This window comes from Nocardia jejuensis NBRC 103114 (genome assembly GCF_001613145.1).
GTDB lineage: Bacteria > Actinomycetota > Actinomycetes > Mycobacteriales > Mycobacteriaceae > Nocardia > Nocardia jejuensis.
The window spans coordinates 57,672-156,042 of record NZ_BDBU01000022.1 but is presented as its reverse complement, the minus strand read 5'-3'; the positions used below and the strand labels follow the sequence as shown (position 1 = coordinate 156,042).

Genomic DNA, 98,371 nt, shown 5'->3' with positions numbered 1-98,371 from the left:
ACGGGGCCGAGGGCGCACGGCGCGGCGGCGGGCTGTCGGGCCGTTCCGTCGGGTCACCGTCGGGCCGTCCTGCCGGTTGGCCGTCGTAGCGCCCCGCCGGTTGATCGTCGGGACGGCCGGATGAGCGCGGTGGACCGCCGTACTCGCTCACCGTGCCTCCTGTGTATTTCGTTGCGACTCATGTTCATCCGCGCGCCGACGCGGGCTGAACCTGCCCGGCTCCGCTGCCTCGGTGTCCTCCCCTGCCGGTTCGGACTCCTGCCCGTGTCCCGGGTCGTAGTCCTCGTCGGCCGGATCTGGTTGCCCTCGGAAGCGATGCCACAGCCGGCGACCGGCCAGCAGGATCAGCAGCGCGAAGCCGCACGCCGTCATTATCGCCAACGCTTGGCCGTAGGCGTTGGACCGCACCGATACCGATACCGGATTGCCGAGGGATACCCCGTCCGGCGTGGTAAGGGCGATGGGAATCACCAGGTTTCGGCTGTCCGAGACCTCGGTCGGGATCTGGAAGGAGCGGTTGCCCTTGGCGGGAAGCTGCTGTTCGCCGATATCGGTGATGTTCGTCTCTGCCGGTGCGTCGATCCGGAACTTGAACCGGATGGCCACGGGCAGGTCGTTGCGGGCGACCAGCAGCAGGGGACTCTGTTCCGAGGCCAGGGTGTAGACGCCGCCGGGCGGCAGCACGGTCACCGATTCGAACAGATCGTCCATGGTGCGGGTGGTCTGATCGAGACGGCGCTGCGCCGAGGTGTCGGCTGCCGCGGTCCCGGCGCGCCGATCCGAGAGGGTCAGGGTCCGGACCAGATCGTCGCGCAGCGGATTGAGGAAGGCCCGGGGGCTCAGCTCCTGCTGCGGCGTGTCCACCAGCGCGGCCATCAGTTCGGTGATGCGCTGGGCTTGCTGGCGGACCGGTTCGGCGAAGTGCGCGGGCACCGATTCGGCCGCGGCATTGGCGGAATAGTCGAGGTCGAAGGACTGCGCGTCCACCGGCTGCGCCAGCAGTTCGGTGAGCGAGCGCGGGGTGGCGAGGTTGTTGCGGAACAACAGGTCGAGCTGTCCGAGCAGCGCGGTCGCCTCGTCCCGGTTCGCGCCCCACTGCTGCGGCGGCACCAGCAGCGCCGAACGGGGTTGTCCCGGCTGCGGATTGAGCGCGCTCCAGGAGATGGCCCCGAGCGAGTCCTGCAACCGGGCTGCCCGCGAGTCGTTGGTGAGGTCGTAGCGGACCTTGTCCGGGGTGAACGGCGGCGTGGGCGGATGGGATCCGACGGCCGCGAGCGCGGTGCCCGACCAGATGTCGAAAGTGGCGGCCCGCAGTTCGGGACCGTTCGCGGTCGGCGTGCCCTCGGCCGCGGGCGCGGGCAGTGTGACGCCCGAGAGTCGCACCAGGTCCGGGTTCGAGGCTTCGCTCGCCCCGGTGACGGCGTTCGCGGCCAGCACGGTGGTGGAGAAGCCGTGGTGGGCGAACAGCGAGGCGGCCTCGGTGTCGATGCTGCCCGCGTCCGGCAGGGCCACGCCGCGTACGGATTTCACCGACAGCAGCGAGTCGATCAGGTCCGCGGGGGCGTTGAGCGCGCGGTCCGCCAGGGTCACGTCGCCGACCGCGGCCAGCGCGCTCGGGTCGACCTGTGCGAACGGCAGGGCCACCACGCACATACCGGGGGCCAGTGCCTTCAATCGGTCCAGCCAGGTCTTGGCGGCGTGCGAACCGGTGCCCGCTCCGATGGCGCCGTCCGGGTCCGAGGGACTGGCCAGCACCTCGTACCCGTCCTCCATCGCCGAGACGGTGAGCAGCAGATCCGGGTCGATGGCCAGGCACAGTGCGCCGCTGAGGTTCTTCCCGCGTCCGGCGTCGGGTGCGAGCGCGGTCTCCAGGGCCGAGAGCAGCTGATCGAGTCGCCCGCCCGAGGTCAGGGAGGCGGCCAGGTCGTCGTCGGTGAGCAGCACCCGGCCGTCGGGCGCGCCGGGTCGCCCGGCGACCACACGCGGGCGGTCGGCCAGCGGCCACAGCATGGTGGTGGCGACCGGCGGTGCCTCGGGCGCGGCCGGAACCGCCGGTGCGGCGGGCGCTTTGGCGTCTTTCGAGGGCGGCACCCCGAGCACCGGCAGCAGGAATCGGGCATCGTCGAGCCTGGCCTGGCCGCCGTACGCGGGTTCGCCGTTGACGTTCAGCAGCAGCGGATAGATCCCCGGCTGCGTGATGTCGACGGCCGAGATCCCGCTCGGCAGTTCGGCGCCCGCGCGCAGCGCGACCGTGAGGCTGAACTGTTTGCGCTGACCGGGCGTCAATTTCTCGGCGACGTCCTGGAATTCACCGGCGACGTCGAAGTTGTTCTGGTCCAGGCGCAGTGCGGTGCGCAGCCCGCTGGGTTCGGTGATGGGGGCGGCGCGCTGGATGCGCACGCTGATGTCGTCGACCGGCCGGTCACCGATATTGGTGACGGTTCCGGACACCACGAAGTAGGGGTCGCTGCCGGCGGTGATGGCGGTCGGGGTGACCGAATCCAGCGACATCTTCAGGAATTTGGGCCCGGTGGGCTGGCCGGAACCATTCCCGGTGGGTTCGGCGGTGGCGTACGGGCAGGCCGCGACGAAGGACAGCAGCACTGCGACGAGCGACAGAATCCAGCGGTGTGGCCCCGCGGTGCGGGCACGCGTCATTTTCTGCCGTTCTCCATCCGGTCGATCAGCCGGTTCGCGACTTCGGCGAGTCTGCGTTCGTCGGCGTAGGCGAGGCGGGATTCGAGTTCGCTCAACGGAACCCAGGCCACCTTGGTGACCTCGATATCCGCGTCGGACAGTTCTCCGTCGAGAAATCTCATCAGATAGTGGTGCACGGTCTTGTGTACCCGGCGGCCCTCGGTCACGAACCAATAGTCGATGCTGCCGAGTTCGGCCACGACACTGCCGTTGATGCCGGTCTCCTCGGCGACCTCTCGAATAGCGGTCTGCTCGGAGGTTTCGCCCTCTTCGATGTGGCCCTTGGGCAGCGACCACAGCAACCGGCCGCGCCGGTCGGTCCGGCCGATCAGGGCGGCGCAGCGCTTGTCGCGTGGACCGTCGAGACCGTCCACCACGAGACCGCCCGCGGAAGTCTCCCGCACCGTGCGCATACGAGGTTTCGCCGCATTGCCCGCCGAACCACTCCGGCGCCGGGGCTGGCGGCGTCGACTGTTCGCGCGATCGGCCGGGGACACTGCGTCAGTCTAGCGGTGTGAGCCGGTGCTTCCGCCTCACCGCGGGTGCCGCTGCGCCGAAGCTCGGCCTCGCTCGGCGTCGCGCACCGGTCGTGACGTGGCCCGTTGTCCGGCGGCCCGGCGCGCACACGGCTCTCGGGCGGGCACCGCGGGTTCGTGTTGCCGTCCCGGCGGACAGTGCGGGGGTGGGCGGCAACCCGGCACTGTCCGCCGGTTCGTGCTCTCCACTAAGCTCCGTCTTCGTGGTTTCGCCGAAGTCCGAGGAAGCAAGCGTGGATCGCCGTACCCGATTGCTGGCCGCGGCGGCGATCACAGTGGGCCGGCTGTCCGAGGATGTCCTGACCCCGCTCGGCGAGCTTTTCGCCGCGCACGGTCACACCCTTTACCTGGTGGGCGGCAGCGTCCGGGACGCCGTGCTCGGCAGGCTCGGCACCGATCTGGACTTCACCACGGACGCCCGCCCCGAGGTGGTGCAGGAACTGATGCGCGGCTGGGCCGATCATCTGTGGGATACCGGCGGTCTGGCGTTCGGCACGGTCAGCGGCTCCAAGGCCGGGCAGCAGCTGGAGATCACCACCTTCCGCAGCGACAACTACGACCGGGTCTCGCGCAATCCGGAAGTCACCTTCGGCGACAGCCTCGAGGGTGATCTGGTGCGACGCGATTTCACGGTGAACGCCATGGCGGTGCGGATCGGCGGGCTCGGCGAACTGGAGTTCGTGGATCCGCTCGGCGGTATCGAGGACCTGCTCGCGGGAGTGCTGGATACGCCCGCGCTACCGCAGGATTCGTTCCAGGACGATCCGCTGCGGATGCTGCGCGGTGCGCGTTTCGTCTCGCAGCTCGGGTTCGAACTCGCCCCTCGGGTGCGGGAGGCGATCGTGGCGATGGCGCCGCAGATCGAGCGCATCACCGCCGAGCGGGTGCACACCGAGCTGGACAAGCTGATCGGCGGCGATCATCCCACCGACGGCATCGACGTCATGGTCGATACCGGCCTGGCCGAGTTCGTGTTGCCCGAGGTCCCGGCCATGAAGCTGGAGATCGACGAGCACCACCAGCACAAGGACGTCTACGAGCATTCGCTGACCGTGCTGCGCCAGGCCATCGACCAGGAGCAGGGCGATCCGGATCTGGTGCTGCGCTGGGCGGCGCTGCTGCACGACATCGGCAAACCGCCCACCAAGCGCAACGAGCCCGGCGGCGGCGTCAGCTTCCACCATCATGAGGTGGTGGGCGCGAAGATGGTGCGAAAGCGCATGCGCGCCTTGAAGTATCCGAAGCAGTTCACCGAGGATGTCGCTCGCCTGGTCTACCTGCACCTGCGGTTCCACGGGTACGGCAAGGGGCAGTGGACCGATTCCGCGGTCCGCCGCTACGTCACCGACGCCGACGAGCTGCTCCCCCGCCTGCACAAGCTGGTCCGCGCCGATTGCACCACCCGCAACAAACGCCGCGCCGCCACCCTGCGCGCCACCTACGACGATCTCGAAGTGCGGATCGACCGCATCCGGGAGCAGGAGGACCTCGCCCGGGTCCGTCCCGACCTGGACGGCAACGCGATCATGGAGTTGCTCGGCATCCAGGCGGGCCCGGATGTCGGCAAGGCCTGGCGCTACCTCAAGGAACTGCGACTGGATCGCGGCCCGATGTCCCGCGACGAAGCCGAAGCCGCCCTGTTGGAATGGTGGCCGACCGTCCAGTAGGGGTCGGGTTCCTAGAACACGATGAGGGTCGTTCCCGCGACGATCGCCGACCGGATCTGCGCCAGGTCGAACGACCCGCTCATTCCGGGCAGGTCGGCGGCGAAGTGAATGTCCTGCCCGACGCGTTCGGCGCGCAGGATGCGGGCCTGATTCGGCAACTCCGCCAACACGATCGGATCGAGCCTGGTCAGGCTGCGCGGTGCGCGCACCTTCCGCCAGTGCGCGCGATGCACGGTGATGGTGAGGACGTTGTCGGTGATCGACGCGTCGACCAGCGCGCGAATCCCGCGTCGCCGATGCTTGGCCAGGACGAGCCCGTCCGGTCCCGGCTCCACCATCCAGTCCGACTGCCAGCTGTTGATCCAATCCAGCAGTGCCGCAACGGAGATGATCCCCGTCGCGTCCAGTTGCGAGGATCTGATCCGAGTCGGCACGCCGGGGATGAGCCGCACCCCGTGCGCGATGACGGTGATCTCCTGAACCAGATGCTCGTTCCAATACATCCCGGTGAGAACGGTTTTGGTCTGGAAGTTCGCCCCGCGGCGGCGCACCTTGAGGGTGTGCAGCGTGGCGCGCACGTCGTGTCCGAGCAGGGTCGCACTGACCTCCTGCCCGCCGAACCGGCTCAGAATGCCTTCGGAGAGCAGGGTCATGAGCACGTCGGGCATGAGCGCGGTGACGGTGCCGACCCCGAAATCGGTCACCGGATCGATCCAGGCCGTGGTGAAGGTGGTCCACTGCTCGACCCATGACTGGTCGAACAGGCGTTTTCCCAGGTCCATGCCCAGGTCCACCGCCCGCAAGGGTGACCAGGCCTTCGGATCGAAATAGGTGGCCATGATTGCCTCTGAGCGTACTGGCCACGTGTGTCAGCGCCAGGGGTCTGCGAGTGACGCGGGCCACTCTCCTACTGACCGGTAGGTTCAGCTGTGGTCGGCTACCCCACGGCCATGACCGAGTGCCGGGCGCCGTCGCGACAAAGGGTGCGAAGCCGCCGTGATTGTTGTCCCCGGGCGTACTCGGGACCACAATCGGAACCTGCGCCCCGAAGAGACGAAGTGGGAGGCACGGATGACCCTGGACCTGAACAGCGACCTCGGCGAGGGCTTCGGCGCGTACCGCATGGGTGACGACGCCGCCATGCTGGACCTGGTCACGAGCGCCAACATCGCCTGCGGTTTCCACGCGGGTGACCCGGGGATCATGCGCCGCACCTGTGCACTCGCGGTGGAACGCGGGGTGCGCATCGGTGCGCACGTCGGCCATCGGGATCTGGCGGGCTTCGGCCGCCGCGCCATCGCGGTGACTCCCGGTGAGGTGCGCGACGAGACGCTGTACCAGCTCGGCAGTCTGGACGCCTTCGCACGCGCCGCGGGTGACCGTGTTCGCTACGTCAAACCCCATGGCGCGCTGTATCACCAGGCCGCCGCCGACGCCGAGCTGGCCGCCGCCCTGGTCGCGGCCCTGCGCGAATTCGATTCCGCGCTGGCGCTGCTCGGCCCCGCCGGCACCGAGATGGAGCGTGCCGCCTCGGCCGCCCGCACGCCCTTCCTCGGCGAGGGTTTCGCCGATCGCGCGTACACCCCGGAGGGCGCCCTGGCTCCGCGCGGTGTGCCCGGCGCGGTGCTGCACGCGGACGACGCCGTGGCCCAGGCACTTTCGATCGCCCGGGACGGCAAAGCCGGTACCGTCGACGGGGGCACGGTTGCGGTCACGGCGGCCAGCCTCTGCGTCCACGGTGATTCGCCCGCGGCCGTGGAGATGGCGCGCCGAATCCGTGCCGCACTGACCGAATCCGGTGTGCCCGTCCGGGCTTTCACGTGAGCCCCCGAGTGAGAATCACGCGATGAATGCTTCCGAGCCGATTCCGGCATCCGGTACGAGCCCGCCACCGGCGCCCGATCCCTCAGCCGAGAACGCATCTCCGGCAGGCGAGATCCGTCCGGCAGGCGACCGTGCCTTGCTCGTCATCCCGCGCTCGCACGCGATGATCTCCGAGTTCGTCCAGATGTTGCGCCCACGTCCCGCCGGGGTACTCGACGTCCTGCCCGCCGCCGAAACCGTCCTGGTCACACTGTCTTCCGGCACGGTCGCCGACACCGTGCGCAAACGCCTGCACGCCCTGCTCGACCACCTCGCCACAGCGGCCGACGCCGCGACCGTCCCCCCGCCGCTCCCGGTCCGCTCCCCGTTGCGTGCGGAAGTCTCGCCGGAAGTCGTGCGAAGCAACGGTTTTCCACAGGCTCGCGATTCCTCGCCGGCCGCGCGCCGTCCGGACCGACTCGAATACGGTGCCACACAGCCCGGTTCACCGCCGCGTCCGGGGACGAGCCCGATCATCCCGGACGAGCCGGTGCTGATCCCGGTTCGCTACGACGGCGAGGATCTGGCCGAGGTCGCGGAGCTGCTGGGGATCCCGCCCGCCGAGGTGATCGCCCAGCACACCGGCACCGTATGGCGGTGCGCCTTCGTCGGTTTCGCGCCGGGCTTCGGCTACCTCGAATCCGCCGACGGCCGCCTCACGGTGCCCCGCCGAACCCGGTCCCGCACCTCGATTCCCGCGGGCGCGGTAGCTCTCGCCGGTGGCTACTCCGCCATCTATCCCCGTCGCAGCCCCGGCGGCTGGCAGCTCATCGGCACGACCGACCTGACCCTCTGGGATGTCGATCGCGACCCTCCCGCACTGGTCCGAGCCGCCACTCGCGTGCGTTTCGTGAACGCCGCGGAGTATCGATGAGCCCGCGCGTTCGCTCGGTGAACGCCGGGGAGCATCGGTGAACTCGCGCGGTGATCCCGGCCCGTCGCTCGCCGCGGGTTCGTCGACCCGCCGCGAGGGATATCCGATTCCTCCTGCCGCGCAAGGTGTTCCCCTGATCCCGCCAGGGGTGGCCGAATCTCGCCTACCATCGCTGAAAGCTTGCGCGGAATCGCCGAGGGTGCACGGTTGTCCGCGGAATGGAGCGGAGGTCTTCGCATGATTCGAGTCGAGCGGGTGGGGCCGCTGGCGACAATTCAGGATCTCGGGCGACCGGGCTGGTTCGATTCGGGGGTCGGGCGGGCCGGGGCCGCCGACCGAGCCTCGCTGCGGCTCGCGAATCGACTGGTCGGCAATTCGGAGGGCCTGGCCGCGATAGAGGTCCTGCTCGGCGGCCTGCAATTGCTGGCGGAGCGGCATCTGACGGTCGCGGTGACCGGCGCGGCCGCACCGGCCACCATCGACGGCAGGCCGGTGGGTGCGGCCAGCGTGCTGGAAATCGATGAGGGACAGCGACTTCGGCTCGGCTTCGCCACCACCGGACTGCGCTGCTACGTGGCGGTCCGGGGCGGTATCGACGTGGCCCCGGTACTCGGCTCGCGAAGCCGGGACACGTTGTCCGGCATCGGGCCGGAACCACTGCGCTCGGGCGACGTACTGCCGGTGGGCAAGCCGCCGCGCGAGCATCCCATCGTCGATGTGGCGCCGGTGGCCGCGCCGGCCGCGGGACTGCTCACGGTCCGCGCGGTGCGCGGCCCTCGCGCCGACTGGTTCGCCGATGCCGGTGCGCTCTTCGACGGTGACTGGGCGGTCTCCTCCGATACCGATCGCGTCGGCGCGCGCCTGGATCGCCGCACCGGCCCCGCGCTCGATCGCGCCACTTCGGGCGAACTACCCACGGAGGGCATGGCTTTGGGTTCCATCCAGGTCCCGCCGAGCGGTCAGCCCGTGGTCTTCCTGGCAGATCATCCGATCACCGGGGGCTATCCGGTCGTGGCCGTGGTGGTCGATGCCGACGTCGACCTGGTCGCGCAGGCGCGCCCGGGGCAGCCGATGCGCTTCCGCCCCTGCTGATCCCGGCTCGGCTGATGCCGCCCGTGGTGACCCCGTCGCCTGCCCGCGCCCTCAGCGCGGTTCGAGAGCCGCGTGCATCAGATACACGTTGTAGCTGTCCCACGCCGACATCGTGAAGTACAGGTCCTTGTCGGTCGACCAGGGATGGATGAACCCGCCGTACGCCTTCGGATAGTCGTCGGTGTCCACCAGCGGCACCGGATCGCTCCACGCCCCCTGCGGTTCCGCGGCAGTCCGCAGCACGATCTGATGCCGAGCCGAGTCGAGGTACACCATCTGCCACTGTCCACCCGCGCTGTCGTAGCGGATCGAGAGTTCACTGGCCGTCCCGGAAAGCAAAGGTGTGGCGAGCAATTCGTTCGCCCCGTCGGCGGCGATCCAGGTCCCGTTCTGCCAGTACTGGTAGGCGGATTTGTTGAGCACCTGCTCCGAGGGCACCCGCGCCAATCCGATGACTCCCATGCGCCCGTTGGGAGTTCCGAACATGTACACGTAGTCCCCGTGCGGCACCATCGTCGCGACCTGGAAACGCCCGGCCCCGAACAGGTTGTCCCAGCGCGCCCATTGCGATTTGGTCCAGGTGCTGCCGTTGTCGTCGGACCAGGCGATGCCGCCCAGATTGGTCCACCACATACCCGGGATGCGGCTCCACCGGTTCACCGACATGTAGGTGAGGTACTGCCGATCGCCGATGGCGAAGCCGGAGGTGGGGATGGTGGTGGTCTCGAAGTTCTTGACCTTGCGGCTGTCCAGGATCTCCGCGGCGTGGCAGCGGCTGTCCTGCACGAAGCCGTTCAGGGTGAGGCCGTCGTTCAGGTCGCGGTCGGTGCTGTAGGCGAGGGCGTTGCTGCGCCAGTCCAGATCGCCGGTGCCCGCGTTGTTGGGTTGCCAGCCCTTGCCGAAGCTGTCGCCGAAGACGACCGCCACCTCGCCGGGCTTGTTCTCCCACATCAGCCCGAGGTCGGTGCCGTCCACCGACCAGCGCATATCGGTGCGGTTGGTGGATCCGCGCCCGGTGATCTGATCGACCAGCCGCACCGATTCGACCGCGGGCGGTGAGACGGGTGCGGCGACCGGCGCGGCTTCGGGCGGCTGCACGGCCAGGGGCGGCGCGGGTTGCGGCTCGGGTGGTTCGCCGCCGGGGATCGGGATCGGAATGGGTTCGGTCTCGGTCTGCAATTCGATCTGCGGAAGCGTCCACGGCTGCGCGGAGGGGCCGCCGGGGGTACTCGTCGGGGGTGCGCTCGTGGTGGTGGGCGCGGTGGTGTCCTCGCTCGCCGCGTCGGCCGGATCTCGCTGCGGCGCGACGGTTTCCGGCTTCGGCTTGGGATTGTCGCGAATGTCCGGACACGGATTGGTGCACGGATCCTCGGGCAGTACCACGGGCGCGACGCGGGTGTTGTCCGGCTTCGGTCCCGGCACCTCGATCGGTACGAATTCCGGTACGGGTACCGGGATTCGGATGGTCGGGTCGGGTGGCGGCGGCGGCGGATTCTCGGTCTGCGGCTTGCGGGCCAGCGGATCGAATCCCGTTTCTCCGCAGCTGTTCACGGGTGGCGGCGCCCACGGGGCCAGGGGTGAGGCCTGCGCCGGGGCCGCGGGCAGCAGCAGAGTCCCGGCCGTGAGAACGCTCGAGAGCAGCAGGGCGGCAGGGATTTCGGTGCGGTGGGTCGAGGCAGGCGAACGGAATCCCATGCGGTGTGCGTCTCCTCATCCGGCTGTGACCATGAACCGGCCACCCGTGGTGACCTGGCCGCGTAGTGCGGCGGCCGCGTCCTGCGAGAAAAGATCTCTCCCACCGTAACCGGCGGAATCGAGGCGCCGGGCCGCTGGGTCCGCTTACCGGCGGCTTGTGACCGACCCGATATCAAGTCCCCGCGTTCGGGCCGGTCGCCACCGGCGTCCGGCCACGTCGCGAGTTGAGTCCGATGGCGAGAATGCCCAGGCAGTACACCCCGGCCGCGGCGATCACCACGGCCGGGGAGCGCCCGTCGGCGGGTATCCACAGCGCCGTCCCGGCCAGGGCCAGCACGTAGGTGATGTTGAAAACCGTGTCCTGAAGTGCGAAGACCTGTCCGCGGTGCGCGTCGTCGATGTCCATCTGCATGGCCGCGTCGCCCGTGAGCTTGATGGTCTGCCCCGCCAGCCCGAGCAGGAACGCCGCGGCCAGCAGCATCAGCTCGGCCTGTCGTTCCGCGGTCCCGGTGGCGATCGTGATCGGGGTGACCAGGGTCAGCTGCACCGCGATCGCGGTGAGCAGGCCCGCGATCACCGTGCGCGGCCGTCCGAGTCGGGGGATCAGAAACGGTGCGACGACCGCCGCGACCAGCATGCCGATTCCGGTCGCCGTGATCGCCGCGCCGAACTTCGCGATGTGATGCCCGGTTCCCGCGCCACGCCGCAGTACCAGCACCATCAGCAGCGTGTCGGCCCCGAACACGATGCGGTGCGCGCCGATTCCGATCAGGGCCGTGGTGACTTCCCTCGACCGCCACACCGCTCCCGCGCCGGACCGCAGGCCCGACGCGATCGCACGCACGGTACTTCGGGTGTCGATGGGGTCCGGGGCGGTACCCGAACCGGTCGGCACGGCGTCGTTCGCGGGCGCCGAGGTCGCGGTCGTGGCGGGTGATTCGGGTCCGAGGGCGCGCGGCAGGAATCCCACGGCCGCGATCGCGCCCAGGATCGACCCGGAGGCACTGGCCGCCACGCCCATGGCCGAGGCGAAATCACCGGCCCCGATCACCCCGATGAGCCCGAACCCGATGCCCGCGCCCAGGATCGCGCAGCCCGAGGCCACCGTCGCCAGCACCGAGTTCATCGGCACCAGCCAGCGCCGCGACAGCACCCGGGGCAGCGACGCCGACACGCCGGCTCCGATGAACCGCGAGGTCCCGACCACCGACAGCGCGAGCAACAGCAGCGGGGTGTCGCGTATCCCCGCGAGCAGCCCGGCCGCGGTGACCCCGATCAGGATCGCGCGCAGCACATTCGCCACCAGCAGCACCTTGCGCCGGTCCCATCGGTCCAGCAGCGCCCCGGCGAAGGGCCCGATGATCGAGTACGGCAGCAGCAGCGCCGCGAATCCACCGGCGATGGCCAGCGGATCGGTCTCGCGTTCGGGGTTGAACAGGATGGCGCCGGACAGCGCGGCCTGGAACATGCCGTCGCCGAACTGCCCGGCCAGGCGGACCGCGGTCAGCCGCAGCGCGCCGGGATTCTCGCGCACCGCCGTGCGCGCGCTCTGCCATCCGGTGCGGACTCGGTTCCATCCGGTGCGCGCGCTGTGCCATCCGGTGCGGGCTCGCTCCCGCGACCGGTCGATCACCGGGCGGGGTGTGTGGTCACCAACGCGAAGACGGCGGCACGCATATCGTCCGCCATGGGCAGGCTGTCCAGTCCGTCGGCGTCGATCCACTGGAATTGATCGTGTTCTCCCGGCGCGAGCAAGACCTCGCCCGGTTCGGTATCGACGACGAAGCTGTATTTGCGCACCCGGGATTTGGTGCGGGTCGCGTAATCGAATCCGCCGAGAACGTCCGTGATGCGTTGAACGCGCAGCCCGGTTTCCTCGAAGAGTTCGCGTTCGACGCATTCGGCGAAGGATTCCCCGGATTCCACGCCACCGCCCGGCAGTTCGTACATACCCCCGTGGTAATCATCGGCGACACGCCTGACGAGCAGGAGTTTGCCGTTTCGGAACACGGCCACGCCCACGACGAAGTGAGCGATTCCCTCGCTGTCGGCCTGCTGCCGGAGTTCGCGTTCGATGCCCGCCAGTACTTCGGGTCGCATTCCCCCTGCTCTCCCTCCGGATTTCACTTGCGGCACATCATGATACGGTCGCCGCCCTCGTCCCGCTGACGGGGCGTACGCGATGCCCGGGGTTCGCCGGATATTCGCCCGTATCGATTGCCGGGCACGATAGTGCCTGTTCGGCGGGTGTGCGGGCTGATGCGAGCGGCACGTTAGAATTAACCGGGAATTCAGGTCGGTGCATCGGATGTGCCCCTACCCTGGATTCTGATCGGTGCTCGCCGGTGAGAGGAGTAGGGCGGTGTCCACGCTCACGACACCACACATCGATATCCATCGTGCCGGTGACCGGTTGAAAACCCGTGTGGCATGGCTGGATTCGAAACATTCGTTCTCCTTCGGAGAACATTACGATCCCGACAACACACATCACGGCCTACTGCTGGTGAACAACGAGGACATCGTTCTTCCCGGTGAGGGCTTCGAAACGCATCCCCATCGCGATATGGAGATCGTCACCTGGGTGTTGCGCGGCAGCCTGGTCCACCAGGACTCGCTGGGACACAGCGGGGTGATCTATCCCGGTCTGGCGCAGCGGATGAGCGCGGGCAGCGGCATCCTGCATTCGGAGAAGAACGACTCCTGGCGGATCAGCGCCGCGCCCGAACACGAGGAGCCGGTGCATTTCGTCCAGATGTGGGTGGTGCCCGACGAACCGGGACTCTCTCCCGGCTACCAGCAGCTGGAGATCGACGACGAGCTCGCGGGCGGCGGTCTGGTGACGGTGGCCTCCGGGCTCCCGCGCTATCGCGATCGCACGGCCATCGCCATCAACAGCAGTCATTCCGCCATGCACGTGGCGAGGCTGCGGGGTGTGGACGAGCCGCCGGAGGTGTACCTGCCCGAGGCTCCCTACCTGCATCTTTTCGTCGCGCGGGGTGAGATCGAGATGGAGGGGCTCGGCACGCTGTACGAGGGTGACGCGGTGCGGATGACCCGCAGCGGCGGGCAGCGGATCACCGCCGACCTGCCGTCGGAAATCCTGGTGTGGGAGATGCACGCGCGCCTCGGCGGGCAATAGCATCGATAGCTGTTCGCACGGTGATCTGAAATGATCAACGCAGCAATTGGGACGAATCGGGCGCGTTAACGGCTCGTCCGCACGTTGGCGATACCGGGAGCAGCACCGTCGGAAGGACACCCCCATGTCTCAGTACCCGCCCCCCGGACAGTACGACCCGCCCCCCGGTGGTCAGTACGGCCAGCAGTACCCCCCGCCGCCGCCCGGGAACTACCAGCCGCCGCCGGGTGGTCAGCAGTACTGGCAGGAGTCGCCCAAGGGCAAGGGCCTGGCCATCACCGCCCTGGTCCTGGGCATCATCGCGGTTCTGAGCTGCTGGACCGTCGTCGGCGGCATCCTGTTCGGCCTGCTCGCCGCGATCTTCGGCCTGATCGCCATGGTGAAGGCGCGCGGCGGCAGCGGCGGCGGGCTCGGCCTGGCGGTGACCGGCCTGGTTCTGGGCCTGCTCGGCCTGATCGCCTCGATCGTGTTCGTGATCGTCGGTTACAGCTGGTTCGTCGACAACGGCGGCAAGAACTACCTCGATTGCATCACCGACGCCAACGGCGATCAGTCCAAGGTCGACCAGTGCGAGCGCGACTTCAAGTCCACGATCGAGGACAAATACAGCATCACGCTGACTCCCGCTCCGACCAACTGAGGATTCTCACCCGGGCGGCGCGGGGGCGAATCCCCCGCGGCACTCCCGGGTAGCCAGGACGACTTCCGCGAGCTCCGGCCGGAAGTCGTTCTCCGGCGGGCAGATCCAGGTCCGGTAGCGGGTGTGCTCGTCGGCCGGCGAGGGCAGCACGATCTGGCTACCGGGCAGCGCCACGGCCGCGCAGTCGCGGAAAAGGTCCGAGAACAACGCCTCGTCGAGATACGAGTTGTCGGTCGGACCGGTCAGAAACGTCCATCGCCCGGAGCGGGGATGCGCGATCACGGGTCCGCAGCGGGTACCGTCACGGAGCCGGTCTCGCACCCGGGTGCCGAGGTCGACGGGCATGGTGACGGCCCCGACGGCGCCGATCTCGAGCATGATTCGCCCCAGGGCCGAGTCGACGACCCCGTACAGGCCGTGCTCCTTCCGGTAGCGGCGGCAGCGAGCCAGCGCTTCCTGGGTGGCGGTGTACGAAGACGGGTCGAGCGGGGTCATGGCGAACCTCCTGCTACCGACCCTATTCCGCGGCAATCGCTATGACAATAGTCACACACCGGCGAGTCGCGGCGTAGCATCGTCGGGCATGGCACCCGTCTCGCCCACCGTTGCGCGGTGGGAGCTGGTCATCCGCCTCCGGGAGCTGCGTGAGCTGCGCGGCTTCGATTCCGCGACCTTCGCCAAGCGGGTCGGCTTCACCCCGGCCAACTGGTCCCATGTGGAGAAGGCTCGCAGGGTGCTGACCGTCAACACCATCGGACCGGTGCTGGAACTGCTCGAAGTGGACGGCGAAGAACGCGCGGAACTGCTCGAACTCCTGGATGCCAGCAAGGAGCGCGGGTGGTGGGCGAAGTCCTCGGCCCTGATCGGCGCGGAGCTGCAGCGCTACTACGGCATGGAATTCGGCGCCGAGGCCATCCGCAGTTACGACAGTCTGGTGGTGCCGGGCCTACTGCAGACCGAGGAGTACGCCAGGGCCCTGATCAGCGCTGACGTCATGATCAGACCGGTTCAGGTGGAGCAGTTGGTCGCCGTGCGCATGCGGCGGCAGCAGCGGTTGCTCGGTGCGGATCGACCGGAGGTCACGGCCGTGCTCGGCGAGGCCACCCTCTGGCAGCAGATCGGGGGCCCGAAAGTGTTGCGCGGGCAGCTGGAACATTTGGCGACCCTGCTGGAGGAAGAGGATTCCATCGCGGTCCGGGTGATTCCGTTCGCGGCCACTCGGGGCGCCGTACTGGGCGGGTCGAGTTTTCATCTCCTGGATTTCGCATCGGAGAACCTGCCCACCTTCGGCTGGGTGGAAAGTGCCGTTTTCGGTGGTTCCGTGGATGATCCGGATCAGGTGCGCGATCTGAGTTTTGCATTTGTGCGTGCACTCGAGCAATCGCTCGACCGTGCGGAATCCTTGGATTTGATCAAGAGCTGTTCGCAAGGGTAGGAGACACATGTGCGACGGTAAAATGCTGCCCATGCTCACCACCGCGAAATATCATCCGGATTCCACGGGATGGTTCACGTCGACCCGCACGAATAATGGAAACCAATGTGTCGAGGTTCGATTCGACGGTGCCGCGGTGCTCATCCGCGACAGCAAGTACCGGCGAAATCCGCAACATCGCCCGCAGGACGAGCCCGTCATCATCGTCACGGCACCGGAGTGGATGTCGTTCCTGGATATGCTGCTGGACAGCGGCGATGCCACCGCCGCGGTGGCCCCGGAGCCGGATTCGACGGTGCTGCGGGCGTTCACCGATCCGGACGGGTGGACAACGCTGCGGTACGGGGAGACCGGTCTTGTCTACACCCCCGGCGAATGGCAGGCGTTCCTCGCCGGTGCCGCCGATCGCGAATTCGATCGAGTCCCGGTCGTGTCCTGAATCGCATCCCGTCCACCTCGCGAAACTCACCGCCCCTCGAATCGCCCCGCCTGGACCGGATACCGAACCCGCTGCCGAGCCTGAATCCGGCTGCGACCGGTCCGAATCACACTGTCGCCGAGCCTGAATCGCACTACCTAGGCCGAATCGCACTGTCGTCCGGCACGACTCGCCAACCTGTGCCGTGCGGCCGGTGCGATTGCGGGAGGGGCTCCCATTTTTCTTGTGAACCGGATATTTTCACTGTGCTCGGATCGGTTGACTGCGAAATATCGGGGGCCTGAACCATGCTCGAATCCTTCCTACCCGGCGTCGGACACGGGCGGCGCGTGCTGACCCACTGCTGTGCCGGAATGCTCGCCGCGGGTTCGATCGCGCTGCTGCCGGTCGCACCGGCAGCGACCGCCGCACCCACCGTCGTCGCCGAGGGCTCATGTCCCGCCGTCCGCGTCGGCACCGAGGTGCCTTTCGCCGTGCCGCTGCTGGATTGGTCGGAGAACGTCGGCTTCGACGGTGCGGGAAATCTGTGGGTGGCCCGGTCCTATCGCAACGAGGTGCAGCGCTACGACAGCGCCGGCCGCCTGACCGCGTCGGTCGCGGTGGCTTTTCCGGGCGCGGTACGGCTGGGCCCGGACGGACTCATGTACGTCAATTCCGGCGATACGCCGACGAGCGTGCTGACCGGTTCCAGCATCGTGCGCTTCGATCCGGCCGCCGCCGATCCGCGTGCGGAGACCTTCGCGCCGGGGCGGGGCATGGTGAACGGCAGCGCCTTCGACGCGGACGGGTTCCTCTACGTCACCGACAGCCTCTCGGGCGTGATCCGGATCCGCCCGGACGGTTCGACGGACGACGCCTGGTCCGAGCGGTCGCGGATCTTCCAGGCCAACGGCATCGTCGTGGTCGGCCGGGACCTGTATGTCGGCGTCATGACCAGCCCCGGCGGTCAGATCCTGCGGGTGCCGATCGACGATCCGTCCGCGCGCACGGTGGCCGCGCAGCTCAATCCCGATGTGGTTCCGGCCTTCCCCGACGATCTGGCGGTGGGGCCCGACGGCCGGTTCTACGTGGCGACCGCGCTCGGGCGTTTGGCTCGGGTGGATCCGAATACCGGTGTGAGCTGCACGGTGTACTCGGGTCAGCCGATGACCTCGGTGGCAGTCGCCCCCGATGGGGACCTGCTGGTCGGGACCGAGAGCGGCGACCTGCTGCGCGTTCACCTGTCGTGAAACTCGGGGGTGCGAGGTTGCCGGAGGCGAGCTCGCACCCGCGGCAATGGGCATACTGGGAATCGTGACTTCGCAGCTGACGCCTCCCTCCGGTATCGACCTGTCCTTCCGTGACGCGGACGTTCGGGTGCAGGACGACCTGTTCGCGCACGTCAACGGCAAGTGGCTGGACAGCTACGAGATACCGTCGGACCGCGCGGTCGACGGCGCCTTCCGCACCCTGTACGACCAGGCCGAGCGGGACGTACAGCAGATCATCCAGGACGCCGCCGCCGCGAACGCCGCGCGCGGCACCGAGGAGCGCAAGATCGGCGACCTCTACAACAGCTTCATGAACGAGGCGCACGTCGAGCACGCGGGCCTGTCCCCCATCGTGGGCGAGCTGGCCGCCATCCGTGAGGTCACCGATCGCGGCGCGCTCGCGGCGGTGATCGGCGGCCTGCAGCGCACCGGTGTCGGTGGCGCGCTGGCCTTCTACGTCGACACCGACGACAAGGACTCCACCCGCTACCTGGTGCACGTCACCCAGTCCGGCATCGGCCTGCCCGACGAGTCCTACTACCACAAGGACGAGTACGCGGAGATCCGCGCGAAGTACATCGCCCACATCGGCCGCATGTTCGCGCACGCCGACCTGGACTACGACGCGCAGCGCGTCTTCGATCTCGAGGCCAAGCTGGCCGCCGGCCACTGGGACGTGGTGCGCCGCCGCGACGCCGAATTGAGCTACAACCTCACCACTCTCGACGCGCTCACGGCGGAGAATCCTGAATTCGACTGGGCCGCCTGGACTTCCGCGCTGGCCGAGACCACCGAGCGCCGCGCACCGGAGCTGTTCGCCGAACTGGTGGTGCGCCAGCCGGATTACGTGCGCACCTTCGCCCAGGTCTGGGCATCGGAGTCGCTCGAGGACTGGAAGGCGTGGACGGCGTGGCGCGTGGTGCGCTCGCGCTCCGCGTATCTGACCGAGAACCTGGTGCAGGAGAGCTTCGACTTCTACGGCCGCACGCTGACCGGCGCGCAGGAGAATCGCGATCGCTGGAAGCGCGGCGTGTCCCTGGTGCAGGATCTGCTGGGCGAGGCGGTCGGCAAACTGTATGTGGCGCGGCACTTCCCGCCCGAGGCCAAGGCCCGCATGGTGGATCTGGTCGCCAACCTGCAGGAGGCGTACCGCCGCAATATCTCCGACCTGGAGTGGATGAGCCCCGACACCCGCCAGGCCGCCCTGGCCAAGCTGGAGAAGTTCACTCCCAAGATCGGCTACCCCGACGAGTGGCGCGACTACGCCGACGTGGAGGTCGACTCGGTCGATCTGGTCGGCAACTACCGCAACGGCTATGCCGCGGAGCACGATCGGGACCTGAACAAGCTCGGCGGCGCGGTCGATCGCGGCGAGTGGTTCATGACCCCGCAGACGGTCAACGCCTACTACAACCCCGGCATGAACGAGATCGTCTTCCCCGCGGCGATTCTGCAGCCCCCGTTCTTCGACATGAACGCCGACGACGCCGCCAACTACGGCGGTATCGGCGCGGTCATCGGCCACGAGATCGGCCACGGCTTCGACGATCAGGGCTCCAAGTACGACGGCGACGGCAATATGGTCGACTGGTGGACCGAGTCGGACCGCACCGAGTTCGGCAAGCGCACCGAAGCCCTGATCGCCCAGTACAACCAGTTCTCCCCCAAAGACCTCTCCGACGACCACACCGTCAACGGCGAGTTCACCATCGGCGAGAACATCGGCGACCTCGGCGGCCTCACCATCGCGCTCGAGGCCTACCGGATCTCCCTCGAGAATTCCGACGCCCCCGTCCTGGACGACCTCACGGGCCTGCAGCGCGTCTTCTTCGGCTGGGCCCAGGTCTGGCGCACCAAGGCTCGTCAGGAGGAGGCCATCCGCCGCCTCGCCGTGGACCCCCACTCCCCGCCCGAATTCCGCTGCAACGGAGTGATCCGCAACCTCGACACCTTCCACGAAGCCTTCGACGTGAAACCCGGCGACGCCCTCTACCTGGACCCCGCCGACCGCGTGAAGATCTGGTAGCCCGCAGCAGAACCGCGCCCCGACATCTATCGAGGCGCGGTCACTCCGCGTAGGGGCGGCGAGTCCTACACCTGGTCTCTTACGATCCACACACCTCGGGTATAGTGATACCTATACTTCTCGGCGTGGCCGACCGTGAGTGGGAAATCTACGTGGTGGACGAGGTTCGTCAATGGATCATGCAGCTCGACGAGGCGAACTATCGGCGAGTGTCGCAGGCGATCGATCTGCTAGCCGAACTGGGACCCGGACTGGGGCGCCCATTGGTCGACACGATCACAGGGTCCGCGATCTCCAACCTCAAAGAGCTGAGGCCGGGAACGGTTCGTATCCTCTTCGTATTCGACCCCTGGCGTTCGAGCATCCTGCTGGCCGCAGGCGACAAGTCGAATCAGTGGCGCACGTGGTATCGGGCCGCGATTCCGCTGGCTGAGCAGCGGTACGAGATCTACTTGAAGGAACGGCGAGAGGAACAGGAGCGGCGATGAGCGGGTATTCGCGGTGGGAGGACATCCGAACCGAGTTCGTCGAGCGTGCCGGTGGCGAAGAGGCACTGGCGATCGGCAAGAAGGAAATTCTGGCGGAGATCATCGGCCATCGGCTGGCCGAGATCCGCAAGAGTCGGGGATTGACGCAGTCGCAACTCGCCGAACGCATGGGCGTCACCAAGGGCCGGGTGTCGCAGATCGAACGTGGCCAGATTTCGGGCCACGAGGTGCTCGCCCGGTATGCGATCGCGCTCGGCGGCCGTCTGCATCAGGCGATCTACTTCGATGACGGTGATATCGCGGCGATCGCCTGATGTGCCTCAGTTGAGGCGGAGTTCGGTGTCGGCGTCGAAGAAGAAGACTTCATCGGGTTTGGGCCGCAGGTGCAGGCGGTCCCCGAGCGCGACCTGGAAGCGGCGGTCAACGCGGGCGACGATTCGGCCGGAGCGGCTTGACCATTCGCCGGTGACGCCGTGCGAGTAGAGGAAGGATTCGCTGCCGAGTTCCTCGAGCAGTTCCACCTCGACCGCCAGTGAGTCGGTGGGGTCGGTGGTGACCTCCCAGGATTCGGGGCGGATGCCGATGACGACCCGGTCGCCGGAGACGCTGTGCGGCAGCGGGATTCGCAGGTCGTTCAGGGTGGCGGCGTTGTCACTGACCGGAGCGGTCAGCAGGTTCATGCCGGGGGAACCGATGAAGCCCGCGACGAAGGTGTTGACCGGGTTGTCGTAGAGCTCGCGCGGGGCAGCGACCTGTTGCAGCCGGCCGTTCTCGAGAACCGCGACCCGGTGCCCCATCGTCATGGCCTCGACCTGGTCGTGGGTGACGTAGACCGTGGTGGTGCCCAATCGCTTCTGCAGCGCGGCGATCTGGGACCGGGTGCTCACGCGGAGCTTGGCGTCCAGGTTGGACAGCGGTTCGTCCATGCAGAACACCTGGGGGCGGCGCACGATGGCGCGGCCCATGGCGACGCGCTGCCGCTGGCCGCCGGAGAGTTTGGCGGGCTTGCGGTCGAGCAGGTCCTCCAGCTCGAGCATGGCCGCCGCCTCTTTGACCCGAATCAGCGTGTCCGCCTTGCTCATTCCGGCATTGCGCAGCGCGAACCCCATGTTCTCCGCGACGGTCATGTTCGGATAGAGCGCGTAGCTCTGGAACACCATGGCCACGTCGCGCGAGCGCGGCGGCAGCCCGGTGACATCGAGCCCGCCGATGCGCACGCGCCCGGCGGTGACCGCCTCGAGCCCCGCCAGCATGCGCAGACTGGTGGACTTGCCACATCCGGAAGGCCCGACCAGCACCAGGAATTCACCGTCGGCGATATCCAGGCTCAGGTCGTCGACCGCCGGTGCGGGCGCACCCGGGTAGGTGAGGGAAATTCCCTCGAACTGCACAGTCGCCATGCTCTTTCCGCCTCCTCGTGACTTCGGCGCGCGGCTCGCCGCCGTCGGCCGCCGCGCACGAAATCAGTAGTCACGGTGGTAGATGACGCCCGGGGCCGATTCGCCCCGGGCGCGGTGGTGTCCCTACTTGGGCAGCTTGGGGGTGATCTGCCGGTCGATGATGGTCTGCAGCTGGTTGGTGATATCGGCGTAAGCCGCTGCCACATCCCGGTTCTGAAGGCCGATCTGCTCCAGGCCGGTGCCGATGATCTGGTCGCCGCCCGGCAGGAATACGCGTGCGTAGTCCTGCGGCTTGGTGATCGCGAGCTGATCGATCGCGGTCTTGGCGTTCGGGTTCTTGGCCAGGAAGTCGATCTCGGTCGGATCCTGCAGCGCCGACTTGCGCACCGGCATGTAACCGGTGCCCTGCGAGAAGTACGCGGTATTGGCCGCATTGGTGATGAACTCGATGAACTGGAGCGCGTTCTCCTTGCGCTTGTCCGAGATCCGCGATGGAATGGCAAGGCCCGCACCGCCGGTGGTCGCGCCCGCCCCGTTCGGGTGCGGCAGGAACGCGGTGCCGAATTCCAGCTTGCCCGCGGCGTTCTGCTTGATGCCCTTGAGATCACCGGTGGAGGCGATGGTGGAGGCGATGATGCCGGTGCCGAAGTCGGTCGCGATCTGCGGCCGGATGCTCGCGTACTTCTTGTTGTTGATGCTGTCGCGCAGGTAGTTGCCGGCGGCGAGGGTGTTGGGGTCGTTGAACTTCAGCGTCCACTGGTCGGAGTAGTGGCCGCCGAAGGTCCAGCTCGGACCCTGGAAGGTCCAGGCCAGGTAGTTCTTGGCGTCACCCCAGCCGTGCGCCCACTTGTCGCCGCCGACGACGCTCTGCAGCTTGGGACCCCACTCGTCGAATTCCTGCCAGGTGTTCGGGCCGCGGTCCGGCAGTCCGGCCTTGGACCAGACGTCCTTGTTGTAGTAGAAGACCTGGGTGGAGCGGGCGTACGGCAGCGCGTAGTGCTTGCCGTTGAACAGGTAGTCCGCCGCGAGGGAGTCCACGTAGTCGTCGAGTTTCACTCCGGCGGAACCGAAGTGGGAGTCCAGCGGTTCGATGGTGCCGTTGAGCGCGTAGTTGAACCACCACACGTCCGAGAGCACGACGACGTCCGGCAGGTCACCGCCGGACAGCGCCGCGTTGAACTTCTGCGACACCTCTTCGTAGTTCTTGCCCGCGTCGATGAGGTTGACCTTCAGGTCCGGGTGCTTGGCCTGGAACCGGTTGATCAGCTCGTTCTCCAGGTCCTTGGAGGTGCCCGGGTGGTTGGACCAGAAGGTGATGGTCTTGTCGTCCCCACCCTGCTTGTTGCCGCCGCCGGATCCGGCGCAGGCGGTCAGCGCCGCGCCGGCCGCGGCCGCGCCGGCCAGCCCGAGGAACCCGCGCCGCGAAAGAGCAGGAAAACGTTGTTCGGACACAGGAATCTCCTTCTGGGACTTACCCCTTGACCGCACCGGAGGTGAGGCCCTTGATCATCTGGCGCTGCAACGCCAGGAAGACGACGAGTATCGGCAGCATGGTCAGCAGCGTTCCGGCCATGACCGGCCCCCAGTTGGTGACGCTGGGGTTCTCGGTGTTCTGCAGCAGCGTGAGGCCGACGGGCAGCGTGGCCACATCGGGTCCGTCCGCCATCAGGAACGGCCACAGGTATTCGTTCCACTCGTTGACCAGCGTGACCACCGCGAACGCCACCATGGTCGGTCCGGACATGGGCAGCACCACCCGGGTCAGCAGCCGCCACCAGCCCGCGCCGTCCATCCGCGCCGCCTCGATGACCTCGCTCGGGAGCGACAGGAAGTGATTGCGCATGAGGAAGGTGCCGAAGGCGACGCCGCAGAGCGGAACGATGATGCCCTGGAAGGTGTTTCGCCAGCCCATCTGCGCGATCAACGCGTAGTTGGAGATGATGGTGATCTGATTGGGCACCATGAGCGCCGCGATGATCACCAGGAAGACGAACGTCTTGCCCGGGAACCGCAGGAACACCAGCCCGTATGCGCTCAGCACGCCGAGCACGAACTTCACCGACGACACGATCAGCGTGACGATCAGCGAGTTCCGCAGGAACGTCCAGAACGGCAGCGTGGTGGTGGCTCCCCGGTAGTTCTCCGGATGCCAGGTGTGCGGCAGGTACACCGCGGGCTGCACGTAGATGTCGCCACGCGTCTTGAGCGAGGTGATCAGCAGCCAGAACAGCGGAACACCGACGATGATCAGCACGCACACCATGGCGGCGTATCCGAAAATCGTTGCCCACCGGGCATTGTCGAGGCGCGTGAGCCGGGGCAGTTTCATCGTTCGGCCCGATCCATGACGCGGACCTGCAGCAGCGTGATCACCAGCAGCACCACGAACATGATGCTGGCGACCGTGGCCCCGTACCCGGCCCGGAAGTTGACGAAGGACTCGCGGTACACCTGCACGACCATGGTCGTGGTGCCGGTGCCGAGCGGCCCGCCGCGCGTCATCGAGTAGATGATGTCGAAGACCTGCAGTGAGTTGAGCAGCACGGTGATGGACAGGAAGAACGTGGTGGGCCGCAACTGCGGCAGCAGCACCCGGGTGAAGGTGGTCCACCGGCTCGCGCCGTCGATTTCGGCGGCCTCCATCAGATCGGCGCGGGTGCCCTGCAGCGCGGCCAGATAGATGACGAAGGTGTAGCCGATGTTCTTCCACAGGTAGGTCACGGTCACCATGAACAGCGCCCAGTGCGGGTCCTGATAGAAATCCGGGACCTTCTCCACGCCGAGCTTGTGCAGTACGTCCTGGACCAGGCCGAAGCCCGGGTCGAAGATGAACTGGAAGGCGACGCCGATGGCCGCGCCGGAGATGACGAACGGCGCGAAGACCGCGGAGCGGACCACATTGCGCCCGAACAGTTTCCGGTCCAGCAGCAGCGCGAGCGCCAGGCCAAGCACCATGCTGCCCACGACGGCGGCGACGGTGAAAACGATTGTATTGCCGACGATTTGCCACGAATCGTCGCGGCTCCACCACTCGGTGTAATTGTCGAATCCGACGAATGTCGAGGTGGTGTCCGAGATGTTCCAGTCGAAGAACGACAGCCGAATATTGTCGATCAGCGGCCGATACACGAAGACCGACAACAGGATCAGGTTCGGCGCGACGAGCACCAGAAACAGCGCGTAGTCCCGCCAGGGTCTGCCTCGCCAGCCACGCCCCGGGGGCTGCGGTAGTACTCGTTCGGGACGTGATCGCACCCGCGCAGCCTGACGGTCGCGAGCAAACAATCTGTTAATCGCGGATGCAGTCCGGCTGAACTGTCCGGTGGACGATGCCACCGATTGTTCACCCGACGAACCCGCAGGTGGCGCGGACATGCGCCGAATCGTACGGCCGCCCAGTCTCTTTGGTGTCCGGATTCACCCATACTTCGATGTCACGACACCCCCGAGACAGACGAGGACCCCGCCCGACAGGGGCGGGGTCCTCGGTCGATGATGAAACGGGACGGCTGATTTCGTAAGGTCGGGGTAACTCACCCGGGGACGTTCGACATCGGTGTCGCGCCCGACCGCACCACGCGTGCACAACTCCGACGGCTCTCAGCCGGGCGCTGAATACGCGGAGAGGCGGTACAGCCAGCTAGTTCCAGTCGCCCCAGCCGTCGCTGGTGCTCAGGGTGCCGCCCTTGGTGTTCTGCACGACCACCGGGTCGCCCTTCTTCACGTTCTCCTGGAACCACTTCGCGTCCTCGGTGCTGACGTTCAGGCAGCCGTGCGAGGAGTTGGAGACGCCCTGCTGCGCCACCGACCACGGCGCGGCGTGGACGAAGATGCCGCTGTTGGACATGCGGGTCGCGTACTCGACCTCGAGCTTGTAGCCCTCCGCGGCGGTGGTGGGCACGCCGTAGGTGGAGGAATCCATGATCATCTTGCGATTGCGCTCGCTGACGATGTAGGTGCCGTTCGGGGTCTCGTGCCCGGTCTTGCCCATGGAGGTGGGCATGGTGCGCACGACCTCACCGTTGCGGGTGACCACGATCTCGTGCGTGGTGTCGTCGGCGGTGGCGATGAACTCGTCGCCGATCTCGTAGGAGACGTGGGTGCCGCCGCCCTCGACGGTGACCTTGGAGCCGGCCGGCCAGAAGGACTCGGGCCGCCAGCGCACCTGCTTGTCACCGAACCAGTAGAAGTGGCCGTCGACCTTGTTGGTGGAGGTGATCCGGATCGACTTCTCGGCGGCGTCGTGATCGCTCACCGGATCCTTGAAGTTGATGATGATCGGCTGGGCCACGCCCACCACGTCCCCGTCGCCGGGGGTGATGTTGGGCGCCGCGAAGTTGGCCGGCGGGATCGGCGCCTTGGCGTTCGGGTCCGTGGGCGTCGCTCCCGGTGCGGGCTGCGGCATGACGGCCGACGGCACGCCGGGAACCTCCGGGCCGCCCGGCCATAGCGGGGCCGCCGAGGCGGGCGCGACCACCAAGACTCCGGTCGCCGCGATGGCGGCAAGGGAAATCAGTCCCGTCTTCCGGTACCTGGCAATGCGCACAGCTTGGTCCTCTCGAGATCTTCGTTCACACGTAGATATACGGACGCACTTCGCCCGTGGTAGGTCCCAACCCCGCAGTCATTACTACCGTGCGATCACGAGCATGCCAATCGCCTTCTCGCAGTTATGCATACAGTGTTGCTAATGTGTCGCGGGTCACATTGATAGGCAAGGCGACTCGATTGGCGCGAATGCGCCGATGGCATCGGCGATTTCCCGTGAGTGACACCGGTGTGATCCGGGCCGGAGTGGGCACTTCCTCAAACCTTGTTGTGATCGAAATCACTGGGGTCGCATCACGGTTCGGACACGTCGAAGGTGATGGCGGCGTGTGGTCCGGTGGCGATGTTGTGCGGCACGGTGAGTGGAACGCGCCCGCGCGCGAAGCGCGGAGAGAGCCGCAGCCGCACGGAGCTCACGAGCGCGGCGAGCACGATCCGCAACTCGTAGTCCGCCAGCGCCGCGCCCACACAGCGCCGGTGCCCGCCACCGTACGGCGCGAATTCGAAAGGGCTGTAGCGCCGTTCGAGAAACCGTTCGGGACGGAATTCGTGCGGCGCGGGCCACACTCCGGGATGGGAGTGCAGCAGCTGTATCGAGACCCCCATGGTGTCCCCCGCCACCAGTGGCGCTCCGCGCAGGGCGAAATCACCGGTGAGCCTGCGCAGTACGATCGGCACCGGCGGATGCAGCCGCAGCGTCTCCTGGCAGACCGCGTCCAGGTAGGGAAGCGCCGCCAGCTCGGCGGGATCCAGGTCTGCTCCGGCCTCGTCCAGTTCCGCGCGCAGTCGCGCGAGGACCGCGGGCTCGCGATGGAGCCGGTACAGCGCCCACACCAGGCTGGTCGCGGTGGTCTCGTGCCCGGCGACCAGCAGCGTCCGCAGTTGTTCGCGCAGATCGGCATCCTCGAGAGCGCCGCCGTCCTCGTATCGGGCACCGAGCAGCAGGGCCAGGATGTCCGAGGCGTCACCGGACCGCGCGTCGCCGCGTCGCCGGACGATCTCGGAATCGATGAGCTCGTCGAGCCGATCACGGGCCGCGGTGAATCGTTCCCATCCGGTCAGCCCGAACATGGTGCGCCGCAACGCCGGAACCAGGAACAGCGGCCCGCCGAACGAGTGCAGGAATTCCGTTGTGGCGACCGTGTATTCGCGCAGCCTGCGGGGCTCGTCGATGCCGAACACCGCGGCCAGGATGACGCGCAGCGTGATCGCACGGGCCGCCGCCCGCGCGTCCACCCGGGTGCCGGGCAGCCATGCGGTCCCGGTGCGCCCGCCTTCGAGTTCGGCGCGGGCGGCATCGCGAATCACGCTGCCGTACGCGCTGATTCGCTTGCGATGGAAGGCCGGCGCCAGCAGCGCCCGATCCTGTCGATGCCGGGTGCCGCGCGAGAGGATCAGCGAGGCCGGACCCACCATCGGTTCGATCGGATTGGGCAGCGGCGGGACCAACAGCTCGACCGGCGCGCGGAACAGCTCGCGCGCGCCCTCCGGGGTGCCGGTGAACACCGCCGAGCCGAAGGCGGGGAAGCCCACCAGGAAGGGATCCCCGGCACGCCGCTGCCGCCAGTCGAAGTAGCGTCCGAGATCGGCGGCGGCCCCCAGCGCGTGCAACAGTGGCAGCCTCGGCGCGCGGAGCGTGACGAGCGCGGCGGGACCCGATGGTGCTGCGGCGGAGCTCATGCTCACGGATACGAATTTACCGCTTCGTCCGGTTCGGGCCGTGCTGAACTGGTCAGCGGTTTAGTGGGTCGACGCCTGTCGGGCGGGTGGTGTATGCATGTGACCGCCTGGTCTTACTCGAATTTAGGATTACGTGTGTTGCGACAGCAGATGTCCGCCCGGATCGCGCTTCCCGCGATCTCTGCCGCCGCCCTGCTTCTCGCAGGCTGTGGCGCCACCATCGACGGTAAGCCGCAGGCCGCTCCCGGCGCACAGGTGAGCACCACCTCGAAGCCGCCGTCGAACACCACCTCGGCCAAACCGTCCGGCAAGCCCGGCGCCACCACGACGCGCCCGGACAAGGGCGGCGACACCGACTTCCAGGCCAGCATCGGCGACTGCGTGAAGCTCGGCGGCACCTCCGACGACGCCACCATCGCCAAGGCCACCTGCGGCAGTCAGAGCTCCAACTACAAGGTGATCGGCAAGGCCAAGACCAACGCCCAGTGCCCCACCGACGCCGATCAGGCGTACTACGAGACCCTGGCCGGCGTCGAGACCGGCGCCATCTGCCTGGACATCGACTGGGTGGTCAACGACTGCCTGGATCTGGGCGGTGACGACCCCAAGCGCATTCCCTGCACCTCGACCACCGCGACCGAGGGCGTGAAGGTGCTCTCGATCATCAAGGGCACCACCGATGTCGAGGACTGCTCCAGCGGCGACAAGGGCTATATCTATGACGAGCGTCAGTTCGTCGTCTGCGTCAAGGTGCTCTGAGCCGGGTTCCGGCCGGTCCGGCCCGCGCGTCGGGCACGCGAAAGGGGCGGCGATCCTCGGATCGCCGCCCCTTTCGCGCTCAGTTGCCGACTCGGACTCGCCGTACTGCCGAATCAGATCGGCAGGTAGCCCGAACCCACGCCACCGCGGCCGTTGATGTCCGCCATGATCGTCGACATGTTCGTCCCGACCTCGGGCCCGAAGCAGGCGACCGCCAGGTAGGCGTTCACCATGCCGACCAGCGTGCTGCCGACGACGACCGGCGCACCGGAATCGCCCTCGACGACACACATCTGGCTCCAGGTCTCCATGTTGGTGGCGAATACGTCACCCCATGAGATGCCACAGGTGTTACCCGTGGTGCGGCCTTCCTTGCACACGATCATCGGGAAGCCGGGAGGCCCGCCGACGCCGGTGATGGAGACGTTGCCGACGCGGTTGACCGGAATCGTCCGGGCCGGATCGAATTGGATGACCGCGTAGTCGAGGTCGTGGTTGGAGTACACGAACTTGCCGATAAGTCCTGCGCCACGATCCTTTTCGGCATAGACCTGCGCACCCGGGTCACCGCAGTGGCCCGCGGTGAGTCCGACGAGCCGTCCGGCGCCGTCGTGACCGATGGTGGTCACGGTGCACTCGAACATGTCGTCGATGATGATGCCTGAGCCGCCGCCGATGACTGCCGCGGAATCGGCGTTCGCGGCCCCGGCGCCGAGCAGCGCCGTACTCAGGGCAACCGCGAAGACACCGGTCACCCCGGCGAGTTTCCTGATCATGTCCCTCCAGACGTCGGAAGCCGCTCGAATCTTGCTGGGCCTCATCCTGTCAGTATTCGAGCCCGGTTGCTGCTTGTACTGCCTCATGTTGCCGAGCCGTGTCTTGCCGCTCTTCGGGCGTTCCATCCCGTTGGATGTCAGTTATAGAAGTTATGCATGTTATGCATTGAATTACGATAAAATTGCTCCCATTAATTCTTACTAGCACTGTCTTCACAACTGCTTAACGAACTTCTGCGAAGTGGAAAACTAGAACAAGTTCTAGATATCTGCCTGGTTCTTTAGGTTGTAAACCAACTCTGATGTGGCTGTTCACAGCGGTACGGCGAAAGTGATCCGGCTCTATGACCGGAACCACAATCGGTGATGTGTTTTTCCTAACTCCGTAGTAGGGTGCGTCAAGCAAACAGTCGCCGAGAGCGGGTAACTCGGCGTCGAGAGGGGTAGTCAGTGCAGTTGACCAAAAGCCTTGGTGGGACGGGGAGCCCATCGGAGTCACGGGTGAATACCGCCGTCGACTGGGCCAAGGGGTACTGGCAGGACCATCCCAAGCGGTCGTTGGAGACCGGCGGCCGAATGATGGCCATGGGTGTGTCTGCCGTCGCCGAGCTTTTCATCGCTATCTTCCGGCGGCGCTTCCCCTACGCGGAGTTCGTCCGTCAGTGCGCCTTCATGGCCAGCGTCGCGGCCGCGCCCACGCTGCTGGTCGCGATTCCGATCGGCGTCATCGTCTCGATCCAGGTCGGCTCCGTCGCCGGGCAGGTGGGCGCCACCTCGTTCATCGGCGCGGCGAACGGCCTCGGCATCATTCAGCAGGGCGCGCCGCTGGTGACCTCGCTCATGATCGCGGGCGCGGTCGGTTCGGCCATCTGCGCCGATCTCGGCTCGCGCACCATCCGTGAGGAGATCGACGCCATGAAGGTCATGGGCGTCGACCCGATGCGCCGCCTGGTGGCCCCGCGCCTGGGCGCGGCCATGCTGGTGTCCGTATTGCTGTGTGGCTTCGTGGTTTTCGTCGGCTTCCTGACCGGCTACATCTTCAATATCTTCGCGCAGGGTGGTACGCCCGGTTCCTACATCGGCACCTTCGCCTCGTTCGCGGTGACGGTGGATCTGTTCGTGGCGCTGCTCAAGTCGCTGATCTTCGGTCTGCTCGCCGCGATCATCGCCTGCGACGCCGGCCTCACCGCCAAGGGCGGCCCCGGCGGCGTAGCGAACTCGGTGAACACCGCGGTGGTGATGTCGGCCGTCATGCTCTTCGGCACGAACCTCATCATCACGCAGATCTACAACTCCCTGTTCCCACCACAGATGGTCTGAGTCGTGTCAGCAACGTATGTTCCGCCGCTGCTGCGGCCTCTCCAAAGGATCAAGGGTGTCGCGCGGTCGCCTCGTGACTTCGTGGCGCGCATCGGACATCAGGTCTTCTTCTTCCTGAGGTCCATCGGCTCGATGCCGATGGCGTTCAAGCAGTACCCCAAGGAAGTCTGGCGGCTGCTGTCCGACGTCACCTGGGGCAACGGCAATCTCATCGTCGGTGGCGGCACGATCGGCGTCGTGCTGATCCTGTCCGCGTTCGGCGGTATGACCGTCGCCATCCAGGGCTACACGTCGCTGAACCTGCTGGGCCTGAGCCCGCTGACCGGCGCCATCTCCGCCTTCGCGACCACCCGTGAGCTCGGCCCGATGCTCGCCACGCTCGCCTTCGCGGCGCAGGCGGGCTGCCGGTTCACCGCACAGCTGGGCGCGATGCGCATCTCCGAGGAGATCGACGCGCTGGAATCGGTTGCCATCCGGCCGCTTCCGTATCTGGTGAGCACCCGGATGATGGCGGCCATGGTCGCCATCGTGCCGCTGTACTGCCTCGCGCTGCCGTTCGCCTACATCTCCTGCGCCCTGACGGTGCAGCTGATCGGCGGCACCGCGAGCGGTACCTTCCAGCACTACTTCTATCAGTTCCTGGTGCCGCACGATGTGCTGTACTCACTGCTGAAGGCGATCATCTTCGTCGCGATCACCACGTTCATCCAGTGCTACTACGGGTTTTTCGCCTCGGGCGGCCCGGAGGGCGTGGGTGTTGCGGCCGGACGCGCGATCAAGTACTGCATCATCGCGGTCGTCTTCGCGGACCTGTTCATGACCTTGGCGATCTGGGGCGTCAACCCCGGCATCCGGATTTCGGGATAGGGGGCGCAGAGCATGATCATCGATCCGAGCGGGCGTGGCCCGACCATGCGCCAGCTGCTCATCGCGGGCGTCTCCGGTCTCACCGTCTTCGCCATCGTCCTGGGCTTCCTGTATGCCCGGTACCAGGGCTACTTCATCGAAAAGGTCAACGTCACAGCCAATCTCACCACCACCGGTGACGGCCTGCCCGAGAACGCGGACGTGAAGTTCCGCGGCGTGCTGGTCGGTGCGGTCAAGGACGTGTCGGTAGCCGCCAAGGGCGAGCTGCAGAAGGTCCACATCGAGATGAAGCCGGAGTACACCAGCGGGATCCCCGCGAGTGTCACCGCGCGTGTCGTGCCGTCCAACCTGTTCGCCGTCACCTCGGTCGAACTCGTCTACAACGGCAACGACGGCGGGCACATCAAAGAGGGCTCACAGATCTCCGAGGACACCTCCAAGGGCACCATCGCCCTGCAGGACACGCTGACCACGGTCCGCAACATCCTCGGCAAGATCGATCCGGTGCAGTTCGGCCGGGTGCTCAGCACCCTGTCCTACGCCCTGGACGGCAGCGGCCGGATGCCCGGCTCCAGCGTCGAGCGCGTGGACCGCTGGCTGCAGTCGGTCGACGACTCGATTCCGGACCTCGGCGTCATGCTCACCGACTTCTCCAATTCCTTCCACGCGCTGAACGAGTCCGCACCGGAACTGATGAGCGTGCTGTCGGAGTCGGTGAAGACGGCACAGACCATCTCCGATCGCCGCGCGGAACTGATGTCCCTGATCTCGGGCACCGCCGGCACGGTCGACAAGGTGAACGGCCTGTTCGCCCGAAACCCCAACGTGGGCAAGGAAGTCACCTCCGGCACCAGCGAGATGTTCGGCGCCCTGACGGACGACCCGACCGCCATCCCGCAGACCATCGCGAACCTGAACACCTCGATCCGCCGTCTGGCGACCACCTTCAACTGGGGCACACAGCGGCAGATGGCCTGGAACCTGGGCATCACGCTGACGCCGTACAAGCCGTACACCCGGGACGACTGCCCGCGCTACGGCGAGCTGGCCGCCCCGAGTTGCTACACCGCGCCGCTGGAGTCGGATCCGGGCACGCTGCCGGAATCGATGCGCCCCAAGGCACTCGACTCCGCCGCCGGGTTGCCCAAGACCGATCCGCCGGCCGGGTTCCCGCTCATTCCGGGTCTCAACACCGGTGGCACGATCACGCAGCCGGGCGCGCAGCCCCAGGGTGTGAACGATCCGTTCGCCGGTACGCCGCTGCAGGGCCTGATCCCGAACCTGGCTCCGGGCGCCGCTCCGGCCGCGCCCGCCGCTCCGGCCGCACAGCCGGGCACGGTCGCTCCGGTCGCTCCGGCAGCCGGTCCGATTTCCGGTCCGGTCGCCTACACCGGCGCCGACGCGATCACCGCTCTGCTGGGCCGCCGTCCGACCGCGGGTGAATATCTGCTGCTGGGCTCGATTCTCAAGGGTGGAACATTGCAAGTGACCGAAAGCGGGGCGGCCAAGTGAGCATTCGCAAGCCGCTGATCGGCTTCACGATCTTCGCCATCGTGTCGATCCTGGTGACCGCGGTCATCTGGAACACGCTGGCGCGCACCGTGGACGGTTCCACCAACAAGTACTCGGCCACCTTCACCGATGTGCTCGGCCTGCGTGAGGGCGACGACGTCCGCATGGCGGGCGTGCGCGTCGGCAAGGTCGAGAAGATCGAGCTCGACGGTAAGAACCAGGCGCACGTGAGCTTCATCGTGCAGAGTGATCAGACGCTCTTCGGTGACACCAAAGCCCTGGTCCGCTACCAGAACCTGATCGGCCAGCGCTACGTCGCGCTGGCTCCGGACAAGAAGCCCGGCGGTAGTCACACGCCGCTGCGCAACAACGCCTCGATCCCGGTCGAGCGCACCGAGCCGTCCTTCGACATCTCGGCGCTGCTCAACGGTTTCCAGCCGCTGTTCCAGGTGCTGCAGCCCGATCAGGTGAACAACCTGTCCAACACCTTCGTCCAGGCCCTGCAGGGCGACGGAGTCTCGTTGAGCGCGTTCATCACCCAGGCCGCCACCCTGGCCACGGATTTCCAGCGCCGCGACGCGATCCTCTCCGATGTCATCACCAACCTGTCCGGGGTCATGTCCGGCCTGGCCAAGCGTGGCGACGAACTCGAGACGCTGGTGACCCAGACCCGTTCCCTGATCGGCGGCCTGTACGCCCAGGGGCAGTCACTGCAGACCTCCACGGTCCAGATCGCCGACGCCACAGCGTCTCTGGTGTCCATGCTCGGGCTGATCCAGCCCAAGCTCGCGCTGGCGCAGAACGCCACCCGTGATGCCCTGACCCTGCTGCTCGCCAATGGCGCGAAGCTGGATCAGGCGGCCGTGGACTTCCCCGCCGTCCTCACCGATATCGGCAAGTTCACCCAGAACGGCACCTACGCCAACGCGTATCTGTGCAGCCTGGATGTCTCGCTCTACGGTGTCCTCTTCCCACGCGGTCTGTTCAACCAGATCGGTGGCAACTCCCACTCGGCGGTGTGCCGTCCATGATCTCGAAACTGAAGTCCCGCTTCTCCTCCAACCGTAATTTCTGGCTCGGCGTGTTCGGCGCGGGTCTGATCGTCGTGCTGCTGCTGGCCTCGAGCCTGGTCAAGCTGGTCGGTGTCGGCCAGCAGACGATCAAGGCCGAGTTCGTGCAGAGCGCGGGCATCAAGGTCGGCGACAAGGTCGCCGTGTCGGGCGTGTCGGTCGGCAGTGTGGCCGGCACCGAACTCGAGGGCGATCACGTACTGGTCAGCCTGGCGGTCAAGGACGACCTGAAGTTCGGTCCCGACGCCAAGGCCTCGATCAAGATGGCCACCCTGCTGGGCGCGCGGTTCGTCGACCTCATTCCCGGCGACGGCTCGGGTCTCAAGGGCGATCGAATCCCCAAGTCCAACACCTCGGTTCCATACAACCTGGCCGACGTGGTGCAGGAGGGAACCCCGAAGTTCGAGGAACTCGACACCAAGCAGCTGGCGAATTCGCTGAACCTGATCAACCAGCAGTTCGGTGACACGCCGCAGCTCACCTCGCAGGCCCTGGACTCCATCGGTGCGCTGGCCAAGACCATGAACGATCGCAAGGACGCGGTCGATCAGCTGCTCAAGGACCTGGATCGGGTCACCAAGATCCTCGGTGACAACCGCAACAGCGTGCTGCTGGTGATCACCCAGGGCGAGGCCATCGCCAACCGGGTGATGGAGCGCCAGTCGCTGCTGCGCTCGCTGCTGGACAACATCGCCAAGCTCAGCGGTCAGCTGCAGGCGATCGGCAACGACAACGACAACCAGTTCGGTCCGACCCTGACGCAGCTCAACACCATGGCCGAGGGCCTGCAGAAGAACAAGGACAACCTCGATCGACTGCTGTCGGTCATGCCGGTGTCGGTGCGGACGTTCAACAACGCGTTCGGTAACGGCAACTACGGCGAGGTGGGCCTGCCCTGGCTGTTCCCGGACAACTGGCTGTGCTTCGCCCAGGTGAACGAGGGGTGCCATTCATGAAATCGCCTGTTTTCGACATCACGCGCGTGAACATGAAGCGAATCGCCAAGGCGGCGATGATCACCGCCGCGGCGCTGAGCATCGGCAGTTGCTCGCTGGTACCGCTCGGAGTGAAGGACGCGGTCGGTCAGACCCAGCACTTCACCGCCGACTTCCTCAATATCGCGGGCATGTTCGAGGGCAACCCGATCACGGTGCTCGGGCTCGAGGTCGGCAAGGTCGACAAGATCGTGCCGAAGGGTCAGTACGTCGAGGTCCACATGACGGTGGACGCGGGCGTCGACATCCCGAAGAACGTTCAGGCGGCGCTCATCTCGCCGTCCATCGTGACCGACCGGCACATCGAGCTGACCCCGCGCTTCACCGGCGGGGAGAAGCTGAAGGACAACTCGCATCTGACCACCCAGCAGACCAAGACCCCGGTCGAGCTGGACACCATGATCAAGACCATCGACGCCTTCTCCGCGGCCCTCAAGCCGCAGGAGGGCAGCGAGGGCCTGGGCCCGCTGTCGGGTCGCGTGCTGTACCCGATGGTCAACGGCAACGGCGAGAAGATGCGCGACACCTTGAACGCGCTGTCCGGCGCGCTCAAGCTCGGCGTGGACAACAAGGACGCCGTCTCGAGCATCATCATCAAGCTGAACGAGCTCACCACCATGCTGGCCGACAACGACCAGTCGGTGCGCGACTTCAGCAACCGGATCACCCAGATGACCGGGCTGCTCGCCGACCAGGCTCCCGGCCTGCAGGCCACCCTGGATCAGCTGAACGGCTTCCTGGCCAACACCTCCGGGGCGTTCTCGCAGTACTCCGATCAGCTCAACGGCACGCTGACCGGTCTCACCAACGTCACCAACCAGCTGCGCGCCAACGCGGCCGGCATGGTCGAGGTCGTCGACGTCGCCCCCCTGCTCATGCAGAACCTGGATCGCTCGGTGAACCGGCAGGGCCAGTTCATCCGCCTGCACGGTGTCATCGGCACCTCGCTCTCCGGCGAACTCGTGAGCCTGTTCTGCGAACGCATCCAGATGAAGTCGGACGGATGCCGCACCGGAAAGATGGAAGACTTCGGACCCGATTTCGGTCTGACCGCAGCCATGTTGGGACTGACGCGATGAGGAACCTGACTCGCAGCGGCTTCGGCCTCGGCGCCCTGCGGCTGCAGCGGCGGTCCCGGCGCGCGGTGCTCGCGCTGGCGGTCACCGCCACCGTGGCGGCCTCGGGCTGTGGCCTGACCGTCGAGAGCCTGCCGCTGCCCAAGCCGGGTGTCGGCGGCGATACGTACACGATCCACGCGGTCTTCGACAACGCGCTGAACCTGCCCGACCAGGCCAAGGTGAAGATCGGTGGCTCCGATGTCGGAGTCGTCACCAAGATCGAGACCAAGGATTTCAAGGCCAAGGTCGATCTGGCCATCCGGACCGATATCGAACTGCCGGACGGCAGTTCGGCCGAACTCCGCCAGGCCACGCCGCTCGGCGACGTTTTCGTCGCGGTCTCCAAGCCCAAGACCGATCCGGGCGCCACGCTGCTGAAAAATGGTGACACGCTGACGAATACGTCGGCGGGCGCGACCGTGGAGGAGCTGCTGCTGTCGGTGTCGCTGCTGTTCAACGGCGGTGGCGTCGCGGCGCTGTCCAAACTGACCGCGGAGATGGACTCCATCGTCGGCGGCCGCGGCGACCAGCTGGCGCATCTGATCACCGAAATGACCGGTGTCATCGGCAGTTTGAACAACAACAGCCAGCGCATCGACGGCGTGCTCGCCAACTTCAGCGCGCTCGCGAACACCATCGAGACCAATCACAACGAACTGGGTCAGGTCGCCGACAGCCTGCCCGGCATGATCGGCGCGATCTCCGAGAACAACCAGGCGATCGGCGATCTGCTCACCAAGATCTCGACAACCAGTGCGGCACTGGGCGATTACGCCGATACCACCTCCGATCAGCTGGCCAGCCTGCTCGACAACGTCAAGCAGCTGATGTCCGCGCTGTCGCAGACCGAGCAGAACTTCGGGCCCATGCTCGACGCCCTGAAGGATCTGCGCCCGGCGGTGGACGCCTCGTTCAAGGGCAATGTGCTCGCGACCTCCGCGACGCTCACCATGCTCGACGTCGGCCTGCTGACCGACCCGGGCAACAGCAAGTTCCCGGACCTGCGCGACCTGAACGACTTCGGGGGCAGCCTGATCCAGGTTCTTCAGATCGTGTACGGCCGGATCAACGGGGGCCACAGATGACCTGGTACAAGAACCACAAGACCCTGGTGTCCAACAGCGCGCTGGTGCTGATCCTGCTGCTCGGCGCGACCTATCTCGCGGTGAACATCATGCGGGTGAACCCGCTGAAGGAGACCTACCGGGTCACGATCAATCTCGATCGGTCCGGCGGTCTGCAGGCCGGCAACGACGTGACGCTGCGCGGCTACCGGATCGGCAAGGTCGACGACATCACCCTCGTGGACAACGGCGCGGCCATCGCGGCCACGGTCGAGATCGACAAGAAGTACCGGATCCCCACCGACACCGTGGTGAACGTGGGCGCGCTGTCCGGCGCGGGCGAGCAGTACATCGACTTCCGCCCGAACACCGAGGCCGCGCCGTTCCTGGGCAACGGCTCGGTGGTCCAGTTCGACAAGGAGAAGGTCAAGACGCCGACTCCGGTGTGGTCGGTGCTGGACAACTCCAGCGAGCTCATCGCGCAGATCGATCCGGACAAGTTCGGCGTCATTCTGAGCGAGCTCGACACCGCCCTCTCCGGTGGCCCGGACCAGCTGCGTTCGCTGATCAACGGGGTCAGCCTGGCCACCTCGGGCCTGGACGGACTGCTGCCGCAGACCACCAACCTGATCAAGAACCTGCAGACGATCAATGCCACGACTTCGCTCGCGCAGCCGGATCTGGGTACGCTGACTCGTAACTCGGGTGAACTGTTCCGTCAGTTCAACGATGCCAATGCCGAGCTGCAGAAGATCCTGGAGCAGGCCCCCGGTCAAATGCAGACCCTCGGAGCGGTGCTCGACAAGACCGCCGATCCGATGTCCAGCCTGGCCAACAATTTCGTGGCCATCACCAAGGCCGCGCAGCTGCGGGTTCCCGCCCTGCGGGCACTGTTTCCGTCGCTGGTGATCGGCACCTCCGCCATGGGCGTGCCCGCGCACGACAACGAGTTCTACACGATCCTGGATATCTGGCCGCGACAGTGGTGCGACTACAGCACCAAGAACGTCCGGACCGAGATCGCGACCGAGAACTCGCTGCCCAAGTGGGCCGGCTACTGCACGAATCCGCCGGGTGATCAGCAGATCCGTGGTTCCGGCAACGCACCGCGCCCGGACATCCCGAACAACGGCGCACTTCCGCCGGCCGGGGCCGATCCGAACGAGCGGACCCTCCCGCCGATCAAGTGAACACAGACACTCCCCGCGCCTAGCGGTGAGACAAATCCGATTCGGCGGCCGCGCCGCCGAATCGGCATACTCGCTGACTGAACCGAATCGGCGCGCCCGCAGCGCGCCGGGAAAGTGTGGGGATCGATCCAATGTCGGATGACGCCGCCCAGGACAAGACCAACGACGACGAGGCCGTGAAGGCTGCCGCGCAGACGGGCGGCGACGCCGGCAAGGCCGACGCCCAGCCCGCCGACGCCGCATCCGAGACCGCGGCGACGGAAAAGCTCGACATGGCCAAGGCCGAGTCCGCGGAGCCGTCCGCCGCGCCGGAGCCGGCCGCGCCGCCGCCCGCCGCCGAGAAGCCTGCTCCCGCCGAGAAGCCGGCTCCCGCCAAGGCCGCCGCGACCGCCGCCACCCCGGCTGCCGCGCCGTCGAAGTCTTCCGGCCTGTTCGGCGGATCGTCCCTGGTTCCGGTGCTGTCCGCGTTCGCGGCGGGTGTGGTGCTCGTGGCCGCGGTCGCGACCGGTGTGGTGCTCTGGAAGAAGGGCTCGGACACGCAGAAGGAGCTCGACGCGCGCGACAGCGCGACCGCCGCCGCCTGCGATTTCGGCAAGGCCGTCACCAATTACGACGCGACCAGCCTCGATTCCTACTTCCAGAACGTCAAGGATCGCTCCACCGGTCAGTGGGGTCAGTTCTTCGAGACCGCTTCGCCGTCGCTGAAGGACGCGATGACCAACGTCAAGGCCAAGTCCTCGCTGGATGAGATCCACTGCGCGTGGGAATCGGGCGACGAGAACAAGGCCACGGTCATCGTGATCATCACCCAGGTGCAGTCCAATGCGATGGTGCCGCAGCCGGATATGTTCACCGTCCCCGGCGTCGCCGATCTGGAGAAGGTCGACGGCACGTGGAAGATCTCCAAGTTCGACTCCCCGTCGATGAAGAGCATGACCGGCGCCGCGGGCGGTGCGCAGGGCGGTGCCGGCGGCGCGCAGGGCGGAAGCGCTGCCCCGACCACGCAGGCTCCGGCCCCGGGCGCCGAGACCCCGAAGCCCGGCAACTGACGTAGACACGCGGATCGAGAGAGCCGCCCCGGTGAGCTGTTCACCGGGGCGGTTCTCGTCGTTCGTGTCCGCATCGGGCGGCTACCGCCCTGCGGGGTTCAGAAGAGTGTGAGTGCGTCGGGCGCAGGCGTTTTCGCCGCCGCGCGGCGACGCGGGGTCTTCGGGGCCGAATGCGTGGTGGCCGCCGGTGTCTTCTCGGCGGTCGTCTTCTCGGCCGCCTCCGCGACCCGCACCGTGTGCGCGCCGACCACGGCCGACTCGACCGGTGCGGTGACCGGCAGCGGTTCGGTGATCGGATCCACCCGGATCGGCTCGGTGATGGGGTCGTAGACCGGATCCGGCTCGTCGGAACTCGCGCGCGCGGCACTCGTCTTCGGCTTCCGGCTCGAGGCGGTGCCCGACTTCGCACCCTTGGAGCCACCCGACTTCGCGCCCTTGGCGGTGCCCGTCCTCGCGCCCGCGACGGCAGTCGTCTTCGCACCCTTCGGGGTGCCCGGCTCGTCGCCCGTGCCGCCGACCTGCCGTGCGGCCTGGCCTGCGAGCTTGTCGGCCTGCTCGTTGAAATAGTTGCCGACGTGGCCGCGCACCCAGCGGAACCGCACCGGTCCCGGCCGTCCGGCGATGGCGCGGTCGATCTGCTGGATCAGCTCCAGGTTCTTGACGTCACCGCCGCTCGAGGTGCGCCAGCCGTTGTTGCGCCAGCCGTGAATCCACTCGGAGGCGCATTTGATGGCATAGAGGGAGTCGCTCTCGATGAGCAGCGGCTCTGATCCGTTGTGGGCGAGGATCGCTTCCAGGACCGCACGTAGTTCCGCGATCTGATTCGTGCCCGAGGGCCCGCCGCCGCTGCCGGAGCCGCCGCCGTGATTGACCCAAGCCCAGCCGATGGCTCCGCCGGGGTTACGCAGGCACGATCCGTCGGTGCTCACGATGATCATGCTGCTCACCCTACGCAATCCGGCCGACAAGATCCGTTCCGTGGAATTCCTCTATCTCCCTTCGCAATTGCGATTCGGTGCGTCGCACGGCCGATTGTACGACGGCGGCGAGCATCCGGGAGAGCAGCTTGCCGGTGAATCCGCTGGGCGCCCAGTACTCGGTTTCCGAGGTCAGCACCGCGCGGCCGTAGCCGAGCGGGTCGAATCGCAGGGTGATGACGCACAGCGGGGAGGTGCACACCGACCCGCCGCCCGGCATCGCTTCGGCACTCCGCGCAGGCGCCGGCTTCCCCGCCCTGCGCCTGCGCAGTGTGTACTCGATGACCGCGTTGCGACGATAATCGGTGATCTCGCACTCGATCGTGGGATGCCACAGGCCCACCCTGAGCATCGCGGCGAAGACGGCTCCGGACCCGTGGTCGATGTCGCCGACCGGTTCGAAAGCGCCGACGCCGAAAGCCCAGTCCGGCACGAACTGATGGTTGTCCGTGTACGTGAACGCGACCTCCACCGGCGCACCGACGTCACTCGCGTATTTGATGTGGCCCATAGGCTGCTCCCTGTCCCACGGCTGCTCACAAAAGTACTACAGCAATCCTATTTATTGAATGGATACCCCCGATTTCGGGCGAGGTACTCAACGGGACGCAGTGAAATTGTGGCAATCAGCCAATAGGTCAATTGTCCAATTGCGCGACGATGTGTTCCGCGATCGGCAGTGCCGACGTCGCGGCTGGCGAGGGCGCATTGAGCACGTGCACCGAGCGCGGCGTCCGCTCGATCAGGAAATCGTGCAGCAGCGTTCCGTCCGGCAGCACAGCTTGCGCCCGGATACCCGCCTCGCGCGGTTGTAGATCCGCGAGAGTGAGTTCCGGGCAGTAGCGCCGGCACTCCGCCAGATAACCCCGCTTGAACAGTGAATTACGCATCTCCCGCAGCCCGGTCCGGACATTGGCGGCGGCCACCCGGTGAAAGCCGCTGAATCCCAGGATCTCCCGGGCGTCCCGCCACTTCACGCTGCCCTTGCGGTAACCCTCCCGTGCGAGTCCGAGCACCGCGTTCGGGCCGACGGTCAGCCCGCCGTCGATGGTCGGGCTCAGGTGCACGCCGAGGAAGGGTAGTTCCGGATCGGGGATGGGATAGATGAGGGTGCTCACCAGATCCGCGCGCTCCGGTGGCAATTGGTAGTACTCGCCGCGGAACGGCACGATCCGCAGGCCGAGGTCGAGGCCGCCCAGTCGCGCCATCCGATCGGCCTGCAATCCGGCGCACACCACCAGGCGGCCCGCCTTCCAGCTGCCCGACGGGCCGGAAATCGTTACCGCCGACTCTGTTTCGTCGATCGCGGTGATCTCGGCGCCGAGCACGATCTCACCCCCGGCATCTCGCACCTGCCGCGCCAGCGCGTCGACGACGCGGGTGTAGTCGATGATCCCGGTGCCCGGAACGAAAAGCGCGCCGACCCCGCGCACGCGGGGTTCGCGGCGGACCAGTTCGGCGGCGTCGAGCAACTCCACCTCGACCCCGTTGGCGACCGACCGCTCGTACAGCGCCAGCATCCGGGCGTGCTCCACGGAATCCGTGGCCACCAGCAGCTTTCCGCAAATTCGGAACGGAATGTCGTGTGCGGCGGCGAATTCCCTGGTCCACTGCGCGCCGCGCACGCACAGACGCGCCTTCAGGCTGCCGGGCTCGTAGTAGATGCCCGAGTGGATGACCCCGCTGTTGTGCCCGGTCTGATGGACGCCGAGCGCGTCCGCCTTCTCGACCAGCAGCAGGCTCGCGCCCGGGTGTCGATCGAGAATGCGGTAGGCGGTCGCGACCCCGACGATGCCGCCGCCGATCACGCAGTAGTCGTACACATCAGGAAGTTTCACACAGCGGTGGCGCCCGCGGACTCGCCACGCGCTCCGGCGAACGGCTCCGCGTCCCCGGAGTGTTGCCCCACGGCGAGGGCCGCCTCGGGGCTCGCGGCGAGCCCCGCCTCCGGATTCACGTCGAGGCCCGCATCGGCATTCGCCTCGGATCCCACCGCGAGGCCCGCCTCGGTATCCCCCGTGGCCGTTTCGGTGTCCGCGGTGGACTCCGATGCTCGCGGGGTGGTGTCCGGATCCGCCGCGCCGGGCGCGGAGTGCCGGACGAACTGCACGCCGTAGCGCCCGATCCCCGGATCCGACAGGGTCAGGGTGATCTCGCCGCGCGGATCCACATCGGTGCGTAGCTGGGTGTTGGCGAGCGGATCGGAAGCGATGCCGAGGCTTTCGCCCACGGGGGTGTGCAGCATGAAGTCCGCGATGGTCGCGAAGATATTCGTGTCCACCATGAAGGACACCGAATTCCGCTGTGCCGGAACCACTTGCGCGCCCAGGTAGGTGGAGCCCAGTCGCAGCTGACCGGCGATGGGGCTGGGTCGCTGTGGCGTGCCCACCCGGTCGGCCGGCTTCGCGGCCGGGCTCGCGGCGGGAGCCGGCCACACGGCGAAAAGCGGTGTGCGTCCGCTGGTTTCGATACCGGACGTGATGTCCCCGGCATGCGGCGCGACGGCGGAACCCCCGGCGATATCGATCGGTGGATGGACGGCCGGAGCCGCGGTGTTCAATTTGCCGGGCTGTTGCGCCATTTCATTGGCGATATACGATCCGGCGGCGACGGTGAGGCCGATGCTGGCCATGCTGGCGGTGACGACGGCGCTGTAGCGGAGCACCTGAGTGGCGCGCCAGGATGACCGGGCAGCCGTCGTCGCGATGTGCTGCGACATGATCGGTGCGTTCCTTTCCCTCTCCCCTGGTCCCCCTGCGTCTTTCGACGCCCACGACCCGCACCATTGAAAGTCGTACGCGTGTCCAGGTTACGGGGGCGCGCAAGAGCGCACGATGGGACATGCCGCTCTCGAGAGCAAGATCACAGCTGAGAAGTAGCGCACATCCGCAGGTTTCCACTGTCGAAAGGGTGGGTAAACACCTATCAGCGGCGAGCGCTGATTCGACTGCCATCGAAAACCTCCGGCCAACGGCGTCCGGTCGGGCACCAGAAACGGCGCACCCACGGATGGCGCTCGCTCGCTCTCAACTCTGGCCGGAGGTCGGGGGATGATCGGGCGGCGAGTCGGTTCAGTCGAACTGGCCCGCCGTTCGTCCTGTTCCGGGCGGACCGGCGAAAGCCTGTGCCAGACTCAGCCATTCGGCCGCATCCGCACCGCTGATTCGCAGCGCGAGATCATCCAGATGCCGGCGCTGGGTCACCAGCTGGCAGAAGTCCACCGCCGGACCGCTGATTCGCTGCTCGGCGTCCTCGGGTCCCCAGGTCCACAGGCTGCCGTCGGGCGCGGTCAGCTCGATTCGGAATTCCGCGGCGGGCGCGGCCTTTCCGCGGGTCATGTACGCGAAGTTCCGGGTTCGCACGCCCAGATGCGCGATATTGCGAAGCCGGTCGGTCGGCACCCGCGCGATCCCGAGGGTGTCCGCGACGTCCTGCCCGTGTGCCCAGGTCTCCATGAGGCGCGCGGTGATCATCGACGCGGTGCTCATCGGCGGACCGAACCACGGCAGCTTGGTCCCGGCGGGCACGGTGCGCAGGGCCTCGACCAGCGCGAGCCGATCGCGACGCCAATTCGCCAGCAGTTCCGGAGCGGGGGTCTTCGCACCCTCCTCGGCGGCCTCGTCCACGAAGGTGAGCGCCTTGGGCAGGGCGGCCTGCACCAGCTCGTCGAACGTCACCGGATCGGTCGCCGAGACGACCGCGACCCGATCGGTCCAGTTCAGGTGGGCGATCTGGTGCGCGATGGTCCAGCCCGCGGCGGGGGTGTCGCGCTGCCAGTCGGCGGGGTCCAGATCCGCGATCAGCCGATCGAGATCGGCGCATTCGGCGGTGAAATCGGCGAGCAGCGCCTCGAGGTCGGCCATCGCACATCCTTGTCGCGGCACTACTGCCAGAGAGTCACCGGCACTTCTGCCAGAGAACGGAACCGGCATCCACGCCGTTGTGAATGCCGTCGCGGGTCAGCATCTCAGCCCATCCCACAAAATGCAAGCACGCATGCTTGTATTTTCGGAGGGCCGTGTGGCGAGGCCCCGGAAAGCCGCCGCTACCAGCCGAAAAGCGCCAGATGCACGCCGCCGACGGCCAGACCCAGCACCGCGCCGTGCAGATACAGCAGCCACGCGTCCTGCTCGACCGAGGCGTAGAACATCTCCATGAACTCGCCGGGGGTGAGCAGCTTGAGCTTGCGGGCCGCGAACTCCTCGATCGTCTTGGCCTGGGTCCGGGCGAATTCCTCGTCCTGCACCAGGCTCGGTGCGAGCCCGACCGCCGCGGTGGTCGCGCCGATCGTCAGATTGTCGAACTGCCGCTTGCCGAACATGGTCCGCACCATCGAGTGCGTCGGCCCGAGCTGCTTGTGGATCTCCTGCGAGATCAGCCGCTCGAGCAACTGCCGGGTCTTGTCGCCGTTCGGGCCGTCCAGCAGTTCTCCGGCCAGGTTCGGCAGCGTGAGCACCTGGTAGGCCAGGATGTGCGCCAGATCGGCCGCGGCCTCGGGCTGCCGCTTGGCCAGCAGCGCCTGCTTCCAGATGTACTTGTAGCGGGGCTGTGGATCGCCGGGCTCGAACATCATCTTGATGGCGATCACGTTCACCGTCACGCCGATCAGCGCCGCCGCGGTCAGGATGACCAGCCAGTTCGGGATCCAGCCGATCACCGGGATGCTCTGGTGCACATGCATGTACAGCGCCAGGATCAGGCCGAACGGCGCGCCCAGCAGGCCGATCCGGACCATGAACTTCAGTTCCGGCGCGGCGATGGTGGTGGTCAGATCCTTCAGGATCTCCGGGTTGTCGCGCAGGTACCGGATGACGAAGCTCTTGATGTCGATGAGCTGGTCGACATTGTCGCCGAGCTGTTCGAACGAGCGCCGGGCCAGGGTCGGGAGCTGGCGTTCGACCCGCTGATACAGCACATTGCGCACCGCGCGCGGCACCGCGGCCCACAGCTCCGGGTTCTCCCGCGTCATGATCTCGTCGACCATGGTGGGCACCTGTTTGCGGCCCAGCTCGGCGATGTAGTCGGCGATGCCCTCGATATCCAGTTCGTGGATGAAGTCCTTGGGGCTGCCGATTCGCATGATGGCCACGTCCACGCAGATGCTGGCCATCTTCTCCGCGCGTGCGGGAATGAAGCCCTGGAAGCCGAGGCGGCGGCCGTCGCCGGAGAAGGTCGGCAGCACCTGCACCCGGCGCGGCAGGTAGGGGTAGAGGATATCGAGGCCGGGAACCCAGAATCCGCGAAAGTAGACCGGCCAGAACAACATCAGCACGCCGGTCCAGTTGGTGAGCCATCCGGCGATACCGCTGAATACCGGGAAACTGATCAGATCGACGACTAGTTTCGACTGACCGGTCAGCTGCTCCCAATCGATGAAAACACCCGAGGCCAGTGTCGTCATGCTTCGTCCCCCTGTGGCCGAGCGGATGAAGAGGCGTGCGGCCTCGAGGTTCTGTCCGAAACGGACACCCAACATTCCCACCGGGGCGAGGTGCTGTCAAAAGGTTCCGTGGCCTCGGTGAACGTGTCGCGTGGTCTGGTTAGTGTGAACCGTCATTCGCGCTGTCATGTGGTGTTCATCAGAACCGGTAATACTGGTCAGACGACCAGAATGGAATCAGGGAGATTCGATGAATGTGGACCGCCGCGGCTTCCTCGCCGGAGCCGCGACCGCTGCGGGACTGGCCACCGTGGCGACCGCCGCGGACCCCGCCTGGGCTGAACCCGCCCCCGTGCCGACGGTCGGCAAGACACCGCTTCCGGACTCGAACAACCTGCGTGTCCTGATCACCGGCGACGCCGGCACCGGGGCCCGCCCGCAGTGGATCGTCGCGGACGCCATGCGCGAAATGCATGCCCGCGAACCGTTCTCGCTCGCCCTCGGCCTCGGCGACAACGTCTACGAACAGGGCCCCTGGGCCGATGACGACGCCCAGTTCCAGGCCAAGTTCGAAGATCCCAATCACGGCCTGGACTTCCCGTGGCTGATGGTCCAGGGCAATCACGACAACAGCTCGCTGCTGCCCGGCGACGGCGGCTGGCTGCTGCGCGGGGACCATGAGGTGGCCTACCACGCGCGCTCGCCGCGCTGGTTCATGCCTTCTCGCTATTACTCGGTGCGCCTGCCGCAGGAGCAGCCCCTGGTCGAATTCTTCGTCCTGGACCTGAATCCCATCGCCGCGTACCTGCCGCCGCTTTTCGCGCCGTACTGGGCGGCCGATGGTCAGTTCATGAGCGAACAGGCCGCGTGGCTGGATCGCGCCATCGCCGAATCCCCCGCCAAGTGGAAGATCGCCTGCACCCACCACCCGTACCTGAACAACGGGCCGCACGGAAACGCCGGAGAATACGAGGGACTCGCGATCGAGCCCGTCAACGGCCGATTCGTGAAGGACTTCTTCGAGGCGCACGTGCTCGGGCGCTGCCAGTTCCTGCTCTCGGGCCACGACCACTCGCTGCAGGTGCTCGACCCGAACACGCCGTCGAAGGGCACCCGCCAGATCATCTCCGGCGCGGCGGCCAAATCCGTCCACGGCGAACCCTCGGCCTCGGGATCGCGAACCCCCAATTCCGCGCTCTACCAGAACTTCGACGATCTCGGCTTCATGGTGCTGGACCTGACCGCGGCCTCCGCCGATCTCGGCGTCTATACCGTCGATCTGTCGAACGGCGCGCCCACCAACACCTTCCAGCGCCGCCTGGCCTGATCCGGTCCCGGGCCCGGCCTGCCGAGTGACATCGGCGCGGGCCGGTCGAATATCCCGAGCCTCGTGAAGCGGCGCGGAACATCACTGTCGAACAGCATGTTTCGTCCCTCGGAGCCGAGTAGGTCCGAGGGACGAAAGGCGTGCGCCGGTCTCAGGGCTTGAGCACGATGCGAATCGGGTTGCCCTCCTTGGATTCCAGGGCGTGCACGGCCTTGGCGGCGTCCGAGAGCGGCACCACGGCGCTGACCGAGCGGGAGAAGTCGACCCGCTTCAAGCCCTGCAACTTGACCAGCTGGGTCACGTGCTCCGGCCCGGAACCGTAGTGCCCGCGCAGCTGCTGCTGGAAGAAACTGAAGGCGGTGCCGTAGGCGATGGTGATCGGCTTGTCGGTGAGGCCGACCAGTACCAGTCGCCCGAGCGGGGCCAGGCACACGATGGCCTGCTCGCGCACCGAGGCGACGCCGGCGAAGTCGAAGGCCGCCGCGAGCCCGGTTCCGGTGGCCGCGAACACCTTCGCCCGCAGATCCGGGTCGGCCGAGTCGAAGGCCAGGTCCGCGCCGAACTCCAGGGCGCGTTCGCGCGCGGCGGGCAGCGGATCGATCGCGATGATCGGCGCGGCTCCGGCCAGGCGCAGCAGCTGCACGCCGTGCGCGCCCAGCCCGCCGACTCCCCAGACACCCACCGGCTCAGCGGGTTTCACATCGGCGGTCGCGGTGATGGCCGCCCACGGCGTGGAGACCGCGTCGGGAATGAAGCAGGCCTGCTCGAACGGCAGATCGTCCGGAATCGGAACCAGCGTGTCCACCCGCGCCAGCGAGTACTCGGCCCAGCCGCCGTCGTAGTCGACGCCGCGGGTGAAGGTCGCGCCGTCGCGAATCTCACCGGCCTGCAACAGCACCCGATCCCCCACCTTCGCGGTGGTCACTCCCGGTCCGAGGGTGTGCACGGTGCCCGCGACCTCGTGCCCGAGTGTGACCACATCGCCCTTCAGGAACAGCGGCGAGAGCGTCCCGTCGATCAGGTGCACGTCCGACAGGCAGACGCCCGCCGCCTCCACCTTGATCAGCACGTGGTCCGGTCCCGGTTCGGGGATCGGCACCTCGTCCAGCTCCAATCGTCGCTGCGGTCCCAGATGTAGTCGCGCTGCCAGCATGATCATCGACTCCTTCGGCCTGTCCGGGACTTCAGTTCCGGATTTCGCGACTTGATAGTCCCATTCGCGTGGTGTGGTCAGGTTCGTTCCGCCTGTGGGAGTTTTCGCGATGCCGGGCCCTCGGCGATCTCGACCAGCCCGCGGTCGAGGAACCCGATCATCCAGTGGAAACTCTCCTCGGCATCGTCGCTGATCTGGAATCCGTCGGAGGCCTGCAGGGTGGCGAAACCATGGAAGGTGCAGCGCATGGTGCGCAGGGCGTGGATCATGTCCGATTCCGCGATGCCGTAGCCCTGCAGCACCGCCGCCATGGATTCCATCATCCGGGCGCTGGGCTGGGCGAGCGGGTCGTCCGGGCCCGCGAGCCTCGCGCCGATGGTGGCGGCGTAGCGGCCTGGGTGGTCGATCACGAAGGCGCGGAACGCTTCCGCGAAGGCGCCCAGCGCGGCGCTGCCGGATTTGCCGTGCATGGCGTCGCGCACGATCCGGTCGAGCTCGCTCATGGCCAGCGCGGCGATGCGATGCTGCAGGTCGGCCAGGCTTTCGATGTGCTTGTACAGGGAGGGTGTGCGCACCCCGAGTCGCTGGGCGAGGGTGCCCAGGGCGAGCTTGTCGTACCCGACCTCGTCGGCGAGCGTGGCGCCCGCCGCGACGACGTCGACCCTGGTGAGCCCGGCTCTAGGCATGGTGCTCCTTCAGGAACGGCAGGATCAGGTCCGCGGTGCGATCGGCGGCCTCGGCGTGCGGGTAATGCCCCGTGCCCTCGATCAGTCCGAGGCTGCCCAGTCCGGCGGGCAGCGCGTCCACGACGGCCTGGCCCTCGGCCCGCGGGTTCGGGAAGTCCGGATCCTCGGTGCCCATGATGATCAGCGCGGGCTGGGTCACGTTGGGCAGCTGCGCTTGCGCGTCGGCGGGGGTCGACTTGCCGGTCTTCATGAACTCGGCCATCCGGCCCGGCTCCCGCAGCTTGGCGGCGAGGGCGCTCATGTACTCGTCGTAATCGGCGGGCTTGCTCGGGTAGGCGACGTTCAGGTACTTCAGCCACTGCCCGACGCTCTTGAAGATCATGGCGCCCATCAGCGGAACCATGCCGCGCCGGAAGCGCGACACCGTGAAAAGCGCGCCCAGGTCGAACTTCTGGACCAGCGTGAACGGGTTGATCTCGACGATCCCGCGCACCAGTTCGGGCGACTGGGCCGCGGCGATGGTGGCCGCGCCGCCGGAGATGGAGTGCCCCACGACGATCGCGGGCCCGGCGTTCAACTCGCGAATCACGGCGAGCAGATCGTTGGCGATATCGGTCCGGCTGATGGCGGCCTTCCCGGTCACCGACGCCCACTCCATGCTCGAGTCGCCGTGGCCGCGCAGATCCGCGCTCACCACCCGGTATCCCGCGGCCGCGATCAGTGGAGCGAGCGTCCGGTAGGCCTGGCGGCGGTCGCCGATCCCGTGCGACAGCACCACCAGCGGACCCGTGCCGACCTCGTCGTAAGCGATCCGGCCGCCGTCGATGTCGATGTACTCGGTCATTGTCTGTCTCCCTGTCGCTTCGGCTAACTCCGATAGCCATAAAGCTAATCGCTTTAGCCAAGGGCGTCAACCCCAACTCGCCGCGTTCAGCGTTTCCCATCTGATCCGGTGATCGAACGTCCAGCTCAGCGGTGCGACTTCGGACCCGGGCGCCTTCTTCGGGAGGTGCGGGTGAGCGATTGTCGGCGTCCGGGAGGTTCGCGAAAAAGACCTCGAATCTTTTTTCCTGAACTGTGAAACGGATCGCAATCCGGTAGCGATCACCCTCTGGGTCTGCGTCAAAGCCCGCGAAAATTCGCTTTCACCACAACATTCCTCAGTGCTAGCTTTCCCGGCGACACTGACAACGAAAGGTAAAGCAATGATCCGGCAAATGCTCTCCGCACTCATGCGGTCCCGAGCTGCCCTGGAGCGACGCATCGTCCACTCTCTCGCCACCCCCACCCCGCCGCAGTCCCCTTCTGCGCGGCGCGAGTACGCGGCCGCCGGCGTCTGCTGAATCGCGCCCGCTGAGTCCCGGGCCGAGTCCGCCGCCCGAATCCCCGAACCACCCTCGGCTACCGGTGCCGTCGCGACGTGGCGTCGTGCGGTGGTGCGTGTTCCAGCGGCGGCGACGTGATCGGGCAGCCTGGGTGGTGCCGATACCCGCGATTGTCGAAACCCTCAGTGCGGCAAAGGCTCCGATCGCTCCATGGCGGTGAGATCCAGTCCGAGGATGTCCTGCAGGGCGAGCGCGCCGGGTGGGGTGAGCGTGATGCTTCGGCGCGACGCGTGCCGAGTCACCCACCCGGCGGACTCCATCTCCGACAGCACCGCCGCGCCGAGGCCGCCGCTGAGATGATGTCGCTGCTCGCTCCAGTCGACGCAGAAGCGCAGCAGTGGCCTGCGGCGTTCCCGCAGCGCGTCCAGGTCCACCCGCAATGCGGTGAACACCGCCTCGGCGTCGGGCCCGAGTCGATACGGATGCTCCCGCAGCGGCGCGGCCAGCGGATCCCCCTGCGCGCGTTCGGTTCCCGCGACATCGTCGATGCGAACCAGCGCGCGGTGCTCGAGCAGCTTCTCGGTGACCGCCACCCCGAGCCGGCCCGCGAGATGGTCGTAGCAACTGCGCGCCCGCCGCATGGCCGCCGCCCGCCCGGACTCGCGAAGCGAGTTCACCGGTCGGACGGGAGCCAGTACCGCCAGCGCCTCGATGGCCGCCGCCACCTCCGATCCCGCCAGCCGGTAGTACCGATGCCGCCCGGACCGTTCCACCACCAGTAAGCCACCCTCCACCAGCCGCCCCAGATGCTCACTCGCGGTCGATGCCGCCACCCCCGACTCGCCGGCCAGCACCGACGCGGGCAACGCCCGCCCGTCCACCAGCGCCGTCAACATCCGCGCCCGCGTCGGATCCGCCAGCAGTGCCCCCACCGCCGCGATATCCGCGAACCCATCAGCTCTCTCCGCCATGGCTCCAGTGTCCCGCCACAACACTTCGGCCCGCACCGAACAATCCCGGCGCAACACTCGAGCGATGACCACTCCGAGCCCTGACCCGCGATACCACCACGGCCCCGCCGCCTTCGTGACCGCATCGGGCGGTCCGACGGCCCACCCCGAGGACCGCCGACTCGCCACAGCGCTCGAAGACCCGGTCGCCGCCGATCACGCCGGCGCGGGCGCCGACCGGGATGTGCCGGTGGTGCGCGGGCGGGACCGGGACCTGCCTGCCGCGCCGTCGCGGGTGCTGGCCGTGATGTGTGCCGGGATGTTCCTGGTGCTGCTGGACGTGACCATCGTGAATGTCGCGCTGCCGAGCATCGGGCACGGCCTGCGCGCGAATACGTCGATGTTGCAGTGGGTGGTCGACGGATATGTGGTCGCGATCGCCGGATTGCTGCTGGCGGGCGGCACGATCGGCGATCGCGCCGGCCATCGGCGAGTGCTGCTCGCGGGGTTCGCGGTATTCGGCGCGGCCTCGCTGGTGTGCGCGGTGGCGCCGACGGCGGGAGTCCTGGTCGCCGCCCGGGTCGTGCAGGGCGTCGGTGGCGCGCTGCTGCTGCCCAGCACCATGGCGATGATCGTCGACGCTTTCCCCGATCGCCGGAAACAGGCTCGTGCCCTGGGTATGTGGGCGGCGGTCTCCTCGCTGGCCCTGCCGCTGGGCCCGCTGCTCGGCGGTGTGCTCGTCGGCGGCTTCGGCTGGCGGCCGGTCTTCTGGATCAATGTGCCGCTGATCATGGTCGCGGTCCTGGCCACACTGCTGGTGGTGCCCGCTCGCTCGACACGAGAGGCCACCCTGTCAGCGGCGGCCCTCGACACCGGCGGCCGGGAACGGCGCCGGCGTGGAACCGGCGGGTCCGTGGACCTGCCGAGCCTGCTGGCCTTCGTGATCGGGCTCGGCGGTCTGGTCTTCACGGTCATCTCCGTAGGCCATCACGCGAGCGCGCCGTTCCTGGCCGCGTCCGCGAGCGTCACGGCGGGAGCGCTGGCGCTCGCGCTGGTGTCGGCGAAGCATGCGAAATTCCCGATCCTGCCCCTGGATCTGCTCCGCCGCCCGCGCTTCCTCGCGCCGAACGTCATCGCCCTGAGCATGAATCTGGTGTTCAACGGTCTGCTCTTCGTCTCGATGCTCTATCTCCAGGACGTGCTGGGGTTTTCGCCGTTGCGCGCCGGAGTCACCGTCCTGCCCATGGCAATTCCGCTGATCGCCCTGGCTCCCGTGTCCGGCCGCCTCACCGCCCGCTTCGGTCCGCGCCCGGCCGTCGCCCTCGGCTGCGTGCTCGCCACCGCGGGTTCGCTGCTGCTGACGCAGGTGCGTCCCGCGGGCGCACTCGCCTGGCTGCTGTCCGGGTTCACCCTGCTCGGCTGCGGTGCCGGCCTGGTCACCGCCTCGGTGGTGGCCGCGGTCGTCCGCGCGACCCCCGCCGACCGGTCCGGCCTGGCGACCGGCGTATCCAATACCGCCCGGCAGATCGGCACCGCCTGTGGAGTGGCGATCTTCGGCGCGGTCGCGGGCACGCCGTCGTCCCCGGATTTCGTACCCGCGCTACACGCCCTGGCCGTCGTCGCGGCCGGGTTGTGGGCTGCGGCTTTCCTGGTGGCGATGCTCGGAATCGAGTCGTGACCTGCGGATCGTTCCGCGTTCGCTGGGGGCGAAACCGGGTGCGGAACATCCTGGAGGGGGGCGGGGTTGACTGGGTATCGCTCAACCTGAGTTGAGTATGAGTCGCTCAACCTTGGAAGGGGTCGAAGACGTGACCACACCTCAGAACCTGCCGGTGCTGTTCCTGACCGATCCGATCGTGCTCCCGGGCATGGTCGTCCCGATCGAGCTGGACGAGTCCTCGCAGGCCGCCATCGATGCCGCGCGGGCAGGCAAGGTCGACCAGGTGCTGGTCGCGCCCCGGCTCGACGAGGGCTACGCCACCTACGGCGTGGTCGCCACCATCGAACAGGTCGGCCGCATGCGCGGCGGCGCGCCCGCCGCCGTGCTGAAGGGCGAGCGCCGCGCCAAGATCGGGCACGGCGTGACCGGACCGGGCGCGGCCCTGTGGGTCGAGGCCGAACCGGTCGATCCGCCGGTGGCCGACGGCCGCACCCGCGAGCTCGCCGCCGAATACAAGAAGCTGGTCGTCGCCGTGCTGCAGCGCCGCGAGGCGTGGCAGGTGATCGACGCCGTGAATCAGCTGGACGACCCGTCCGCCATGGCCGATGCCGCCGGCTGGGCGACCTGGCTGACCCACGAGCAGAAGCGCGAACTGCTCGAAACCATCGACACCGCAACCCGTTTGACCACCCTGATCGGCTGGACCAAGCAGCACATCGCCGAGACCGAGGTCAACGAGAAGATCTCCGAGGAGGTGCGCGAGGGCGTCGAGAAGTCTCAGCGCGAGTTCCTGCTTCGCCAGCAGCTCAACGCGATTCGCAAGGAGCTGGGCGAGGGCGAGCCCGACGGCGCGGACGATTACCGCACCCGTGTGGAGACCGCCGACCTGCCGGACAACATCCGTGAGGCCGCGCTGCGCGAGGTCGATCGCCTGGAGCGCGCCAGCGATCAGAGCCCCGAATCGGGGTGGATCCGCACCTGGCTCGATACCGTCCTGGAACTGCCGTTCAGCGTGAAAACCGAGGACAGCACCGATGTTTCGGCTGCCCGCGCGGTGCTGGACGCCGATCACCACGGCCTGGACGAGGTGAAGGACCGCATGGTCGAGTACCTCGCCGTGCGTGCCCGCCGGGCCGCGCGCGGTCTGGAGGTCGTCGGCGGTCGTGGCTCGGGCGCGGTGCTCGTGCTGGTCGGTCCTCCCGGGGTGGGTAAGACCTCGCTGGGCGAATCCGTCGCACGGGCGCTGGGCCGCAAGTTCGTTCGCGTCGCCCTGGGCGGCGTGCGCGACGAGGCGGAGATCCGCGGTCACCGGCGCACCTACGTCGGCGCGCTGCCGGGTCGTATCGTCCGCGCCATGAAGGAGGCCGGTTCGATGAATCCGGTCGTCCTGCTGGACGAGATCGACAAGGTCGGTTCCGATTTCCGCGGCGATCCGGCCGCGGCGCTGCTGGAGGTCCTGGATCCCGCGCAGAACCACACCTTCCGCGATCACTACCTGGATCTGGATCTGGACCTGTCGGACGTGCTGTTCATCGCGACCGCGAATGTCATGGACACCATCCCCGGCCCGCTGCTGGACCGCATGGAGTTGATCACGGTCGACGGCTACACCGAGGACGACAAGGTCGCCATCGCCCGCGACTTCCTGATCCCCCGGCAGTTGGAGCGAAACGCCCTGACCGCCGGCGAGGTTCAGATCACGGACGAGGCGCTGCGCGAGATCGCCGCGAACTACACCAGGGAAGCCGGTGTGCGGCAGATGGAGCGCCTGATCGCGAAGGCGCTGCGCAAGGCCGCGACCAAGCTGTCGGAGTCCGCGGTCGTTGCCGCCGCCGAGACCGTCCTCGGCGCCGAGAGCATCGTCAGCTCGGGCGAATTCGTGCCCGACCCGGTCGAATCCCTGGGATACGACAAGGGTTTGGGATACGAGGCGCAGGTCGACGGCACGCTGGTGATCGGACTGGGTGACCTGAAGGACTACCTGGGCCGTCCGCGCTTCACTCCCGACGGAGTGGAACGCACCGCGGTTCCGGGTGTGGCGACCGGTCTGGCCGTCACCGGTGCGGGCGGCGACGTCCTCTACATCGAGGCCAATGCCGCCGAGGGCGATCGCTCACTGACCCTGACCGGTCAGCTGGGTGACGTCATGAAGGAGTCCGCGCAGATCGCGCTGACCTACGTGCGTTCGCACCTGGAGGAGATCGGCATCGAGCCGAAGGTGCTCGATCGCAATATCCACATCCACTTCCCGGCGGGCGCGGTCCCGAAGGACGGTCCTTCGGCGGGCGTCACCATGGTCACCGCGCTGGTGTCCCTGGCGCTGGGCCGCCAGGTCCGGGCGGATGTCGGAATGACCGGCGAGGTCACCCTGAACGGCCGAGTCCTGCCGATCGGCGGCGTGAAGCAGAAGTTGCTGGCCGCCCAGCGCGCCGGACTGAAGACGGTCTTCATCCCGGCCCGGAACGAACCGGATCTGGACGAGGTGCCCGCCGAGGTGCTGGCCGCCCTGGATGTTCGTCCCGTCGCCGACGTGGCCGAAATCCTGGCCTACGCCATCGAGCCGGTCGCCGAACCGGCCTACGACGGCCGGCCCCTGAGCGCTACCGCCTGACCCACCAGCGGCGATAGCCCAACCGAATGACAACGGACCGTGCGTGTTTCACATGAAACCGAAACCCGCACGGTCCGTTCGCATCTCGTAACCTGGATAGCCGTGATCACAGTGGCTACCTGGAACGTCCTGCACCGCGTCCACGCCGACAACTGGCCCGGCCCGGTCACCGAGCACTGGCCGGTCGAAGCCGAACGCATCGCGGCGGTCACCACGGCGGTGGCGAAGCGCAACGAGCAGGTGATCGCGCTTCAGGAAGTCAGCGGCGATCAGCTCGCGAGTCTGCGGCGCGCGCTGCCCGGCCGGGTGTTCCACGTCCTGATCTACCCGCGTGTTCCGAAGTCCCGGCGCATCGACACGGTGCTGGCCGACCGGTCCGAATCCCTGGTGGTCATCACCGACGGTCCCAGCCGGGAGATCAGCGCCGAAACCTTCGACAACGATCCCGGAAACGGTGCACTGGCAATCGAATTCGAGGGTCTCACGGTGGTCGCGACCCATGTCAGCGGTGACCGCCGTCGCGACGCCCAGTTCCAGCGACTGGCGGAGCTGGCCGCGGCCCCGGCGATCGTGCTCGGCGACTTCAACGTCGACCGCGCCGCCCTGGCCGCCGCCCTGGGTGGTGACGACTCGGTGCCGGCGGCCCTGAGCGGCGATTTCACCGTCGCGGAGCCGGCGCCCGATTCGCTCCCGACGCGCCCCCGCTCCTCGGGCGCGAAATCCCAGCTGATCGACCATGTCGTCGCGCGCGGCGTCACCGTGTCCGGGGTGCAGGTCGAGGATGTGGCCGGGGTGTCCGACCACAATCTCGTGCGCGCGACGGTCGAGTTCGTCGGCAGTCCGCTCAGAACTCTCCGGCCACACCGATAACCGTTCGGCCGGAATGGGTTCCGTCCAGGATCGAGTGCAGCACGGACTCGGCCTCGGTGATCGGCACGTAGTTCTCCAACAGGGAAAGATGCTGAGGCTTCAGATCTTTCGCGAGCCGGGCCCACAGTTCCCGGCGCGCGCCGATGGGCAGCTGCACCGAATCGATGCCGAGCAGCGAGACGCCGCGCAGGATGAACGGCAGGACCGTGGTCGGAACCTCGGGTCCGCCGGTCAGCCCGCTGACCGCCACGGCCCCACCGTATTTCACGGTGCTGAGGATGTGCGCGAGCGACTGTCCGCCGACGCTGTCCACGCCCGCGGCCCACTGTGCCTTGTTCAGCGGCCGGACCTTCTCCCCCTCGGCGGGCAGCCGTCCGATCACCGAGTGCGCGCCGAGCGCGGCGAGCAGTTCGCCCGCGCCGATCTTGCCGGTGGAGGCGACGACCTCGTAGCCGAGGCCGCTGAGAATATCGACCGCGACCGTGCCGACGCCGCCGGTCGCCCCGGTGACCAGCACCGGCCCGTCCGACGGGGTGAGGCCGCGATCCAGCAGGGCCTGCACGCTCAGCGCGGCGGTGAAACCGGCGGTGCCGAGGGCGGCGGCCTCACGCGGGGTGAGCCCGTCGAGCTTCACGACCCACCCGGCCGGCACCCGCGCGTATTCGGCGAATCCGCCGTGGTGCGCGGTGCCGATGTCGTAGCCGTGTGCGATGACCAGATCGCCGGGCGCGAATTCCGGATCCTCGGAGGACACCACCTCACCGGTGATATCGATGCCCGGCACCAGCGGATAGTTGCGCACCACCCCGCCGCGCGGCGTGATGGCCAGCCCGTCCTTGTAGTTGGCGCTGGAGAAATGCACCTTGATCGTCACCTCGCCCGGCATCAGGAAGTCCTCGCCGACCTCCTCGCGAACGAGCTCGATCCCGCCGTCAGTTTCACGTGCCACCATCGCCTGGAACTCCATGGGTTCGAGCATAGGACCCCGATGCTGGTCAGGGCGGGTGTCGTCCGAAACCGGGGCGGGCACCGCGGATCGCCCGGCATTACCTCGCGCGTAATCGCTTTGGCTCACCCGCGCTGCGATCGTTGTTCTCAGCAGTCGAGAGCACGCGAAAAGCCAAGGAGCGCAGCAGCTATGTCCTACTTCGACACCACAGACGGAACCCGCCTCGCCTACGAGGATTACGGCACCGGCGCACCGCTGGTTTTCGTCGCGGGCTGGTCGCTGCACGCCGATATGTGGGAGTACCAGCTCTCGTTCTTCCTCGATCAGGGCTACCGCTGTGTCCTGCTCGACCGTCGCGGCCACGGCCGTTCGGACCGTCCGTCCACCGGCTACGACGTGGACACCCGCGCCGATGACCTCGCGGCGCTGCTCGAGCATCTCGACCTGCGTGAGGTCACCTTGATCGCGCATTCGGCGGGCGGCGGTGAGGTGGTGCGCTACCTCTCGCGTCACACCTCGGAGCGGGTCGCGCGAATCGCGTTGCTGGCCCCCGCGATTCCGTTCATGCTGCGGACCGAGGACAACCCGGTGGGTATTCCGGCCGAACTGTTCGAGGCCTCGGTCGCGCAGTTGCGTGCGGACCGCCCGAAGTGGTTCGCCGACCGGGCGCAGGGCTATTTCGCCACCCACCTGGGCACGAACGTCTCCCAGGCGGTGATCGAGGAGGAGATGCGCCGCTGCCTCTCGGCCTCGCCGTACGCTTCGCTGGCCATTCAGGCCGAGCTTCTCACCAGCGATCATCGGGCCGACGTCGCCGCCGTCACGGTGCCGATGCTGCTGCTGCACGGAATTCCCGATCAGTCGATCCCGATCGACGTGACCAGCCGCCGCACCATCGAGATCGCGCCGCACGCGGTCTACAAGGAGTACGCCGATGCCGGTCACGGGCTGTACATCAGCCACGCCGCGCAGGTGAACGCCGACATTCTCGAATTCCTGAAGAGCTGAGCGGTATTTCGGCCACGCTCCCGCGACCGGCCGCGACGACGCGAACGGCCCCGACAGACCTCCGGCCCCGAAAGGCGCTGTGTCAGCGGCTTTTCGGGGCCGGATGGTTCAGGAGAACTTCGGGGCGCGCTTGCCGACGAACGCGGCGATGCCCTCGGCGCCGTCCGCGGATTCGGCGGCGTGGGTGATGAAGGTGGCCTCGGTGCCGAGCTGCTCCTCCAGCGTGTGCTGCGACGAAACCAGCAGCAGTTTCTTCACATTCGCGTTGGACTGCTTGGGGCCGTTCGCGAATTCCTGCGCCAGCTCCTCCACCGTGGCGGTGAGCTCGTCCGCCGGAACGACCCGGTGCAGCAGCCCCCAGTCGAGCGCCTCGGAGGCGGTCAGCGTGCGGTTGGTGAGCATGAGTTCCTGGGTGCGGCGCAGGCCGATCAGGCGCGGCAGGTAGTAGGACGCGCCGCCGTCCGGGCTGAGTCCGACCTTGGTGTACGCCATGGTGAACGACGCGGACTCCGATGCCACGACCAGATCACCGGACACCGCGAGGCTGAAGCCCGCACCCGCCGCCGTCCCGTTCACCCCGACGATGAGCAGCGCGTCCATCCGCGCGAACGCCGAGACCGCGTGGTGCAGGGTGCCGGCCAGCTTGTCGATGAAGGCGCCGGTGTCCTGGCTGTCGGCCATGGCCCGCACATCGCCGCCGGCGGAGAAGAATCGGCCCGCTCCGGTCAGCACGACCACCTTGATGGCCGGGTCGTCGGAGCAGTAGGCGGCGGCCTGGGCCAGTTCGTCGGCCAGGGCCTGATCGATGCCGTTGGCGGCGGTGGGCCGGTTCAGGGTGATGCGGGCGATCGGGCCCTCGTGCTCGAAAAGGATGTTCGCGTAGGTGCTCATCGGATGGGTGCCTTCCGTCTGGATGCCTGTCCACAGCATGACAAATGCCTCGGGCGGTCCGGCAGCCCGTCTCCCACCGGGCGATCAGTCCTTTCCGGCGGATTCGTCCGGAGCGTATTCGACGCGGACGCCGAGCAGCCGGATGGGCCGGTCCAGTTCGAAGGAGTGCAGGACCTCGAGCGCCGTCGCCACGATCTCGTCCACGTCGAGCGTGGCCCGCGGCAGTTTCCGCTGCTTGCCGCGGGTGAAGAAGGTGCTGGTCCGGACGGTGACGCTGACCCGCCGCACGGCGCGTCCGGCCGCGACGGTCTCCTCGGCGACGAGGGTGGCCAGGCGGGTCAGGGCCGCGTCCAGGTCGGCGCGTTCGGTGAGGTCGCGTGGAAAGGTTTCGGAACGACTGTGCCCCACCGGCTCTCGTGGTTCGGCGATATCGGTGTCGCCCGCGCCGTGGCCTAGCACCCACAGGTAGGGCCCGGTGTTGGGCCCGAATTCCGCGGTCAGCACGGTCCGATCGGCGGCGGCCAGGTCCGCGACGGTCTCGATGCCCAGGGCGCTCATGCGTTTCGCGATCCGGGAACCGATCCCCCACAGCGCGGTGGTGGGCCGGTGCGCCATCAACTCGGTCCAGTTGGCCGCGGTGAGATGGAATACGCCCGTGCCGCTTTCGGGATCGGGGGCGTTCTCGGTCGCATCGGATTTACCCACGGCCTTGGCGAATCCGGTGGCCAGTTTCGCCCGAAGCTTGTTGTCTCCGATGCCGATCGAGCAGCTCAGCCCCAATTCGGCGATGGCGCTGCGGATCTCGGCGGCGAGCCGATCCGGATCGTCGGTGTCGACGGCCAGGAACGCCTCGTCGAACCCCAGCACCTCCACCCGCCCCGGAAATCCGCGCAGCACGGTCATGATCTCCTCGGACGCCTCGGCGTAGGTGGCCAGATCCTGCGGCAGGAAGACGCCGTCGGGGCAGGCGCGCTGAGCCGCCCGCAGCGGCATGCCCGCGCGCACGCCGCGAGCCCGGGCCGGATACGAGGCGCAGGAGACCACCTTGCGGGGTTCGGCCGGATCCCCGTTCCCGCCGACGATGACGGGCAGTCCGCGCAGCTCGGGACGGCGTCGGTACTCGACCGCGGCCTGGAATTGGTCGAGGTCGACATGCAACAGCCATCGCGACACTTCTGCCACCTATCCGTCATACCGCATGGTCTGCGGAAATGCCGGAATCAGGGGGTGGTGTCGGGGTGCTCGACGGGTGAGCCCGGCGCGAGGGAGCTCAGCAGCCGGCACTCAGCGCGCGCGGCGCAACCAGCCGATCGGGGACCGGTAGTCGTATCGCGCCTTCAGCACGCCGGAGTCCACATGTCCCACCACCCGGATCAGCGGTGCGCCCGGAAAACGCGGTAGTTTCACGCGATTCGCGATGGCCCCGTCACCGCATTTCACCCCGTCGAGATCCACGCGCCACCCGCGCGGAACGACCAGCACGATGGTTCCGGAGCCCGCGTCCACCCGCACATCGATTTCGCGGCGCGAGCACAGCGCCTGCGTGAAATCGATCACCAGTTTCCCCGAGATGCATTCGGCCGAAACATATCTCGGCACGGTCCAGTCCGCGTCGGTGCGCCGGGATTCACCCCCGACCTGCAACTCCAGTGTCTCCTCGACGTGCTGACTTCGACGCTCACCGAACATCCGCTCGATATCGTCGATACGAACCGCGGACGTCCGCCGCTGCTCCTTGGTACGGGTCACCGAAACTCCTCCCCCCGGCAGGAAACGACCATCGAAAGGTGCCGTGGGAAGTCGAATTATGCCGTATAGCAGGGTATTTGGGGCCGCCCCTTTTTAACGGAACGGTCACAGCACGGTGTCGGCACGTCACGGTTCTCCGACGCGCACCCGCAATTGCACCCGCAGGTCCGCAAGGTAATTGATCGTGCGTCCGAGGAGTTCCCGGAACACCTCCACATTTGCCGCCCGCTCGGCCGATCGGCATCGCGCGCCGGGCACGATGCCGATAGTTTCCGACTATGACTTCCGGGAGCGTTGCGCGAGAACGAATTTGGTCAGCGACGACCGATATAGATCGTCGACGCGCCGAGGACGAACAGGTCATCGCGCGTGCCGACATAGGTATCGGCCGCCGGGTCGAGCAGGGCGTCGATGGCGGCGCGGTCCGAATCGGAGAGAACGTCCTCGACCCGGGTCCGCATGGCGTCGAGCCAGGAGGTGACGTGCTCGCGAACCTCGGGTGAGGTGGGGGCGGGATGATCGGTCAGCACACTGAACGAGGCGACCTCGGTGAGCCCGGCCCGCCGCAGGGTGGTGGTCCAGCCGTAGGGCATCCGCACCGCGCCGGTGATCTCCTCACGCATCGCCACGAACACGCCCTCCCAGGCGGTCAGCAGCCGATCCTGCAATCCCGGCTCGCCCACGCCCAGATCCCACGGCAGGCAACGGGTCGGCAGCCCACCCTCGGACAGGGCCAGCCAGCCGCCGGGGCGCAGCAGCCGAGCGAAGCTGTCGGTTCCCGCCTGCTGATCGGGCAGGTGATGCACCATTCGCGAGGCCCAGACCAGGTCCGCCTCCGGTACCAGCTCACCCAGACCGTCCGCCGCCGCGTCGGCTCGGACGATCTCGACCCGGACGCCGTGGTCGCCGTCGAGTGCGGCGATGGCGGTCTCCCGCGCCACCTCGAGCAGTTCGGGCACCGCGTCCACGATCACCAGCCGTCCGCCTCCGGCCCGGGCCAACTCCCGCGCGAACGCCGCGCTCTGTCCCCCCGCCCCCGCGCCGATATCCAGCACCGTCGGCTCGTCCTTGCGCAGCGCCCCGATCAGCCGCTCCGCGATCCGGGCGGCGGATGCCGCACCGAGTGCGTCGCCTCGCCGCAGATTGCCGATCTGTGTGGTCCAGTCGATCCCGTCATGAGTGTGGCTGTGTCCGTGGCCGTGCGAGTGGTTCCCCCCGTGCGAGTGTGCGTGATCCTTCGAGTGCTCATGCGTCTGTGCGGCCATGTCCTCGACGGTATCGGCCGCTGCCGGTGGCTCCCTATTTCTTTTGCCGGATCGGCAAGCCCCTGCACGACTTTCTCCCCCGGGCGGGCCGGGGGAGAAAGTCGTGCAGGGGTCAGGCGGCGGCCGGTTCGGACGCGTCGGCGAACTGGGTGCGGTAGAGCTCGGTGTACCGCCCGCCCGCGGCCAGCAGCGCCGTATGGGTTCCGCGTTCGACGATGCGGCCGTGCTCCAGGACCAGGATCTGATCCGCGTTGCGGATGGTGGAGAGCCGATGTGCGATCACCAGCGAGGTCCGGCCGTTCAGGGCCTCGGCCAGCGCCTCCTGCACGGCGGCCTCGGAGGTGGAGTCCAGGGAGGCGGTGGCCTCGTCCAGGATCACCACGCGGGGCTGCTTGAGCAGCAGGCGGGCGATGGTGAGCCGCTGCCGTTCGCCGCCGGAGAGTCGATAGCCGCGTTCGCCGACCACAGTGTCCAGACCGTCGGGGAGCGATTCGATGAGGTCGCGCAATCTGGCGCGGCTCAAGGCATCCCAGAGTTCGGCCTCGTCGGCTTCGGGTCGCGCCAGCAGCAGGTTGGCCCGAATCGTGTCGTGGAACAGATGCCCGTCCTGGGTGACGAGGCCGACGGTGGCCTGGATGGAACGCCCGGTCAATTGCCGCACATCGGCGCCGCCGAGCCGAACGGATCCCGAGTCCACGTCGTAGAGACGCGAAACCAGCTGCGCGATGGTGGATTTACCGGCGCCGGAAGATCCGACCAGTGCCACCATCTGCCCGGGTTCGGCGCGCAGCGACACCTGATGCAGCACTTCCTCACCGCCGCGGGTGTCCAGGGTCGCCACATCCTCGAGCGAGGCCAGGGACACCTTGTCCGCCGACGGGTATCCGAAGTCGACCGCGTCCAATTCGACCGCGATCGGCCCGTCGGGAACGTCCACCGCATCGGGTGCGTCCTGGATGAGCGGCTCCAGATCCAGCACCTCGAAGACCCGCTCGAAGCTCACCAGCGCCGACATGATGTCCACCCGGGCGCTGGCCAGCGCGGTCAGCGGCGAGTAGAGCCGGGTCAACAGGAGCGAAAGCGCGACCACCGCACCGGGTTCCAGCCGGCCCTGCAGCGCGAAGTACCCGCCGAGTCCGTACACCAGCGCCAGCGCCAGCGCCGACACCAGGGTGAGCGCGGTGACGAACACGGTCTGCAGCATGGCGGTGCGCACCCCGATGTCCCGCACGCGTCCGGCGCGCACCGAGAACTCCGAGGACTCCTGGTGCGGGCGTCCGAACAGCTTCACCAGCGTCGCGCCGGGCGCGGAGAACCGTTCGGTCATCTGGGTGCTCATGGAGGCGTTGAGTCCGGCCGCCTCGCGCTGGATGGTGGCCAGCCGCTCCCCCATGCGCCGGGCGGGCAGGACGAAAACCGGCAGCAGCACGAGCGCCAGCAGTGTGATCTGCCAGGACAATCGCATCATCACCGCGAGCGTGAGCGCCAGCGTCACCACATTGGTGACCACGCCGGACAGCGTCGAACTGAAGGCCCGCTGCGCCCCGATGACGTCATTGTTCAACCGGCTCACCAGTGCGCCGGTCCGGGTGCGGGTGAAGAACGCGACCGGCATCTTCTGCACGTGATCGAAGACGGCGGTCCGCAGATCGAAGATCAGTCCCTCGCCGATGCGGGAGGACAGCAGTCGGATGATCAGCCCCAGCGCCGCGTCCAGCACGGCCACCAGCGCGATGATCGCCGCCAGGGTGATGACGGTGCGGGTGGTGCCGCCGCCGACGATGGCGTCCACGACCCGCCCGGCCAGCACCGGCGTGGCCACGGCCAGCAGCGCGGACAGAACGCTGAACACCAGGAAGGCGCCCAGTCGCCGATGATGCGGGGTGGCGAACGCCAGGATCCGCCGCGCTGTCGCCAGCCGAAGCGGTCGCTGCTCGGTAGGCGCGTTCATCTGCCGATACAGCTGATTCCACGCCACGGATTCCATGCTCATCCCGTACTCCTCACCGTCGGAGTCCACTGAACTCCCGACCACCGACAGTAGGACCTCAACAAAGGTTGAGAGCAAGCCCTTCCGGCCCGGCGCGCCGTTCGCGCTGAGCGAACCGCACGGAGATCTCATCGGGCGTTTCCCGATCTTTCGGGTGTGCCCGGTGCGGCGTCCACACATTGACACTCACCGGTCGCACACGATCGGGACGTACCCGCAAGTCACGTCGCCGATGTTCGCCGCGGATCCGGGTGCGGGGCGAGAACCGGGGACGGATGCGGTTCGAGGCGCGGTGCCGGGTCATAGGCTGACGGGGTGAGCGATGCGGTGGAGCGGGCGTTGCGCGGACGGATCGCGGGCGAGGTCGATGCGTCCGAGCGCCGTCGTGCCGAATACTCCTCCGACGCCTCCAACTATCGGGTGCTCCCGGCCGCGGTCGTGTTCCCCCGCACCGACGACGATGTCGCCGAGGTGCTGCGATTCGCGCGCGCGGAGGGCATCGGGATCACCGCGCGCGGCGGCGGCACCTCGGTCGCGGGCAATGCCATCGGCGCCGGGATCGTGCTGGATTTCAGCCGCCACCTCGACGAGATCCTCGAGGTCGATCCGGACGCTCGGACGGCACGGGTGCGACCCGGCGCGGTACTCGCGGACCTGCAGCGCCGCGCCGCGCCGCACGGACTGCGGTTCGGACCCGATCCTTCGACACAGAACCGCTGCACGCTCGGCGGGATGATCGGCAACAACGCGTGCGGCCCGCGCGCGGTCGCCTGGGGGCGAACCTCCGATACGGTGCGGGAACTGCGGATCCTCGACGGCACGGGAACCGAACGCCGACTGGCCGACGATCCGGCCGTGCTCCCCGGGCTGGCGGAGTTCACCCGCGCGAACCTCGCGGTGATCCGCACCGAACTCGGGCGATTCGAGCGTCAGGCCTCCGGCTACAGCCTGGAACATCTACTGCCGGAACGGGGTTCGTCGATCGCCAAGGCGTTCGTGGGGACCGAGGGAACCTGCGGGCTCCTGCTGGAGGCGACGGTCGAACTGGTGCCGGTGCCCGCCGCCACCGTCCTGGTGGTGCTCGGCTATCCGGACATGCCCACCGCCGCGGACGATATCGCGACGGTGATGGCCGTGGGCCCGACCGCGGTCGAGGGCATGGACGCTCGGCTGGTGGATGTGGTTCGCGCCCATCGCGGCACGGTTCCCACACTCCCCGGAGGCGGCGGCTGGCTGCTCGTGGAGATCGCCGCCGACACCGCGGCGCAGGCGCGCGACCTCGCCGAATCCCTGTGCCGATCGGCCGCCGCGCTCGACTCGCGCACGGTCACGGACACGCGAGAAGCACAGTCGCTGTGGGGAATTCGCGCGGATGGCGCGGGGCTGGCCGGTCGCACCCCGGACGGGGATCCGGCCTGGCCCGGCTGGGAGGACGCCGCCGTGCCTCCCGAGCGATTGGGCGCGTACCTGCGCGAATTCGAGGAACTCACCCGCGCGCACCGGCTGGACGGCCTGCTCTACGGCCATTTCGGGGACGGCTGCATCCATGTGCGCCTCGATCTCCCGATAACCGATGCCCCGCAACGCTTCCGGGCCTTCCTCGAGGACGCCGCCCGCCAGGTCGTGCGCTTCGGCGGGTCCCTGTCCGGTGAGCACGGCGACGGCCGTGCCCGCTCGGACCTGTTGTCGCTCATGTACTCCCCCGATGCCCTGGCCGCCTTCGCCGGGTTCAAGGCGCTCTTCGATCCCGCCGACATCCTGAACCCCGGTGTCCTGGTGCGCCCCCGCCCCCTCGAGGCCGATCTGCGCCTGGCCGGTCTGCGCCCCGTTCCCTCCACGGGCGGGTTCGTGTTCCCCCGGGACGGTGATCTCGGTACCGCCGTGCACCGCTGCGTGGGAATCGGCAAGTGCCGCGCCGACTCTCGCGCCTCCGGTGGCTTCATGTGCCCCTCGTATCTGGCCACGGCGGACGAGAAGGACTCCACCCGTGCCCGGGCCCGGGTGCTGCAGGAGGTGGTGCGCGGTGATCTCGACTGGCGATCGGACGCGGTGGCCGAATCCCTCGATCTGTGCCTGTCCTGCAAGGCCTGCCACTCCGACTGCCCCGCCGGCGTGGACATGGCCACCTACAAATCCGAGACCCTCTATCGTCGCTACCAGGGCCGAATCCGCCCCCTCGACCACTACTCGCTGGGTCGGCTGCCCCGATGGCTGGCCGCCGCCACCCGCGCCCCGCGCCTGACCAATGCCTTCGCCGCCGCCGGTCCGCTCCGCCGAACAGCCTTGCGCGCGGCCGGAATCGACCCTCGCCGCCCCATCCCGCGCCTGGCTCCCGAGACCTTCCGCCGCTCCTGGGCTCGACGCCCCGAGTCGCTCGCGGACTCCCGGGTCGACGGTGCGCACGCCGCTTCCGGCTCACCCCCGGTGATGCTGTGGATAGACACCTTCACCGACGCGTTCGATCCGCATATCGCGTGGGCGGCGGTCGAAGTGATCGAATCCCTCGGCTACGAGGTGCGAATCCCCGACCGTCGCGTGTGCTGCGGCCTGACCTGGATCACCACCGGTCAGCTCGATACCGCGCGAAAGCGCCTGCGCGCCACGGTGAACGCGCTCGAGCGGCATGTCTCCCGGGGAGGCGCGGTGGTCGGTCTGGAACCGTCCTGTACCGCGGCCCTGCGCGAAGACCTGCCCCGGCTCCTGCCCGACGACCCGCGTGCGAGAGCGGTCGCGGTCGCTACCCGCACCCTCGCGGAGTTCCTGAATTCCGAGCCGAACTTCCGGCCCCCGGACCGATCCGGCCGTCACCTCGTAGTGCAACCGCACTGCCACGAACACGCCACCACCGGCTTCGCCGCGGATCGCGGCATCCTCGCACGCACCGGAGCGAGGATCACCGAGATCAGCGGCTGTTGCGGCTTGGCGGGAAACTTCGGGATGCAGGCCGGGCACCACGACGTCTCCACCGCCATAGCCGAGCAGTCGCTGCTGCCCGCGCTCCGCGCGGCCCCGGCCGATGCGACTCTCATCGCCGACGGCTTCTCCTGTCGCACCCAGGCCGCTCAGCTCGCCGCGTACCCGGCACAGCACCTGGCCGAATTCCTCGTTCGACCCAGCGACGTCGAACCCCGCGACGACCGATAGCCGCCCGTGGTCGTCGCGGGAGGCCTGTCGCCCTCAGCTGCCGAAGGGGAGGGATCCCGGGGGAATCTGATAGCCGCTGCTTCCCGCCGCGACGTTGCCCCAGGCGGCGAGAATCCAGTTGAGCACGGTGGTGAGCATGAGAACCTCCATCGAGTCGAACGTCGGCTGATCGCTGATCACGCGGTCTACCGGGGGAGTATCGCCCGTCGTGACCTGTGCGTTATCGAGGAGGCAGAATGAGCCGGTGACCTCCGCCCCGATCGCCGCCGCGTCCACGCGGATCGTGCGGTCCGAACGGGCCGTCGATCTCGCGGCGACCGTGACGCCGCTGCGGCGCGGGTTCGGGGATCCGTGTCATCGGGAGACCTCGGACGGTGCGCACTGGCACGCCTCGCGGATGCCGTCGGGACCGGTCACCTTCCGCTTGAGACAGGCCGACCGCTGTGCGGTGGACGCGCGGGCGTGGGGTCCGGGCGCGGAGGAATTCCTCGAACGGCTCCCGGCCATGCTGTGCCTGCGGGAAGACCTCACCGACTTCGTCCCCGAGCATCCCAAGGTGGCCGAGGCGCACCGGCTCAATCCCGGCCTGCGCATGCTGCGCACCGGGCTGGTGTGGGAGGCGCTGGTGCCCGCGGTGCTGGAGCAGAAGGTGCACACCGTCACCGCGCACGCGTCCTGGCGGAAGCTGGTGTGGCGCTACGGAACTCCCGCACCCGGTCCCGCCCCGGACGGGTTGCGGGTGATGCCGGATGCCGAGACCTGGCGGCATATCCCGTCCTGGGTCTATCACCGCGCCAATGTGGGCCCGCAGCGGTCGAAGACGATCGTGCTGGCCGCGCGCATCGCCCCGAAGCTGGAGGAGGCGGCGACCCTGAGCCATGCCGATGCCGCCCGCCGGTTGTGCACCGTTCCGGGTATCGGGGTGTGGACCGCCGCCGAGATCGCGCAACGCGCCTTCGGTGACCCGGACGCGTTGTCGGTCGGTGACTTCCACCTGGCCGCGACCGTCGGCTGGACCCTGCTGGGCAAGCCCATCGATGACGACGCCATGGTCGAACTGCTGGAACCCCTTCGCCCGCACCGGTATCGGGCCGTGCGGCTGCTGGGGCTGGCCGGATTCGCGCGTAAGCCCAAGTTCGGACCCCGAACCCCCTATACCGATCACAGCCGTATCTGATCCACATCCGCAGGTGCCGGTGCGCGCGTCGGCCGGGACCACGGCGCCGATCTTCCACCCGGTGCCGATGCCGCCTTCTCTCGCGAGTCACGGTGGGGGAGAAGGCAATCCACGATGTGCCCTCATCTCTGCGCGATCGCGGCATCAGCGGCGGCCCGAGCCCGCGCGAGCGCCGTATCCACGGGTATCCGTCCCAGGTACATCTCGTCGATGATCGGCGTGATCGCCTGTAGCGCGGCGGTGAACCCCGGCCCACCGCCGGCCGAGATCCGTTCGCCGCGAAGCACATCGAAGAACGGTGAGACATCGACACCGCGCCGGGTCCAGTAGTCCCGATAGACCTGCTGCTGCGAGAGCACCGCGGGGATGGTCGCCCCCTCGAGTCCGAGATAGCGATTCCCGCCGGGACTGCCGAGCCAGCCCAACACCCGTCGCACCGCGTCCGGGTGCGGGGACGCCGAGTTCCCCGCGACGGCGACGGAATTGTTCGCGCTCACTCGCCCCGCGGGCCCTGCGGGGATCAGCGCCACACCCCAGCGGAAGCGCGCGTTCTGCGCCACGGTGGCGAGAGTGAAGGTCCCGGACTGGAACAGCGGCATCCGCCCCTGCAGGAAGGCATTTTTGGCGAAGTCGCTGCTCGCGGCGGTATCGGCGGCGGAGGGGGAGAGGCCGTCCGCGATCAGCGCGGTCGTATATCCGAACGCGTCGCGCCCCTGCGGCGTATCGAACGCGAACTTCCCGTCGTGCTGGAGTTCGCCTCCCGCCGAGCCCAGATACGGCAGCGTGATGGACTGAAAGTCGTTCGCCGCGTTGTACGGCGGACTCGCCACGCCGCCGAACCGCCGCAACAGCGCCCGGAAGGTGTCCTGCGCCGGATCGGGACTCCAGCGCACCGCGTTCAGCGCGCCGGGCTCGATTCCGGCCGCGTCCAGCAGTTCCCGGTTGTAGTACACCGCCGTCCCGCCGTCGACGAATTGCGGTACCGCCCAGAGCTTTCCCGCCCGCGTGAACTGCTCGACGGCGAACGGATCCCATTCGCGCGCGGCATCCGCGCCCAGCGCCGCACCGACATCCACCAGATGTCCGCTGTCGGCGTAGTCCTCGTACAGGCCGGTCCAGAACAGGTCGTCGGCGATCCCGCCCGCCACGTCCAGTCGCAGCTTCTGCGGGTAGGAGGCCCACGGCACCAGCGTGATTCGCACGTCGATGTCGGGGTTCGCCCGCTCGAACTCGTCGAGCGAGGCGCGATACGCGGAGACGAAACTCTGATCCCAGATCCGCAGCCGCACCACCGTGCGCCCCGATCCGTCGGTGTCGCGCCCCAGCCACAGCGCCGCCGCGACGAGCAGTGCCGCCGCCAGCACGAGCCCGAGCACCACCCGGGTGGAGTCCTTGATCCTCATTTCAACCCCGTCCACGTGATGGACCGCAGTACCTGTCGCTGGCACACCACGAACAGCACGACCAGTGGCGCGATGGCCAGCGTCGTCGCCGCCATGATCAGCGGCCACTGCGCGTTGTACTGCGTCTGCAGGGTGGCCGTGGCCACCGTGAGCACCTGCCACTTCGCCCCGCTGGCGGCCACGAGCGGCCACATGAAGTTGTTCCACTGCGAGACGACGGTGATCACCGTGAGCGTGGCCAGGATCGGCCGGCTCATCGGCACCACCACGTGCACGAGAATGTCGAGCGTGCCTGCCCCGTCCATCCGCGCCGCGTCGATGAGCTCACCCGGAATCGCCCGGAAGTACTGCCGCAGCAGGAATATGGCGTACGGCGACCCGAAGACGAACGGCAGCACCAGCGCCCAGAAGCTGTTGAGCCACCCGAGTTTCGCGAACATGAGATACAGCGGGATGAGGGTGACGGCGCTCGGCACCATCATGGTGCCCAGATACACCCAGAACAGCGCGTCCCGTCCGGGAAAGCTGGTGCGCGCGAACGCGTATGCCGCCAGAATCGAGGTGAGCAGCTGCCCGCAGGTGATGCACACCGTCATCAGTGCGGTGACGGCCACCGCTCGTCCGAGCCCCTGATCGAGAACGGTCCGGAAATTGTCCAGCGTGACCGGATGCGGTGGCGCCAGCGCGGATTCACCGGCGAACTGTCGTGGTGTCTTCGCTGCCGTGAGGCCGCTGAGCACCAGTGGCGCGACGGTCAGCAGCGCCCCCGCCACCAGCAGCAGGTACGCCGCCGCCGAACGCGCTGCCGCGCCGCGGGTTCCGGATCGCGGAGCATCGCGGGTATCGAGTATCGAGGTCGGCTCAGGTCTCATCGCCGGTCCGATCCCGCAGGAACCGATGCTGCACCACGGTGATCGCGAACATGACCGCGAAGATCACCACCGCCATCACCGCCGCCCGGCCCGGATGCGCGGCCTCGAACGCCTCCGAATACAGCCGCATACCCACCACATCGGTGTGGTGATCCGGTCCGCCCCGGGTCAGCGCGTAGACCGCGTCGAAGGTCTGGAACACGCTCAGCACGCCTGTGACCAGCACGAAAAACATGGTCGGCCGCAGCAGCGGCAGCACCAGCCAGCGCACCCGCCGCCACCCGGTCGCCCCGTCCAGCGACCCCGCGTCCAGGATCTCCCGCGGAATGGCCCGGATCCCGGCGACGAAGAACAGCGCCACGTATCCGACGTTCATCCACACGATCACCGCCGCCACCGCGGGCAGCGCCAGTGACGGCGAACTGAGCCATTCGACGCGCCGCCCGAGCACCGCGTTCAGCGCACCGTCGCTGGGTGCGAAGATCCACTGCCACACCACCCCGACCGCCACCGGCGCGCACATCCACGGCAGCGCGTACGCCACCCGCAGCACCGTTGTGCCGCGTCCGCGCCGGGCCAGGGGTGCGGCGACGGCGAATCCGAGCACGGTCTGCGCGGGCACCACGATCGCCGTCAGTGCCAGCGTCACCAGCACCGAATGGCCGAACTGCCGATCCGACAGCACGGACCGCCAGTTCCCCAGCCCGGTGAATTCGATGGGGCTCAGCAGATTCCAGCTGTGCAGGCTCAGCCACAGCACCACCGCGATCGGCGTCAGCAGGAAAAGCCCCACTCCGATCATGCTGGGCAGCAGCAGCGCGTAACTCGTCGCCGTGCGCCCGGCCGCGCGCCGATTCGCCCGCACCGCGCCGATCACGCTGCCGCCCGTCACGCTGGTGCCTGTCATGCCCTGCAACCCGTCACGTTCTGTCCCCGATCACGCTGTGCCACCGATCATGCTGTCCGGTTCCCCATGTTCGCGACGCTACCGGCCCCACCTCGCCTGTCTTCCGACACACGCCATACCGCGAACCGCTTCACCCGAACCGCTTCACCCGTGCCGTTGCCCCCGGAACTGGCCCCGGCGTAGCCCGCGCACGCTCACCGCGCCGCGATACCGCGGGCGAACTCCATTCACTCCCTGCCTGATTCGCCGGATTCATCCCACGGTCCGCTTCGGTTCCACCCATCCCTTTCACCCTGTGGCCCGCGCCGGCGCATGATAGTTTTTGCCGCGCTTGTTTCTCAGCGATGATCAGCGAGGCACGCCACGACAGGGCAGGGGACGGCGTCGATGCGAATTCAGCCACGGCAGCAGATTCTCGGAGTGTGGCGGTCGCTGCTGACCGCGTGCTTTCACCGCGGTGAGTGGGTGTGGGGCGGCCGCGACGGCTCCAATTCCATCAGCGACGCCGAACAGCTGCTGTGCCTGCTGTATCCGGCCACCGAGATCGACGGCTTCGGCCTGGACCGGCCGGACGATATCGCCGACGACATCCGCGCGGTGCTGTCCCCGATGGGCACCGGCTGGCGGATCGGCGCGACGCTGGTGACGGTGCTCGAGGACTACATCGCCCGCTACACCGAGGTGATCGAGGTGGATACGCCGGAGGGCAAGGCCGCCAAGGACATTCCGGTCTTCGCCGCCGGCAGCTATCTGAGCTCGGCGGATCGGAACGACCCGGTGCCCGACCAGCGCGCGCTCGACGTCGTCGACTCCTATTCGATGTCCCTGACCCTGTGCCTGGCCGCACTGAAATTCCTGCGCGGCTTCCACGGTCCCGTCGCGGACCTGGCCACCCGGCGGATCCAGGACGCGGTCGGCCTGCAGCGCCGGATAGAAGTGCTGGACGTGCGAATCAATACCCGCCTGACCGCGGCCATGGTCGGGCTGGTGCGCAGCTTCGTGGTCAACACTGTCTATCCGGAGTCGCCCGAGGGCGAGGCCATGCTGTCCATGCTGAATCAGACCGGCGCACCGTCGGACGCGGTGGTGGAGGCGGTGGGTCATCGCCTCGATCGCGTGCGCATCCGGCTGCGCAACGACGTCACCCTGAGCCAGACCCCGGGCGTCGACCTCTACGGAGAGGGCCTGCTCTTCGAGTGCGGCTGGAGCTGGAGCATGGTGCGCGACGCCGCCGCGATCGACTTCGTGGACATGCCGATCGCCACTCAGGCCGGACTCGCGGTCGCGCGGCCCTATCTGCACTTCACGGTGGTGGCGCTGGACGGCATCAACGACCTCACCTCCGTGCGCACCAGGGAGCTGGACCTGCTGGACGATCAGCAGCGCCGACTGGCCGAGGCGCTGCAGCTGCGCTGGGATCTGGCACAGCGCTACTGGTCCGCGGTCGCGCGTTTCGGCGCGGGCCGCTGGCCGCTGGAGGATATTCCGTGGCGTACCTCGGACGGCGAGGAGTCGGACTACTTCAGTCTCTCGGTGTCGGCGGTGCTGATGCAGGATCTGCTCAACCGCGAGGCCAGCGACGACGATTTGAACCGTGCCGCACCGATTTTCGATCAGCTGGCCCGTCGCGGCCGGATCATCAGCCGCGTGACCGAATCCGATCCGGCCCGGGCCATGCACACCCCCGGTGTGGCATTGCTGCTGCACGGCAGTGAACAGGCCGGTGGTGGTCCACTACTGGTCTGGACCGTATCGGACTACGCCACAGTGCTTTTGAAGCGCACCCTGCAGGCGGCCCGGCTGTCCGGCACCATGGAGACCCGTGATCAGTTGCTCGCGCTGGCGCAGGACACCATGGATCATCTCGACCGGCGGTCCTTCCGGGACGGCCCGGTGGGGCTCTGGGACGATCCGGCCCGGGTGTTCGGTGGCGAGGAAACCCGGGAGCCCTCCTGGTATCTCACCGAGCGCGTGATCGAATGCCTGGTCGCCGCAGCCCGCATGTACCGCGAGCCCCCGCTGCGCTCCCCGGCCCTGGGCCTGCGCGCCATGGAACTGCTCACCGAGGCCGAGCACCTGCTCAATCGAGAACTGCTCGAGCTCAGCGAACGCGATATGTCCTCCAATCGCAGCGCACTGGCGCTGGCCGAGCAGCGGCTGCTGCGCGCCCGCCGCCTGATCGACGAAAGGCCGGGCACCGCGGTGAGTCTCGCGTCCCAGGCGTTGCAGGAGCTGGACGAGCTCGCCTACGCGCGGTTCGACGCGACCAGGAGCATGTGATGGTGCTGGTGTTCTCGGCCTCCGACAAGGGCGGCACCGGCAGGTCGGTGACCAGCTGCAATATGGCCTACTGGCTGAGCATGGACGGCCAGAAGGTCGCCTACCTCGACTTCGACTTCGGATCGCCCACGGCCGGAGGCACTTTCGAGATCAGCCGGATCGATCGCGGCGCTCCCGGCGGTGGCGGCCTGCACGAATACCTGCTCGGCGGCAACGGCAGCGCCGCCCGGGTGAGCGTGCGCTCGGAGACCGATCGGGTGGAACTGAGCCGATCGCGGCATCCGTCCGGCCGCCTGGTGCTGTTCCCCGGCGATCGCAGCGGTTCGGAGTTCACCGTCCTGGACGCGGGCATGGTGCGGCGTTGTGCCTCGCTGTTCGCCTCCTGCGAGCAGGAATTCGACGTCACCTTCGTGGATCTGAGCGCCGGCCGCTCGATCGCGCTGGCCCTGGCGCTGCAGGCCACGATGGAGCCGCAGCTCTCGGATGTGATCTCCCGCTGGCTGATCTTCCATCGCTGGACCCGGCAGCACATCGTGGCCGGGCACGGCCTCGTGCACGGCGATCACGGTCTGCTGCAGACCGGCGCGCAGAGCGGCCACGACCCGAACAAGCTGCGTAATTCGGTACGCTACGTGCGGACCGCGGTGCCGGAGTTGAACGAGGCGGCCGGGTTGCGGCCCGCGCAGGCGGCCTGGTTGCAGCGGCAGAACGACACGTTGAACCGGGCGGCCATCCGAAACGAGATGGGCTCCACCGTGGTACTCGGTCAGACTCCGGTAGAACCGGTACTGCAATGCCGTGAACAGGTGATCCTGGATATCGATGTGTCCGCCCGCATCGCCAACGAGGAAACCGTCGACGCTTTCCGTCATCTCGCCGTGCGGCTGATGAACCGTGCGGTCTGGGAAGAGCTGGAGTGAACCGTGAGTTCCGCGACCGATTACAGCGAAGCCGGTGAGCGCAACCGGACTTCGGGACAGGCGCTCTCGCATCTGTCCATAGAGGTCGGCCACTTCTACATGGACGACCTGGTCAACGGCGTGGACCGGATCCGCGCGCAGTTCCGCAAGGTCGCACCGCTGGTGGAGGCCTACACCCAGGTCGCCCGCGCGCAGTACGGCCCGAACGCCCGGGTGAGCACCTGTTTCCTGGTGGACGACTATTTCGAGCACTTCCGTCCGCGCGAACAGCGCACCGAGCCCGCGGTGATCCTGGACAAACTGCTGGGCGCGGCCGCCGATTGCGGTGTGCGCATCGACTATCTGGCGCGCGAGGCAGGCTGCGCCGAGGTGCCGAACCTGCTGGACGGGGAACCGGTGGGCGATCCGGTCCGGCTCGCGGAGATGATGTCGGCCCGCATCGTGGCCGAGCCCGACGAGGGCTCCACCGGCCGGCGCCCGCCCACCGCGGAATCGGGCTGGCTGTGCAACGGCAGTCGCTCCTCGCAATACGATCCGCGCCAGGCCATGCAGGTCACCCGCTATCGACCGCCGCAGGAGTTCGGGGCGCGCAATCATTCGATCTTCCTGGACGTGCAGCTGTGGAGCCGTGAGTTGCGGGAGGTGGCGGGGGAGCAGGTGGAGCGCACCATCTGGTCCTGCCCGTTCCTGGCGTCCATCTGGCAGTTGTTGCGCCTGGGCATGATTCGCCACGAGGGCGCGGTGGTCGCCAAGCCCCAGCTGTGGACGGGTCCGTGGCCCGAGGACTGGTGGCAGCTGCCCGCGGTGGTGCAATTGCCGCCCGCGGCCACGGGCGCGCCGAACGAGCGCCGCGATCCGCACCCGTTCGCCGCCTATCGCGCGGTGTCGGTGCTGCCGTACACCTATCTCGGGATCGAGCACGCGGTGCGCGTGATCCTGGACCATCTGCAGCCGGACGAGGAGGTCTACGCCAAACTCGCGGAACGTGCTGCCGCCGAGCGGATTCCGGTGTCGGTGCCACGCTCGGTGACCGAGCGAATCAATCACATCTTCCTCGGCGACGACTGAGGTGCCGCGATGAGCGAACCACTGGTGCTGCTGGGGGAGGTGCGCACCGCGCTGCTGCCGAACTCGGGCGCGTTGGCCACCAGGGAGGCGACCGCGCTGCTGTCGCTGCTTCCCGGCGAGCGGGTGCTGATGCGTGAACGTCCGCTGGCGCTCGCGGTTTCGCCGAGTTCGGCAGTCGGCGTCGACTGTCAGCTGGCCACCGTGTCGCGGTCCGAGAGCCGCGCGATAGGCACGGTGGGCTCGCACGCCGCGCTGGTGGGCGGCCGGGTGGTGCAGAGCTCCTCGGGCACGCGGGTGCAGCGGGCGGCCGATTCGAACCGCCGATCCTGGTCGCACTATCTGTCCAGAGTCGGTGTGGTGGAGCTGATTCCGCGGATCGGTGACGATACCGCCGCGGCGGTGGATCTGACCGAGGGCTATCTGGAGGGTTCCGGCGCGACCACCCTGGACCTGGCCTCCATCAGCGAGCGGCTGCTGACCCGGGTCCGGATGGATCCCCGGCTGGATCAGCGCCCGCCCGTACGCACCGCGCCCACCCGCCTGCGCTGGGCGGCCCGGGTGGCCCCGCTGGTGCAGGGTGAGGTGCGCGGACGCACCCTGTTCGCCTTCCGGTTGGAGGAGGAGACCATTCGATCGGTCCGCATCATGGTGCCGACGGTGCGGGATCTGGCTGGGGTGCAACGCTTCTGCGAGGATCTGGCGCTGCACGATTGGCTGCTCACCACGCTGGGCGCGGCGCTGGCGGACGCCGACCGGGCCGGACCGGACCGGGATCCGGTGGCGCAGCTGAGTCCCCTGCTGGAGCAACTCGTGCACCTGTGGATGCCGGGCGCGCACACGCCGCCGCGACTGCGGGAACTGTGGACCCGGCTGGAGAACGATCCGGGCTTCTCCCGGCAGTGGACCGCACAGGTGGGCCAGCTGCGCGATCGGCTGGCCGTCGCCACGCTGGAGGCGTTGCGCAGCGCGAAGATCAGTACCGCGGAGTGGTGAGCCCGCGGGAGCGGCGACCGGTCACAGGCGGAACCAGCGCCGCACCAGCAGCGCGAAGAACACCGACGTGGTCACCGACCCGAGATAGCACTCGATCACGTAGAAGGTGCGTCCGCCGGTGCGCAGATCCGTCGTGTCGCCCGGGCCGAGCGGGTTGAGGTAGTTCACCAGCACCTTGTAGATCGTGGTGGTCAGGTGTTCGTCCGACACCAGCGCGATGATGACCACGAAGACGACCAGCTGCAGCGCGATCCACCACAGCATCCGGAACGGTCGGTATCCGTAGCCGCACACCAGATCCGGGAACAGCCCGGCCACCCGCAGCAGCGCGCTCGGCTGGGCCAGCCGCCGCGCCTTGGCCAGGGCCAGACCGCAGCCGTCCTCGGCATCGGTGTCGTCCTCGGTCCGGTACAGACCCATGGCGCGCTGATAGGCCAGCACCGCGTGCGCGGGCAGCCCGGCCGCGACAAGTCGCCGGCCGAGACGCTCGTAGGTCTCCGCGAGTTGCCGACTCTGGGTGCGGCTCAAGCGAAGTGGTCCCCGGAACTCCACCTCGGCGGCGACCAGGGCCGCCAGCAGCGTCGCCACCGGCACGGAGGGCTCCGTGCCCGCCTCGCTTCGATTCAGGACCGCGGTGTACAGATGCCCGAACACCAGGCTGTCCCCGACGCGCCGCACGCCGGGCGGATCGTAGGTGGCGACCACGGATTCCACATGGCGCGTGAAGGTGTCGAGCAGGCCCCGTTCGGTCACGGTGCGCCGCAAGCGGTGCGGCTGGTCCAGGAACGTGCCGACTTCCTCGGCGTACGCATCGGCGTGCCGTTCGATGCGCGTGCTCATGGCCGCGACGAACGGTGAGGACGGTGCGCTCTTTTCGAGCATGATCAATGGTAAAGCTTGCGCACCAGGACATCTCGTGGCTCGTCGGGCCCGAAGTACGCGGATTCATGATCGGTCCAGACGAATCCGACTTCTTTGTAAAGGTGGTAGGCGGGCCGATTGCCGGGGCGCACGGTGACGAAAACCTGGTCCACCTGCGATGTTCGGCAGTGGTCGAGCGCGGCCTGGAGCAGGATCCGGCCGTAGCCGCGTCCCTGGCAGAAACCCGCGACGGCAAAGCCCATGAACCAGGCGCCGGCATCGGGGCCGATCGCGGTGAGGACGTAGCCGCACACCTGCCCACAGTCCTCGGCAACTGTCCAGTTTGCTCCGTGCAGCTCGAACAGTTGCCGAAGAACAAAATACGGATACGCCAGATTGCCGAACTCGGCGACCTCCAGCGAACGGATGGCATCCAGGTCCGCCATGCACGCGGAACGAAACTGTGGAACCTGCGAGAGCTCGAAGGCTGACAACGGTGTCCCCTTCACCGGCACGACTGCGATGGACTCCAGGGTAGGCGTCGATCGGCGCACAGGGTGCGGTTCCGAGGGGGTGCGGCCCGGACCCGTTCGCCGTCTGTGGAGCGAACGGGCCGGACCGCGCTGCCGCACTCGATGGGGGACCACGCCCCGGCTCCCGGAGGTAGGAGGTGCCGGAGCGCTCGAAGGGTCGGTGCGTGCAGCGTCTATCGCGGGCGGAAAGAACTAGCGCGGGCGGGAACCTTCCCCGGACACCACCGCCCGCGAGATGTTCTTCCGCCGGTGCCTGCTCGACGCCTTGCGGGCATCGAGCAGGCACCACAGCAGGCGGTGTACCGCCCGCTCATACCGACCGGCCGCAGGGTATCGGGCCTGATCGGAGCCTTGTGTGGAGATGTTCTGCCACGGGTCCGGGGTGTGGCCGCCGAGCCGGCCGACCCGAAACCCGCTGTCGGGACCGAGGGCTCGCGTGGTCACGGGAGCGCGCGTTCGTCCAGGACGCACCTGCCCTCGTCCACCAGTGTGGCCCGTGCCCGCCGGCGCACCTTGCAGGTGTCGACGGTGCAGTCGAGGTGCAATTGCATTGCGGCATGTGCCTGTTCGGTGCTCATCACACCGGGGTCCCGGCGACAGCGCAGCAATCCGGCGACATGCATGTTGAGCGCGGTGAGCTGCATCGTCAGCTCCTCGCTTCGGAGGTGCAAAGGGTGGAGAGGGTGACCGCCATAACTCCTCGTTCCTGCGTGGGATTCCTGAAGGTTTCGATGTGCCCGGAGGTTTCAGGAAAGGAAGGGGGTCTAGCCGCACCGCTTCCGGGCACACATCTAGCACACCATGAGCAGCCGTCGGGCGGGTGAATTTCGAAGATGAGAACGCAAAATTGCGCGAATTCCCAGCAGTGAATCCACCCGGGGGAGGAGGATTCTCCATAGTGGACGAAGCCCCCCGCCAGAGTTGCCTTTCCAAGCTGTGAGTCCGGGCGGGTGCCGGTGTCCCGCACCTTGATTCACATCATTTTCACAGTGCGAGGGCATGTCTCCGGCGACCCGTTCGCGCCCGCGACAGAACGGAGCGAGCCGTGTCAGAAAGCCCTGCGTCCTCGACCCTGCCCCGCCGCCAATTGGGCCGCTATCTGCGCGATTGGCGGACTCAGGCCGGACTCACCATTGCCGAGGCCGCCAAACTCATGGAGTGGGGCGCGAGCACACTGCAGCGGCTGGAGAAGGGTAACGCGGATCGCATCCGGACCATCGACATCCAGGAGCTGTGTCGCATATACGGAATCCCTGCCGAAATCGGCGAGGGGCTCAAGGGTTTGGCCCAGCAGGCGGCCGTCAAGAGCTGGTGGCACTCCTACGGCGATCTGATTCCGGAGAACTTCGACGTCTACGTGGGGCTGGAAGCATCCGCCCAGCAGTTGTCCTGCTATCAATCGGAATTGGTGCCGGGTCTGGTGCAGACCCCGGACTACGCCAGGGCCCTGAACCAGCTCGGATATCCGGATGACACTGCCGCGGAACTGGATCGGCGGGTCCAGCTGCGGCTGCAGCGCCAAGCCATGATCACCCGCCGGATGCATCCGGCGGCGGTCGCCATGGTGTTGCACGAATCGGCGTTGCGCCGGCTGGTGGGAGGTGCAAGGGTGATGGCTGCGCAGGTGCGGCACCTGGCGGAGCTGAGTAGCCGCACCAACGTGTCATTGCGCATCCTTCCCTTCGCCGCCGGTGTCCCCCTGGGACTTTCGACCGGTCCGTTCGTGATTCTCGAGTTCGGGGCCGACAGCAAAGGGCAGCCGGTGGAACCGCCCGTGGTCTATGTGGAGGGGTTCACCGGCGATCTGTACCTCGAAAGACAAGGCGACGTTCAGCGCTATCGCCGGGCCCAGGAAAGCCTGGAGCACTGTGCATTGGACGTGCGGGACAGCAGGGACCTGCTGCGGCAGGTCGCGAGCGAGTTCGCCGCCCGGGCCGTCAAGCCCGGGGCAGGCAGCGGAGCGTAACCACGTAGGCGCCGCACAGGCGATGAGAGGAAGCAGCGTGAGCATGGATCTGGTCGGGGCGGTCTGGTTCAAGAGCAGCCGCAGCGGCGCGGGCAAGGAGTGTGTCGAGGTGGCCTTCCTGCCCGCCGGTCGGGTGGGCGTGCGGGACAGCAAGAATCCCGGCGGACCCGCGCTGACGTTCGCCGCGTCGGAATGGACGTCGTTCACCGCCGGCATCGGCAATGGTCTATTCGAGTTGTGAACGATCACGAATCGGTGGCCGTTTCGCAACGAAAACAGGTTTGTCGCGGTAAAGCATGGGTATCCAACTATCCGTGGACCGTGGACTGAGAAATGCCCGTCCTCGGTACCGCAAGCTGGGTCCCGACGACTGGGTGGAACGGCTGATCGTAGGGATGCTTTTCGCGGTGTCAGCGATGGGTGTATACGTACTGACCGGAGCTTTGGTGTCGGCATTGGCCATTGGAGTGCTCGTCGGCGCGGTCGCGCTCGGCGTGGTAGCCATCTTGTGAGCAGTGTCCAACTTTGCGCAGTGTCCTACTTGTGACAAGCCTCTTTCGAAACTAGAAGGGTGCGCGGGGATTTCTCCCCGCGCACCCTTGGTTTTCGGCTCTGCCGGTTTCGCCCGGCCGGTTCGGCCCGGCCGGTTTCGCTCTCCGGTTTCCTGACTGCCCGGGTCAGCGCCGGAACAGCTTGTTGCCCAGCCAGACCAGCGGGTCGTAGCGATTGTCGACGACGCGCTCCTTCAGGGGGATCAGCGCGTTGTCGGTAATCTTGATGTGCTCGGGGCAGACCTCGGTGCAGCACTTGGTGATATTGCAGTAGCCGAGTCCCGCCTCCTCCTGCGCGAGTTCCCGGCGGTCCGCCACATCCAGCGGATGCATTTCCAGTTCTGCGATCCGCATCAGATAGCGCGGTCCGGAGAAAGACTGCTTGTTCTCGTCGTGATCACGCACGACGTGACAGGTGTTCTGGCACAGGAAGCATTCGATGCACTTGCGGAATTCCTGCGACCGCTCCACGTCCTGCTGCTGCATGCGGTACTCGCCCGGCTTCAGATCCACCGGCGGGGTGAAGGACGGGATCTCCCGCGCCTTCTTGTAGTTGAACGACACATCGCAGACCAGGTCGCGGATGACGGGGAAGGTGCGCATCGGCGTCACCGTCACCACCTCGTCCTCGGTGAAGGTCGACATGCGCGTCATGCACAGCAGGCGGGGCTTGCCGTTGATCTCGGCCGAGCACGAACCGCACTTGCCCGCCTTGCAGTTCCAGCGCACCGCCAGATCCGAGGCCTGGGTGGCCTGCAGGCGGTGGATGATGTCGAGCACCACCTCGCCCTCGTTCACCTCCACGGTGAAATCCTGCAGATCGCCGCCGTCGGTGTCGCCACGCCAGACCCTGAACTTCGCGTCGTAGCTCATGGCTATGCGCCCTTCTCTTCGGTGGCTCCGCTGGCGGCCGCACCGGTGGGACTGGTACCGAGCGACGTGAGTTCGGCCGGGTTGTAGTACTTTTCGAGCTCGGTCACCTCGAACAGCGCGAGCAGTTCGGTGCGCATGGGTTCCTGATCCTCGGGCGTCACCGTCACCGAGGGCACCGTGAAGCCGACCTCGTCCGGATCGGTCCGGCAGACCAGCAACTTGTTGCGCCACACCGGATCCATGCCCGGATGATCGTCGCGGGTGTGGCCGCCGCGGCTCTCGGTGCGCAGCAGCGCCGCCTGCGCCACGCATTCGCTGATCAGCAGCATGTTCCGAAGATCCAGTGCCAGATGCCAACCCGGGTTGAACTGGCGGTGGCCCTCGACGGTGACCGCGTCGTAGCGGTCGCGCAGTGACGAGAGCTTCTCGATCGCCTCGACGAGTTCGTGCTCCTTGCGGATGATGCCGACCAGGTCGTTCATGGTCTGCTGCAGATCCATGTGCAGTGTGTACGGATTCTCGCCCGAGCCCTCTGCGGGCGGATCGAACGGTGCCACCGCGGCTTTGGACGCCGCGGAGATGTCGACATCGGCGATCTTGGGCCGAGCCGCGAGGCCCTCCACATAGGTGGCCGCGCCCAGACCCGCGCGGCGGCCGAACACCAGCAGATCCGACAGCGAGTTGCCGCCGAGCCGGTTGGATCCGTGCATACCGCCGGAACACTCACCGGCGGCGAACAATCCGGGGACGGTGGCCGCGCCGGTATCGGGGTCCACCTCGATCCCGCCCATGACGTAGTGGCAGGTAGGGCCGACCTCCATGGGCTCGGAGGTGATGTCGACGTCCGCCAGCTCGAGGAACTGGTGATGCATGGAGGGCAGCCGCTTGCGGATCTCCGCGGCCGGCATGCGCGAGGCGATATCCAGGTACACGCCACCGTTCTTGGTGCCGCGCCCGGCCTTCACCTCCTCGTTGATCGCGCGCGCGACCTCGTCGCGGGGGAGCAGATCCGGGGTGCGGCGGGCGGAGTCGTTGTCCTTCAACCACTGGTCCGCCTCCTCCTCGGTCTCGGCGTACTGGCCCTTGAACACCGCGGGGATGTAGTCGAACATGAAGCGCTTGCCCTCGGTGTTCTTCAGAACACCGCCGTCGCCGCGCACGCCCTCGGTGACCAGGATGCCCTTGACGCTGGGCGGCCAGACCATGCCGGTGGGATGGAACTGCAGGAACTCCATGTTGATGAGCGTCGCCCCGGCGCGCAGGGCCAGCGCGTGCCCGTCACCGGTGTACTCCCAGGAGTTCGACGTCGTCTTGTATGACTTGCCGATGCCGCCGGTGGCCAGCACCACGGCCGGAGTCTCGAACAGGATGAACCGGCCCGATTCGCGCCAGTAGCCGAAGGCCCCGGAGATGCGGTCGCCGTCCTTGAGCAGCTCGGTGACGGTGCATTCGGCGAAGACCTTGATGCGCGCCTCGTAATCGCCGGTCTGCGCGAAATCCTCCTGCTGCAGCGCGACGATCCGCTGCTGCATGGTGCGGATGAGTTCGAGTCCGGTGCGGTCGCCGACGTGCGCCAGGCGCGGGTAGGTGTGACCGCCGAAGTTGCGCTGGCTGATCCGGCCGTCCTTGGTCCGATCGAACAGCGCCCCATAGGTTTCCAGTTCCCACACCCGGTCCGGAGCCTCCTGCGCGTGCAGTTCGGCCATCCGCCAGTTGTTCAGGAACTTGCCACCGCGCATGGTGTCCTTGAAATGGGTCTGCCAGTTGTCCTTCTCGTTGGCATTGCCCATGGCGGCCGCGCAGCCGCCCTCGGCCATGACGGTGTGCGCCTTGCCGAACAGCGACTTGCACACCACCGCCACGGACAGCCCGTGCTCGCGTGCTTCGATGACCGCGCGCAGTCCGGCGCCGCCGGCGCCGATCACGACGACGTCGTACTTGTGCCGTTCGACTTCAGGCATGGGACCGAGTACTCCTGACAGACAAAGGAATTGGGGCTAAGTGCGCGATCGACCGAGGTGCGGTGATCAGCCGATGAGCCGGGGGTCGGAAATGGTCCCGCTCGCGACCAGCATCACGTAGAAGTCGGTCAGCACGAGGGTGCCGAGCGTCGTCCAGGCCAACTGCATGTGACGGGTGTTCAGCGCGGAGACCTTGGTCCAGAACCAGTACCGCACGGGATGCTTCGAGAAGTGCTTGAGCCGGCCGCCGGAGATGTGCCGGCAGGAGTGGCAGGACAGCGTGTAGGCCCACAGCAGCAGCGCGTTCACCGTGATGACGAGCGTGCCCAGGCCGATGCCGAACCCGCCGTCCTTCGCGTGGAACGAGATCACCGCGTCGTAGGTGTTGATCACCGAGATGATCAGGGCCGCATAGAAGAAATAGCGGTGCGCGTTCTGGATGATCAGCGGCAACCTGGTCTCGCCGGTGTACTTCTTGTGCGGTTCGGCGACCGCGCAGGCCGGCGGCGAGAACCACACCGCGCGGTAGTAGGCCTTGCGGTAGTAGTAGCAGGTGAGCCGGAACAGCAACAGGAAGGGCAACACCAGGAAGCCCAGCGGAATCCACATCGGCAGTTCGCCGATCGGGGTCCCGAGGTGACTGGAGCCCTCGACGCAGGAGGCGCTGAGGCACGGTGAGTAGAACGGCGTCAGGTAGTGATAGTCCTGGACCCAATACGCCGCGCGCGCAAAGGATCTGATTGTCGCGTAGATGACGAACGCGCCGAGGCCGAGCACCGTCACCAGTGGCGGCAGCCACCAGCGGTCGGTGCGCAGGGTGCGCGCGGCGATGGCCGCGCGACCTTTGCCGAATACCCCGGTTGCGCTGGTGCTCGAATCTGGAGTCTTGATCGGTGCGGCGCTCACTGCTGGATGCCTCGCTGCTCTACCCCGTGGAACGTCATCGTTACCTCCGGCATCGAATGTGATGGTCAGCACCCTACGACAGGGCAGCTATCACTCGGGTTGGGTACAGCGAATTCGTGACCCCGTGATTTGCGCCACATTTTCGCGCTCGTCCAGCGGTTCGTTTGCTTAGTGAACAAACGGCTATCTCGCGAACGTGGCTCGATCCCAGCGAGATTCGGATTCCTGACTACAAAAGGGACGAAATGCCGCGCGGCGGCCATATTCGAGCGATGCCGCATTCCTTTCGCTCACCGTCACATGGCAGCAACATCGCCGTGATGCCCTTTTCGTGAGCAAGCCCCCGCGATCCGGGGGAACCGGTGATGAGGTTCGAAGGGAGCCGGTTATGCGGAGAGCCGCGATCGTGATGCCGATGCGCACACCAGTGGGACTGCCGGGCGGCGCGCTCGCGGCGGTCGCGCCGCAGCGCCTGATATCGACGGTGATGTCGGCCGTCATCGGCCGATCCGGGATGGACCCGTATCGGATCGAGCAGATCGTCTCGGCCGTCCCGTGCAGCGCCGCCGTCCGCGCGGCGATGCCGCTGGCCGGATTGTCGCCCGATATCGGCGAATTCCCGATCGGCCCCGGTCCGGGCAGCGGCATGCGCGCCCTGATCACCGCGGCCATGATGGTGCAGACCGGCTCCGCCGATGTCGTGCTCGCGCTCGGCGCCGAATATCCCAGGAGCAAGGGCAGGCCCGACCCGGCATCCGCCTCCGAGCCGCCCGGCGCCCGCGCCGCGCGCAACGGCAATGGCAACGGCAATGGCAATGGCAACGGCCGCAACGGGTATGGCGGTCCGGACGGTGAGAAGGCCGGTGGCGGTGCGAGTCCGACCACCGGCGAGCAGGTCGCGCTGTGGGCGGCCGTCGAACCCGCTCGGGGACAACAGGAATCCGACCACGCCGAAGCGCTGGCCGCGCACTACGGCATCACCAGGCAGGAGGCGGACGAGTTCGCCGCCGCCAGCCATCGCCGCGCGGCCCGGGCCCGCAGACAGGGGATCTTCGGCGCCGAGACCGCCCCGGTGGTGGTGACGGCCCGGCCCGGAGACGTGAATTCCGATGTGGTGCAACTGGTCGACCGTGACGAGGGCCTGCGAGATGACGTGTCGCCCCGGGCCTTCGCCGCACTGCAGCCCTTCCGCCCCGGCGGGGTGAGCACCGTCGGCAACAGCAGTGCCCGCACCCTGGCCGCGTCGGGCTGCCTGGTGGTGGCCGAGGAACGGCTGGCGGATCTTGGCCTGGACCCGATGGGCTATCTGGTCGGATGGGCCTCTGCCACCGGCGAATTCGACTCCGTGGTGCCGGCCGCCGGGATCGCGGTGGACCGGGCGCTGGCCCGCGGCAACTGCCTGCTCGACGATCTGGATCTGGTCGAGATCGACGAGACCAGTGCCGTGGACGTGCTGGCGCTGACCAGGTCGTGGGAACGCGAAGGCTGGGACTTCGATCCCGCCGAACGGCTCAATGTGCACGGCGCGGCCATCGCCCTCGGTGATCCGGGCGGCGCGGCGGGCATGCGCATGGTCACCACGCTGCTGCACGAATTGGCCCGGCGCGAGGGCGGTTTCGGCCTGGCGGCCACCACAACCGGACCCTCTCAGGCCACGGCGCTGGTCTTCGAGTCCGCGTATTCGACCCCGTTGGCGTTCGCGCCGCGGGGCGCGCGGTTCCACGGCGTCAGCCGTCGCCGCAACGGGAAGCACCGAGCGTGAGCGAGCGGGACTGCACCGAGCGTGAGTGAGTCGGGTGGTACCGAGCGTGAGTGAGTCCCGGCACTCACCGGGATGACCTACCGCCATGTCGTCCGGGACCGCGGTAGTCGTCATCCCGGCGACAGCCGGGATCCGGAAACCCCTATTTGGTCCGTGCCCTGACGGGTACGCGACCCACCGGGTGGGTGGACTACTTGGTGCGTGGCCGGGAGTGGAAGCCGAGGCCCTCGTCCTGCGCGCCCATCCAGGCCGCTTCGTCCGACTTGCTGTCGGGGACGTAGATGGTCTCCTGCGTTGCCCGCGCCGGGGCGGGTGGCGGCGTCTGCTCGAACTCCTCGGTGTCGATGACGAGTCGTTCCAGATCGTTCTCCAACCGGCGGACCGATCCAGCCTCGCCGTACTGCGACCGCAAAGCGCTGACGCACTGCCGGAGCTGGCCGACCGCGTAGCGGAGTTCCGCAATTTCGCTGCGTGTCATCGAAACCTCCTCGAGCCGTGTGACAGACCACACATCAGTGATCTACAACACAGTACGTGACGATCCTCGATCCGTCTCGTCGGAAACGCATAACCACAGGTAGTCGACCTGGACACGCGTCCCCGTCAGCCCGCGATGGCGTACTCGGGCCCGCATTCGGGATCGGTCCCGAAGTGTTCGCTCTCCCGCGCCCCGAGCTCGGATTCCCGGAATCGCAGGCCCGCGACGGCCCGCTCGAGCAGGGTCGCGATGGACTCGGCGACCTCCTCGGCGCGCTCCATGATGACGCTGTGCCCGGCCCCGTCCAGGCGCACCAGTTCGACGTCGTCCAGTTGCGAGGCCAGCACCACCGAATGGGCGAACGGGATGACGATGTCCGCCGAGCCGGCCAGCACCAGCGCCGGAATCGCGCTCAGCCGATGCAGGCTGGTGGTCTCGTCGAAACGGATCAGCGAGTCCAGGAAGCTGGCCATGGTCAGCAGCGAGGTCTCGTTCAGCATGGCCGTGGCGATGGCCAGCATGCGCGGGCTCACCCGCCGGGTGCCCAGGGTCGCTTCGCGCATGATCGGCTCGAAGATGCGGCGGCTCAGATGCTTCGAGGCCTGCATGGCCCGGGGCGCGCGGCGCACCGCGACCTGCAGCGAGGTCACCGCGGGACCGTTGAGCAGCCGCCCGAGCCCGACCCTGGTGACGCTGCTGGCCGCGCCCGCGAGCAGTCCGACGCCGATGACCCGCGAGCCGATCGTCTCCGGGAACAGTCGCGCGTAGGCCAGCACGGTCATCGCGCCCATCGAATGACCGACCAGCAGAACGGGTCCGGTCGGAGCGACCGTCCGCAGCACGGTGTCGAGATCCTGGGCCAGTTGATCGATGGTGTACGTCGCCGGATCGGCCGCGCCCGAATCTCCGTGGCCGCGATGGTCGTAGAACACCATGTGCATGTCCTGGCCCCAGTAGCGCACCAGGTGGGTGCGCAGCAGCGCCCAGGATTCGGTGCGCAGGCAGTGGCCGTGGACGAAGACCGCGGTGATGCCGGCCTCGCGCGCGCCGTACTCGTGGACCGCGATCGGCACGCCGTCGTCGGCCGAGACCGTGAAGTGGTGGCCGTCGTGATCGGCCGCGTTGCGGTGGAGCGTGGACATGACGTCCTCCTGGAGAGTCCGCACCTTGCCCGGTTGTCGATAGACATTGCCGCCGCGTTAGCAACTCACACCCGGCGTTATGCACAAGTTGTGCAACTGACGCCGCCGATCTATGCAACTGGTCCGCAGAATCCCCGGCCCTCTCGGCACGCTGCCGGACCCCTGCGAAAAGTGATGCCCCGATCGCCGTCTCGGTTTGTCTAGCTATATCTAGTAAATAGAATAGATATGCATAGAAATGACGAGATCCGCCCCGCGTGCGCGAAGCGGATCTCGTCGAGGGAAATATCCGGCTCTCTATCCCTGGGTATAGAGAGCCGTAGACAGAACTAGGTGGTGGCGGTGGTGCGGGTCGAGGGCAGGAACGGGCGGATCAGGTTCTCCTCGGTGGACGCGCCGAACTGCCATTCGGAGATCCAGGGCCCGGTGTCCTCGCTCGGGTCGATCGCGCCTGCCTCGACCCAGCGGTAGCGCCCGTCCAGGATGCCGCGGGTGAGTTCGGTGTCGGCGTCATCGGTATTGGCCCACAGGGATTCGAACAGCGTCTGGATCCGCAGGCGGGACTGGCGGCAGAAGACCTCGGCCAGTTCCTCGGCGGCGGTGCCGTCGGGATCGCCTGCCACCCGCAGGGATTGGGCCTTCACGCAGGCCGCGGACATGGCGAACAGTTCCGCGCCGATATCGACGATGCGTCCCAGGAAGCCCTGCTTGTACTCGAGCTTCGCCTGCCAGCGCGCCATGCCGTACATGAGCGCGCGGGCCTGCTTGCGCGACATCCGCTCGACGAACCGCATATGCCGCGCCAGCGGCCCGAATTCGCTGAAGGTGGCGGGCACGGTGCCGGTCCCGACGGCCAGTTGCGGGAACCATTTGGCGTAGAACCCGCTCGCGCCGACGGCCGCCTTGGCCTTGTCCTTGAGTTCGGCATTGCGATCCACCAGCGCGCCCGCGGCCGACATGTGGGCATCGGCCATCTCGCGTGCGATGAGTAGTCGCATGATCTCGCTGGAACCCTCGAAGATGCGATTGATCCGCAGATCTCGCACCATCTGCTCGGCGGCGACCGCGCGTTCACCGCGGGCGGCCAGTGAGGCGGCGGTCTCGTAGCCGCGGCCGCCGCGGATCTGCACCAGCTCGTCGGCGATCGTGCAGGCCATCTCCGACGCCCACAGTTTGGCGAGCGCGGCCTCGATCCGGATGTCGTTGCGGTTCTCGTCGCACATGGTGGCGGACAGGTCCAGCACCGCCTCCAGCGCGAATGTCGTTGCGGCGATGAAGGACAGCTTCGAACCGACGGCGGCGTGCTCGCCGACGGGACGGCCCCACTGCACGCGCGTGCCCGACCATTCCCGGGCGATCTTGAGCGACCACTTCGCCGCCGCGGTGCACATGGCCGGAATCGCCAGCCGCCCGGCGTTGAGGGTGGTGAGCGCGATCTTGAGCCCGTCGCCCTCGCGGCCGACGAGGTTCCGCTTCGGCACCCGCACATTGTGCATCCGGGTGACGCCGTTCTCGATGCCGCGCAGGCCCATGAACGAATTGCGGCGCTCCACGGTGATTCCCGGGCTGTCGGCCTCCACGATGAACGCGGAGATGCCGCCGCGATGGCCCTCGCTCTTGGGAATGCGCGCCATCACGACGAGCAGTTCGGCGACCACGCCGTTGGTGGTCCATAGCTTCACGCCGCTGAGCTCGTAGGCTTCGCCGTCGGCGGTGGGGACCGCGGTGGAGGCCATGCGCGCCGGGTCCGAGCCGACGTCCGGTTCGGTGAGCAGGAACGCGCTCACCGCGCCTTTCGCGCAGCGCGGCAGGAACTCTCGCTTCTGTTCGGCGGTGCCGGCCAGCTTCAGGGGTTCGGGAACGCCGATGGACTGATGCGCCGAGAGCAGCACGCCGAGGCTGGCGTGTGCGGAGCCGACCAGCATGAGCGCCCGGTTGTACCCGACCTGGCCGAGCCCGACGCCGCCGTACTCCTCGGGAATCTTCAGCCCGAAGCAGCCGAGTTCGGCGAGCCCGCGCACGTATTCGTCGGGAATGCGCCCGGTGCTCTCGATGCGCTCACCGTCGATGGTTTCGCAGAAGGCGCGCAGCCGCTTCAGGTACGCCTCGTTCTTCGCGGCCTCCTGCGCCCCCGGGCGTGGGAAGGGATGGATGAGGTCCAGCCGGAAGCGGCCGAGAAACATCTCCTTCGCGAAGGATGGCTTGGCCCAGGTGGTTTCGCGAGATTCCTCGACAAGTGCCCGAGCTTGCTCTTCTGTGGCGTCGACTTTGGCGGCAGTCGCCATGATGTCCTCCTCGAAGGTGATGAGAATCACATACGAGTGTAGGAGCCTTTGTTACCCACCGGTAGTGGTCCGCAAAGATCGAAACCGCTTGTCACGCAATGATCTTGAAGTATCAGATGTCGAGCAGCACCCGGAAATTCGCCCGGCGCTATTGCACGCCGCGCAGATATCGGCCGAAATGCGGCACCGTGAAACCGATCGTGCCGCGCTCGGCCGAGTAGATCAGACCCTTCTTGATCAGCCCGTCGCGCGCGGGGGACAGCGAGGCGGGTTTGCGGCCCAGTTGACTGGCCACCGACGCCGTGGCGACCGGTCCGTCGTCTCCGGCCAGATCGGCCATGGCGCGCATGTACTCCCGCTCCGCGGGCGTCGCGCGTTCGTACCGCGAGCCGAAGAAGCCGACCGCCAGTTCCTCCTCGGCGGTGGGCGCGGCCACCGCCACATCCTCGGCGTCGATCGGACTCTGCGCCGCCGCGTCCCAGGTCGCCTTGCCGTATGCCTGCACGAAATACGGGTAGCCGTCGGCCTTTTCGTACAGCGCCGCCAATGCCTCCTCGGTGTACTTCACCTCCTCGCGCTCGGCGGGTGCGAGCAGCGCGTGATCCGCGGCGGCGCGATCGAGCCGGTCGATCCGGTGATAGGAGAACAGCCGCTCGGAATAGCTCTTGGACGCCGACAGCACCGCGGGCAGATGCGGCAGCCCCGCGCCCACCACGATCAGCGGCGCGGTGTCCTGGCTCAGTTCGTGGCATGCCCCGCACAGCGCGGAGATGTCGGCGGGGCCGAGGTCCTGCAACTCGTCGATGAAGATCGCGATGCCGACTCCGGTGTCGCGGACCACCTGCGCCGCCTCCATCAGCAGCTCGACCAGATCGATCTCGATGTCGCCGGAGTCCGCGCGGCCGGTCACCGCGGGCACGTCGATGCCCGGGTTCCAGCGCTCGCGCATGCTCTTGTCGGCCGTGGATCGCAGCGCGAAGGCCTTGAGAATCCCCAGGAAATCGTCCACCTGGTCCGGATTGCGGTGTGCCACAGCGATGGAGCGGATCGCCATGTGCAGGGCCGAGGTCAGCGGCCGCCGCAGCTCCTGATCCGGCCGCGCCTCCAGCTTCCCGGTGCCCCAGCCCCGGGTGCGCGCGGCCGAGCGAAGCTGGTTGAGCAGCACCGTCTTTCCGACTCCGCGCAATCCGGTGAGCATTACGCTGCGCTCGGGTCGTCCGCGCGCGACGCGTTCGAGCACGATGTCGAAGGCGTCGAGCTGGCGATCGCGGCCCGCGAGTTCGGGCGGACGCTGGCCGGCTCCGGGAGCGTACGGATTGCGCACAGGATCCATGCCGGAAGACCGTAGCGCGAAAAGTGGCACGCGGTAAGGCGAGAATTCGGATCTATCCGGGTATCTACCTCCGATGCTAGAGACAGCAATCTTTTCGCATGTGTCACAGCGGGTCTCTACCCTTATGTCTGGTTCGGATCGTTCCAGCGCAGGAGGGTTCATGTCGGAGGAAGCCGTATCCACGGTGGCCGCGGTGGTCGAGTCCTGGAACGTCCCGGACGGGGCGGTCGTGGCGGCCCGCATTCGCGACAACATCCTGGTGGCCATCGAACGCGGCTATGACGATCCGCAACTGGTGGCGGATCTCGCCGTCGGCCCGCTCGTGATGGCACTCGGTCAACTCGAGGTCGAGCTCGCCGAAGCGCGCCGCCGGATCGAGGATCTCGAACGCCGAGTGTGAGTCCGGCGCGGGGGGATTCGAGGAGTCGTGGCATCGGCCCGGATCACGATCTCGCAGTGCCGACCGGTCTGATGTATCTGTTGCGAAGCCGAGGCCGTGACTGTTGCGAAGCCGGGGCATGCCGTCCGAGCTGCGTTTATAACGGTCCGAACGGACAGGTTTATCGATTCGTGATCCCGCGTCTCCGGCGAGGTTTCAGCTCACGGCCGGGGGATATTCCCATCATGGCGACACGCGTGCGCTGTGGGGTGGACAACACAGCCGCCTAGCCGTAATCTTCTCGTGACTTAGCGGAGTCTGTCGCTTCATCGGAGAGGCGGCCCGCGACGTTACCGCCTAATCGACGGCGAGCTACTTTCGTCATCGAATCGGGGACCCACGTTCGTTGGGGTGAATCTCCTTCGGCCACAAGCCGTTGGGGTAGGGCCTACTTCCTGGCCCGAACCCGTCAGCTAACCCGGTCGGCGGTCGAAGCAAGGAAGATCGGAGATGCGGCTCAGTGGGTAAGCACAGTTTGCAGCGGGAATCTCGGTTACCGAGTTCCGTGAAGGGCGCCATCGTGATGGGCGCCATGGCAGCAACGACTACCGGCGCGTTCCCGGCGATCACCGCCCAGGCTGCCACCATTGAAATCCCGGGCATCGGCAATTTCGATGTGCCCGACCAGTTCGCCCCGCAGGTCGATCAGTTCAACGAGGCCGTGGATGTGCTCCAGCATCCCCAGGGTGGCCTGCAGATCGCGCCCCAGGCAGTCGATCCCGCGTTCTCCCTGCCCGGCATCTTCGCTCCGCAGAAGCAGCACACCGCCGCGGACATCGCCCTCGAGGCCGCGCAGACCAAGGTCGGCGCGCAGTACTCCTGGGGCGCCTCCGGCCCCTACAGCTTCGACTGCTCCGGACTCGTGCAGTGGGCCTACAAGCAGGCCGGCGTCGAGCTTCCCCGCACCAGCTTCGAGCAGTCCAATGTCGGTGCCCCCGTTGCGTTCGAGAACCTGCAGCCCGGCGACATCGTCATCACCAACGGTGGCGGCCACGTCGGCATGTACGCCGGTGACGGCAAGCTGCTGAACGCGGTGCAGACCGGCACCCCGGTCTCGTACACCAACCTCCGTCCCGACATGGTGGTCACCGCTCGCCGCGTCGCCGCGTAGCGATCCACCCACGGACGCGCGCTATCGTGTAGCGCGTGTCCCCTGCTCCACAGAGCGATGCAGCCCAAGCCCGAGTTGATTCTTGGACCTGGGCTGTAAGGCTGTTCAAGACCAGATCCGCCGCGGCCGCGGCCGCCCGCGCCGGGCATGTGCGGGTCAACGGCGTCGTGGTCAAGCCCGCGCACAATCTGAAGCCCGGTGACGAGATCCGGACCAGGGTCAACGGCCTCGAGCGCATCGTCATCGTCGAGCGGCTGCTCACCAAACGGGTCGGCGCCGCGGTGGTCGGTCAGTATCTGATCGACAAGAGTCCGCCGCCGCCCGATCCGCAATTGATCGCGATGCAGCCCCGCCGCGATCGGGGCTCGGGCCGCCCGACCAAGCGCGAACGCCGCGAAACCGATCAGCTGCTGGGCCGCACGCCCTCCGTCGACCGATTGCCCTCTGCCGACTGACTGCGCGCCGCTCGCCGCGCCGCCCAGGCCGTGGCGGCGACGGTGATCAGCGCACCCAGCATCAGGGCCGAGGATTCACCAGGTTTCAGCACACCGAGTTGCGTGCCGACCGTCACCGCGGCCACGGGCACCCCGATCTGCGCGGAAGCCATGACGCCGAACACGATTCGCTGCCCGGTGAGCCGCATGGCCGCGTGCGTCAGCACCGCCACCGCCCCGAGTGTCAGCCCGAGCGCGATCAGCCACGGATGTTCCCCGAACTCGCGCAGGTTCAGCCGTGCGCCCAGCCAGACGAAGAACAGCGGTGCGAGGAATCCGTCGCTGATCGCGAACAGTTGCCTGGCCACTCGCCGGGGTTCCCCGACCGCCGCCACCGCGAGCCCGAAGGCGAAGCCCGCCAGCATGATCGACACATGGGTGGCCGTCGCGAGCGCCCCCAGGCCGAACAGCAGGGCCAGGCTCACCCGCAGCTCCATCGCGTACTGCCGATCCTCCGAGACCTTGTGCAGCCGCCGTCGCAGCCCCGAATCCTCCAGGTAGCGGAGCACGAAATACAGCGTGATCGCCGCCGCGCACACCGCCGCCGCTCCCAGCGCCGCGTGCCCCGCATCGGCCGGATCGATCACCAGCGGCAGCGCCACCACACACGCGGCGTCGGCGATGGCGACCTGAGCTGTCAACTGCAGCACCGAATTTCCGCTCAGACCCTGGGAATCGATGATCGGCAGGACCAGCGCGGCCGAGGAGGAGGCGATCAGGACGGCGTACAGGGCGCCGTGTCCCATGTCGAACAGCGCCGACACCCCCAGACCCGCCGCCACGGACAGCAGGCCCACCAGTACGGCGCGCAGCGCGCCGATGCCGAGGGCCGAACGGATGGCCGCGTTCCGGATGGGCACGTGCGTCCCGGCCACGAACATGACCACCGCGAAACCGATATCGGCCAGGAACGTGAAGGTCTCGTCGGCCGGATGCAGAACGCCGAATCCGGTGGTGCCGAACGCGATTCCCGCGAGCAACTCGCCCAGGATCACCGGCATCCGCCAGGACTGCCGCCAGGCCAGCAGCGGCCCGGCCAGACCCAGCAGGATAACGAGGGCGAGAGTTCCGAATGTCACGGTAGCGCGGCGATTTTCACGGGGATCTCGATGTTCTCGTCGGTGTAGTGAATGGCGCACACCCGGTGGTAACCGTCCGCGATCTGAGCGGGCACACCCTTGCGGAAGTCCCCGCGCACCATCAGGATCGGCGACAAGGCCTTGCCCGCCATGATTTTCGCGAGGTCCCGGCGCACATAGGGATTCGACGCGGGCGCCAGTTCCAGGTGCGAGGCCCGCAGGATGTCCTTGGCCTTCTTGTGCGCGATCTCGGCCGTGCGCAGCTCCTCGATCACCGCGCGGACCACCTTCGGCTCCCCGAGCAGTTCCAGGTAGTCCGCCGCCGCCGGATAGTCGTGCTCGTCCGGGGTGTCCTTCCACTTCACATGGATCGTCGCCTCAGCCATGGATCCATCATCACCGCGACCGCACCTCGCCCGGCCCCGACACGCGGCGGTTCAGGCCGCCGGGCCGCTCTGCCATTCCACGCAGACCACGCGCCGGTCGGCGTGTGCGGCGGCGAGCTCCTGCACGGCGGCGCGAGCCAGATGCAGATTCGATCCGAGCAGGGGATCGGTCAGCAGCACCGTGAAATCGGTCGGATCGGCCGCGGTCAGATCGAGCAGGTTGGCCGCGGACACCAGCGGGGGCGCGCACGCGGCGTGCACGATCCCCCGGATGGGCACACCGCACTCCCGGATGTCCTGTAGCGCGGTCGCCAGATCGACGCGATCACGAGCATCGCAGCGCACCACCACGATTCGGTCCTCCATGCCCTCCAGCGGCGGTGGCAGCGCCCGGGGGGACCGGGTCAGCACGACCACGTCGCGCGCCCCCTGATCGAGCAGCCAGCGCACTGCGACCGCCCCTTGCGTCCCGAGTCCGCCCGCGACGACATAGGTCCCCTCCGGCCGGATGGAGACTACCGGGAACGGCGGCGGCATCGTCTCCTCGCTCGCGGACTGCCCGTCGGGCTCCCAACTCCCGAGGCTCGACGGTGTGCGCCGCCACAGTCGCTGCGGTGGTGCGGTGGTGAACGGACCGATCGCCGTCCAATCCAGCTCGTGTCCGCCGGTGTACAGGTTGGCCAGCGCTCGCAACAGCGCCGCGGGCTCGTCCTCGCGCGATCCCACCGGGTGCGTGGCATCCCGGAACATCGGGAACTCCCGGACCGCGGGCATCAGGACCGCCTGCGCCCCCACCTCCACCACTGTCGAAACACCATCCCGCACAGCACCTTCCAGCGCGGCAGCCAGATCCACCGGCCCCGCGAGGTTCGCCCCCCAATACCCGGCGTCCATTCGTTCACCCGCCGGACTCGAGCCGACGGCCTCGGACGGTCCGGGTGTGTGCCGAGCCGATCCGTCGAACCTCGTTCCGTGGTGCGTGGTGGAGTAGAACGTGAGTTCTGCTGCCCGCGAGGCGATTCCCGCCAGCTCGGCGGTCAGCTGCGGTGCGAGTGCGCGCAATACCGGCATGTGCGGAACAGCGCGGCCGGTGGCGCGCTCCTCACCACCGGGGTCGGCGATCCGCTGCGCGAAGATGGCCCGCCGGTGCGCCCGGCGCACCAGCGCGTCGATGTAGCGCGGATCCCCGGACACCGTGATCGAGCGCGGCCCGTCGATCGCCGCCACCCCGACATCGGCCCGCATCGGTTCGACCAGCCGCGCGACCTCGGCGGGCGTCGCCTCCAATACCGCAGCCGCGGTCGGCGCCTCGGCCCGTGCCAGCACCCGTGCGCGCGCTATCGCCACCCGTGCGCCGTCGGCCATCGACAGCGCGCCGCTCACGACCGCCGCGGCGACCTCCCCCGCGCCGTATCCGGCCACCCCGCTCGTTCGCACACCCCACGAGCCGAGCAGTTCGGCCATCGCGACCTGGAATACGAACAGCGCCGGATGCGCGAAAGACACACTCTCCCAACCACTGCCGCTCTCACCATGATTCGTGAACCCGTGCCGGGGCGTCCACACCCGGGGGCCTCCCGCGGTCACGACCGCATCGGCCGCCTCCGTCACCGCGCGCCCGAACACCGGATACCGTGCCGCCAGTGCCCTGCCCATGCGGGGATGCCCGCCGCCGCCCGAGAACAACAGCAGCACACCCCCAGCCCCCGAACCCGGCCGCCGGGCGGAGAACATCGTCGATGCTCCGTACGGCCGGAAGATGCTCGAAACCGACTGGACCGCATCGTGAGTGGGCAGGCATTCGACCGCTCCGGGCGCGTGAGCCGGGACCCGCTGGGCGGCCTCGCGCCCGGACGGCGCCGGAATCGGGCGGGGGATGCCGGAGGTGGTGGCGGCGGCGGAAATGCGCCGGGCGAGGACGCGCAGCTGGGCGGCCGCTTCACCGGGGGTATGGGCCAGCACGGTGGCGCGGGTGGCCTCGGGGGTGAGACGAGAAGTGGCAGCGGAGAATTCGTGCAGGGTGCGATAGGAGAACACCGCGGCGGACCATTGCAGGGCGAGCTCGCGCAGCGCGGCGGGATCGCGGCCGGTGAGGGGGATGAGAACGGGCGGATCGTCGCTGTGCGCGGGCGGTGAGCCGAGGCCGGGGGAACGGTGTGACGCCAGGGCGTCGTGCAGGGCGATCCGGGCGGGTTTGCCGCCGGTATCGGGGAAACCCAAACCGGTGGGCACGATTTCGGCATAGCGGCGGGTGCCGGTGCGCTCGGCGTCGGCGGTGCGCTGCAGCACCACCACGGTGCACAGCGCGTCGGGCGAGTGCGTCTCCGGGGTGTGCAGGTCCGAAATGTCCGGCAGCAGAGCGAGATCCACGCCACCCGCGATCACGAAGGGGACTCCCGGATCGGCGAGCAGGCGTACGCCCATATCGACGGCCACCAGCGGAGAGTCGCGTTCGCTGTCGACCGTGAGACTGGGACCGCGCAGGTCCAGGGCGCGCGAGAGCTGGTGCGCGCTGTTGGTCGCGCCGCCCGCGCCGAAGACCACCGCGGCGTTCGATCCCCGCGCCAGGAAACCCAGGCCCGAATCGTCCAGGGCCTCCACGGCCACTTCGAGATTCGCGCGCAGGCGCGGACTCATACCGGCGGCTTCGAGCGCGCCGATTCCGAACCACTCGTGATCGAACTGGGTGCCCGTGGCACGGCAGCCGACACCGACGATCGCCACCCGCGTAACGGGAGTGGGATCGGTCGATGCTGTCGTACTCTGCCGCACAGGAAGCCTCCCGTGTCCGGCGCCGGTGGCCGCCGAGGTACCTCCGGCGATTGTGCCAAGATTCCGCCGCGCTCAGAATACCTTTGCGCAGGTGGGCTTCTCACATGCGTGGATTCGCACGCGATGCGGGAAGTCCGCCCGCGGCGCGCCGAGTCAGGCGGTGGCGGCCCGGATGTGAATGGGCGCGGACAGATCCTCCGGCGTGGCGTGCGTGGAGAAGAAACGCAGTGCGAGGTTCACCGCATCCTGTTCGGTCTCGACTCCCGAAATCGCCATCGCGCGTCGCAAGGCTTCGTCATCGAGATAGATCCGAGTGATTGCCATGTCGGTACCTCCACCACGTCAGTCGTGTACTTGCAAGCATCCTCTATTCGGAGCGAGGGGAGTGCCGGAACGGCGAGAGCCCTGAGCAATCATGCTCAGGGCCCTCTCGTTCGGATGCGGCACGCTTTCCGGCGCGGCGCCGCTCGGGGCGATGCCCCTCACCGTGCCGGCGTATCAGCCGAGCATGCCCGCCAGACGCGCGCCGATCAGCTCTTCGGCCTCGGTGACCATGCGCGAGACCAGCTCGCCACAGGTCGGGATGTCGTCGATGAGGCCCTGCACCTGACCGGCCGACCAGATGCCGGCGTCCAGATCTCCCTCTTCGAACACCTTGCGACCGCGCGCACCGGCGACCAGATCGCGCACGT

General features: G+C 67.7%; 87 protein-coding genes, 1 pseudogene and 1 riboswitch (1 of these 89 running past the window's edge). Of the genes and pseudogenes, 39 read left to right on the top strand and 49 right to left on the bottom strand.

Annotation, left to right across the window (positions count from 1 at the left end; genetic code table 11):
* Positions 1-147: 147 nt before the first annotated feature.
* Positions 148-2,658 carry a DUF6049 family protein gene (locus NJ1_RS18130; RefSeq protein ID WP_067695464.1) on the bottom strand — a complete coding sequence of 837 codons (2,511 nt, stop codon included), beginning with the start codon at positions 2,656-2,658 and terminating at the stop codon, positions 148-150.
* On the bottom strand, positions 2,655-3,194 hold the full coding sequence (locus tag NJ1_RS18125; protein WP_067695462.1) for an NUDIX hydrolase: 540 nt from the start codon (positions 3,192-3,194) through the stop codon (positions 2,655-2,657). Before NJ1_RS18125 ends, NJ1_RS18130 begins: the two co-directional genes overlap by 4 nt.
* A gap of 242 nt (positions 3,195-3,436) precedes the next feature.
* Between NJ1_RS18125 and NJ1_RS18120 the strand changes: the two genes are divergently transcribed.
* Positions 3,437-4,900, top strand: a complete 1,464-nt coding sequence (locus tag NJ1_RS18120) for a CCA tRNA nucleotidyltransferase (protein WP_067695459.1) — start codon at positions 3,437-3,439, stop codon at positions 4,898-4,900.
* A gap of 11 nt (positions 4,901-4,911) precedes the next feature.
* Here the strand turns inward: NJ1_RS18120 and NJ1_RS18115 are convergent, their stop codons facing one another.
* The gene (locus NJ1_RS18115; protein WP_067695456.1) at positions 4,912-5,739 is read right to left on the bottom strand and encodes a hypothetical protein; all 828 of its coding nucleotides are present in this window, start codon (positions 5,737-5,739) and stop codon (positions 4,912-4,914) included.
* Positions 5,740-5,971: 232 nt separating this feature from the next.
* Here NJ1_RS18115 and NJ1_RS18110 point away from each other — a divergent pair, with 232 nt between their 5' ends.
* The 3 genes from NJ1_RS18110 (at position 5,972) to NJ1_RS18100 (ending at position 8,729) form a co-directional block, all read left to right on the top strand.
* Complete coding sequence (locus tag NJ1_RS18110; RefSeq protein WP_157574065.1) at positions 5,972-6,724, top strand: LamB/YcsF family protein; 753 nt, start codon at positions 5,972-5,974, stop codon at positions 6,722-6,724.
* 163 nt (positions 6,725-6,887) lie between these two features.
* Entirely contained in the window at positions 6,888-7,637 is a 750-nt protein-coding gene (locus NJ1_RS38225) for a 5-oxoprolinase subunit B family protein (protein ID WP_245717444.1), read from the top strand.
* Between the two features lie 237 nt (positions 7,638-7,874).
* The gene (locus NJ1_RS18100; protein ID WP_067695556.1) at positions 7,875-8,729 is read left to right on the top strand and encodes a 5-oxoprolinase subunit C family protein; all 855 of its coding nucleotides are present in this window, start codon (positions 7,875-7,877) and stop codon (positions 8,727-8,729) included.
* Positions 8,730-8,780: 51 nt separating this feature from the next.
* Here the strand turns inward: NJ1_RS18100 and NJ1_RS18095 are convergent, their stop codons facing one another.
* The 3 genes from NJ1_RS18095 to NJ1_RS18085 all read right to left on the bottom strand — a co-directional run bounded on the left by NJ1_RS18095 (position 8,781) and on the right by NJ1_RS18085 (position 12,524).
* Positions 8,781-10,424, bottom strand: a complete 1,644-nt coding sequence (locus NJ1_RS18095; RefSeq protein WP_084478457.1) for a glycoside hydrolase family 183 protein — start codon at positions 10,422-10,424, stop codon at positions 8,781-8,783.
* A gap of 172 nt (positions 10,425-10,596) precedes the next feature.
* Positions 10,597-11,958, bottom strand: coding sequence for an MFS transporter (locus NJ1_RS18090; protein WP_245717443.1), 1,362 nt, complete (start codon positions 11,956-11,958; stop codon positions 10,597-10,599).
* Positions 11,959-12,053: 95 nt separating this feature from the next.
* Positions 12,054-12,524: an NUDIX hydrolase gene (locus NJ1_RS18085; protein ID WP_067695453.1), complete on the bottom strand. Its 471-nt coding sequence runs from the start codon at positions 12,522-12,524 to the stop codon at positions 12,054-12,056.
* A gap of 262 nt (positions 12,525-12,786) precedes the next feature.
* On the opposite strand from NJ1_RS18085, the gene NJ1_RS18080 reads away from it, so the two are divergent.
* Positions 12,787-13,566, top strand: a complete 780-nt coding sequence (locus NJ1_RS18080) for a pirin family protein (protein WP_067695449.1) — start codon at positions 12,787-12,789, stop codon at positions 13,564-13,566.
* Between the two features lie 124 nt (positions 13,567-13,690).
* Entirely contained in the window at positions 13,691-14,206 is a 516-nt protein-coding gene (locus NJ1_RS18075) for a DUF4190 domain-containing protein (RefSeq protein ID WP_067695446.1), read from the top strand.
* Positions 14,207-14,212: 6 nt separating this feature from the next.
* Here the strand turns inward: NJ1_RS18075 and NJ1_RS18070 are convergent, their stop codons facing one another.
* Positions 14,213-14,701, bottom strand: coding sequence for a hypothetical protein (locus tag NJ1_RS18070; RefSeq protein WP_067695443.1), 489 nt, complete (start codon positions 14,699-14,701; stop codon positions 14,213-14,215).
* Between the two features lie 88 nt (positions 14,702-14,789).
* Here NJ1_RS18070 and NJ1_RS18065 point away from each other — a divergent pair, with 88 nt between their 5' ends.
* The 6 genes from NJ1_RS18065 (at position 14,790) to NJ1_RS18040 (ending at position 20,158) form a co-directional block, all read left to right on the top strand.
* Complete coding sequence (locus NJ1_RS18065) at positions 14,790-15,641, top strand: Scr1 family TA system antitoxin-like transcriptional regulator (protein ID WP_067695440.1); 852 nt, start codon at positions 14,790-14,792, stop codon at positions 15,639-15,641.
* A 7-nt stretch (positions 15,642-15,648) separates the two neighbouring features.
* Positions 15,649-16,080: a DUF397 domain-containing protein gene (locus NJ1_RS18060; RefSeq protein WP_339380972.1), complete on the top strand. Its 432-nt coding sequence runs from the start codon at positions 15,649-15,651 to the stop codon at positions 16,078-16,080.
* Positions 16,081-16,367: 287 nt separating this feature from the next.
* A complete protein-coding gene (locus NJ1_RS18055) occupies positions 16,368-17,309 on the top strand; it encodes an SMP-30/gluconolactonase/LRE family protein (protein ID WP_084478456.1) in 942 nt (313 codons plus the stop codon).
* A 46-nt stretch (positions 17,310-17,355) separates the two neighbouring features.
* Positions 17,356-19,356 (top strand): M13 family metallopeptidase, encoded by a 2,001-nt coding sequence (locus tag NJ1_RS18050; RefSeq protein ID WP_067695437.1) that lies wholly within the window; start codon positions 17,356-17,358, stop codon positions 19,354-19,356.
* Positions 19,357-19,481: 125 nt separating this feature from the next.
* A complete protein-coding gene (locus NJ1_RS18045; protein ID WP_067695434.1) occupies positions 19,482-19,844 on the top strand; it encodes a type II toxin-antitoxin system RelE/ParE family toxin in 363 nt (120 codons plus the stop codon).
* Positions 19,841-20,158: a helix-turn-helix domain-containing protein gene (locus NJ1_RS18040; RefSeq protein WP_067695431.1), complete on the top strand. Its 318-nt coding sequence runs from the start codon at positions 19,841-19,843 to the stop codon at positions 20,156-20,158. The genes NJ1_RS18045 and NJ1_RS18040 overlap by 4 nt, the downstream gene beginning before the upstream one ends.
* 6 nt (positions 20,159-20,164) lie before the next feature.
* Here the strand turns inward: NJ1_RS18040 and NJ1_RS18035 are convergent, their stop codons facing one another.
* From NJ1_RS18035 to NJ1_RS18010, 6 genes are all read right to left on the bottom strand, one after another.
* Entirely contained in the window at positions 20,165-21,244 is a 1,080-nt protein-coding gene (locus tag NJ1_RS18035) for an ABC transporter ATP-binding protein (protein ID WP_067695428.1), read from the bottom strand.
* A 123-nt stretch (positions 21,245-21,367) separates the two neighbouring features.
* The gene (locus NJ1_RS18030) at positions 21,368-22,696 is read right to left on the bottom strand and encodes an ABC transporter substrate-binding protein (RefSeq protein WP_067695425.1); all 1,329 of its coding nucleotides are present in this window, start codon (positions 22,694-22,696) and stop codon (positions 21,368-21,370) included.
* 19 nt (positions 22,697-22,715) lie between these two features.
* The gene (locus tag NJ1_RS18025; protein ID WP_067695422.1) at positions 22,716-23,573 is read right to left on the bottom strand and encodes a carbohydrate ABC transporter permease; all 858 of its coding nucleotides are present in this window, start codon (positions 23,571-23,573) and stop codon (positions 22,716-22,718) included.
* Positions 23,570-24,529, bottom strand: a complete 960-nt coding sequence (locus NJ1_RS18020; RefSeq protein WP_422615759.1) for a carbohydrate ABC transporter permease — start codon at positions 24,527-24,529, stop codon at positions 23,570-23,572. The genes NJ1_RS18025 and NJ1_RS18020 overlap by 4 nt, the downstream gene beginning before the upstream one ends.
* A gap of 355 nt (positions 24,530-24,884) precedes the next feature.
* Positions 24,885-25,790 (bottom strand): L,D-transpeptidase, encoded by a 906-nt coding sequence (locus NJ1_RS18015; RefSeq protein WP_067695416.1) that lies wholly within the window; start codon positions 25,788-25,790, stop codon positions 24,885-24,887.
* 296 nt (positions 25,791-26,086) lie between these two features.
* Positions 26,087-27,472: a cytochrome P450 gene (locus NJ1_RS18010; protein ID WP_067695413.1), complete on the bottom strand. Its 1,386-nt coding sequence runs from the start codon at positions 27,470-27,472 to the stop codon at positions 26,087-26,089.
* A gap of 150 nt (positions 27,473-27,622) precedes the next feature.
* Here NJ1_RS18010 and lppU point away from each other — a divergent pair, with 150 nt between their 5' ends.
* Positions 27,623-28,231, top strand: coding sequence for an LppU family putative lipoprotein (gene lppU / locus NJ1_RS18005; protein WP_067695410.1), 609 nt, complete (start codon positions 27,623-27,625; stop codon positions 28,229-28,231).
* A gap of 113 nt (positions 28,232-28,344) precedes the next feature.
* Here lppU and NJ1_RS18000 read toward each other — a convergent pair whose 3' ends face one another.
* Positions 28,345-29,007: a chymotrypsin family serine protease gene (locus NJ1_RS18000; RefSeq protein WP_067695408.1), complete on the bottom strand. Its 663-nt coding sequence runs from the start codon at positions 29,005-29,007 to the stop codon at positions 28,345-28,347.
* Positions 29,008-29,508: 501 nt separating this feature from the next.
* On the opposite strand from NJ1_RS18000, the gene NJ1_RS17995 reads away from it, so the two are divergent.
* The 9 genes from NJ1_RS17995 to NJ1_RS17955 all read left to right on the top strand — a co-directional run bounded on the left by NJ1_RS17995 (position 29,509) and on the right by NJ1_RS17955 (position 39,192).
* Complete coding sequence (locus tag NJ1_RS17995) at positions 29,509-30,327, top strand: MlaE family ABC transporter permease (RefSeq protein ID WP_084478454.1); 819 nt, start codon at positions 29,509-29,511, stop codon at positions 30,325-30,327.
* A 3-nt stretch (positions 30,328-30,330) separates the two neighbouring features.
* Positions 30,331-31,194, top strand: coding sequence for an MlaE family ABC transporter permease (locus NJ1_RS17990; RefSeq protein ID WP_067695404.1), 864 nt, complete (start codon positions 30,331-30,333; stop codon positions 31,192-31,194).
* 12 nt (positions 31,195-31,206) lie between these two features.
* Entirely contained in the window at positions 31,207-32,706 is a 1,500-nt protein-coding gene (locus NJ1_RS17985; protein ID WP_067695402.1) for an MlaD family protein, read from the top strand.
* Positions 32,703-33,737, top strand: a complete 1,035-nt coding sequence (locus NJ1_RS17980) for an MCE family protein (RefSeq protein WP_067695399.1) — start codon at positions 32,703-32,705, stop codon at positions 33,735-33,737. Before NJ1_RS17985 ends, NJ1_RS17980 begins: the two co-directional genes overlap by 4 nt.
* On the top strand, positions 33,734-34,732 hold the full coding sequence (locus tag NJ1_RS17975) for an MCE family protein (RefSeq protein WP_067695396.1): 999 nt from the start codon (positions 33,734-33,736) through the stop codon (positions 34,730-34,732). Before NJ1_RS17980 ends, NJ1_RS17975 begins: the two co-directional genes overlap by 4 nt.
* Complete coding sequence (locus tag NJ1_RS17970) at positions 34,729-35,850, top strand: MCE family protein (protein WP_084478453.1); 1,122 nt, start codon at positions 34,729-34,731, stop codon at positions 35,848-35,850. Before NJ1_RS17975 ends, NJ1_RS17970 begins: the two co-directional genes overlap by 4 nt.
* Positions 35,847-36,974: an MCE family protein gene (locus NJ1_RS17965; RefSeq protein ID WP_067695393.1), complete on the top strand. Its 1,128-nt coding sequence runs from the start codon at positions 35,847-35,849 to the stop codon at positions 36,972-36,974. Before NJ1_RS17970 ends, NJ1_RS17965 begins: the two co-directional genes overlap by 4 nt.
* The gene (locus NJ1_RS17960) at positions 36,971-38,143 is read left to right on the top strand and encodes an MlaD family protein (protein WP_067695390.1); all 1,173 of its coding nucleotides are present in this window, start codon (positions 36,971-36,973) and stop codon (positions 38,141-38,143) included. Before NJ1_RS17965 ends, NJ1_RS17960 begins: the two co-directional genes overlap by 4 nt.
* Before the next feature lie 131 nt (positions 38,144-38,274).
* Positions 38,275-39,192, top strand: coding sequence for a hypothetical protein (locus NJ1_RS17955; RefSeq protein ID WP_067695387.1), 918 nt, complete (start codon positions 38,275-38,277; stop codon positions 39,190-39,192).
* A 514-nt stretch (positions 39,193-39,706) separates the two neighbouring features.
* Here the strand turns inward: NJ1_RS17955 and NJ1_RS17950 are convergent.
* The 6 genes and pseudogenes from NJ1_RS17950 to NJ1_RS17925 all read right to left on the bottom strand — a co-directional run.
* Positions 39,707-40,130, bottom strand: a pseudogene (locus tag NJ1_RS17950) (ribonuclease H family protein); the annotation flags it as partial.
* Positions 40,131-40,140: 10 nt separating this feature from the next.
* On the bottom strand, positions 40,141-40,680 hold the full coding sequence (locus NJ1_RS17945) for an SRPBCC family protein (protein WP_067695385.1): 540 nt from the start codon (positions 40,678-40,680) through the stop codon (positions 40,141-40,143).
* A 127-nt stretch (positions 40,681-40,807) separates the two neighbouring features.
* A complete protein-coding gene (gene lhgD / locus NJ1_RS17940; RefSeq protein ID WP_067695381.1) occupies positions 40,808-41,992 on the bottom strand; it encodes an L-2-hydroxyglutarate dehydrogenase in 1,185 nt (394 codons plus the stop codon).
* Positions 41,993-42,003: 11 nt separating this feature from the next.
* Positions 42,004-42,888: a hypothetical protein gene (locus tag NJ1_RS17935; protein WP_067695378.1), complete on the bottom strand. Its 885-nt coding sequence runs from the start codon at positions 42,886-42,888 to the stop codon at positions 42,004-42,006.
* A 352-nt stretch (positions 42,889-43,240) separates the two neighbouring features.
* Positions 43,241-44,032 (bottom strand): TIGR03084 family metal-binding protein, encoded by a 792-nt coding sequence (locus tag NJ1_RS17930; protein WP_067695375.1) that lies wholly within the window; start codon positions 44,030-44,032, stop codon positions 43,241-43,243.
* Positions 44,033-44,214: 182 nt separating this feature from the next.
* Positions 44,215-45,570: a DUF445 domain-containing protein gene (locus NJ1_RS17925; RefSeq protein ID WP_067695539.1), complete on the bottom strand. Its 1,356-nt coding sequence runs from the start codon at positions 45,568-45,570 to the stop codon at positions 44,215-44,217.
* A 229-nt stretch (positions 45,571-45,799) separates the two neighbouring features.
* On the opposite strand from NJ1_RS17925, the gene NJ1_RS17920 reads away from it, so the two are divergent.
* Positions 45,800-46,876: a metallophosphoesterase gene (locus NJ1_RS17920; RefSeq protein ID WP_067695372.1), complete on the top strand. Its 1,077-nt coding sequence runs from the start codon at positions 45,800-45,802 to the stop codon at positions 46,874-46,876.
* Positions 46,877-47,027: 151 nt separating this feature from the next.
* Here NJ1_RS17920 and NJ1_RS17915 read toward each other — a convergent pair whose 3' ends face one another.
* From NJ1_RS17915 to NJ1_RS17900, 4 genes are all read right to left on the bottom strand, one after another.
* A complete protein-coding gene (locus NJ1_RS17915; RefSeq protein WP_067695369.1) occupies positions 47,028-48,035 on the bottom strand; it encodes a zinc-binding dehydrogenase in 1,008 nt (335 codons plus the stop codon).
* 71 nt (positions 48,036-48,106) lie between these two features.
* Complete coding sequence (locus tag NJ1_RS17910; RefSeq protein ID WP_067695366.1) at positions 48,107-48,715, bottom strand: TetR/AcrR family transcriptional regulator; 609 nt, start codon at positions 48,713-48,715, stop codon at positions 48,107-48,109.
* Positions 48,708-49,559, bottom strand: a complete 852-nt coding sequence (locus NJ1_RS17905; RefSeq protein ID WP_067695363.1) for an alpha/beta fold hydrolase — start codon at positions 49,557-49,559, stop codon at positions 48,708-48,710. The genes NJ1_RS17910 and NJ1_RS17905 overlap by 8 nt, the downstream gene beginning before the upstream one ends.
* A gap of 663 nt (positions 49,560-50,222) precedes the next feature.
* A complete protein-coding gene (locus NJ1_RS17900; protein WP_067695360.1) occupies positions 50,223-51,011 on the bottom strand; it encodes an ArsR/SmtB family transcription factor in 789 nt (262 codons plus the stop codon).
* A 64-nt stretch (positions 51,012-51,075) separates the two neighbouring features.
* On the opposite strand from NJ1_RS17900, the gene NJ1_RS17895 reads away from it, so the two are divergent.
* From NJ1_RS17895 to NJ1_RS17885, 3 genes are all read left to right on the top strand, one after another.
* On the top strand, positions 51,076-52,668 hold the full coding sequence (locus NJ1_RS17895; RefSeq protein ID WP_218025225.1) for an MFS transporter: 1,593 nt from the start codon (positions 51,076-51,078) through the stop codon (positions 52,666-52,668).
* A gap of 97 nt (positions 52,669-52,765) precedes the next feature.
* Positions 52,766-55,261, top strand: a complete 2,496-nt coding sequence (gene lon, locus NJ1_RS17890) for an endopeptidase La (RefSeq protein ID WP_067695358.1) — start codon at positions 52,766-52,768, stop codon at positions 55,259-55,261.
* A 102-nt stretch (positions 55,262-55,363) separates the two neighbouring features.
* Positions 55,364-56,131, top strand: a complete 768-nt coding sequence (locus NJ1_RS17885; RefSeq protein ID WP_067695356.1) for an endonuclease/exonuclease/phosphatase family protein — start codon at positions 55,364-55,366, stop codon at positions 56,129-56,131.
* Here NJ1_RS17885 and NJ1_RS17880 read toward each other — a convergent pair.
* Complete coding sequence (locus NJ1_RS17880) at positions 56,106-57,098, bottom strand: oxidoreductase (protein ID WP_084478463.1); 993 nt, start codon at positions 57,096-57,098, stop codon at positions 56,106-56,108. The two genes, NJ1_RS17885 and NJ1_RS17880, sit on opposite strands and share 26 nt — an antisense overlap.
* Positions 57,099-57,269: 171 nt before the next feature.
* On the opposite strand from NJ1_RS17880, the gene NJ1_RS17875 reads away from it, so the two are divergent.
* The gene (locus tag NJ1_RS17875; protein ID WP_067695351.1) at positions 57,270-58,088 is read left to right on the top strand and encodes an alpha/beta fold hydrolase; all 819 of its coding nucleotides are present in this window, start codon (positions 57,270-57,272) and stop codon (positions 58,086-58,088) included.
* Between the two features lie 108 nt (positions 58,089-58,196).
* On the opposite strand, the gene NJ1_RS17870 is transcribed toward NJ1_RS17875, so the two are convergent.
* From NJ1_RS17870 to NJ1_RS17850, 5 genes are all read right to left on the bottom strand, one after another.
* On the bottom strand, positions 58,197-58,979 hold the full coding sequence (locus tag NJ1_RS17870) for an enoyl-CoA hydratase/isomerase family protein (RefSeq protein ID WP_067695532.1): 783 nt from the start codon (positions 58,977-58,979) through the stop codon (positions 58,197-58,199).
* 84 nt (positions 58,980-59,063) lie between these two features.
* Positions 59,064-60,152 (bottom strand): DNA polymerase IV, encoded by a 1,089-nt coding sequence (locus tag NJ1_RS17865; protein WP_067695348.1) that lies wholly within the window; start codon positions 60,150-60,152, stop codon positions 59,064-59,066.
* 111 nt (positions 60,153-60,263) lie between these two features.
* Entirely contained in the window at positions 60,264-60,728 is a 465-nt protein-coding gene (locus tag NJ1_RS17860) for a hypothetical protein (protein ID WP_067695345.1), read from the bottom strand.
* Between the two features lie 314 nt (positions 60,729-61,042).
* Positions 61,043-61,993: a class I SAM-dependent methyltransferase gene (locus tag NJ1_RS17855; protein ID WP_084478451.1), complete on the bottom strand. Its 951-nt coding sequence runs from the start codon at positions 61,991-61,993 to the stop codon at positions 61,043-61,045.
* A gap of 112 nt (positions 61,994-62,105) precedes the next feature.
* A complete protein-coding gene (locus NJ1_RS17850) occupies positions 62,106-63,986 on the bottom strand; it encodes an ABC transporter ATP-binding protein (protein ID WP_174557091.1) in 1,881 nt (626 codons plus the stop codon).
* Positions 63,987-64,298: 312 nt separating this feature from the next.
* Here NJ1_RS17850 and NJ1_RS17845 point away from each other — a divergent pair, with 312 nt between their 5' ends.
* On the top strand, positions 64,299-67,127 hold the full coding sequence (locus NJ1_RS17845) for an FAD-binding and (Fe-S)-binding domain-containing protein (protein ID WP_067695342.1): 2,829 nt from the start codon (positions 64,299-64,301) through the stop codon (positions 67,125-67,127).
* Positions 67,128-67,160: 33 nt separating this feature from the next.
* Here the strand turns inward: NJ1_RS17845 and NJ1_RS39215 are convergent, their stop codons facing one another.
* Positions 67,161-67,307 carry a hypothetical protein gene (locus tag NJ1_RS39215; protein WP_157574064.1) on the bottom strand — a complete coding sequence of 49 codons (147 nt, stop codon included), beginning with the start codon at positions 67,305-67,307 and terminating at the stop codon, positions 67,161-67,163.
* A 64-nt stretch (positions 67,308-67,371) separates the two neighbouring features.
* Here NJ1_RS39215 and NJ1_RS17840 point away from each other — a divergent pair, with 64 nt between their 5' ends.
* Positions 67,372-68,304: a DNA-3-methyladenine glycosylase family protein gene (locus tag NJ1_RS17840; RefSeq protein WP_067695340.1), complete on the top strand. Its 933-nt coding sequence runs from the start codon at positions 67,372-67,374 to the stop codon at positions 68,302-68,304.
* 122 nt (positions 68,305-68,426) lie between these two features.
* Here the strand turns inward: NJ1_RS17840 and NJ1_RS17835 are convergent, their stop codons facing one another.
* Genes NJ1_RS17835 through NJ1_RS17825 form a run of 3 tightly spaced genes read right to left on the bottom strand, consistent with a single transcriptional unit; the run spans position 68,427 to position 71,381 of the window.
* Complete coding sequence (locus NJ1_RS17835) at positions 68,427-69,701, bottom strand: extracellular solute-binding protein (RefSeq protein ID WP_157574069.1); 1,275 nt, start codon at positions 69,699-69,701, stop codon at positions 68,427-68,429.
* 2 nt (positions 69,702-69,703) lie between these two features.
* A complete protein-coding gene (locus NJ1_RS17830) occupies positions 69,704-70,579 on the bottom strand; it encodes a carbohydrate ABC transporter permease (RefSeq protein WP_084478450.1) in 876 nt (291 codons plus the stop codon).
* Positions 70,569-71,381, bottom strand: coding sequence for a carbohydrate ABC transporter permease (locus NJ1_RS17825; protein ID WP_422615758.1), 813 nt, complete (start codon positions 71,379-71,381; stop codon positions 70,569-70,571). The genes NJ1_RS17830 and NJ1_RS17825 overlap by 11 nt, the downstream gene beginning before the upstream one ends.
* 492 nt (positions 71,382-71,873) lie before the next feature.
* On the opposite strand from NJ1_RS17825, the gene NJ1_RS17820 reads away from it, so the two are divergent.
* The 4 genes from NJ1_RS17820 to NJ1_RS17805 are packed head-to-tail and all read left to right on the top strand — an operon-like array spanning position 71,874 to position 76,747.
* Positions 71,874-73,766, top strand: a complete 1,893-nt coding sequence (locus NJ1_RS17820; protein WP_067695333.1) for an SCO2524 family protein — start codon at positions 71,874-71,876, stop codon at positions 73,764-73,766.
* Entirely contained in the window at positions 73,766-74,686 is a 921-nt protein-coding gene (locus tag NJ1_RS17815) for an SCO2523 family variant P-loop protein (RefSeq protein WP_245717438.1), read from the top strand. The genes NJ1_RS17820 and NJ1_RS17815 overlap by 1 nt, the downstream gene beginning before the upstream one ends.
* Positions 74,687-74,689: 3 nt before the next feature.
* Positions 74,690-75,754: an SCO2522 family protein gene (locus tag NJ1_RS17810; protein ID WP_067695330.1), complete on the top strand. Its 1,065-nt coding sequence runs from the start codon at positions 74,690-74,692 to the stop codon at positions 75,752-75,754.
* A gap of 9 nt (positions 75,755-75,763) precedes the next feature.
* Positions 75,764-76,747, top strand: a complete 984-nt coding sequence (locus NJ1_RS17805; RefSeq protein ID WP_067695327.1) for an SCO2521 family protein — start codon at positions 75,764-75,766, stop codon at positions 76,745-76,747.
* A 21-nt stretch (positions 76,748-76,768) separates the two neighbouring features.
* Here NJ1_RS17805 and NJ1_RS17800 read toward each other — a convergent pair whose 3' ends face one another.
* The 3 genes from NJ1_RS17800 to NJ1_RS17790 form a co-directional block, all read right to left on the bottom strand.
* The gene (locus NJ1_RS17800; RefSeq protein WP_067695324.1) at positions 76,769-77,629 is read right to left on the bottom strand and encodes a hypothetical protein; all 861 of its coding nucleotides are present in this window, start codon (positions 77,627-77,629) and stop codon (positions 76,769-76,771) included.
* A gap of 2 nt (positions 77,630-77,631) precedes the next feature.
* The gene (locus tag NJ1_RS17795) at positions 77,632-78,054 is read right to left on the bottom strand and encodes a GNAT family N-acetyltransferase (RefSeq protein WP_067695321.1); all 423 of its coding nucleotides are present in this window, start codon (positions 78,052-78,054) and stop codon (positions 77,632-77,634) included.
* A gap of 527 nt (positions 78,055-78,581) precedes the next feature.
* Positions 78,582-78,785, bottom strand: coding sequence for a hypothetical protein (locus NJ1_RS17790; RefSeq protein ID WP_067695318.1), 204 nt, complete (start codon positions 78,783-78,785; stop codon positions 78,582-78,584).
* A 401-nt stretch (positions 78,786-79,186) separates the two neighbouring features.
* Between NJ1_RS17790 and NJ1_RS17785 the strand changes: the two genes are divergently transcribed.
* Together NJ1_RS17785 and NJ1_RS17780 are read left to right on the top strand one after the other, a co-directional pair.
* Positions 79,187-80,107, top strand: coding sequence for a helix-turn-helix domain-containing protein (locus NJ1_RS17785; protein ID WP_067695316.1), 921 nt, complete (start codon positions 79,187-79,189; stop codon positions 80,105-80,107).
* 37 nt (positions 80,108-80,144) lie between these two features.
* Positions 80,145-80,348: a DUF397 domain-containing protein gene (locus NJ1_RS17780; RefSeq protein WP_067695314.1), complete on the top strand. Its 204-nt coding sequence runs from the start codon at positions 80,145-80,147 to the stop codon at positions 80,346-80,348.
* A gap of 436 nt (positions 80,349-80,784) precedes the next feature.
* Here NJ1_RS17780 and NJ1_RS17770 read toward each other — a convergent pair whose 3' ends face one another.
* From NJ1_RS17770 to sdhC, 3 genes are all read right to left on the bottom strand, one after another.
* A complete protein-coding gene (locus tag NJ1_RS17770) occupies positions 80,785-81,531 on the bottom strand; it encodes a succinate dehydrogenase/fumarate reductase iron-sulfur subunit (protein ID WP_067695312.1) in 747 nt (248 codons plus the stop codon).
* 2 nt (positions 81,532-81,533) lie between these two features.
* A complete protein-coding gene (locus NJ1_RS17765) occupies positions 81,534-83,492 on the bottom strand; it encodes a fumarate reductase/succinate dehydrogenase flavoprotein subunit (RefSeq protein WP_084478446.1) in 1,959 nt (652 codons plus the stop codon).
* Between the two features lie 66 nt (positions 83,493-83,558).
* Positions 83,559-84,398 carry a succinate dehydrogenase subunit SdhC gene (sdhC, locus tag NJ1_RS17760; RefSeq protein WP_067695310.1) on the bottom strand — a complete coding sequence of 280 codons (840 nt, stop codon included), beginning with the start codon at positions 84,396-84,398 and terminating at the stop codon, positions 83,559-83,561.
* 388 nt (positions 84,399-84,786) lie between these two features.
* Between sdhC and NJ1_RS17755 the strand changes: the two genes are divergently transcribed.
* Positions 84,787-86,160 carry a thiolase family protein gene (locus tag NJ1_RS17755; protein WP_067695307.1) on the top strand — a complete coding sequence of 458 codons (1,374 nt, stop codon included), beginning with the start codon at positions 84,787-84,789 and terminating at the stop codon, positions 86,158-86,160.
* A 190-nt stretch (positions 86,161-86,350) separates the two neighbouring features.
* Here NJ1_RS17755 and NJ1_RS17750 read toward each other — a convergent pair whose 3' ends face one another.
* From NJ1_RS17750 to NJ1_RS17735, 4 genes are all read right to left on the bottom strand, one after another.
* The gene (locus tag NJ1_RS17750; RefSeq protein WP_067695512.1) at positions 86,351-86,638 is read right to left on the bottom strand and encodes an Rv0250c family protein; all 288 of its coding nucleotides are present in this window, start codon (positions 86,636-86,638) and stop codon (positions 86,351-86,353) included.
* Positions 86,639-86,763: 125 nt separating this feature from the next.
* Positions 86,764-87,780, bottom strand: coding sequence for an alpha/beta fold hydrolase (locus NJ1_RS17745; protein ID WP_084478462.1), 1,017 nt, complete (start codon positions 87,778-87,780; stop codon positions 86,764-86,766).
* A gap of 329 nt (positions 87,781-88,109) precedes the next feature.
* On the bottom strand, positions 88,110-90,065 hold the full coding sequence (locus NJ1_RS17740; protein ID WP_067695509.1) for an acyl-CoA dehydrogenase family protein: 1,956 nt from the start codon (positions 90,063-90,065) through the stop codon (positions 88,110-88,112).
* 148 nt (positions 90,066-90,213) lie between these two features.
* Positions 90,214-91,398: an ATP-binding protein gene (locus tag NJ1_RS17735; RefSeq protein ID WP_067695305.1), complete on the bottom strand. Its 1,185-nt coding sequence runs from the start codon at positions 91,396-91,398 to the stop codon at positions 90,214-90,216.
* A gap of 160 nt (positions 91,399-91,558) precedes the next feature.
* Here NJ1_RS17735 and NJ1_RS17730 point away from each other — a divergent pair, with 160 nt between their 5' ends.
* From NJ1_RS17730 to NJ1_RS17720, 3 genes are all read left to right on the top strand, one after another.
* Positions 91,559-91,798, top strand: coding sequence for a hypothetical protein (locus NJ1_RS17730; protein ID WP_157574063.1), 240 nt, complete (start codon positions 91,559-91,561; stop codon positions 91,796-91,798).
* A gap of 323 nt (positions 91,799-92,121) precedes the next feature.
* A riboswitch (cyclic di-AMP (ydaO/yuaA leader) is annotated at positions 92,122-92,281 on the top strand.
* A gap of 79 nt (positions 92,282-92,360) precedes the next feature.
* On the top strand, positions 92,361-92,948 hold the full coding sequence (locus NJ1_RS17725) for a C40 family peptidase (RefSeq protein ID WP_067695506.1): 588 nt from the start codon (positions 92,361-92,363) through the stop codon (positions 92,946-92,948).
* Between the two features lie 35 nt (positions 92,949-92,983).
* Positions 92,984-93,403: an RNA-binding S4 domain-containing protein gene (locus NJ1_RS17720; protein ID WP_067695299.1), complete on the top strand. Its 420-nt coding sequence runs from the start codon at positions 92,984-92,986 to the stop codon at positions 93,401-93,403.
* On the opposite strand, the gene NJ1_RS17715 is transcribed toward NJ1_RS17720, so the two are convergent.
* The 5 genes from NJ1_RS17715 to NJ1_RS17700 form a co-directional block, all read right to left on the bottom strand.
* Entirely contained in the window at positions 93,352-94,521 is a 1,170-nt protein-coding gene (locus NJ1_RS17715) for a cation:proton antiporter (protein WP_067695296.1), read from the bottom strand. The two genes, NJ1_RS17720 and NJ1_RS17715, sit on opposite strands and share 52 nt — an antisense overlap.
* Entirely contained in the window at positions 94,518-94,907 is a 390-nt protein-coding gene (locus tag NJ1_RS17710) for a hypothetical protein (RefSeq protein WP_067695291.1), read from the bottom strand. Before NJ1_RS17710 ends, NJ1_RS17715 begins: the two co-directional genes overlap by 4 nt.
* Positions 94,908-94,958: 51 nt before the next feature.
* A complete protein-coding gene (locus NJ1_RS17705; RefSeq protein WP_067695288.1) occupies positions 94,959-97,631 on the bottom strand; it encodes an acyltransferase domain-containing protein in 2,673 nt (890 codons plus the stop codon).
* Positions 97,632-97,832: 201 nt separating this feature from the next.
* Positions 97,833-98,003 carry a type II toxin-antitoxin system VapB family antitoxin gene (locus tag NJ1_RS38215; protein WP_084478444.1) on the bottom strand — a complete coding sequence of 57 codons (171 nt, stop codon included), beginning with the start codon at positions 98,001-98,003 and terminating at the stop codon, positions 97,833-97,835.
* 174 nt (positions 98,004-98,177) lie between these two features.
* Positions 98,178-98,371: the 3' end of an NAD(P)H-dependent flavin oxidoreductase gene (locus NJ1_RS17700; protein ID WP_174557090.1), read on the bottom strand. The gene runs 781 nt beyond the window's last position; only the last 194 of its 975 coding nucleotides appear in the window; its start codon lies beyond the right edge, outside the window — the gene reads right to left on this strand; it ends in the stop codon at positions 98,178-98,180.

Excerpts from the sequence above, each read along its gene's own strand:
- NJ1_RS17815 (WP_245717438.1), top strand. The coding sequence starts at position 73,766 with ATGGTGCTGGTGTTCTCGGCCTCCGACAAGGGCGGCACCGGCAGGTCG.
- NJ1_RS17875 (WP_067695351.1), top strand. The coding sequence starts at position 57,270 with ATGTCCTACTTCGACACCACAGACGGAACCCGCCTCGCCTACGAGGAT.
- NJ1_RS18130 (WP_067695464.1), bottom strand. The coding sequence starts at position 2,658 with ATGACGCGTGCCCGCACCGCGGGGCCACACCGCTGGATTCTGTCGCTC.
- lon (WP_067695358.1), top strand. The coding sequence starts at position 52,766 with ATGAGTCGCTCAACCTTGGAAGGGGTCGAAGACGTGACCACACCTCAG.
- NJ1_RS18095 (WP_084478457.1), bottom strand. The coding sequence starts at position 10,424 with ATGGGATTCCGTTCGCCTGCCTCGACCCACCGCACCGAAATCCCTGCC.
- NJ1_RS38215 (WP_084478444.1), bottom strand. The coding sequence starts at position 98,003 with ATGGCAATCACTCGGATCTATCTCGATGACGAAGCCTTGCGACGCGCG.
- NJ1_RS17765 (WP_084478446.1), bottom strand. The coding sequence starts at position 83,492 with ATGCCTGAAGTCGAACGGCACAAGTACGACGTCGTCGTGATCGGCGCC.
- NJ1_RS17755 (WP_067695307.1), top strand. The coding sequence starts at position 84,787 with ATGCGGAGAGCCGCGATCGTGATGCCGATGCGCACACCAGTGGGACTG.
- NJ1_RS17920 (WP_067695372.1), top strand. The coding sequence starts at position 45,800 with ATGAATGTGGACCGCCGCGGCTTCCTCGCCGGAGCCGCGACCGCTGCG.
- NJ1_RS18110 (WP_157574065.1), top strand. The coding sequence starts at position 5,972 with ATGACCCTGGACCTGAACAGCGACCTCGGCGAGGGCTTCGGCGCGTAC.
- NJ1_RS17795 (WP_067695321.1), bottom strand. The coding sequence starts at position 78,054 with ATGGCGGACCTGGATGCCATCCGTTCGCTGGAGGTCGCCGAGTTCGGC.
- NJ1_RS17935 (WP_067695378.1), bottom strand. The coding sequence starts at position 42,888 with ATGTCGCAGCACATCGCGACGACGGCTGCCCGGTCATCCTGGCGCGCC.
- NJ1_RS18025 (WP_067695422.1), bottom strand. The coding sequence starts at position 23,573 with ATGAAACTGCCCCGGCTCACGCGCCTCGACAATGCCCGGTGGGCAACG.
- NJ1_RS17900 (WP_067695360.1), bottom strand. The coding sequence starts at position 51,011 with ATGGCGGAGAGAGCTGATGGGTTCGCGGATATCGCGGCGGTGGGGGCA.
- NJ1_RS17825 (WP_422615758.1), bottom strand. The coding sequence starts at position 71,381 with ATGATCGGAGTGGGGCTTTTCCTGCTGACGCCGATCGCGGTGGTGCTG.
- NJ1_RS18050 (WP_067695437.1), top strand. The coding sequence starts at position 17,356 with ATGGGCATACTGGGAATCGTGACTTCGCAGCTGACGCCTCCCTCCGGT.
- NJ1_RS17805 (WP_067695327.1), top strand. The coding sequence starts at position 75,764 with ATGAGCGAACCACTGGTGCTGCTGGGGGAGGTGCGCACCGCGCTGCTG.
- NJ1_RS17735 (WP_067695305.1), bottom strand. The coding sequence starts at position 91,398 with ATGGATCCTGTGCGCAATCCGTACGCTCCCGGAGCCGGCCAGCGTCCG.
- NJ1_RS17745 (WP_084478462.1), bottom strand. The coding sequence starts at position 87,780 with ATGTCCACGCTCCACCGCAACGCGGCCGATCACGACGGCCACCACTTC.
- NJ1_RS17710 (WP_067695291.1), bottom strand. The coding sequence starts at position 94,907 with ATGGCTGAGGCGACGATCCATGTGAAGTGGAAGGACACCCCGGACGAG.
- NJ1_RS17985 (WP_067695402.1), top strand. The coding sequence starts at position 31,207 with ATGATCATCGATCCGAGCGGGCGTGGCCCGACCATGCGCCAGCTGCTC.
- NJ1_RS18010 (WP_067695413.1), bottom strand. The coding sequence starts at position 27,472 with ATGAGCTCCGCCGCAGCACCATCGGGTCCCGCCGCGCTCGTCACGCTC.
- NJ1_RS38225 (WP_245717444.1), top strand. The coding sequence starts at position 6,888 with ATGATCTCCGAGTTCGTCCAGATGTTGCGCCCACGTCCCGCCGGGGTA.
- NJ1_RS17965 (WP_067695393.1), top strand. The coding sequence starts at position 35,847 with ATGAGGAACCTGACTCGCAGCGGCTTCGGCCTCGGCGCCCTGCGGCTG.
- NJ1_RS18115 (WP_067695456.1), bottom strand. The coding sequence starts at position 5,739 with ATGGCCACCTATTTCGATCCGAAGGCCTGGTCACCCTTGCGGGCGGTG.
- NJ1_RS17830 (WP_084478450.1), bottom strand. The coding sequence starts at position 70,579 with ATGAGACCTGAGCCGACCTCGATACTCGATACCCGCGATGCTCCGCGA.
- NJ1_RS17750 (WP_067695512.1), bottom strand. The coding sequence starts at position 86,638 with ATGACACGCAGCGAAATTGCGGAACTCCGCTACGCGGTCGGCCAGCTC.
- NJ1_RS17905 (WP_067695363.1), bottom strand. The coding sequence starts at position 49,559 with ATGACCGAGTACATCGACATCGACGGCGGCCGGATCGCTTACGACGAG.
- NJ1_RS17850 (WP_174557091.1), bottom strand. The coding sequence starts at position 63,986 with ATGAGCATGGAATCCGTGGCGTGGAATCAGCTGTATCGGCAGATGAAC.
- NJ1_RS18040 (WP_067695431.1), top strand. The coding sequence starts at position 19,841 with ATGAGCGGGTATTCGCGGTGGGAGGACATCCGAACCGAGTTCGTCGAG.
- NJ1_RS17960 (WP_067695390.1), top strand. The coding sequence starts at position 36,971 with ATGACCTGGTACAAGAACCACAAGACCCTGGTGTCCAACAGCGCGCTG.
- NJ1_RS17880 (WP_084478463.1), bottom strand. The coding sequence starts at position 57,098 with ATGGAGTTCCAGGCGATGGTGGCACGTGAAACTGACGGCGGGATCGAG.
- NJ1_RS17790 (WP_067695318.1), bottom strand. The coding sequence starts at position 78,785 with ATGCAGCTCACCGCGCTCAACATGCATGTCGCCGGATTGCTGCGCTGT.
- NJ1_RS17945 (WP_067695385.1), bottom strand. The coding sequence starts at position 40,680 with ATGGGCCACATCAAATACGCGAGTGACGTCGGTGCGCCGGTGGAGGTC.
- NJ1_RS18000 (WP_067695408.1), bottom strand. The coding sequence starts at position 29,007 with ATGATCAGGAAACTCGCCGGGGTGACCGGTGTCTTCGCGGTTGCCCTG.
- NJ1_RS18100 (WP_067695556.1), top strand. The coding sequence starts at position 7,875 with ATGATTCGAGTCGAGCGGGTGGGGCCGCTGGCGACAATTCAGGATCTC.
- NJ1_RS17925 (WP_067695539.1), bottom strand. The coding sequence starts at position 45,570 with ATGACGACACTGGCCTCGGGTGTTTTCATCGATTGGGAGCAGCTGACC.
- NJ1_RS18075 (WP_067695446.1), top strand. The coding sequence starts at position 13,691 with ATGTCTCAGTACCCGCCCCCCGGACAGTACGACCCGCCCCCCGGTGGT.
- NJ1_RS17855 (WP_084478451.1), bottom strand. The coding sequence starts at position 61,993 with ATGGCCGCACAGACGCATGAGCACTCGAAGGATCACGCACACTCGCAC.
- NJ1_RS17870 (WP_067695532.1), bottom strand. The coding sequence starts at position 58,979 with ATGAGCACCTACGCGAACATCCTTTTCGAGCACGAGGGCCCGATCGCC.
- NJ1_RS18070 (WP_067695443.1), bottom strand. The coding sequence starts at position 14,701 with ATGACCCCGCTCGACCCGTCTTCGTACACCGCCACCCAGGAAGCGCTG.
- NJ1_RS17895 (WP_218025225.1), top strand. The coding sequence starts at position 51,076 with ATGACCACTCCGAGCCCTGACCCGCGATACCACCACGGCCCCGCCGCC.
- lppU (WP_067695410.1), top strand. The coding sequence starts at position 27,623 with ATGTCCGCCCGGATCGCGCTTCCCGCGATCTCTGCCGCCGCCCTGCTT.
- NJ1_RS17820 (WP_067695333.1), top strand. The coding sequence starts at position 71,874 with ATGCGAATTCAGCCACGGCAGCAGATTCTCGGAGTGTGGCGGTCGCTG.
- NJ1_RS17975 (WP_067695396.1), top strand. The coding sequence starts at position 33,734 with ATGATCTCGAAACTGAAGTCCCGCTTCTCCTCCAACCGTAATTTCTGG.
- NJ1_RS17725 (WP_067695506.1), top strand. The coding sequence starts at position 92,361 with ATGGGCGCCATGGCAGCAACGACTACCGGCGCGTTCCCGGCGATCACC.
- NJ1_RS17955 (WP_067695387.1), top strand. The coding sequence starts at position 38,275 with ATGTCGGATGACGCCGCCCAGGACAAGACCAACGACGACGAGGCCGTG.
- NJ1_RS18060 (WP_339380972.1), top strand. The coding sequence starts at position 15,649 with ATGTGCGACGGTAAAATGCTGCCCATGCTCACCACCGCGAAATATCAT.
- NJ1_RS17915 (WP_067695369.1), bottom strand. The coding sequence starts at position 48,035 with ATGATCATGCTGGCAGCGCGACTACATCTGGGACCGCAGCGACGATTG.
- NJ1_RS18055 (WP_084478456.1), top strand. The coding sequence starts at position 16,368 with ATGCTCGAATCCTTCCTACCCGGCGTCGGACACGGGCGGCGCGTGCTG.
- NJ1_RS17910 (WP_067695366.1), bottom strand. The coding sequence starts at position 48,715 with ATGCCTAGAGCCGGGCTCACCAGGGTCGACGTCGTCGCGGCGGGCGCC.
- NJ1_RS17740 (WP_067695509.1), bottom strand. The coding sequence starts at position 90,065 with ATGGCGACTGCCGCCAAAGTCGACGCCACAGAAGAGCAAGCTCGGGCA.
- NJ1_RS17730 (WP_157574063.1), top strand. The coding sequence starts at position 91,559 with ATGTCGGAGGAAGCCGTATCCACGGTGGCCGCGGTGGTCGAGTCCTGG.
- NJ1_RS18035 (WP_067695428.1), bottom strand. The coding sequence starts at position 21,244 with ATGGCGACTGTGCAGTTCGAGGGAATTTCCCTCACCTACCCGGGTGCG.
- NJ1_RS18085 (WP_067695453.1), bottom strand. The coding sequence starts at position 12,524 with ATGCGACCCGAAGTACTGGCGGGCATCGAACGCGAACTCCGGCAGCAG.
- NJ1_RS17800 (WP_067695324.1), bottom strand. The coding sequence starts at position 77,629 with ATGCTCGAAAAGAGCGCACCGTCCTCACCGTTCGTCGCGGCCATGAGC.
- NJ1_RS17770 (WP_067695312.1), bottom strand. The coding sequence starts at position 81,531 with ATGAGCTACGACGCGAAGTTCAGGGTCTGGCGTGGCGACACCGACGGC.
- NJ1_RS17930 (WP_067695375.1), bottom strand. The coding sequence starts at position 44,032 with ATGGCCGACCTCGAGGCGCTGCTCGCCGATTTCACCGCCGAATGCGCC.
- NJ1_RS18065 (WP_067695440.1), top strand. The coding sequence starts at position 14,790 with ATGGCACCCGTCTCGCCCACCGTTGCGCGGTGGGAGCTGGTCATCCGC.
- NJ1_RS17970 (WP_084478453.1), top strand. The coding sequence starts at position 34,729 with ATGAAATCGCCTGTTTTCGACATCACGCGCGTGAACATGAAGCGAATC.